107 protein-coding genes, 4 tRNA genes and 1 pseudogene (2 of these 112 only partly in view) are annotated in these 112,721 nt (G+C 69.4%); 74 read left to right on the forward strand and 38 right to left on the reverse strand.

Features of this window, described 5'->3' with window-relative positions; all coding sequences use genetic code 11:
• The 10 genes from nuoF to recQ all read left to right on the forward strand — a co-directional run.
• On the forward strand, positions 1 to 884 hold the 3' portion of the coding sequence (gene nuoF, locus ACFYY2_RS05420) for an NADH-quinone oxidoreductase subunit NuoF (RefSeq protein ID WP_388737342.1). It extends 490 nt beyond the left edge of the window; the window shows 884 of its 1,374 coding nt (coding positions 491–1,374); the start codon falls outside the window, past its left edge; it ends in the stop codon at positions 882 to 884.
• Entirely contained in the window at positions 881 to 3,388 is a 2,508-nt protein-coding gene (locus ACFYY2_RS05425) for an NADH-quinone oxidoreductase subunit G (RefSeq protein ID WP_388737344.1), read from the forward strand. Before nuoF ends, ACFYY2_RS05425 begins: the two co-directional genes overlap by 4 nt.
• Positions 3,385 to 4,803 carry an NADH-quinone oxidoreductase subunit NuoH gene (nuoH, locus tag ACFYY2_RS05430; protein WP_388737346.1) on the forward strand — a complete coding sequence of 473 codons (1,419 nt, stop codon included), beginning with the start codon at positions 3,385 to 3,387 and terminating at the stop codon, positions 4,801 to 4,803. Before ACFYY2_RS05425 ends, nuoH begins: the two co-directional genes overlap by 4 nt.
• The gene (gene nuoI / locus ACFYY2_RS05435; protein WP_388737348.1) at positions 4,796 to 5,386 is read left to right on the forward strand and encodes an NADH-quinone oxidoreductase subunit NuoI; all 591 of its coding nucleotides are present in this window, start codon (positions 4,796 to 4,798) and stop codon (positions 5,384 to 5,386) included. The genes nuoH and nuoI overlap by 8 nt, the downstream gene beginning before the upstream one ends.
• Positions 5,383 to 6,237, forward strand: coding sequence for an NADH-quinone oxidoreductase subunit J (locus ACFYY2_RS05440; protein ID WP_388737351.1), 855 nt, complete (start codon positions 5,383 to 5,385; stop codon positions 6,235 to 6,237). The genes nuoI and ACFYY2_RS05440 overlap by 4 nt, the downstream gene beginning before the upstream one ends.
• On the forward strand, positions 6,234 to 6,533 hold the full coding sequence (nuoK, locus tag ACFYY2_RS05445; RefSeq protein ID WP_327115797.1) for an NADH-quinone oxidoreductase subunit NuoK: 300 nt from the start codon (positions 6,234 to 6,236) through the stop codon (positions 6,531 to 6,533). The genes ACFYY2_RS05440 and nuoK (ACFYY2_RS05445) overlap by 4 nt, the downstream gene beginning before the upstream one ends.
• 12 nt (positions 6,534 to 6,545) lie before the next feature.
• Positions 6,546 to 8,441: an NADH-quinone oxidoreductase subunit L gene (nuoL, locus tag ACFYY2_RS05450; RefSeq protein WP_388737354.1), complete on the forward strand. Its 1,896-nt coding sequence runs from the start codon at positions 6,546 to 6,548 to the stop codon at positions 8,439 to 8,441.
• A gap of 2 nt (positions 8,442 to 8,443) precedes the next feature.
• The gene (locus ACFYY2_RS05455; protein ID WP_388737357.1) at positions 8,444 to 10,015 is read left to right on the forward strand and encodes an NADH-quinone oxidoreductase subunit M; all 1,572 of its coding nucleotides are present in this window, start codon (positions 8,444 to 8,446) and stop codon (positions 10,013 to 10,015) included.
• Positions 10,012 to 11,676: an NADH-quinone oxidoreductase subunit NuoN gene (nuoN, locus tag ACFYY2_RS05460; RefSeq protein ID WP_388737360.1), complete on the forward strand. Its 1,665-nt coding sequence runs from the start codon at positions 10,012 to 10,014 to the stop codon at positions 11,674 to 11,676. Before ACFYY2_RS05455 ends, nuoN begins: the two co-directional genes overlap by 4 nt.
• A 120-nt stretch (positions 11,677 to 11,796) precedes the next feature.
• The gene (gene recQ, locus ACFYY2_RS05465) at positions 11,797 to 13,779 is read left to right on the forward strand and encodes a DNA helicase RecQ (protein ID WP_388737363.1); all 1,983 of its coding nucleotides are present in this window, start codon (positions 11,797 to 11,799) and stop codon (positions 13,777 to 13,779) included.
• An 18-nt stretch (positions 13,780 to 13,797) separates the two neighbouring features.
• Here recQ and ACFYY2_RS05470 read toward each other — a convergent pair whose 3' ends face one another.
• From ACFYY2_RS05470 to ACFYY2_RS05480, 3 genes are all read right to left on the reverse strand, one after another.
• The gene (locus ACFYY2_RS05470; protein ID WP_388737366.1) at positions 13,798 to 14,403 is read right to left on the reverse strand and encodes a Uma2 family endonuclease; all 606 of its coding nucleotides are present in this window, start codon (positions 14,401 to 14,403) and stop codon (positions 13,798 to 13,800) included.
• Positions 14,404 to 14,597: 194 nt separating this feature from the next.
• Positions 14,598 to 15,824, reverse strand: coding sequence for a fumarylacetoacetase (fahA, locus tag ACFYY2_RS05475; protein ID WP_388737369.1), 1,227 nt, complete (start codon positions 15,822 to 15,824; stop codon positions 14,598 to 14,600).
• A gap of 114 nt (positions 15,825 to 15,938) precedes the next feature.
• Entirely contained in the window at positions 15,939 to 17,933 is a 1,995-nt protein-coding gene (locus ACFYY2_RS05480) for a CocE/NonD family hydrolase (RefSeq protein WP_388737372.1), read from the reverse strand.
• Positions 17,934 to 18,155: 222 nt separating this feature from the next.
• On the opposite strand from ACFYY2_RS05480, the gene ACFYY2_RS05485 reads away from it, so the two are divergent.
• The 5 genes from ACFYY2_RS05485 (at position 18,156) to ACFYY2_RS05505 (ending at position 23,467) form a co-directional block, all read left to right on the forward strand.
• Positions 18,156 to 19,166, forward strand: a complete 1,011-nt coding sequence (locus ACFYY2_RS05485) for a polyprenyl synthetase family protein (RefSeq protein ID WP_327115783.1) — start codon at positions 18,156 to 18,158, stop codon at positions 19,164 to 19,166.
• A 203-nt stretch (positions 19,167 to 19,369) separates the two neighbouring features.
• Positions 19,370 to 20,638, forward strand: coding sequence for an outer membrane lipoprotein carrier protein LolA (locus ACFYY2_RS05490; protein ID WP_388737376.1), 1,269 nt, complete (start codon positions 19,370 to 19,372; stop codon positions 20,636 to 20,638).
• Positions 20,639 to 20,760: 122 nt separating this feature from the next.
• Positions 20,761 to 21,747: an ATP-binding cassette domain-containing protein gene (locus tag ACFYY2_RS05495; protein WP_388737379.1), complete on the forward strand. Its 987-nt coding sequence runs from the start codon at positions 20,761 to 20,763 to the stop codon at positions 21,745 to 21,747.
• Positions 21,734 to 22,621, forward strand: a complete 888-nt coding sequence (locus tag ACFYY2_RS05500) for an ABC transporter permease (protein WP_388737382.1) — start codon at positions 21,734 to 21,736, stop codon at positions 22,619 to 22,621. Before ACFYY2_RS05495 ends, ACFYY2_RS05500 begins: the two co-directional genes overlap by 14 nt.
• A gap of 210 nt (positions 22,622 to 22,831) precedes the next feature.
• Positions 22,832 to 23,467: a TetR/AcrR family transcriptional regulator gene (locus ACFYY2_RS05505; RefSeq protein ID WP_388737385.1), complete on the forward strand. Its 636-nt coding sequence runs from the start codon at positions 22,832 to 22,834 to the stop codon at positions 23,465 to 23,467.
• Positions 23,468 to 23,491: 24 nt separating this feature from the next.
• Here the strand turns inward: ACFYY2_RS05505 and ACFYY2_RS05510 are convergent, their stop codons facing one another.
• From ACFYY2_RS05510 to ACFYY2_RS05535, 6 genes are all read right to left on the reverse strand, one after another.
• Positions 23,492 to 24,301 carry an HAD-IIB family hydrolase gene (locus ACFYY2_RS05510; protein WP_388737388.1) on the reverse strand — a complete coding sequence of 270 codons (810 nt, stop codon included), beginning with the start codon at positions 24,299 to 24,301 and terminating at the stop codon, positions 23,492 to 23,494.
• A 65-nt stretch (positions 24,302 to 24,366) separates the two neighbouring features.
• Positions 24,367 to 24,816: a VOC family protein gene (locus tag ACFYY2_RS05515; RefSeq protein WP_388737390.1), complete on the reverse strand. Its 450-nt coding sequence runs from the start codon at positions 24,814 to 24,816 to the stop codon at positions 24,367 to 24,369.
• Between the two features lie 139 nt (positions 24,817 to 24,955).
• On the reverse strand, positions 24,956 to 25,405 hold the full coding sequence (locus tag ACFYY2_RS05520; RefSeq protein ID WP_388737392.1) for a hypothetical protein: 450 nt from the start codon (positions 25,403 to 25,405) through the stop codon (positions 24,956 to 24,958).
• 43 nt (positions 25,406 to 25,448) lie between these two features.
• Positions 25,449 to 27,047, reverse strand: coding sequence for an FAD-dependent oxidoreductase (locus tag ACFYY2_RS05525; protein WP_388737395.1), 1,599 nt, complete (start codon positions 27,045 to 27,047; stop codon positions 25,449 to 25,451).
• 88 nt (positions 27,048 to 27,135) lie between these two features.
• The gene (gene rarD / locus ACFYY2_RS05530; RefSeq protein ID WP_388737398.1) at positions 27,136 to 28,146 is read right to left on the reverse strand and encodes an EamA family transporter RarD; all 1,011 of its coding nucleotides are present in this window, start codon (positions 28,144 to 28,146) and stop codon (positions 27,136 to 27,138) included.
• A 117-nt stretch (positions 28,147 to 28,263) separates the two neighbouring features.
• Positions 28,264 to 29,124: an SDR family oxidoreductase gene (locus tag ACFYY2_RS05535; RefSeq protein ID WP_388737400.1), complete on the reverse strand. Its 861-nt coding sequence runs from the start codon at positions 29,122 to 29,124 to the stop codon at positions 28,264 to 28,266.
• Between the two features lie 128 nt (positions 29,125 to 29,252).
• Between ACFYY2_RS05535 and ACFYY2_RS05540 the strand changes: the two genes are divergently transcribed.
• Positions 29,253 to 29,657 carry a winged helix-turn-helix transcriptional regulator gene (locus ACFYY2_RS05540; RefSeq protein ID WP_388737402.1) on the forward strand — a complete coding sequence of 135 codons (405 nt, stop codon included), beginning with the start codon at positions 29,253 to 29,255 and terminating at the stop codon, positions 29,655 to 29,657.
• A gap of 7 nt (positions 29,658 to 29,664) precedes the next feature.
• On the opposite strand, the gene ACFYY2_RS05545 is transcribed toward ACFYY2_RS05540, so the two are convergent.
• The 5 genes from ACFYY2_RS05545 to ACFYY2_RS05565 form a co-directional block, all read right to left on the reverse strand.
• A complete protein-coding gene (locus ACFYY2_RS05545; RefSeq protein WP_388737404.1) occupies positions 29,665 to 30,723 on the reverse strand; it encodes a 2-oxoacid:ferredoxin oxidoreductase subunit beta in 1,059 nt (352 codons plus the stop codon).
• Positions 30,716 to 32,671: a 2-oxoacid:acceptor oxidoreductase subunit alpha gene (locus ACFYY2_RS05550; RefSeq protein WP_388737406.1), complete on the reverse strand. Its 1,956-nt coding sequence runs from the start codon at positions 32,669 to 32,671 to the stop codon at positions 30,716 to 30,718. Before ACFYY2_RS05550 ends, ACFYY2_RS05545 begins: the two co-directional genes overlap by 8 nt.
• A 283-nt stretch (positions 32,672 to 32,954) precedes the next feature.
• Positions 32,955 to 33,614: a LuxR C-terminal-related transcriptional regulator gene (locus tag ACFYY2_RS05555; RefSeq protein ID WP_388738579.1), complete on the reverse strand. Its 660-nt coding sequence runs from the start codon at positions 33,612 to 33,614 to the stop codon at positions 32,955 to 32,957.
• Between the two features lie 212 nt (positions 33,615 to 33,826).
• A complete protein-coding gene (locus tag ACFYY2_RS05560) occupies positions 33,827 to 35,182 on the reverse strand; it encodes a sensor histidine kinase (RefSeq protein WP_388737408.1) in 1,356 nt (451 codons plus the stop codon).
• Positions 35,183 to 35,424: 242 nt separating this feature from the next.
• The gene (locus ACFYY2_RS05565; RefSeq protein ID WP_388737411.1) at positions 35,425 to 36,612 is read right to left on the reverse strand and encodes a sensor histidine kinase; all 1,188 of its coding nucleotides are present in this window, start codon (positions 36,610 to 36,612) and stop codon (positions 35,425 to 35,427) included.
• Between the two features lie 215 nt (positions 36,613 to 36,827).
• Between ACFYY2_RS05565 and ACFYY2_RS05570 the strand changes: the two genes are divergently transcribed.
• From ACFYY2_RS05570 to ACFYY2_RS05635, 14 genes are all read left to right on the forward strand, one after another.
• Positions 36,828 to 37,229, forward strand: coding sequence for an NADH-quinone oxidoreductase subunit A (locus ACFYY2_RS05570; RefSeq protein WP_388737413.1), 402 nt, complete (start codon positions 36,828 to 36,830; stop codon positions 37,227 to 37,229).
• Complete coding sequence (locus ACFYY2_RS05575; protein ID WP_388737415.1) at positions 37,220 to 37,921, forward strand: NADH-quinone oxidoreductase subunit B; 702 nt, start codon at positions 37,220 to 37,222, stop codon at positions 37,919 to 37,921. Before ACFYY2_RS05570 ends, ACFYY2_RS05575 begins: the two co-directional genes overlap by 10 nt.
• On the forward strand, positions 37,918 to 39,336 hold the full coding sequence (locus tag ACFYY2_RS05580; protein WP_388737418.1) for an NADH-quinone oxidoreductase subunit C: 1,419 nt from the start codon (positions 37,918 to 37,920) through the stop codon (positions 39,334 to 39,336). Before ACFYY2_RS05575 ends, ACFYY2_RS05580 begins: the two co-directional genes overlap by 4 nt.
• The gene (locus ACFYY2_RS05585; RefSeq protein WP_388737420.1) at positions 39,333 to 40,301 is read left to right on the forward strand and encodes an NADH-quinone oxidoreductase subunit H; all 969 of its coding nucleotides are present in this window, start codon (positions 39,333 to 39,335) and stop codon (positions 40,299 to 40,301) included. Before ACFYY2_RS05580 ends, ACFYY2_RS05585 begins: the two co-directional genes overlap by 4 nt.
• Positions 40,301 to 40,921, forward strand: a complete 621-nt coding sequence (locus tag ACFYY2_RS05590; RefSeq protein ID WP_388737423.1) for a NuoI/complex I 23 kDa subunit family protein — start codon at positions 40,301 to 40,303, stop codon at positions 40,919 to 40,921. Before ACFYY2_RS05585 ends, ACFYY2_RS05590 begins: the two co-directional genes overlap by 1 nt.
• A complete protein-coding gene (locus ACFYY2_RS05595) occupies positions 40,921 to 41,649 on the forward strand; it encodes an NADH-quinone oxidoreductase subunit J (protein ID WP_388737426.1) in 729 nt (242 codons plus the stop codon). The genes ACFYY2_RS05590 and ACFYY2_RS05595 overlap by 1 nt, the downstream gene beginning before the upstream one ends.
• Positions 41,649 to 42,074 carry an NADH-quinone oxidoreductase subunit NuoK gene (nuoK, locus tag ACFYY2_RS05600; RefSeq protein WP_388737428.1) on the forward strand — a complete coding sequence of 142 codons (426 nt, stop codon included), beginning with the start codon at positions 41,649 to 41,651 and terminating at the stop codon, positions 42,072 to 42,074. Before ACFYY2_RS05595 ends, nuoK (ACFYY2_RS05600) begins: the two co-directional genes overlap by 1 nt.
• Complete coding sequence (locus tag ACFYY2_RS05605; RefSeq protein WP_388737431.1) at positions 42,071 to 44,071, forward strand: NADH-quinone oxidoreductase subunit L; 2,001 nt, start codon at positions 42,071 to 42,073, stop codon at positions 44,069 to 44,071. The genes nuoK (ACFYY2_RS05600) and ACFYY2_RS05605 overlap by 4 nt, the downstream gene beginning before the upstream one ends.
• Positions 44,072 to 44,098: 27 nt before the next feature.
• Complete coding sequence (locus ACFYY2_RS05610) at positions 44,099 to 45,649, forward strand: NuoM family protein (protein WP_388738582.1); 1,551 nt, start codon at positions 44,099 to 44,101, stop codon at positions 45,647 to 45,649.
• Positions 45,646 to 47,181, forward strand: coding sequence for an NADH-quinone oxidoreductase subunit N (locus ACFYY2_RS05615; RefSeq protein WP_388737433.1), 1,536 nt, complete (start codon positions 45,646 to 45,648; stop codon positions 47,179 to 47,181). The genes ACFYY2_RS05610 and ACFYY2_RS05615 overlap by 4 nt, the downstream gene beginning before the upstream one ends.
• A gap of 112 nt (positions 47,182 to 47,293) precedes the next feature.
• On the forward strand, positions 47,294 to 47,758 hold the full coding sequence (locus tag ACFYY2_RS05620; RefSeq protein WP_388737435.1) for an MscL family protein: 465 nt from the start codon (positions 47,294 to 47,296) through the stop codon (positions 47,756 to 47,758).
• A gap of 217 nt (positions 47,759 to 47,975) precedes the next feature.
• Entirely contained in the window at positions 47,976 to 48,839 is an 864-nt protein-coding gene (gene htpX / locus ACFYY2_RS05625) for a zinc metalloprotease HtpX (RefSeq protein WP_327115732.1), read from the forward strand.
• Positions 48,836 to 49,231 (forward strand): YccF domain-containing protein, encoded by a 396-nt coding sequence (locus tag ACFYY2_RS05630; RefSeq protein WP_388737438.1) that lies wholly within the window; start codon positions 48,836 to 48,838, stop codon positions 49,229 to 49,231. The genes htpX and ACFYY2_RS05630 overlap by 4 nt, the downstream gene beginning before the upstream one ends.
• A 78-nt stretch (positions 49,232 to 49,309) precedes the next feature.
• On the forward strand, positions 49,310 to 49,582 hold the full coding sequence (locus ACFYY2_RS05635) for a GlsB/YeaQ/YmgE family stress response membrane protein (protein WP_327115728.1): 273 nt from the start codon (positions 49,310 to 49,312) through the stop codon (positions 49,580 to 49,582).
• A gap of 153 nt (positions 49,583 to 49,735) precedes the next feature.
• Here ACFYY2_RS05635 and ACFYY2_RS05640 read toward each other — a convergent pair whose 3' ends face one another.
• Positions 49,736 to 50,224 (reverse strand): YajQ family cyclic di-GMP-binding protein, encoded by a 489-nt coding sequence (locus ACFYY2_RS05640; protein ID WP_014154639.1) that lies wholly within the window; start codon positions 50,222 to 50,224, stop codon positions 49,736 to 49,738.
• A gap of 162 nt (positions 50,225 to 50,386) precedes the next feature.
• Between ACFYY2_RS05640 and ACFYY2_RS05645 the strand changes: the two genes are divergently transcribed.
• Positions 50,387 to 50,468, forward strand: a tRNA-Tyr gene (locus ACFYY2_RS05645).
• A 171-nt stretch (positions 50,469 to 50,639) separates the two neighbouring features.
• Here ACFYY2_RS05645 and ACFYY2_RS05650 read toward each other — a convergent pair.
• The 5 genes from ACFYY2_RS05650 to ACFYY2_RS05670 all read right to left on the reverse strand — a co-directional run bounded on the left by ACFYY2_RS05650 (position 50,640) and on the right by ACFYY2_RS05670 (position 55,373).
• Positions 50,640 to 52,007, reverse strand: coding sequence for a tyrosine-type recombinase/integrase (locus ACFYY2_RS05650; RefSeq protein ID WP_388737441.1), 1,368 nt, complete (start codon positions 52,005 to 52,007; stop codon positions 50,640 to 50,642).
• 69 nt (positions 52,008 to 52,076) lie between these two features.
• Positions 52,077 to 52,262, reverse strand: a complete 186-nt coding sequence (locus ACFYY2_RS05655) for a helix-turn-helix transcriptional regulator (protein ID WP_388737444.1) — start codon at positions 52,260 to 52,262, stop codon at positions 52,077 to 52,079.
• Positions 52,263 to 52,430: 168 nt separating this feature from the next.
• A complete protein-coding gene (locus ACFYY2_RS05660; RefSeq protein ID WP_388737447.1) occupies positions 52,431 to 53,699 on the reverse strand; it encodes a DUF3631 domain-containing protein in 1,269 nt (422 codons plus the stop codon).
• A gap of 70 nt (positions 53,700 to 53,769) precedes the next feature.
• Entirely contained in the window at positions 53,770 to 54,663 is an 894-nt protein-coding gene (locus tag ACFYY2_RS05665; RefSeq protein WP_388737449.1) for a bifunctional DNA primase/polymerase, read from the reverse strand.
• Positions 54,660 to 55,373, reverse strand: coding sequence for a DNA cytosine methyltransferase (locus tag ACFYY2_RS05670; protein WP_388737452.1), 714 nt, complete (start codon positions 55,371 to 55,373; stop codon positions 54,660 to 54,662). Before ACFYY2_RS05670 ends, ACFYY2_RS05665 begins: the two co-directional genes overlap by 4 nt.
• A 279-nt stretch (positions 55,374 to 55,652) precedes the next feature.
• Between ACFYY2_RS05670 and ACFYY2_RS05675 the strand changes: the two genes are divergently transcribed.
• Positions 55,653 to 56,630 carry an HNH endonuclease gene (locus ACFYY2_RS05675; RefSeq protein ID WP_388737455.1) on the forward strand — a complete coding sequence of 326 codons (978 nt, stop codon included), beginning with the start codon at positions 55,653 to 55,655 and terminating at the stop codon, positions 56,628 to 56,630.
• 46 nt (positions 56,631 to 56,676) lie between these two features.
• Here ACFYY2_RS05675 and ACFYY2_RS05680 read toward each other — a convergent pair whose 3' ends face one another.
• The 8 genes from ACFYY2_RS05680 to ACFYY2_RS05715 form a co-directional block, all read right to left on the reverse strand.
• On the reverse strand, positions 56,677 to 56,850 hold the full coding sequence (locus tag ACFYY2_RS05680) for a hypothetical protein (protein ID WP_388737458.1): 174 nt from the start codon (positions 56,848 to 56,850) through the stop codon (positions 56,677 to 56,679).
• A 13-nt stretch (positions 56,851 to 56,863) separates the two neighbouring features.
• A complete protein-coding gene (locus ACFYY2_RS05685; protein WP_388737461.1) occupies positions 56,864 to 57,334 on the reverse strand; it encodes a hypothetical protein in 471 nt (156 codons plus the stop codon).
• Between the two features lie 213 nt (positions 57,335 to 57,547).
• The gene (locus ACFYY2_RS05690; protein ID WP_388737464.1) at positions 57,548 to 59,626 is read right to left on the reverse strand and encodes a hypothetical protein; all 2,079 of its coding nucleotides are present in this window, start codon (positions 59,624 to 59,626) and stop codon (positions 57,548 to 57,550) included.
• Between the two features lies 1 nt (position 59,627).
• The gene (locus ACFYY2_RS05695; protein ID WP_388737466.1) at positions 59,628 to 61,199 is read right to left on the reverse strand and encodes a hypothetical protein; all 1,572 of its coding nucleotides are present in this window, start codon (positions 61,197 to 61,199) and stop codon (positions 59,628 to 59,630) included.
• 73 nt (positions 61,200 to 61,272) lie between these two features.
• The gene (locus tag ACFYY2_RS05700; RefSeq protein ID WP_388737469.1) at positions 61,273 to 61,611 is read right to left on the reverse strand and encodes an RRQRL motif-containing zinc-binding protein; all 339 of its coding nucleotides are present in this window, start codon (positions 61,609 to 61,611) and stop codon (positions 61,273 to 61,275) included.
• Positions 61,608 to 62,612: a DUF2637 domain-containing protein gene (locus ACFYY2_RS05705; RefSeq protein WP_388737471.1), complete on the reverse strand. Its 1,005-nt coding sequence runs from the start codon at positions 62,610 to 62,612 to the stop codon at positions 61,608 to 61,610. Before ACFYY2_RS05705 ends, ACFYY2_RS05700 begins: the two co-directional genes overlap by 4 nt.
• Positions 62,609 to 62,896: a DUF6303 family protein gene (locus ACFYY2_RS05710; protein WP_388737474.1), complete on the reverse strand. Its 288-nt coding sequence runs from the start codon at positions 62,894 to 62,896 to the stop codon at positions 62,609 to 62,611. Before ACFYY2_RS05710 ends, ACFYY2_RS05705 begins: the two co-directional genes overlap by 4 nt.
• Complete coding sequence (locus ACFYY2_RS05715; protein ID WP_388737476.1) at positions 62,893 to 63,198, reverse strand: hypothetical protein; 306 nt, start codon at positions 63,196 to 63,198, stop codon at positions 62,893 to 62,895. The genes ACFYY2_RS05710 and ACFYY2_RS05715 overlap by 4 nt, the downstream gene beginning before the upstream one ends.
• 618 nt (positions 63,199 to 63,816) lie before the next feature.
• Between ACFYY2_RS05715 and ACFYY2_RS05720 the strand changes: the two genes are divergently transcribed.
• Positions 63,817 to 64,578 (forward strand): GntR family transcriptional regulator, encoded by a 762-nt coding sequence (locus ACFYY2_RS05720; protein WP_388737478.1) that lies wholly within the window; start codon positions 63,817 to 63,819, stop codon positions 64,576 to 64,578.
• A gap of 821 nt (positions 64,579 to 65,399) precedes the next feature.
• On the opposite strand, the gene ACFYY2_RS05725 is transcribed toward ACFYY2_RS05720, so the two are convergent.
• Positions 65,400 to 65,852 (reverse strand): hypothetical protein, encoded by a 453-nt coding sequence (locus ACFYY2_RS05725; protein ID WP_388737481.1) that lies wholly within the window; start codon positions 65,850 to 65,852, stop codon positions 65,400 to 65,402.
• Positions 65,853 to 67,430: 1,578 nt separating this feature from the next.
• Between ACFYY2_RS05725 and ACFYY2_RS05730 the strand changes: the two genes are divergently transcribed.
• Both ACFYY2_RS05730 and ACFYY2_RS05735 read left to right on the forward strand, forming a co-directional pair.
• Positions 67,431 to 69,527, forward strand: a complete 2,097-nt coding sequence (locus ACFYY2_RS05730; RefSeq protein ID WP_388737484.1) for a hypothetical protein — start codon at positions 67,431 to 67,433, stop codon at positions 69,525 to 69,527.
• Between the two features lie 619 nt (positions 69,528 to 70,146).
• Positions 70,147 to 70,698 carry a TIGR03086 family metal-binding protein gene (locus ACFYY2_RS05735; RefSeq protein WP_388737486.1) on the forward strand — a complete coding sequence of 184 codons (552 nt, stop codon included), beginning with the start codon at positions 70,147 to 70,149 and terminating at the stop codon, positions 70,696 to 70,698.
• A 64-nt stretch (positions 70,699 to 70,762) separates the two neighbouring features.
• Here the strand turns inward: ACFYY2_RS05735 and ACFYY2_RS05740 are convergent, their stop codons facing one another.
• Entirely contained in the window at positions 70,763 to 71,419 is a 657-nt protein-coding gene (locus tag ACFYY2_RS05740; RefSeq protein ID WP_388737489.1) for an SDR family oxidoreductase, read from the reverse strand.
• Positions 71,420 to 71,453: 34 nt separating this feature from the next.
• Complete coding sequence (locus ACFYY2_RS05745) at positions 71,454 to 72,668, reverse strand: hydrolase (RefSeq protein WP_388737492.1); 1,215 nt, start codon at positions 72,666 to 72,668, stop codon at positions 71,454 to 71,456.
• 296 nt (positions 72,669 to 72,964) lie between these two features.
• Between ACFYY2_RS05745 and ACFYY2_RS05750 the strand changes: the two genes are divergently transcribed.
• The 6 genes from ACFYY2_RS05750 to ACFYY2_RS05775 all read left to right on the forward strand — a co-directional run bounded on the left by ACFYY2_RS05750 (position 72,965) and on the right by ACFYY2_RS05775 (position 75,629).
• Positions 72,965 to 73,037 (forward strand) — tRNA-Thr (locus ACFYY2_RS05750).
• A gap of 45 nt (positions 73,038 to 73,082) precedes the next feature.
• Positions 73,083 to 73,155, forward strand: a tRNA-Met gene (locus ACFYY2_RS05755).
• Positions 73,156 to 73,244: 89 nt separating this feature from the next.
• Positions 73,245 to 73,409: a 50S ribosomal protein L33 gene (rpmG, locus tag ACFYY2_RS05760; RefSeq protein WP_003956487.1), complete on the forward strand. Its 165-nt coding sequence runs from the start codon at positions 73,245 to 73,247 to the stop codon at positions 73,407 to 73,409.
• Positions 73,410 to 73,513: 104 nt separating this feature from the next.
• The gene (locus ACFYY2_RS05765) at positions 73,514 to 73,966 is read left to right on the forward strand and encodes a MaoC family dehydratase N-terminal domain-containing protein (protein WP_327115720.1); all 453 of its coding nucleotides are present in this window, start codon (positions 73,514 to 73,516) and stop codon (positions 73,964 to 73,966) included.
• Entirely contained in the window at positions 73,966 to 74,394 is a 429-nt protein-coding gene (locus ACFYY2_RS05770; RefSeq protein WP_388737495.1) for a MaoC family dehydratase, read from the forward strand. Before ACFYY2_RS05765 ends, ACFYY2_RS05770 begins: the two co-directional genes overlap by 1 nt.
• 179 nt (positions 74,395 to 74,573) lie before the next feature.
• Positions 74,574 to 75,629, forward strand: a complete 1,056-nt coding sequence (locus ACFYY2_RS05775) for a UDP-N-acetylmuramate dehydrogenase (RefSeq protein WP_388737498.1) — start codon at positions 74,574 to 74,576, stop codon at positions 75,627 to 75,629.
• A gap of 75 nt (positions 75,630 to 75,704) precedes the next feature.
• Here ACFYY2_RS05775 and ACFYY2_RS05780 read toward each other — a convergent pair whose 3' ends face one another.
• Positions 75,705 to 76,718, reverse strand: a complete 1,014-nt coding sequence (locus ACFYY2_RS05780) for an adenosine deaminase (protein ID WP_388737500.1) — start codon at positions 76,716 to 76,718, stop codon at positions 75,705 to 75,707.
• 124 nt (positions 76,719 to 76,842) lie between these two features.
• On the reverse strand, positions 76,843 to 78,069 hold the full coding sequence (locus ACFYY2_RS05785; protein WP_388737502.1) for a pyridoxal phosphate-dependent aminotransferase: 1,227 nt from the start codon (positions 78,067 to 78,069) through the stop codon (positions 76,843 to 76,845).
• A 212-nt stretch (positions 78,070 to 78,281) separates the two neighbouring features.
• Here ACFYY2_RS05785 and ACFYY2_RS05790 point away from each other — a divergent pair.
• From ACFYY2_RS05790 to tuf, 14 genes are all read left to right on the forward strand, one after another.
• Positions 78,282 to 78,354, forward strand: a tRNA-Trp gene (locus ACFYY2_RS05790).
• A 106-nt stretch (positions 78,355 to 78,460) separates the two neighbouring features.
• Positions 78,461 to 78,748, forward strand: coding sequence for a preprotein translocase subunit SecE (gene secE, locus ACFYY2_RS05795; protein WP_327115712.1), 288 nt, complete (start codon positions 78,461 to 78,463; stop codon positions 78,746 to 78,748).
• Positions 78,749 to 78,821: 73 nt separating this feature from the next.
• A complete protein-coding gene (gene nusG / locus ACFYY2_RS05800) occupies positions 78,822 to 79,712 on the forward strand; it encodes a transcription termination/antitermination protein NusG (RefSeq protein WP_388737506.1) in 891 nt (296 codons plus the stop codon).
• 175 nt (positions 79,713 to 79,887) lie between these two features.
• A complete protein-coding gene (gene rplK, locus ACFYY2_RS05805; RefSeq protein ID WP_007445924.1) occupies positions 79,888 to 80,322 on the forward strand; it encodes a 50S ribosomal protein L11 in 435 nt (144 codons plus the stop codon).
• An 83-nt stretch (positions 80,323 to 80,405) separates the two neighbouring features.
• The gene (rplA, locus tag ACFYY2_RS05810) at positions 80,406 to 81,128 is read left to right on the forward strand and encodes a 50S ribosomal protein L1 (protein ID WP_325747076.1); all 723 of its coding nucleotides are present in this window, start codon (positions 80,406 to 80,408) and stop codon (positions 81,126 to 81,128) included.
• Positions 81,129 to 81,270: 142 nt separating this feature from the next.
• Positions 81,271 to 81,792, forward strand: a complete 522-nt coding sequence (locus ACFYY2_RS05815; RefSeq protein ID WP_388737509.1) for a hypothetical protein — start codon at positions 81,271 to 81,273, stop codon at positions 81,790 to 81,792.
• Between the two features lie 119 nt (positions 81,793 to 81,911).
• A complete protein-coding gene (gene rplJ, locus ACFYY2_RS05820; RefSeq protein ID WP_327115703.1) occupies positions 81,912 to 82,469 on the forward strand; it encodes a 50S ribosomal protein L10 in 558 nt (185 codons plus the stop codon).
• An 83-nt stretch (positions 82,470 to 82,552) separates the two neighbouring features.
• Positions 82,553 to 82,936, forward strand: coding sequence for a 50S ribosomal protein L7/L12 (rplL, locus tag ACFYY2_RS05825; RefSeq protein ID WP_388737512.1), 384 nt, complete (start codon positions 82,553 to 82,555; stop codon positions 82,934 to 82,936).
• 613 nt (positions 82,937 to 83,549) lie between these two features.
• Positions 83,550 to 87,035, forward strand: a complete 3,486-nt coding sequence (gene rpoB / locus ACFYY2_RS05830) for a DNA-directed RNA polymerase subunit beta (RefSeq protein ID WP_388737515.1) — start codon at positions 83,550 to 83,552, stop codon at positions 87,033 to 87,035.
• Between the two features lie 129 nt (positions 87,036 to 87,164).
• Positions 87,165 to 91,064 (forward strand): DNA-directed RNA polymerase subunit beta', encoded by a 3,900-nt coding sequence (locus ACFYY2_RS05835; RefSeq protein WP_388737517.1) that lies wholly within the window; start codon positions 87,165 to 87,167, stop codon positions 91,062 to 91,064.
• A 499-nt stretch (positions 91,065 to 91,563) separates the two neighbouring features.
• Entirely contained in the window at positions 91,564 to 91,935 is a 372-nt protein-coding gene (gene rpsL / locus ACFYY2_RS05840) for a 30S ribosomal protein S12 (protein WP_003948652.1), read from the forward strand.
• A 2-nt stretch (positions 91,936 to 91,937) separates the two neighbouring features.
• Complete coding sequence (rpsG, locus tag ACFYY2_RS05845; protein ID WP_014154599.1) at positions 91,938 to 92,408, forward strand: 30S ribosomal protein S7; 471 nt, start codon at positions 91,938 to 91,940, stop codon at positions 92,406 to 92,408.
• Between the two features lie 38 nt (positions 92,409 to 92,446).
• A complete protein-coding gene (gene fusA, locus ACFYY2_RS05850; RefSeq protein ID WP_327115694.1) occupies positions 92,447 to 94,576 on the forward strand; it encodes an elongation factor G in 2,130 nt (709 codons plus the stop codon).
• Positions 94,577 to 94,734: 158 nt separating this feature from the next.
• The gene (gene tuf, locus ACFYY2_RS05855) at positions 94,735 to 95,928 is read left to right on the forward strand and encodes an elongation factor Tu (protein WP_388737520.1); all 1,194 of its coding nucleotides are present in this window, start codon (positions 94,735 to 94,737) and stop codon (positions 95,926 to 95,928) included.
• Between the two features lie 133 nt (positions 95,929 to 96,061).
• On the opposite strand, the gene ACFYY2_RS05860 is transcribed toward tuf, so the two are convergent.
• Positions 96,062 to 98,056, reverse strand: a complete 1,995-nt coding sequence (locus ACFYY2_RS05860) for a PIG-L family deacetylase (RefSeq protein ID WP_388738586.1) — start codon at positions 98,054 to 98,056, stop codon at positions 96,062 to 96,064.
• 1,936 nt (positions 98,057 to 99,992) lie between these two features.
• On the opposite strand from ACFYY2_RS05860, the gene ACFYY2_RS05865 reads away from it, so the two are divergent.
• Positions 99,993 to 101,192 carry a hypothetical protein gene (locus ACFYY2_RS05865; RefSeq protein WP_388737523.1) on the forward strand — a complete coding sequence of 400 codons (1,200 nt, stop codon included), beginning with the start codon at positions 99,993 to 99,995 and terminating at the stop codon, positions 101,190 to 101,192.
• On the opposite strand, the gene ACFYY2_RS05870 is transcribed toward ACFYY2_RS05865, so the two are convergent.
• On the reverse strand, positions 101,179 to 101,628 hold the full coding sequence (locus ACFYY2_RS05870; RefSeq protein ID WP_388737526.1) for a hypothetical protein: 450 nt from the start codon (positions 101,626 to 101,628) through the stop codon (positions 101,179 to 101,181). The genes ACFYY2_RS05865 and ACFYY2_RS05870 overlap by 14 nt on opposite strands.
• Before the next feature lie 311 nt (positions 101,629 to 101,939).
• Positions 101,940 to 102,362: pseudogene (locus ACFYY2_RS05875) on the reverse strand (ATP-binding protein); the annotation flags it as partial.
• A 168-nt stretch (positions 102,363 to 102,530) separates the two neighbouring features.
• Between ACFYY2_RS05875 and ACFYY2_RS05880 the strand changes: the two are divergent.
• Positions 102,531 to 103,415 (forward strand): helix-turn-helix domain-containing protein, encoded by an 885-nt coding sequence (locus ACFYY2_RS05880; protein WP_388737529.1) that lies wholly within the window; start codon positions 102,531 to 102,533, stop codon positions 103,413 to 103,415.
• The gene (locus tag ACFYY2_RS05885; RefSeq protein WP_388737531.1) at positions 103,412 to 103,612 is read left to right on the forward strand and encodes a DUF397 domain-containing protein; all 201 of its coding nucleotides are present in this window, start codon (positions 103,412 to 103,414) and stop codon (positions 103,610 to 103,612) included. Before ACFYY2_RS05880 ends, ACFYY2_RS05885 begins: the two co-directional genes overlap by 4 nt.
• Positions 103,613 to 103,637: 25 nt before the next feature.
• Here the strand turns inward: ACFYY2_RS05885 and ACFYY2_RS05890 are convergent, their stop codons facing one another.
• Positions 103,638 to 104,102, reverse strand: a complete 465-nt coding sequence (locus ACFYY2_RS05890; RefSeq protein ID WP_388737532.1) for a GNAT family N-acetyltransferase — start codon at positions 104,100 to 104,102, stop codon at positions 103,638 to 103,640.
• Between the two features lie 44 nt (positions 104,103 to 104,146).
• Entirely contained in the window at positions 104,147 to 105,019 is an 873-nt protein-coding gene (locus tag ACFYY2_RS05895; RefSeq protein WP_388737534.1) for a hypothetical protein, read from the reverse strand.
• Between the two features lie 519 nt (positions 105,020 to 105,538).
• Here ACFYY2_RS05895 and rpsJ point away from each other — a divergent pair.
• From rpsJ to rpsH, 16 genes are all read left to right on the forward strand, one after another.
• Positions 105,539 to 105,847, forward strand: a complete 309-nt coding sequence (rpsJ, locus tag ACFYY2_RS05900) for a 30S ribosomal protein S10 (RefSeq protein WP_003948644.1) — start codon at positions 105,539 to 105,541, stop codon at positions 105,845 to 105,847.
• Between the two features lie 14 nt (positions 105,848 to 105,861).
• On the forward strand, positions 105,862 to 106,506 hold the full coding sequence (gene rplC, locus ACFYY2_RS05905; RefSeq protein WP_014154591.1) for a 50S ribosomal protein L3: 645 nt from the start codon (positions 105,862 to 105,864) through the stop codon (positions 106,504 to 106,506).
• Positions 106,507 to 106,510: 4 nt separating this feature from the next.
• A complete protein-coding gene (gene rplD, locus ACFYY2_RS05910) occupies positions 106,511 to 107,161 on the forward strand; it encodes a 50S ribosomal protein L4 (RefSeq protein WP_361889986.1) in 651 nt (216 codons plus the stop codon).
• A complete protein-coding gene (gene rplW / locus ACFYY2_RS05915; protein WP_031096361.1) occupies positions 107,161 to 107,499 on the forward strand; it encodes a 50S ribosomal protein L23 in 339 nt (112 codons plus the stop codon). Before rplD ends, rplW begins: the two co-directional genes overlap by 1 nt.
• Positions 107,500 to 107,538: 39 nt before the next feature.
• The gene (rplB, locus tag ACFYY2_RS05920) at positions 107,539 to 108,375 is read left to right on the forward strand and encodes a 50S ribosomal protein L2 (protein WP_056796589.1); all 837 of its coding nucleotides are present in this window, start codon (positions 107,539 to 107,541) and stop codon (positions 108,373 to 108,375) included.
• Positions 108,376 to 108,387: 12 nt separating this feature from the next.
• Positions 108,388 to 108,669: a 30S ribosomal protein S19 gene (rpsS, locus tag ACFYY2_RS05925; RefSeq protein ID WP_003966956.1), complete on the forward strand. Its 282-nt coding sequence runs from the start codon at positions 108,388 to 108,390 to the stop codon at positions 108,667 to 108,669.
• 43 nt (positions 108,670 to 108,712) lie between these two features.
• Positions 108,713 to 109,060 (forward strand): 50S ribosomal protein L22, encoded by a 348-nt coding sequence (rplV, locus tag ACFYY2_RS05930; RefSeq protein WP_004571827.1) that lies wholly within the window; start codon positions 108,713 to 108,715, stop codon positions 109,058 to 109,060.
• Positions 109,060 to 109,896, forward strand: coding sequence for a 30S ribosomal protein S3 (gene rpsC, locus ACFYY2_RS05935; protein WP_014047784.1), 837 nt, complete (start codon positions 109,060 to 109,062; stop codon positions 109,894 to 109,896). The genes rplV and rpsC overlap by 1 nt, the downstream gene beginning before the upstream one ends.
• Positions 109,897 to 109,901: 5 nt before the next feature.
• A complete protein-coding gene (gene rplP, locus ACFYY2_RS05940) occupies positions 109,902 to 110,321 on the forward strand; it encodes a 50S ribosomal protein L16 (protein WP_014047785.1) in 420 nt (139 codons plus the stop codon).
• Positions 110,321 to 110,545 (forward strand): 50S ribosomal protein L29, encoded by a 225-nt coding sequence (gene rpmC / locus ACFYY2_RS05945; protein ID WP_014047786.1) that lies wholly within the window; start codon positions 110,321 to 110,323, stop codon positions 110,543 to 110,545. Before rplP ends, rpmC begins: the two co-directional genes overlap by 1 nt.
• Positions 110,545 to 110,829, forward strand: a complete 285-nt coding sequence (rpsQ, locus tag ACFYY2_RS05950; RefSeq protein ID WP_327115665.1) for a 30S ribosomal protein S17 — start codon at positions 110,545 to 110,547, stop codon at positions 110,827 to 110,829. The genes rpmC and rpsQ overlap by 1 nt, the downstream gene beginning before the upstream one ends.
• Positions 110,830 to 110,929: 100 nt before the next feature.
• Entirely contained in the window at positions 110,930 to 111,298 is a 369-nt protein-coding gene (gene rplN / locus ACFYY2_RS05955) for a 50S ribosomal protein L14 (RefSeq protein ID WP_003966950.1), read from the forward strand.
• A gap of 2 nt (positions 111,299 to 111,300) precedes the next feature.
• Complete coding sequence (gene rplX / locus ACFYY2_RS05960; RefSeq protein ID WP_014047788.1) at positions 111,301 to 111,624, forward strand: 50S ribosomal protein L24; 324 nt, start codon at positions 111,301 to 111,303, stop codon at positions 111,622 to 111,624.
• The gene (rplE, locus tag ACFYY2_RS05965) at positions 111,624 to 112,181 is read left to right on the forward strand and encodes a 50S ribosomal protein L5 (RefSeq protein WP_014154585.1); all 558 of its coding nucleotides are present in this window, start codon (positions 111,624 to 111,626) and stop codon (positions 112,179 to 112,181) included. The genes rplX and rplE overlap by 1 nt, the downstream gene beginning before the upstream one ends.
• A gap of 2 nt (positions 112,182 to 112,183) precedes the next feature.
• Positions 112,184 to 112,369, forward strand: a complete 186-nt coding sequence (locus tag ACFYY2_RS05970) for a type Z 30S ribosomal protein S14 (protein ID WP_003948630.1) — start codon at positions 112,184 to 112,186, stop codon at positions 112,367 to 112,369.
• 222 nt (positions 112,370 to 112,591) lie between these two features.
• A protein-coding gene (rpsH, locus tag ACFYY2_RS05975; RefSeq protein ID WP_014047790.1) for a 30S ribosomal protein S8 crosses the window boundary here: on the forward strand, positions 112,592 to 112,721 show its 5' portion. 269 nt of this gene lie beyond the right edge of the window; only the first 130 of its 399 coding nucleotides appear in the window; it begins with the start codon at positions 112,592 to 112,594; its stop codon lies off the right edge, out of view.

Here is a 112,721-nt window from a genome sequence, read left to right on the forward strand (position 1 = left end):
AGGACGTCCTCGGCTCGGGGCTCGACCTCGAACTCACGGTGCACGCGGGCGCGGGCGCCTACATCTGCGGTGAGGAGACCGCGCTGCTCGACTCGCTGGAAGGACGACGCGGCCAGCCCCGGCTGCGGCCCCCCTTCCCCGCGGTCGCCGGTCTGTACGCCTGCCCCACCGTGGTGAACAACGTCGAGTCCATCGCCTCGGTTCCCGCGATCCTGCACAGGGGCAAGGACTGGTTCAAGTCCATGGGCAGCGAGAAGTCCCCGGGCTTCACGCTCTACTCGCTCAGCGGGCACGTCACCAGTCCCGGCCAGTACGAGGCCCCGCTCGGCATCACCCTGCGCCAGCTGCTCGACATGAGCGGCGGCATGCGGGCCGGGCACCGCCTCAAGTTCTGGACCCCCGGCGGCTCCTCCACCCCGATGTTCACCGAGGAGCACCTCGACGTCCCGCTGGACTACGAGGGCGTCGGCGCCGCCGGATCCATGCTCGGCACCAAGGCGCTGCAGTGCTTCGACGAGACCACCTGCGTGGTGCGGGCCGTCACCCGTTGGACCGAGTTCTACGCCCACGAGTCCTGCGGCAAGTGCACGCCCTGCCGCGAAGGGACCTACTGGCTCGTCCAGCTGCTCCGCGACATCGAGGCCGGCAAGGGCGAGATGGCCGACCTCGACAAGCTGAACGACATCGCCGACAACATCAACGGCAAGTCCTTCTGCGCCCTCGGCGACGGCGCCGCCTCGCCGATCTTCTCCTCGCTGCAGTACTTCCGCGAGGAGTACGAGCAGCACATCACCGGCAAGGGCTGTCCCTTCGATCCCGCCAGGTCGACCCTCTGGGCCGACGACAAAGACGACAAGAACGCTCACCGGGGGGTGAACGCATGACAGTCACCACGAGTGCGCCCTCCGGGGGCGGCGAGGCGGCCATCCCGCCCGAGGACCTGGTCACGCTCACGATCGACGGCATCGAGATCAGCGTGCCGAAGGGCACCCTCGTCATCCGCGCCGCCGAGCTCCTCGGCATCGAGATCCCGCGCTTCTGCGACCACCCCCTCCTCGACCCGGCCGGCGCCTGCCGGCAGTGCATCGTCGAGGTCGAGGGCCAGCGCAAGCCGATGGCCTCCTGCACCATCACGTGCACCGACGGCATGGTCGTGAAGTCGCAGATCACCTCGCCGGTCGCGGAGAAGGCCCAGAAGGGGGTGATGGAGCTCCTGCTCATCAACCACCCGCTGGACTGCCCGGTCTGCGACAAGGGCGGCGAGTGCCCCCTGCAGAACCAGGCGATGTCGCACGGCGGCGCCGACTCCCGCTTCGACGGGAAGAAGCGCACGTTCGAGAAGCCCGTTCCCATCTCCACCCAGGTGCTGCTGGACCGTGAGCGCTGCGTGCTCTGCGCGCGCTGCACGCGGTTCTCGAACCAGGTGGCGGGCGACCCGATGATCGAACTGATCGAGCGTGGCGCCCTCCAGCAGGTCGGCACCGGCGAGGGCGACCCCTTCGAGTCGTACTTCTCCGGCAACACCATCCAGATCTGCCCGGTGGGGGCGCTCACCTCGGCGGCGTACCGCTTCCGTTCCCGGCCGTTCGACCTCGTGTCGACGCCGTCGGTGTGCGAGCACTGCGCCGGAGGCTGCGCGACCCGGACCGACCACCGGCGCGGCAAGGTCATGCGGCGGCTCGCCGCCAACGACCCCGAGGTGAACGAGGAGTGGCTCTGCGACAAGGGCCGCTTCGGCTTCCGCTACGCCCAGCAGCGCGACCGGCTCACCACTCCGCTGGTACGCAACGCGGACGGTGTGCTGGAGCCGGCGAGCTGGCCCGAGGCGCTGGAAGCCGCGGCGGCCGGGCTCTCGGCGGCGCGCGGCAGGACCGGGGTCCTCACCGGAGGCCGGCTGACCGTCGAGGACGCCTACGCCTACAGCAAGTTCGCGCGGGTCGCCCTCGGCACGAACGACGTCGACTTCCGGGCGCGCGTGCACAGCGGCGAGGAGGCCGACTTCCTGGCCGCCCGCGTCGCCGGACGGGGACGCGACCTGGACGGCAGCGGGGTCACGTACACCACGCTGGAGAAGGCCCCGGCCGTCCTGCTGGCCGGATTCGAGTCCGAGGAGGAGGCGCCCGGCGTCTTCCTCCGGCTGCGCAAGGCCCACCGCAAGCACGGGCAGCGGACGTTCGCGCTCGCCTCGCACGCCACCCGCGGCCTGGAGAAGGCGGGCGGCACGCTGCTGCCCGCCGCACCGGGCACGGAGACCGAATGGCTGGACGCCCTCGCGGGCGGTGTCGGCCTGGAGGGCGACGGTGCCGTCGCGGCCGAGGCACTGCGCGCCGAGGGCGCCCTGATCGTCGTGGGTGAGCGGCTCGCCGCGGTGCCCGGCGCGCTGAGCGCCGCCGTACGGACCGCCGCCGCCACCGGCGCCGCTCTGGTGTGGATTCCGCGCCGGGCCGGTGAACGGGGTGCGATCGAGGCGGGCGCGCTGCCGTCGCTGCTGCCCGGCGGCCGTCCCGCCACGGACCCGCGGGCCAGGGAGGAGGTGGCGTCCGTGTGGGGCGTCGCCGAACTCCCCGCCGGATTCGGCCGCGACACCGGCCAGATCGTGGAGGCCGCCGCAGACGGCGGGCTGGCCGCGCTGCTGGTCGGGGGCGTCGACCCCGAGGACCTGCCCGACCCGGCGGGGGCGCTGCGCGCGCTCGACGAGGTCGGCTTCCTGGTCTCGCTGGAGCTGCGCCCCGGCGCGGTCACCGAGCGCGCCGACGTGGTCCTGCCCGTGGCCGCCGTGGCGGAGAAGCCCGGCACCTTCCTCAACTGGGAAGGCCGGGCGCGGATGTTCGAGGCCGCGCTCAAGCCCGAGCAGCTGCCGCGGACGCTCTGCCCGACCGACGCCCGGGTACTGCACATGCTGGCCGACGCGCTCGACGTGCACCTGGGCCTGCCCGACCTGAGGGCGGCCCGCCGCGAGCTCGACCGCCTCGGCGGATGGCAGGGCGGCCACGCCGAGGACCCCCGGGCCACGTCCCGTCCGGTGCCCCGGCCCGGCGACGGCGAAGCGGTCCTCGCGGGCCACCGGATGCTGCTCGACCGGGGCCGTCTCCAGGAGGGCGACGAGGCACTGGCCGGCACACGGCACGCCGCCGTCGCCCGGCTCTCCGCGGCCACCGCCGCCGAGTCCGGGGTGAAGGACGGCGATCTGCTCGCCGTCACCGGCCCCGCCGGCACCACCGAACTCCCGTTGGCCGTCACCGAGATGCCGGACCGGGTGGTGTGGGTGCCCCTCAACTCCGTCGGCCGGGGCGTCCCCGCCGACACCGGTGCCCAGCCGGGCGGGCTGGTCCGGATCGGTCCGGCCGCCCCGGGTTCCCACGTCGTGACATCGGAGGTAGGAGAGTGACCGGCCTCGCCCAACTCGCCGCGGCGCCGCAGGGCGGTGTCCTCGCGGCCGAGGACCTCTCCATGTTCGGCACGGACCCCTGGTGGCTCGTCGTCGTCAAGGCGGTCTTCTGCTTCGCGTTCCTGATGGTGACCGTGCTCTTCTCCATCGTGTGGGAGCGCAAGGTCGTCGCCTGGATGCAGCTGCGCATCGGCCCCAACCGGCACGGACCCTGGGGCATGCTCCAGTCGCTCGCCGACGGCATCAAGCTGATGCTGAAGGAGGACGTGGTCGTCAAGCGTGCCGACAAGGTCGTCTACATCCTGGCCCCGGTCATCGCGGCGGCGCCGGCCTTCATGGCGATCGCCGTGATCCCCTTCGGCCCGTCCGGCAACGAGGTCTCGATCTTCGGTCACCGCACCGCGATGCAGCTGACTGACCTGCCGATCGCGATGCTGTACATCCTCGCGGTCGCCTCCGTCGGCATCTACGGCATCGTGCTGGCCGGCTGGTCGTCCGGATCGACGTACCCGCTGCTCGGCGGTCTGCGCTCCTGCGCCCAGATGATCAGCTACGAGATCGCGATGGGCGCCGCGTTCGCGTCGGTGTTCCTCTACTCGGGCTCGATGTCGACGTCCGAGATCGTGGCGGCGCAGCAGGACCGGTGGTTCGTCCTGCTCCTGCCGGTCTCGTTCATCATCTACATCGTCACGATGGTCGGTGAGACCAACCGGGCCCCGTTCGACATGCCGGAGTCCGAGGGCGACCTCGTCGGCGGCTTCAACACCGAGTACTCGTCGATCAAGTTCGCGATGTTCATGCTCGCCGAGTACGTCAACATGGTCACCGTCTCCGCGGTCTCCGTGACCCTCTTCCTGGGCGGCTGGCGGGCCCCGTACCCGGTCAGCACCTTCTGGGAGGGCGCGAACCACGGCTGGTGGCCGATGCTCTGGTTCGTCCTCAAGGTGCAGCTGCTCCTCTTCTTCTTCATCTGGCTGCGCGGCACGCTGCCCCGGGTCCGCTACGACCAGCTGATGAAGCTCGGCTGGAAGGTCCTGATCCCGGTCTCGGTGGTCTGGCTGATGCTGGTCGCCACCGTCAGGGCGCTGAACAACGAGGGCTACGAGTTCTCCAGCATCCTGCTGTACGTCGCGGGGGCCGTCATCGCCGTCCTGCTGGTCTCCTTCGTGGCGGACATCTTCCGCGACCGCAGGGCCAAGGCCGCCGAGGAGGAGGCCGGACCCGAGCCGGCCTTCGACCCGATGGCCGGCGGCTTCCCCGTACCGCCGCTGCCCGGCCAGACACTGCCGCCGGTACCGCGCCGCAGTGCGCGGCGGGAGCGGGAGCTCGTTGTCAGTGGTGGACCGGACACTCGGAGTGACGAACACGTGGGTGCCGGAAGTGCGAGTGACGGAAGGGAGGCCGACGGTGTCTGACTCCACGGACCCCTCAGGGGAGAAGTTCCAGAATCCTGTGGCCGGCTTCGGCGTGACCTTCAAGGCCATGTTCAAGAAGCGGCTGACCGAGCAGTACCCGGAGACGCCGAAGGTGACGGCGCCGCGCTTCCACGGCCGGCACCAGCTGAACCGTCATCCGGACGGGCTGGAGAAGTGCGTCGGCTGCGAGTTGTGCGCCTGGGCGTGCCCCGCGGACGCGATCTACGTCGAAGGCGCGGACAACACCGACGAGGAGCGCTACTCCCCGGGGGAGCGCTACGGCCGCGTCTACCAGATCAACTACGCGCGCTGCATCCTGTGCGGACTCTGCATCGAGGCGTGCCCCACCCGGGCACTGACCATGACCAACGACTTCGAACTCGCCAACACCACCCGCGAGAGCCTCATCTACACCAAGGACGAGCTGCTCGCGGGCCTCGACGAGGGCATGGTCGACAGCCCGCACGCGATCTTCCCCGGCATGGACGAACAGGACTACTACCGGGGTCTGGTGACCGAGGCCGCAGCCGGCACGGAGCGCCAGACCGCCGTCTCCAAGGGAGAGAAGGAGGTGGACGTATGAGCCCCGCCCTGGCCGCAGCCGCCACCGCCACCTCGACCGGCGAGGCCGTCCAGTTCTGGCTGCTCGGCACCGTCGCCGTCATCGGCGCACTCTCCACGGTCCTGATGAAGAAGGCGGTGCACAGCGCGCTGTCGCTCGCCGGGACCATGATCGTGCTGGCGGTGTTCTACCTCGCCAACGGCGCGTACTTCCTGGGCATCGTCCAGGTCGTCGTCTACACCGGCGCCATCATGATGCTGTTCCTCTTCGTGGTCATGCTCGTCGGTGTCACGGCGGCGGACTCCCTGAAGGAGACCCTCAAGGGCCAGCGCTGGCTGGCCGCCGCCTGCGGACTCGGCTTCGGCATCCTCCTGATCGCCGGCATCGGCCAGGCGTCGCTGACGTCGTTCAACGGCCTCGGTGCGGCGAACGCGAGGTACGGCGGGAACGTCGAGGGCCTGGCCAACCTCATCTTCACCAAGTACGTCTTCGCCTTCGAGATCACGGGCGCCCTGCTGATCACGGCGACCGTCGGCGCGATGCTGCTCACGCACCGCGAGCGCACGGAGCGCGCGAAGACGCAGCGGGAGCTCTCCCAGGAGCGCGTGCGCGGCAGCCACCTTCCGCCGCTGCCCGCCCCCGGTGTCTACGCCCGGCACAACGCCGTGGACATCGCGGGACTGCTCCCGGACGGCACCCCGTCCGAGCTCACCGTCATGCAGACCCTGCGGCAACGCGGACAGATCCGAGACGTGTCCAGCGAGTCGCTCGCCGACCTCAAGGCACTGGAACAGCGCTCCGTGGAGCGACTGGGCCGTGACCGCGGCACGGCCGGCGACCGCGTGGAGGAAGAGGAGGAGGTCGCCAAGTGAATCCGGTCAACTACCTCTACCTCGCGGCCCTGTTGTTCACGATCGGCGCGTCCGGTGTGCTGATCAGGCGGAACGCGATCGTGGTGTTCATGTGCGTCGAGCTGATGCTCAACGCCTGCAACCTCACGCTCGTCACGTTCTCCCGCATGCACGGCAACCTCGACGGCCAGATCATCGCCTTCTTCACGATGGTCGTCGCCGCCGCGGAGGTCGTCATCGGGCTCGCGATCATCGTGTCGCTGTTCCGCTCCCGCCACTCGGCCTCGGTCGACGACGCCAGCCTGATGAAGCTGTAAGGGGTCGGAATCGTGGAAAACCTGATTGCGCTGCTGGTCGCGGCGCCCCTGCTCGGAGCGGCTGTGCTGCTCTGCGGCGGCCGCCGGCTCGACCGGGCCGGACACTGGATCGGCACGGTGCTCGCCGCCGCGTCCTTCGTCATCGGTGCGGTGCTGTTCACCGACATGCTGGGCAAGGGCGCCGAGGACCGCGCCCTGCACCAGCACCTGTACAGCTGGATCCCCGTCGAGGGGTTCCAGGCCGACGTGGCCTTCCAGCTCGACCAGCTGTCGATGACGTTCGTCCTGCTGATCACGGGTGTGGGCACGCTGATCCACATCTACTCCATCGGGTACATGGAGCACGACGAGCGGCGGCGCCGCTTCTTCGGCTACCTCAACCTGTTCCTCGCGGCGATGCTCGTCCTGGTCATCGCGGACAACTACCTGCTGCTGTACGTCGGGTGGGAGGGCGTCGGTCTGGCGTCGTACCTGCTCATCGGCTTCTGGCAGCACAAGCCCAGCGCGGCCACCGCCGCCAAGAAGGCCTTCCTGGTCAACCGGGTCGGCGACATGGGCCTGTCCATCGCGATCATGCTGATGTTCACGACCTTCGGCACCTTCGCCTTCGGCCCGGTGTTCGCCGCGACCGGGGACACGAGCGAGGGCAAGCTCACCGCGATCGCGTTGATGCTGCTCCTCGCGGCCTGCGGCAAGTCGGCCCAGGTGCCGCTGCAGTCCTGGCTCGGTGACGCGATGGAGGGCCCGACCCCGGTCTCGGCCCTCATCCACGCCGCCACCATGGTGACCGCGGGCGTCTACCTCATCGTCCGCTCCGCCGCCGTCTTCAACGGCGCGCCCGACGCCCAGCTGGTCGTCGTGGTCGTCGGCGCGGTCACGCTCGTCTTCGGTGCGATCGTCGGTTGCGCGAAGGACGACATCAAGAAGGCCCTCGCGGGCTCGACGATGTCGCAGATCGGCTACATGATCCTCGCCGCGGGCCTCGGCCCCATCGGCTACGTCTTCGCGATCATGCACCTGGTCACGCACGGCTTCTTCAAGGCCGGGCTCTTCCTCGGCGCCGGTTCGGTCATGCACGGCATGAACGACGAGGTGGACATGCGGAGGTACGGAGGCCTGCGGACGTACATGCCGGTCACCTTCGTCACCTTCGGACTCGGCTACCTCGCGATCATCGGCTTCCCGGGCCTGTCCGGCTTCTTCTCCAAGGACAAGATCATCGAGGCGGCCTTCGCCAAGGGCGGCACCGAGGGCTGGATCCTCGGAGCGGTCACCCTGCTGGGCGCCGCGATCACCGCGTTCTACATGACGCGCGTGATGCTGATGACGTTCTTCGGCGAGAAGCGCTGGCAGCCGGACGCGGAGGGCCACGAGCCGCACCCGCACGAGTCGCCGAAGTCGATGACGATCCCGATGATCGTGCTGGCCTTCGGGTCGGTCTTCGCCGGAGGCTTCTTCTCCGTCGGCGACCGGTTCCTGCACTGGCTGGAGCCCGTCACCGGCCACGACCACGGGCACGCCCCGGTCAGCGCGGCCACCGTCACCGCCGCCACCATGGTGGTGCTCGTCATCGGTGTCGCCATCGCCTGGGCCATGTACGGGCGCAGGCCGGTGCCGGCCGTGGCCCCGCGCGGCTCGCTGCTCACCAGGGCGGCCCGCCGCGACCTCCTCCAGGACGACTTCAACCACGTGGTCCTGGTCCGCGGCGGCGAACACCTCACCCGGTCCCTGGTCTACCTCGACCACAGCCTGGTCGACGGCGTCGTCAACGGCACGGCCGCCTCGATGGGCGGGCTCTCCGGCCGGCTGCGCAGGCTGCAGAACGGCTACGCCCGCTCCTACGCGGTCTCGATGTTCGGCGGCGCGGCGGTACTCATCGCCGCGACCCTGCTGATGAGGGCGGTCTGATCATGTCCTTTCCCCTCCTGACAGCGACGGCGGCGCTCCCGGCGATCGGCGCGATCGCCACCGCCGCGGTCCCGGCCGCGCGCCGCACCGCCGCCAAATGGCTCGCGCTGCTCGTCTCGCTGGGCACCCTGGTCCTCGCGGGCATCGTCTTCGCCCGCTTCGAACCGGGCGGCGACCGCTACCAGCTCACCGAATCCCACGCCTGGATCAGGGACTTCGGGGTCCGGTACGAACTCGGGGTCGACGGCATCGGGGTCGCGCTCATCGCGCTGACCGCGCTGCTGATCCCCTTCGTCGTCCTGGCGGGCTGGCACGACGCCGACCCGCTGGAGACGGCCTCCTCCCGGTGGCGTCCCACCCAGGGCTTCTTCGCGCTGATCCTGATGGTGGAGGCGATGGTGATCCTCTCGTTCGAGGCCACCGACGTCTTCCTCTTCTACATCCTCTTCGAAGCCATGCTCATCCCGATGTACTTCCTCATCGGCGGCTTCGGGGACCGCGCGCACTCGGGCAGCGACGAGAACGCGGCGGCGCAGCGCAGCTACGCGGCCGTGAAGTTCCTCCTCTACAACCTCGCCGGCGGCCTCATCATGCTGGCCGCGGTCATCGGGCTCTACGTCGTCGCGGGGAGCTTCTCGCTCTCCGAGATCGCCGAGGCCCGGGCCAACGGCTCGCTGGAGATGGCGACCAGCACCGAGCGCTGGCTGTTCCTCGGCTTCTTCTTCGCCTTCGCGGTGAAGGCCCCGCTGTGGCCGCTGCACACCTGGCTGCCCAACGCCATGGGGGAGTCGACGACTCCGGTCGCCGTCCTGATCACCGCGGTGGTCGACAAGGTCGGCACCTTCGCGATGCTCCGCTTCTGCCTCCAGCTGTTCCCGGAGGCCAGCAAGTGGGCGACGCCGGTCATCCTCGTCCTCGCGCTGATCTCCATCGTCTACGGCGCCCTGCTCGCGGTCGGCCAGCGCGACATCAAGCGGCTCATCGCGTACGCGTCGATCTCGCACTTCGGCTTCATCGTGCTCGGGATCTTCGCGATGACGAGCCAGGGCCAGTCGGGCGCGACGCTGTACATGGTGAACCACGGTCTCTCCACGGCCGCGCTGATGCTGGTCGCCGGATTCCTGATCACCCGGCGCGGTTCGCGGCTCATCGCCGACTACGGCGGGGTGCAGAAGGTCGCCCCGGTGCTGGCCGGCACCTTCCTGATCGGAGGCCTGGCCACGCTCTCGCTGCCCGGTCTCGCCCCGTTCGTCAGCGAGTTCCTCGTCCTGGTCGGCACGTTCAGCGCGTACCCGGTGGCCGGCATCGTCGCGACCGTCGGCATCGTGCTCGCCGCGCTCTACGTCCTCGTCCTCTACCAGCGGACGATGACGGGGCCGGTCAGGGAGGGGATCGGGGGCATGCCCGACCTCAAGGTCCGTGAACTGGCGGTCGCAGTGCCGCTGATCGCCCTGCTGATCCTCCTGGGCGTCTTCCCGAAGCCGCTCACCGATGTCGTCAACCCGGCGGTGCAGCACACCATGCAGGACGTACAGAAGAAGGACCCCCAGCCCGAGGTGGAGGCCGCCAAGTGAGCGCAACAGCTGTCCACAGTCTGTGGACGACGGCGGGCGGGGTGACATCCGCTGCTCCGGGCGACGCGTTCACCGCGCCGGACATCGAATACGCCCAACTGGCGCCCGTCCTCATCGTGGTCGGCGTCGCCGTCCTCGGAATCCTGGTGGAGGCGTTCGTCCCGCGACGGGCCCGCTACACCACGCAGGTCGCCCTGACCGTGGTCGCCCTCGCCGCCGCGTTCGCCGCGGTGATCGGGCTCGCCGCCGACGGATACGCCTCGAAGAGCGCGCACATCGCCGCGATGGGGGCCATCGCCGTCGACGGCCCGGCGCTGTTCCTCCAGGGCACCATCCTGCTCGTCTCGATGGTCTCCGTCTTCACGTTCGCCGAGCGGCGCCTCGATCCGGCCTCGCACGGCAACCGCGTGGACTCCTTCGCCGCGCAGGCCGGTTCGGTCCCCGGCAGCGAAGGGGAGAAGGCGGCGGTCAAGGCCGGCTTCACCACCACCGAGGTCTTCCCGCTGGCCATGTTCTCCGTGGCGGGGATGCTGGTCTTCCCCGCGGCCAACGACCTGCTGACGCTGTTCGTCGCGCTGGAGGTCTTCTCCCTCCCGCTGTACCTGCTGTGTGCCGTCGCCCGCCGCAAGCGGCTGATGTCGCAGGAAGCGGCCGTGAAGTACTTCCTGCTGGGTGCCTTCTCGTCGGCGTTCTTCCTCTTCGGAATCGCCCTGCTCTACGGCTACGCGGGCACCGTCTCGTACGCGGGCATCGCGAACGTCGTGGACGGCACGGTCCAGGACATCGATCCGGCGCTCGCCGGCACCATGGGCAACGACGCGCTTCTCCTGATCGGCGCGGCGATGATCCTCGCGGGCCTGCTCTTCAAGGTCGGCGCGGTGCCGTTCCACATGTGGACCCCGGACGTCTACCAGGGAGCCCCGACCCCGGTCACCGGCTTCATGGCGGCGGCCACGAAGGTCGCCGCGTTCGGCGCGCTGCTGCGCCTGCTGTACGTGGTGCTGCCCGGTCTCACCTGGGACCTGCGTCCCGTCATGTGGGGGGTCGCGATCGTCACGATGCTGGGAGGTGCGATCGTCGCGATCACCCAGACCGACATCAAGCGGCTCCTGGCCTACTCCTCGATCGCCCACGCGGGCTTCATCCTCGCCGGCGTGATCGCGTCCAGCCCCGAGGGCGTCTCGTCCGTCCTCTTCTACCTGGGCGTGTACTCCTTCGTGACCGTCGGCGCCTTCGCCGTCGTCACGCTGGTGCGTGACGCGGGCGGCGAGGCGACGCACCTGTCGAAGTGGGCCGGGCTCGGCCGGCGCTCGCCGCTGACGGCTGCGGTCTTCGCGGTCTTCCTGCTCTCCTTCGCGGGAATCCCGCTCACCTCGGGCTTCTCCGGCAAGTTCGCCGTCTTCAAGGCGGCGGCGGACGGCGGCGCGAGCGGACTCGTCGTGGTCGGTGTGATCTCGTCGGCCATCGCGGCGTTCTTCTACATCCGGGTCATCGTCCTGATGTTCTTCAGCGAGCCCAAGGCGGACGGCCCCACGGTCGCCGTCCCCTCCCCGCTGACGATGACGACGATCGCGGTCGGCGTCGCCGTGACGCTGGTGCTGGGCCTCGCCCCGCAGTACTTCCTGGACCTGGCGAGCCAGGCGGGAGTGTTCGTGCGGTAACGCACCGCAGCACACGAGGACGCCGGACGGGCCAGGAAGTCAAGCCCGTCCGGCGTTGTCGTACGCGGCGCCTATGGTTGCAGAGGAGAGTCGGACGGCACGGACGGGCGGACGGGAACGATGAGTGTGACCACCGAGAACACGGCGCGGGAGACGCTGCACCGGGTGTTCGGGTACGAGGCCTTCCGCGGTGAGCAGGGCGCGGTGATCGACCACGTGGTCGGCGGCGGCGACGCGGTCGTGCTCATGCCCACGGGCGGCGGCAAGTCGCTCTGCTACCAGATCCCGGCCCTCGTCAGGCCCGGCACCGGCATCGTGGTGTCCCCCCTCATCGCCCTCATGCAGGACCAGGTGGACGCCCTGCGGGCCCTCGGTGTCCGCGCCGGCTTCATGAACTCCACGCAGGACTTCGACGAGCGCCGCACGATGGAGGCCCAGTTCCTGGCCGGCGAGCTCGACCTGCTGTATCTGGCACCCGAGCGGCTGCGCCTCGACTCCACGCTCTCCCTCCTGGCCCGCGGCGAGATCTCCGTCTTCGCCATCGACGAGGCCCACTGCGTCGCCCAGTGGGGCCACGACTTCCGCCCCGACTACCTGGCCCTGTCCGTCCTCGGCGAGCGCTGGCCCGACGTGCCGCGCATCGCGCTGACGGCCACGGCGACCGACGCCACCCACCGCGAGATCACCCAGCGCCTGGGCATGCCCGAGGCCGCGCACTTCGTCGCCAGCTTCGACCGGCCCAACATCCAGTACCGCATCGTCGGGAAGACCGACCCGAAGAAGCAGCTGCTCACCTTCCTGCAGGAGGAGCACCCGGGGGACGCGGGCATCGTCTACTGCCTCTCGCGCAATTCGACGGAGAAGACCGCCGAATACCTCAGCCGCAACGGCATCGAGGCGGTGCCCTACCACGCGGGTCTGGACGCCGGGACGCGCGCGAACCACCAGGCGCGCTTCCTGCGCGAGGAGGGCCTGGTCGTCGTCGCGACGATCGCCTTCGGCATGGGCATCGACAAGCCCGACGTGCGCTTCGTCGCGCACCTCGACCTGCCGAAGTCCGTCGAGGGGTACTACCAGGAGACCGGCCGCGCCGGCCGCGACGGCGCACCGTCCACGGCCTGGATGGCCTACGGCCTCCAGGACGTCGTCCAGCAGCGGAAGCTGATCCAGGGCGGCGAGGGCGACGAGGCCTTCCGGCGCCGTGCGGCCTCGCACCTCGACTCGATGCTGGCGCTCTGCGAGACCGTGAAGTGCCGCCGCGCCCAGCTCCTGACCTATTTCGGCCAGGAGCCCGGGGAGGAGGCCTGCGGCAACTGCGACACCTGCCTCACCCCGCCCGAGACCTGGGACGGCACGGTCGTCGCGCAGAAGCTGCTGTCGACCGTCGTCCGGCTGAAGCGCGAGCGCAACCAGAAGTTCGGGGCCGGGCAGGTCATCGACATCCTGCTGGGCCGCAGGACGGCGAAGACCATCCAGTTCGACCACGACCAGCTCTCGGTCTTCGGTATCGGCGAGGAGCTCGCCGAGGCGGAGTGGCGCGGCGTGGTGCGCCAGCTGCTGGCCCAGGGGCTGCTCGCCGTCGAGGGCGAGTACGGCACGCTGGTGCTGACGGAGGAGAGCGGTTCGGTGCTCGGCCGGGAGCGCGAGGTGCTGCTGCGCAAGGAGCCGAAGAAGCCGACGACCCGGTCCTCCAGGGGCGAGCGCAAGGGCAAGGCGGCGGCCGCGGTGGCAGACCTCCCCGCGGAGGCCGTCCCGGTCTTCGAGGCGCTGCGCGCCTGGCGCGGCGCCCAGGCAAAGGAGCTGGGCCTCCCGGCGTACGTGATCTTCCACGATGCGACCCTGCGGGAGATCGCGGCGCTGCGTCCGGGTTCCCTCGCGGAGCTGGGAGGGGTCGGCGGACTGGGCGAGAAGAAGCTGGCGACGTACGGCGAGGGTGTGCTGGAGGTGCTCGCCGGGCTGGGGGAGGCGGCCCCGTCGGCCGCGGCGGAAGCGCCCACCGCACCGGCGGCTCGCACGGAGGAGGAGGCGCCGCCCGCCCGGACCCCCGCTCCGGACGCGGACCCGGAGTTCGGCTGGGACGAGGAGCCCCCGGAGTTCGACTGATCCCCGGCTGGGCCGGCCCTACTCCGTGGGCGCCCGGCGGCGGGAGACGATCGCGGTCAGGTCGAGATCGACGGCGAAGGGTGTGGACACCTTCATCCGGTCGTGGAAGATCCCGGTCGAGGTGTAGGCACCCGTGGCGGGTTCCAGCTCGAAGACGTACACGACCGCCCGGCCGTCCTGGTTCTCCACCCGCCAGTAGTGCGGGATCCTGGCCCGCGCGTACTTCACCGGCTTGGTCTCCCGGTCACGGGTGACGGACTCGTCGGACACGACCTCGACGGCGAGCAGCACACTGCTCGCGGGGAAACGGGTCTGCCGCAGACTCTCGACCGCGTCCGCGCGCACGACGACGACATCGGGTTCGGGGCGGTTCTGGAAGTCGACGTCGATGGTGAATTGGCGGAAGACTTCCAGATCGGGCGGAGCGAGGGACTGCAGCTGCCAATTCAGGTAGTCGATCGCACGCTCGTGAAACACGGTCTGCGGACTCACGAAAACCAGACTCCCGTCGATCAGCTCCGTGTGCGGAGGCAGATTCGGGAGTGTGTCCAGGTCATCGGCGGTCCAGCCGCCCACGGGCGGGACCGCCCACCGCGGCTCGGGGGCCTCGGGTTCGATGCTCATCAGTGCTCCCATGGGAGGCAGTCTCGCGGGACTCCTCAGCGTATCCGCAGGGAACACAAAGAGGTCCCCCCGAACGTGTGACCGCCTCACGCGCCGCTGACCAGCGCCCTCCCGGACCGCACCGCACCGTCTCACCGGCCGCCGGCGCTCCCGCCCGCCACCGCCGCCCGGGTGAGCCGGTGCGGAGCCGCCCGCTACGAGGCCGTGATCCGCCCGGTGACCTCGCCGAGCCCGACGCGGGTGCCGTGCGGGCCGGGGGCCCAGGCCGTCAGCGTCACCGTGTCGCCGTCCTCCAGGAACGTCCGCTTGCCCTCGGGCAGGTCCAGCGGGTCCCGGCCGTTCCAGGTGAGTTCGAGCAGCGACCCGCGCTGGCCGGGCTCGGCTCCGCTGACGGTGCCGGAGCCGTACAGGTCGCCCGTCCGCAGCGAGGCGCCGTTCACCGTCATGTGGGCCAACTGCTGCGCGGCCGTCCAGTACATGGTGGAGAACGGCGGCTCCGAGACGGTCTGTCCGTTGACGACGACCGAGATGCGGATGTCGAAGCCGCCCGGCTCCTCGTCGTCCGCGTCGTCCAGGTACGGCAGCAGCGGGAAGTCCCGGGCAGGCGGCGCCGTCCGGGCGGCGTCCAGCGCCTCCAGCGGGGTCACCCACGCCGACACCGAGGTGGCGAAGGACTTGCCGAGGAACGGGCCCAGCGGCACGTACTCCCAGGCCTGGATGTCGCGCGCCGACCAGTCGTTGAGCAGCGAGAGCCCGAAGACGTGCTCCCGGAAGTCGCCGAGGGCGACCGGCGAGCCCTGCTCCGAGGGGACGCCGACGACGAAGCCGACCTCCGCCTCGATGTCCAGCTTCACCGACGGGCCGAACACGGGCGCCGGGTCCGCGGGGGCCTTGCGCTGGCCGGAGGGGCGCACCACGTCCGTACCGGACACCACGACGGTGCCGGCCCGCCCGTGGTAACCGATCGGCAGGTGCTTCCAGTTGGGGGTGAGGGCCACGCCGTCCGGCCGGAAGATCCTCCCCACGTTGGTGGCGTGGTGCTCGCTGGCGTAGAAGTCGACGTAGTCCGCGACCTCGTACGGCAGGTGCAGCGTCACCTCCGCGAGCGGGTGCAGCAGCGGCTCTATGTCCGGGCGGTGCGCCGGGACGGTCACCCACGCGGTCAGGGCGCGCCGCACATCGCGCCAGGCGGTGCGGCCGGCCGCAAGGAGCGGCGTCAGGCTGGGCTGTGCCAGCAGCTGGGCGTACGGCGAACCGAGCGCGTGCGCGGCCGCCCCGGCGTCCAGGACGTGGTCGCCGACGCGGACGCCGACCCTGCGGTCCGCCGGGTGTTCCGGGGTGGAGAACACGCCGTACGGAAGGTTGTGCGGACCGAAGGGGTCGCCCTCGGCCAGATCGAGCGGGCTGCTCTGCTCGGGCATCTGTTGCTGCCTCGCTTTCCAGGTCGCTTGAGGGACACGTTACGTCGGCGCCGATCTTCGGCGGCAGTGCCGTCAAGTAGGCGTAATGCCCGGAAAGTTACGCGATAACCCTGGTCATCCGGCCGTCCGCGGGATGCGCTTCTCCCAGGTCCGGTGGAAGACGATCTCGTCTCCGTCCCTGCAGACGATCTCGTCGGACGCGATGAAGTCGTCGGCGTCCGCACTCAGCTCCGACCGCGTCTCCACCCGTACGTCCCAGGACATCTCCGGCCGGTGCAGCCGGATCGTCCAGTCGGAGCGGGCCCTGGCGGACAGCGGGTCGTCCTGCTGGATCGCGTACGTCTCCAGGGCGTCCTCGGTGAACTCCAGGCCGTCCGGATGGACGCGCGTGCCGCCGTGGCACGGAACGGCCTCCAGCCGCCACTCGCCCTTGGCGACGTCCCGGACGACCAGGCGCTCCGGCCGCCGCTCGTCGAGCGTGACCGGACGGACGACGCCCAGCGGCTCCGCCTGCTCCGGCTCGCCGAAGGTGATGCCCGGGTCCTCGGTGTGCCGGCGCACCGGGAGTTCGACGAGGCTTCCGTCCGGGTCGAGCGTGAAGCCCGCCGCGCCCGCCTGCGGCCAGATCCACGGCCAGTACGACGACGAGACGGCGATCCTGATCCGGTGACCGGGCGGGAAGGTGTGCCCGATCCCGCCGAGCTCGAAGGTCACGTCCTCGGTGTCGCCGGCCGGCCGGTCCCCGGCGCGGCCGTGCCCGTGCCGGGTGGCCGTGCCGAGGGCGCCGCGCGTCACCAGAGTGGAGGAACCGTCCGGCGCCACGTCGCAGAGGCGGGCGATCACCTGACCGCGCGGTACGTCCATCCGGATGCGCAGGCGCACCCTCGGCCTGCCGAGGATCTCGATGGGGGAGTCCTCGACGGGGAACTCGAAGCACGCCGACTTGGCGTCCTCGTCCCGCTGGTCGGGCGGCAGGTCCGCGTCGTCGCCGGAGGGGACGAACCGGCCCGCGTCGAGCCCCGTCTGCTGCGGCGAGCCGACCGCCTGCTCCCCGCCGGCCAGCGCGTACGCCACCGGAGTGACGTTCGCGGACGGCCACGTGGCGTCGCCGACCCAGCGGCCGGGCAGCGTCTCGTAGACCGTGGCCGGGGGGTGCGAGCCGCTGATCCAGGAACGGAGGAGGGGCTCGTTCATCACCCCGGTGTCCTCGCCCCTGAGGTGCTGGTCCCACCAGCGCAGCGTCTCCTGCAGGAAGCCGATCGCGGGCCCCGGGGGCAGCCCCCGGTCCGGGTACTGGTGCGACCAGGGGCCGATCAGGCCCCGCACCTTCGCGGGGTCCAGGTGCTCGACGAGCCTCAGGACGGTGTCGCGGTAGGGGTCGTGCCAGCCGCCGACCGCCAGGACGTTCGCCCTGACGGCGGCGTAGTCCTCGCGGACGCCGTCGTGCTTCCGGCCTTCGTCGCGCGTCCGGTGCGCCAGCCACGTGTGGACGAACGGCTCCACCGCTTCGAGCCGGCTCAGCCACATCTCCCGCCAGCCGTCACCCACGTCCGCCGGGTCGGGCGGCCGCGAGACGGAGGCGAGCAGGGCGGACGCCCGGGCGTGCAGGCCCGCGCCGGGCACGGAACCGCCCGGATGGCGGAAGTCGTCGCCGAAACGGTCGTCGGGCGAGCAGACGGTGACGACCGCCTTCAGGGGCTCCGGCGCGAGCGCGGCGATCCGGAGCGAGTTCAGCCCTCCCCAGGAGATCCCCAACATGCCGACCCGGCCCGAGCACCACTCCTGCCGGGCGAGCCAGTGGACCACGGCGACCCCGTCGGCGAGCTCCGTCGCGCCGCCCGGGTCGCCCGGCGCCCCCTCGCTGTTGCCGTGCCCGCGCGCGTCGACCCGCACCGACGCGTAGCCGTGGCCCGCGTACCAGGGATGCCGCTGCCGGTCGCGCGGGGCCGTCATGTCGCTCAGCCGGCCGGGCAGGTACTCCAGCAGGGCCGGCACCGGTTCGTCGGTGACCGGCCGCCAGATCCGGGCGTACAGCCGCGTGCCCCCGGCCAGCGGGATGTAGAGGTCCTCGTGGGTGGTCTCGTAGGGGAACGCGGTGCGGATCTGCATGGCGGAACCTCGGCGGACGGGGTGCGTCGTGCGCTTCGGCCCGGCACCGGTCGCGGCCGGGGACAAAGCGGCAACTCCTGATCGTATGAGCTGAACCCGAACATACCGGCGGTGGCGGGAAGGCGCCCACGGTGATCCAAAGGGGACCGGATACGCTGGCTCGAGTGAGGACAACGACACATCGACATTCCGTGTGATCGTCAGCAGACAGGAGATCCCCTCGTGACCGTCGTCGGGCCGTTCGGACTGCGCGTGCGGGACCAGGCGCTGGAGGCAGATGTCCAGGCCGGTCTGGCCGATGTCGAGGCGGGGCTGCTGGCTGCCACCAAGAGCGAGGTCCCGTTCATCACGGAGGCCGCACAGCACCTCGTCAGCGCGGGGGGCAAGCGCTTCCGGCCGCTGCTGGTCATGCTCGCCTCCCAGTTCGGCGACCCCGACGCGCCGGGAGTCGTGCCCTCGGCCGTGGTCGTCGAACTGACGCACCTGGCGACGCTGTACCACGACGACGTGATGGACGAGGCGGACGTGCGCCGCGGGGTCGACAGCGCGAACACCCGCTGGGGCAACTCCGTCGCCGTCCTGACCGGCGACTTCCTCTTCGCGCGCGCCTCGCACATCCTGGCCGACCTCGGTCCCGAGGCCGTACGCATCCAGGCCGAGGCGTTCGAGCGTCTGGTGACCGGCCAGATCCTGGAGACCGCGGGCCCGCGCGACGGGCGCGACCCGGTCGACCACTACATGGACGTGCTGAGCGGCAAGACCGGTTCGCTGGTCGCCGTCTCCGGACGGTTCGGCGCCCTGATGGCCGGTGCGGACGAGTCCGTCGTCGACATCCTCACCCAGTACGGCGAACGCCTCGGCATCGCTTTCCAGCTCGCCGACGACGTCCTGGACATCGCCTCCGACTCCCACGAGTCCGGCAAGACGCCCGGCACCGACCTGCGCGAGGGCATCCCCACGCTGCCGGTGCTCCATCTGCGTGCCCGCGCGGCGGCCGACGGCCGGCCGGAGGACCGGGAACTCGTCGAGCTGCTGGACGGCGACCTCGCCGACGACGGCAGGCTGGCGGAGGCACTGCACAGGCTGCGGGCCCACCCCGCGCTGGAGCAGGCACGACGTGACACCGTGCGCTACGCGCAGGAGGCTCGGGCCACGCTGGCCCCGCTGCCCGAGTGCTACGCGAAGGCGGCGCTGGAAGAACTCTGCGACGCCGTGGTGCACCGCGCGGGCTGACCCCCTAGGGGGTGTGTGCACCCTCCGGGCTCCGGGGTCATCCCGGAGAGGTACGCCGAGTTGCTCCCGAGGGCTGACGCTTGAGCTCGCCCGATTTGGTCAGATGGTTGACAACCACTCCTGACCACACCGGGTGAGAATGGCGGCGGGGAGTGGACCAGTGCAACCGGATGGCAGCCGCCGACCACGGAGGTAGAGCACACATGGCACCGAACGACAGCGCGGAGACCAACGGCGAGGCCACGGGGACTGTCGTGGGCCGCCGGAAGATGGCGCGTTACATCGTCCCGTTCGCGGTGGTGGGAGTAGCGGCCGCGACGATCGGACTCGTCCCGGCGCTCGCCGCGTCCGGTGACCCGGATCTGCCGGACATCACGGCGCAGGAACTCATCGAGAAGATCGCCGCGTCGGACCAGGAGCAGATGTCCGGCACGCTGAGGATCAGCACCGACCTCGGAATCCCCTCGCTCGGCGGTATCGCGAGCAGTCTCGCGCCGGACGCGGGCGGCGGCGACGCGAGTGCCGCTCCGGAGAGCAAGCTGATGGAGCTGGCGTCCGGGACGCACACGCTGCGGCTGGCCGCCGACGGACCCGACAGGCAGCGCCTGTCCATCCTCGGCAAGGGCTCCGAGTACAGCCTCGTCCACAACGGGGACGACGTCTGGGGCTACGACAGCGAGAGCAACGAGGTGTACCACGCGAAGTCCGGCGGGGCCGGGCGGCAGGGCGGGAAGCACGAGGCGCCCGAGGGCGTCCCCGCCACGCCGAAGGAGCTCGCCGAGAAGGCCCTCGCCGCAGCGGACGGCACCACGTCCGTCACGGTCGACGGCACGACGCAGGTGGCGGGGCGCGACGCCTACCGGCTGCTGATCAAGCCGAAGCAGTCCGGTTCGACGATCGGGTCCGTCAGGGTCGCGGTCGACTCGGCGACCGGCGTGCCGCTGAAGTTCACGCTGGCCACGAGCTCCGGGGGCAGGGCCGCCGTCGACGCCGGCTTCACGAAGGTCGACTTCTCGAAGCCCGACGCGTCCTCCTTCTCCTTCACGCCGCCGAAGGGTGCGAAGGTGACCGAGGCCGACGAGACGGAGGACCGGGCCGGCCGCAACGGCGCGGCCGACGAGCCGAAGGACGGGGCCGGCCGGAACAGCGCGGCCGGCAAGGCGCCGAAGGAGCTCGCGGCGCTGGAGGACTTCAAGGGCCTCGACGTGATCGGCGAGGGCTGGAACGCCGTCGCCACGATCGACACCCCGGGCGGCGCAGGGCTCCCCGCCCAGGGCTCCGGGACCGGTGACGTGCCCGCTCAGGCCGGGCAGTTCCTCGACGCCCTCGGCGACAAGGTCACCGGCGACTTCGGCTCGGGCACCGTCTTCAGGACGCGCCTGGTCAACGCCCTCCTGACCGACGACGGCAAGGCCTACGTCGGTGCCGTCACCCAGGACACCCTGGTGAAGGCGGCCGACGCCGCCGAGTAGGACGCACCGGTGAAGGCGGCCGACACCGCCGGGCCGTGCACACGCAGGGCTCCCGCCCCGCCGTACGCTCCGTACGGCGGGGCGGACCCGTACACGGCGGGGGACGAGGACCGGGAGGGTGCATGACCGACACAGCGGCCGCGACGGCGCGGCCGGACACGGGGCACGGTCCCGGGACCGTGATCGGGACGCGCGGGCTCACCAAGCGCTACCGGGGCGGCCAGTTGGCGGTCGACGGGCTCGACCTCACCGTCCCCGCCGGCAGCGTCTTCGGTTTCCTGGGGCCCAACGGCTCGGGCAAGACCACGACGATCCGGATGCTCCTGGGCCTCATCGCCCCGACGTCCGGGACCGCCCACGTCCTGGGCCGCCCCATGCCGGACGCGGCCCGCACCGTGCTCCCGCACGTCGGGGCGCTCATCGAGGGGCCCGCCCTGTACGGGTTCCTGACGGGCCGTGACAACCTCCTCCGCTTCGACTCCGCCGATCCCGCGGCCGACCCGCGCACCAGGCGGGCGCGGGTGGACGGGGCGCTGGAGCGGGTCGGTCTCGCCGCCGTCGCAGGGAAGAAGGCCAGGGCGTACTCGCTCGGGATGAAGCAGCGCCTCGGACTGGCCGCCGCGCTGCTCCAGCCGCGCAGGCTCCTCGTGCTGGACGAGCCGACGAACGGCCTCGACCCGCAGGGCATGCGGGAGATCCGCGCCCTGGTCCGCGAGCTGGCGGCCGAGGGCACCACCGTCTTCCTCTCCTCCCACCTGCTCGACGAGATCGAACAGGTCTGCACGCACGCGGCGGTCATGGCCCGTGGCAGGCTGGTCGTCCAGGGTCCGGTCGCCGAGCTCGCCGCCGGCGCCCGTGGCCGGCTCGTCGTGACCACCCCCGACGCGGGTGACGCCGCCCGCATCCTCACGGAGCACGGGGCGACCGGCGTCACGGCCGACGGGGACCGGGTGAGCGCCGACGCGCCGCCCGCCGACGTCGACCTGGCCGACGTCAACGAGACCCTGGTGCGCGGAGGTGTACGGGTGCGCGCCTTCGGCGTCGAACGGGCCTCGCTGGAGGACGCCTTCGTCGCACTCACCGGAGAGGGATTCGATGTCGCAGGCTGATTTCACGACGGTCCCCGTGTCCCGCGAGCCGCGGCGCGCGCTGTGGACCCTGGGGATCCTCCGCTCCGAACTGACCGTCACCCTGCGCCGTTGGCGCACCCTGGCCCTGCTCGGTGTGCTGGCCGCCGTTCCCGTGCTCGTGGGGATCGCCGTGCGGATCGAGACGGGCGACGGCCGGGACGGAGGCCCGGGGGGCGGGGGCGGCCCGGCGTTCCTCTCGCAGATCACCAACAACGGGCTGTTCCTCGTCTTCGCCGCGCTGTCCGTGACGCTTCCGGTCTTCCTGCCGATGGCGGTCGGTGTCGTCGCCGGGGACTCGGTCGCGGGGGAGGCGGGCGGGGGCACCCTGCGCTATCTGCTGGTCGCCCCGGCGGGCCGGACCCGGCTGCTGCTCGCGAAGTACGCTTCGGTGCTGGTGTTCTGCCTGGTCGCCACCCTCGTCGTCGCGGTGTCGGCGCTCGTGACGGGAGCCCTGCTCTTCCCCGTCGGTGAGGTCACGACGATCTCCGGGACGCGGATCGGATTCGGCGAGGGACTCGTGCGGGCCGGACTGATCGCGCTCGCCGTGGCGGTGTCACTCGTCGGCTTCGCGGCTCTGGGACTCTTCGTCTCCACGCTCACCGACAGCGGGATCGCGGCGATGGCGGCCACCGTCGGGGTGCTCATCACCGTGCAGATCCTGGACACGATGCCGCAGTTGCACGCGATCCATCCCTTTCTCTTCCCGCACTACTGGCCGTCCTTCTCGGACCTGCTGCGCGACCCGGTCTACTGGGACGAGATGGTCAGGAACCTCGGTCTGCAGGCCCTGTACGCCGCGGTGTTCGGCTCGGCGGCGTGGGCGCGCTTCACGACGAGGGACATCAGCGCCTGAGCGGCGTCCGAGGGGGGCCGGGCACGGACCGTCCGCGCCGTCGGCCGGTCGAGCCGTCCCCCGATCGGCTCGTCGCGGCCCGGACGGCACGAACGGTGCGGTGCACGGAACGTCACGACACGGTACGTTCCGTTTCCAGCCAGGTCATTGTTCGACTTTTGGCGACGACCTGTCAACAAGCGGTGGGCGGAATCCCCCTATGCTCACCGAATGATCACATCGCAGAGTTCCCTGCGCCGCAGCGAGAGATCGCGACGGGCGACGCTGGACGCCGCTCTGGAGCTGTGCGCGGAGAAGGGATACGGCCGGGTCACCATCGAGGCCATCGCGGCCCGCGCCGGTGTGAGCAAGAAGACGATCTACCGCTGGTGGCCGTCCAAGGGGGCGGTGATGCTGGAGGCGTTCACCGAGGTCTTCGTGGGTGCCACCCCCTTTGTCGACACCGGTGACATCGTTGCCGACCTGCGGACCCACATCGACGGCGCGGTGCGGATGGTCTCCTCGCCGCCGTACGGACCCGTCTACGCGGGCATCCTCTCGGAGCTGCACGACGACGAGGTGCTGGCGCGCGCCGTGCGCGAGCAGCTCGTCGACCCGCGCTTCGAAGCCGCCGTGCAGCGCCTGCGCGGGGCCCAGGAGCAGGGGCAGGTCCCGGCGGGCGCGGACCTCCCGCTCGTGGTGGAGCTGCTCTACGGTCCGCTCTACTACCGGAACCTCCTGCGGAAGCCGCCGATGGACGAGGCGGGGACCGCGACCCTCGTGGCCCACGTCCTGAGGTCCGTGGGCGCGGAGGCGGTCCCCGCTCCCCGCTCCCCGGACGGCGGCGCTCCCGGTGGCGACGTCTGACGGAGCGGCGCGCACGGGCACGGCTCAGGCGAAGAGGCGCTCCAGGACCACCGCCACGCCGTCGGCGTCGTTCGAGAGCGTGATCTCGTCGGCCGCGGCCCTGAGTTCCGGGTGCCCGCCCGCCATCGCCACCCCGTGGCCGGAGAGGCGGAACATCGGCAGGTCGTTGGGCATGTCGCCGAACGCCACCGCGCCCGCGGGGTCACGGCCGAGCAGTTCCGCGGCGAGGGTGAATCCGGTGCCCTTGTCCACGCCGTACGGTGCCATCTCCACCGTGCCCGGCCCCGCCATGGTGACGGACGCCAGGTCGCCCACGGCTCCACGGGCGGCCGCCGCCAGTTCGTCGTCCGTCAGCTCGGGGTGGCGTATCAGGACCTTGATGACCGGCTCCGCCCACAGCTCGGAGCGCCGGCCGGTCCGCTGGGCGGGGAGCGAGGGGTGCGGCATGCGGTACCCCGGTTCGATCAGCGTGCGGCCGTCCGGACCGTCCTGGTCCACCGCGGCGAACACCTGTCCCACCTCGGCCTCGATCTTGCCGAGCGCGGTGTCGGCCAGCTCCCGGTCGAGGGTCACCGACCTCAGCATGCGGGCCGACCCCGCGTCGTAGACCTGTGCGCCCTGCCCGCAGACCGCGAGCCCGTCGTAGCCCAGACCGGTGAGCAGGGCGCGTATCCCGGGAACCGGGCGGCCCGTGACGATCAGATGCCGTGCGCCGGCCGACGCCGCGCGGGCGAGCGCGGCGCGGGACCGGGGGCTCACGGTGTCGTCGGAGCGCAGGAGCGTGCCGTCGAGATCCGTGGCGACGAGGACGGGTGCGGCGGGTGGCGTGAACATGAGGTCAGCCTAGAGAGATCGTGTCTCCGTCGCGCGCCGCTGACCTGCGCGGACGGTGTGCGGGATCAGTGCACGCAGAACTCGTTGCCCTCGGGGTCCAGGAGCACCTGCCACGATCCGCCCGGTTCGTCGACGATCCGCAGCACGCTCGCACCCAGTCCGACGAGCCGCTCCACCTCCGCCTCGCGCTGCCCGGGAGCCGTGTGGACGTCCAGGTGGAGGCGGTTCTTCACCGTCTTCGGTTCGGGGACGCGCTGGAAGAGCAGCCGCCGCCCGAGCCCGGTCCCGCTCTTCTCGTCGTACGGATCGTCCGGGTGCCGTACGGCGACGAGATCGCGCCAGGCCCGGCGCCCGTGCGGCTCCACGATGCTGGACTCGGGCACCGCCCCGACGGCGAGCAGCTCCTCGATCAGCGCGCTGTTGTCCTCGACGAGGTAGCCGAGGGTCTCGGCCCAGAAGTCGGCCTGGGCGTGCGGCTCCGCCGCGTCGATGACGACTTTCCAGTGCAGGGTCATGGAAACCGGTTGTACTGGTTGCGTCATCGGCGCGGCAACGGGCGCGCCGGAAAAGGGACTTGTTCCCCGTACACCGAGGGGTCGCGTCATCCGTCCAGGCCCCCGCTCGCCGTGCCTCCGGGATGCGGGGCGCCGGTCTTCAGCGCGGCGGGCAGGTGGCGCAGGCGTGTCCGCCGAGCGAGGCCAGCAGTTCCCCGGCCGCCGCGCGCACCGCGGGGTCGCTGTCCCCGGCCAGCCGTTCGGCCGTGGTCCGCCCGGCCAGGACCGCGAGGTGCGCGTCCCTGGTCCAGCCCGGCTGAAGGGCGTGACCGCCGGCGAGTATCGTCCCCAGCAGGCCGAGCACGCCGGCCCGCTCCTTCACGGTGTCCGTGGCGGCGAGTTCCCACAGGAACGGCACCGTGGCAGCCGTCGCGTCGAACACCGACATCGCCGCTATCCACCGCCCCAGGTCGCTCAGCGCGTCCCCGGCCGATTCGCTGTCGCCCCAGGCGATGCGCGACAGCATTCCGGGCACCTGTGAGGCGGAGCCCCGGGCATGGCGCAGCTCATGCCATCTGACGTGCCTCATGCCCCCCAGGACCGTCCCCATCCGGGCACTCAATCAGCCTTTGGGCGCCCCGTCCACCATGCCTTCACGCACGCGTCGTATCCGGCTGTGCCGCCCCGTCCAGCACGTCCAGATACCGCCGCACCGCGTCGTGTCCGTCCGCTCCCGCGATCAGCCCGACGTGGTTGTCGGGGCGGATCACGACGACGGTGTCCGCTCCCGCGCCGTAGGCGGCGCGGGCGTGCCCCTCCCGGTCGTGCAGGGCGTGCGGGCCGGCCGCCGCCCCGGCCCCGGTCTCCCCGGCCCCCGTCTCCCCGGCGCCGTACACCCGGCAGGTCCGGACCGCGTCGCCGTGTGCCGCCCGGGCCCGGCGCAGTGTGCCCTCGGTGGCGGGCCCGAAGCCCAGCACGGTGAAGTGCGGGCCGGCGAAGGTCCGGAAGAGGCGGGTGGGCGCCCCGGTCGCCGCGTCGTGGCAGGGGGCGTCGGGGGCGCGGTCCCCCGACCGCAGCACGCCGTCGGCGCCGGGCGCGGCGAGGGAGCTCCAGCGGTACCCCCGGTCGAGCCCCGCCGTCTCCGGGGTGACCGCACTGTCGAGTCCGCCGCCCGGCCGCCGGATCGCCTCCAGCGTGGCCCGCAGCCGTTCGGACGTGGTGTCCAGCGTCCACGCGGCGACGGGCACCCGCTCCTCCTCGTAGGTGTCCAGCAGCCCGGGTTCCGCCCGGCCGCGCAGCACCTGGGCGAGCTTCCACCCCAGGTTGTAGGAGTCCTGGATGCCGGTGTTCATGCCGAGCCCTCCCGCGATCGCGTGGACGTGGGCGGCGTCCCCGGCCAGGAAGACCCTGCCCGCCCGGAAGCGCTGCGCCATGCGCACGTTGACGCGGTACGTCGAGAGCAGCGTGGCCTCGGTGAGGTGGTCGCCCGGCAGCCGGGTGTGCCGGGCGAAGAGGCGCCGGAAGCCGTCGCGGGAGGGGGCGAGCGGGGCGCCGGAGGGGTCACGCTCCGGTCCCGCCTGGAACCACCAGCCGGTGCTGCTGCCGGGGACGGGGCAGAGCATGACCGCTCCGTCCGCGTCGAACCACTGGTGCCAGATGCCCCGGTCCAGGACGCCCGGGGTGATCTCGACGTCCCCGCAGACCATCACCTGTGCCTCGTCGGTCTCCCCGTCGAAGGGGATCCCGAGCAGTTTCCGCACGCGGCTGTGGGCGCCGTCGCAGCCCACCGCGTACCGTGCCCGGGTCCGGGAGCCGTCGGCGTACGAGACGGTCACCCCGTCACCGTCCTGGTCGAGGCCCACGACTTCGGTGCCGGTGGTGACACGGACCCCGTGGGAGAGGAGGCGGTCGCGGAGGATCTCCTCCAGCCGCCATTGGGCGATCAGCCTGCCCCGGTCGTACGGCGCGTCCGGGGTGGGCGCGGAGTCCGCGTACGGGTCGGTGTCGGCGACGGGCACGCCGTCGCGGTACTTGCGCATCGGCAGCGGCGCCGAGCCCGCGTCGAACACCTCCCGCACGACCCCCAGGTCCTCCAGCACCTCCAGGGAGCGGGGATTGGGCCCCTTGGCCCGCGAGCTGCGCGGGTGCTCCGGCGACCTGTCCACGACGCGGACCGCGATGCCCCGCCGTGCGAGATCGCAGGCCAGGGTCAGTCCGGTCGGGCCCGCGCCCACGATCAGTACGTCGGTCATGCCTGCTCCTCGGTCGGGTCGTCCTGGGAAGAGGAAAACGCAACCGAGTCAAAAAAGCAACTGGGTAACTTTTTTTGGGGCGGGTCGGTCAGGGGGCCGGGGTCCGGTCGGGAGAAGCCGCTCCTGCGCCCTTGTCCAGCGGGCGGGCGGGGTCCGCGCCCACGGGCGGCCCCGCCTGGGCCGCCTTCACGGCGAGGCGCAGCGCCTCGGTCCGGGTCCGCCGGGCCGTCCGCAGCGCGTCCCAGGTCAGCAGCACCAGCGCCACCCAGACCAGCCCGAAGCCGGCCCACCGCTCGGGCGGCATCTCCTCGTGGAAGTACAGGATGCCGAGCCCGAACTGGAACACCGGCGCGAGGTACTGCAGCAGCCCCAGCACCGACAGCGGAACCCGGATGGCGGCGGCGCCGAAGCAGACGAGCGGGATCGCGGTGACGAGGCCCGTCGCGGCGAGCAGGGCGCCGTGCCCGCCGCCGCCGGACAGGAACGTGGCGTCGCCGCGCACCCCCAGCCACACCAGGAAGCCGGACGCGGGCACGAAGAGCACGGCGGTCTCGGCGGCCAGGGACTCCAGGCCCCCCATGCCGACCTTCTTCTTCAGCAGTCCGTACGTGGCGAACGAGAACGCAAGCACCAGGGAGATCCACGGCGGCTGCCCGTAGCCGATCGCCAGCACCAGCACCGCGGCGAAGCCGGTGGCCACGGCGGTCCACTGCGCGGGCCGCAGCCGCTCACCGAGCAGCAGGACGCCCATGGCGATGGTGACCAGCGGGTTGATGAAGTAGCCGAGCGACGCCTCGACGACGTGGCCGTTGTTGACGGACCAGATGTAGAGGCCCCAGTTGACCGAGATCACCGTGGCGGCGACCGCTATCAGCCCCAGCGTGCGGGGCCGGCGCAGCAGTTCGCCGATCCACGCCCAGCGGCGCAGGGCCAGCAGGGCGATCCCGACGACACCCAGCGACCAGACCATCCGGTGGGCGAGGATCTCGACCGCTCCCGACGGCTCCAGCAGCGGCCAGAAGAGGGGCACGAGGCCCCACATCCCGTATGCGCCGACTCCGTACAGCAGGCCTGCCCGCTGCTCGTTCTTCCCGTCCACGGGCCCTCCCCGGCGCTCCTTCGCCGGCGGTCGGCCGACTGCACGAAGGTAGCGCCGGGGGAGGCCCCGTGTCATTGCCGTCTCACGGAAACGCTCGTGACAGGTCGGGAGGCCGCGTCAGGCGGCGGCCACCGCGGCGGCGATCGTCTCGGACGCCGGGGTCGTCGGACGGCCGATGAGGCGCGCCAGGTCACCGCTGGTGCCGGCGAGCAGGCCGCGCCGGATCGCCTCGTCCACGTCCACGAGGATCTCGGCGAACGGCGCCGGGACGCCGGCGCCGACGAGGATCTCCTGGTGTTCGGCGGCCGACACCTCGGTGTAGACGATCTCCCGGCCGGCGGCCTCGGACACCATGGCGGCGTACTCGGCCAGCGACCAGGCGACGTCCCCGCTCAGCTCGTACGCCGCGCCGAGGTGTCCCTCACCGGTCAGCACGGCGGCGGCCGCGTCCGCGAAGTCGGCCCGGGTGGCGGAGGCGACCCGGCCCTCGCCCGCGTTGCCGATGACGGCGCCGTGCTCCAGGACGGGGCCCAGGTTCGCCGTGTAGTTCTCGGTGTACCAGCCGTTGCGCAGGAAGGTGTAGGGGACGCCGGAGTCCAGGATCAGCTGCTCGGTCGCCTTGTGCTCGGCGGCCAGCAGGAAGTCCGCGTCCGGCCCGCCGAGCACGCCGGTGTAGGCCAGCTGGGCCACCCCGGCGCTCTTCGCGGCCTCGATCACGGCGGTGTGCTGCCCGACGCGCTTGCCGACCTCACTGCCGGAGACCAGCAGGACTCGGTCGCCGGACCGGAAAGCCCCGGCGAGTGTCTCGGGGTGGCTGTAGTCCGCGACGCGGATCTCGACGCCCCGGGCGGCGAGAGCGGCGGCCTTCTCCTCACTGCGGACGACCGCCGCGACGGACTCCGGCGGGACCGTGGCGAGCAGCCGCTCGACGACGAGACGGCCGAGTGCGCCGGTTGCTCCTGTGACGACGATGCTCATGGTGTTCCTCCTGTGTGCCGCCCGGCCGGCCGGGCGGATGCGCCGATCCTCGAACGCGGACTCATGTCACTCACCCTAAGAGGTGCACTTTCCAATCGAAAGTACCCACTTTGAAGTAAGGTACTGGCATGAGCATCAGTGCCACCGGACGCGCGACCGTCAACCAGCCGATGTGCCCCTCACGGCTGGTCCTGGAGCACGTCACCAGCCGCTGGGGCGTCCTGGTCCTCGCCGCGCTGCTGGAGCGCTCGTACCGCTTCAGCGAGCTGCGCCGCACCGTCGGAGGCGTCAGCGAGAAGATGCTGGCCCAGACCCTGCAGACACTGGAGCGCGACGGCTTCGTGCACCGGGACGCCAAGCCGGTCATCCCGCCACGCGTCGACTACACCCTCACGCCACTCGGCAGGGAGGCGGCGGAACAGGTCTGGGGGCTGGCCCGGTGGGCCGAGCGGCGGGTCGAGGCCGTCGAGGCGGCCCGCGAGGAGTACGACGAGGCCCGGAGCCGGTCGGCTCCGGGCCCCACTGGTGACTGACGGAAAGTCAGCCCACCACCGTCCAGGTGTCGTTGCCCGCCAGGAGGGTGCTCAGGTCGCCCTTGCCGTGCCGCTCGATCGCGGTGTCGAGCTGCTCGGACATGAGCGCGTCGTAGACAGGGCGCTCCACGCTCCGCAGCACCCCGATGGGCGTGTGGTGGAGCGTGTCGGCGTCGGCCAGCCGGGACAGTGCGAAGGCGGTCGTCGGACTGGGGTTGTGCGCGTCGTGGACGAGGATCCGCGACTGGTTCTCCTCCGTGACCGCGACGACGGCGAGATCACCCGTCAGCGGGTCGCGGACGACTCCCTTGGCGCCGTCGGCGCCGAAGCGGATCGGCTTGCCGTGCTCCAGGCGGATCACCGCCTCCTCGGCCCGCTCCTTGTCCTTGAGCACCTCGAAGGCGCCGTCGTTGAAGATGTTGCAGTTCTGGTAGATCTCCACCAGCGCCGTGCCCGGGTGGTCGGCCGCCGCGCGCAGCACGCTCGTCAGGTGCTTGCGGTCGGAGTCCACGGTCCGCGCGACGAAGGTCGCCTCGGCGCCCAGTGCAAGGGACACCGGGTTGAAGGGCGCGTCGAGCGAGCCCATCGGCGTCGACTTGGTGATCTTCCCGACTTCGGACGTCGGGCTGTACTGGCCCTTGGTGAGCCCGTAGATCCGGTTGTTGAACAGCAGGATCTTGAGGTTCACGTTGCGCCGCAGCGCGTGGATGAGGTGGTTGCCGCCGATGGACAGCGCGTCGCCGTCACCCGTGACGACCCAGACGCTCAGGTCGCGCCGCGAGGTGGCCAGCCCCGTCGCGATGGAGGGGGCGCGGCCGTGGATGGAGTGCATCCCGTAGGTGTTCATGTAGTACGGGAAGCGGGACGAGCAGCCGATGCCGGAGACGAACGTGATGTTCTCCCTGGCCAGCCCGAGGTCCGGCATGAAGCCCTGCACGGCCGCCAGGACCGCGTAGTCACCGCAGCCCGGGCACCAGCGCACCTCCTGGTCGGACTTGAAGTCCTTCATGGACTGCTTGCCCTCGGCCTTGGGGACCAGCTGGAGGAGTTCGTTGGTGTCAGGCATCAATGGCCTCCTTGAGGGCTGTGGCGAGCTGCTCGGCCTTGAAGGGCATTCCGTTGACCTGGGTGAAACTCCGGGCGTCCACGAGGTACTTGGCCCGGACGAGGGTGGCGAGCTGGCCGAGGTTCATCTCCGGGATCACGACCTTGGAGTAACGCCCCAGCACCTCACCGAGATTCCGCGGGAACGGGTTGAGGTGGCGCAGATGGGCCTGCGCGATGGTCTCGCCCGCCGCGCGGAGCCGCCGGACCGCCGCCGTGACCGGCCCGTACGTCGAGCCCCAGCCCAGCACCAGGGTGTCCGCGCCCGCCGGGTCGTCGACCTCCAGGTCGGGGACCACGATGCCGTCGACCTTCGCCTGACGGGTGCGCACCATGAACTCGTGGTTGGCCGGGTCGTAGGAGATGTTCCCCGACCCGTCCTGCTTCTCGATCCCGCCGATGCGGTGCTCCAGCCCCGGGGTGCCCGGCACCGCCCAGGGGCGGGCCAGCGTCTCCGGATCCCGCTTGTACGGCCAGAACACCTCCGTACCGTCCGCGAGTTCGTGGTTCGGGCCGGTCGCGAACTGCGTCCGCAGGTCGGGCAGGCTGTCGGTCTCGGGGATCCGCCACGGCTCGGAGCCGTTCGCCAGGTAACCGTCCGAGAGCAGGAACACCGGGGTCCGGTACGTCAGCGCGATGCGCGCGGCGTCCAGCGCCGCGTCGAAGCAGTCCGCCGGGGTCCTCGGCGCCACGATCGGGACCGGGGCCTCGCCGTTGCGCCCGTACATGGCCTGGAGCAGGTCGGCCTGCTCCGTCTTCGTCGGCAGACCGGTGGAGGGACCGCCCCGCTGGATGTCGATGATCAGCAGCGGCAGTTCCAGGGACACCGCGAGGCCGATCGTCTCCGACTTCAGCGCGACACCCGGCCCCGACGTGGTCGTCACCCCCAGGGACCCGCCGAACGCGGCACCGAGCGCCGCGCCGATCCCGGCGATCTCGTCCTCCGCCTGGAAGGTCCGCACACCGAAGTTCTTGTGCCTGCTGAGCTCGTGCAGGATGTCGGACGCCGGGGTGATCGGATACGACCCCAGGTACAGCGGGAGATCCGCCTGCCGGGCCGCCGCGATCAGCCCGTACGACAGGGCGAGGTTCCCGGAGATGTTGCGGTAGGTGCCGGTCGGAAAGGCCTTCGTCGCCGGTGCGACCTCGTACGAGACCGCGAAATCCTCCGTCGTCTCACCGAAATTCCAGCCCGCACGGAATGCCGCCACGTTCGCCTCGGCGATGTCCGGCTTCTTCGCGAACTTCGACCGGAGGAATGTCTCCGTCCCCTCGGTCGGACGGTTGTACATCCAGGAGAGGAGCCCGAGAGCGAACATGTTCTTCGACCGTTCGGCCTCCTTGCGGGAAAGGCCGAACTCCTTCAATGCCTCGATCGTCAAGGTCGTCAGCGGAACCGGATGCACGTTGTACGCCTCGAGCGATCCGTCCTCCAGAGGAGATTCGGAATATCCGACTTTCGCCATCGGGCGCTTGGTGAACTCATCCGTGTTCACGATGATGTCGGCCCCGCGCGGAACATCGGCGATATTCGCCTTGAGCGCGGCGGGATTCATCGCGACCAGCACGTTCGGCGCGTCGCCCGGGGTCAGGATGTCGTGGTCGGCGAAATGCAGCTGGAACGACGAGACCCCCGGCAGGGTCCCGGCGGGTGCCCGGATCTCGGCCGGGAAGTTCGGCAGGGTCGACAGGTCGTTCCCGAACGACGCGGTCTCCGAAGTGAACCGGTCACCGGTCAGCTGCATGCCGTCTCCCGAGTCACCCGCGAAACGGATGATCACACGGTCGAGACGGCGGATTTCCTTGTCGGTGGCGCCCGTGCGATCGATGTGCGGGGCACGCTGCTCCCCGACGACGGGCTCGCTGGCCTCATCGGACTTTCCGGCTGGGCTACTGACCTGACTGGTCACTGAACTGGACCTCCCTCGGGGCGGCGGCTCGGGACCGGCCGGCCCGCCGGCGGTCCGCGCCCCACCCTACTTCTGTAAGGGTCGCCTTCCTCGGACCGTTCATATGGCGGACGCGTTTCCGGAACCGGAATTCGTCACGCTCCGCCATATTTCCCGACCCCCGGGTCGCTCGATGAACGCCTCTGTGGCCCTCATCCTTTCGCCGGAGGCATGGGTATCGCTTCACTGCGGGTGGACCGCCTGGATCATCCCGGACGGATCATCCAGGAAAGATCGCCGTCTGTCAGGAGTTCAGATAAGTGAGAACGGCCAGAACACGCCGGTGGTCACCGTCGCTGGGGGACAGGCCTAGTTTCATGAAGATGTTGCTGACGTGCTTCTCCACCGCCCCGTCGCTCACCACCAGCTGCCGGGCGACGGCCGAATTCGTACGCCCCTCCGCCATCAGGCCCAGGACCTCGCGCTCACGCGGAGTGAGCCCCGCCAGCACGTCCTGCTTCCGGCTGCGGCCCAGCAGCTGCGCCACCACCTCGGGGTCCAGCGCGGTACCGCCCCGGGCCACCCGCACCACGGCGTCCACGAACTCGCGGACCTCGGCCACCCGGTCCTTGAGCAGATAGCCCACCCCGCGGCTGCTGCCGGCCAGCAACTCGGTGGCGTACCGCTCCTCGACGTACTGGGAGAGCACCAGCACCCCGATCTGCGGGTAGTCCTTCCGCAGCCGCACCGCGGCCCGGACCCCCTCGTCGGTGTGCGTCGGCGGCATGCGCACGTCGGCGACCACCACGTCCGGCAGCGCGCCCTCCGCGTCGAGGTCACTCACCGTCTTCAGCAGCGCCTCGGCGTCACCCACCCCCGCGACGACGTCGTGCCCGAGATCCGTCAGCAGCCGGGTGAGCCCCTCCCGGAGCAGCACCGAGTCCTCGGCGATGACGACCCGCACTCTTTCCTCCACGGCCTTGCATCCCCACTGTCGGTGTTCCGTCGGTACGCCGCCGTGCGCGGTGCCCCTGTGTGTCCAGCATTCCAGCATCGGCGCCCCCGTGTGCCCCAGACCAGCGGTTCCGTCCCCGCACAGGGCGAGCCGCGGTGTCCCGGCCGCCGTGTGACGGCGGCCGGGACACCGCGGCTGTGGGCCGCGCGGGAACCGTGCGCTCACTCCCGCCAGGGGAGTTCGGCCGTGACCGTCGTCGGGCCGCCCGCGGGGGAGTCGACGACGAGGACGCCGTCCACCGCGTCGAGCCGCTCCGTCAGCCCGGCGAGACCGCTGCCCGCCGCCGCGTCCGCCCCGCCGTGTCCGTTGTCGGTGACTTGGAGCATGAGGCGGTCGGTGGTGCGCCAGACGTCGACGGTGGCGCGGGTGGCTCGGGCGTGTTTGCTGATGTTCTGGAGGAGTTCGGAGACGGTGAAGTAGGCGATGCCTTCGATGGCCTGGGCGGGTCGTGCCTGGAGGTCGACGGTGACGTCGACGGGGACGGTGCAGCGGGAGGCGATGGCGGAGAGTGCTGCGTCGAGGCCGCGGTCGGTGAGGACGGCGGGGTGGATGCCGCGGGCGAGGTCGCGGAGTTCCTGGAGTGCGACTTTGACCTCTCCGTGGGCTTCGTCGACCATGCGGGCGGCTGCTTGGGGGTCGTGGGTGAGTTTTTCCTTGGCGAGGCCGAGGTCCATGGCGAGGGCGACGAGGCGGGCTTGTGCGCCGTCGTGGAGGTCGCGTTCGATGCGGCGCAGGTCGGCGGCGGCGGTGTCCACGACCACCCCCCGGTCCGACTCCAGCTCCGAGACGCGGGTCGCCAGCCTGGACGGACCGAGCAGCCCCCGCACCATCAGGCGGTCCACCGAGGCCAGACCGTGGACGATCCACGGGGTGACGAGGACCAGCACCAGCCCGACCGCGGCGGTGGCCGCCAGTTCGAGGGACGAGTCGAGGTAGACCTGATGCGTGCGGTCGCCGTACAGCTGGATGCCGTCGACTCCCACGTACGCCGGGAACACCCAGTGCCACAGCGGATAGGTGAACGCGGCCCAGCCGTACGTCCAGAACGTCACCGCCACGGTGAACGCGAACACCGCCCATGGCATGTGCAGCAGCGCGTAGAGCAGGTGCCGCCAGGACACCCCGCTCTTGAGCACCGCCCCGATCCAGGACATCAGCCCGCCGGTACGGCCGCGCACCGGGGCGGGGTCGGCGACGTCAAGCCCCAGCAGCCCGCGTGCCCGGCCCCGCTCCATCACACCGAAGCCGCGGCACACGACCAGGCCGGCCGCGAGTACCGGAATGCCGAGGAAGGTGATCAGCATGCCCAGGCCCAGCGACGTCATGGTCACCGCGACGCCGAACAGCACCACGCTGATCGGCAGGCTGAGGAGCAGATAGGCCAGCTCGCGCCAGGTACGGCCCTCGAAGGGGGCACGCAGCGGCGCGGGCAGGAAGTGCTTCGCCGGCGGGTCGCCCCCCGGCCCGGCGGCGGGCCCCTGGCGGTCCCGCGTGTCCGGTCCGTATGCCGTGGCCATCAGTGGCGTCCGTCCGTTTCTTCTGGGCGGGGACTCCCCGCGGGCCTGTACAGCGGCTGATGTTCCAAGACTGCTGGGCGGAGGCGTTCCGCACCATGAGGGCGCTCTCCGTATCCGGCAGGGGGTTTTCCCCACCCACGGGCTGCCCCACGGGCTGCCCCACGGGCCGCCCCACGTGCTGCCCCACGGGGGACCGCGGGGCGAGCCACGGGCGTCGCCGTCACCGCGTCGCCGTCACCGCGTCATCGCGTCGCCGGGGCGTCCGTCAGGTCGCGCCAGGGCAGCTCCGCGGTCACCGTCGTGGGCCCGCCCTCGGGGGAGTCCACGACGAACAGCCCGTCGACCGCACCCAGCCGCTCGGCCAGCCCCGACATGCCCGAACCGCCCTCCAGCCGCGCCCCGCCGTGTCCGTTGTCGGTGACTTGGAGCATGAGGCGGTCGGTGGTGCGCCAGACGTCGACGGTGGCGCGGGTGGCTCGGGCGTGTTTGCTGATGTTCTGGAGGAGTTCGGAGACGGTGAAGTAGGCGATGCCTTCGATGGCCTGGGCGGGTCGTGTCTGGAGGTCGACGGTGACGTCGACGGGGACGGTGCAGCGGGAGGCGATGGCGGAGAGTGCTGCGTCGAGGCCGCGGTCGGTGAGGACGGCGGGGTGGATGCCGCGGGCGAGGTCGCGGAGTTCCTGGAGTGCGACTTTGACCTCTCCGTGTGCTTCGTCGACCATGCGGGCGGCTGCTTGGGGGTCGTGGGTGAGTTTTTCCTTGGCGAGGCCGAGGTCCATGGCGAGGGCGACGAGGCGGGCTTGTGCGCCGTCGTGGAGGTCGCGTTCGATGCGGCGCAGGTCGGCGGCGGCGGTGTCCACGACCACCCCCCGGTCCGACTCCAGCTCCTCGATCCGGCGTTCCAGCTCGTCCGAGGGTGAGAGCAGCGCCCGGGCCATCGCCCGGTCGGCGTTGGCCAGACCCCGCGCGATGTACGGGAGCACCGGCCAGAGCACGAACAGCCCCACCAGCGTCACCGTGAACGTCGCCACCCCCCACGGCAGCCTGATGAACGAATACAGCAACGCCCTCCACGCCACCGGATCCTTCAGCACCGACCACAGCCAGCTGAAGAACCCCCGCTCCCGCCGGCCGCGCACCACCGGGCTCGGCTCGTCGATCCGTACCCCGAGCATCCCCCGGGCCCGGCCTCGTTCGGCCCGGCCGATCCCCCTCGCCCCCTGCAGCCCGAGTGCGAGCAGCGGCAGCCCGATCACGGTGACGGACAGTCCCGCGCCCACGCCGATCAGGAAGACGGTGTAGACGAACCCGGCGATCGCCGTCGGAAGGTTCGCCAGGAGATACGCGATCTCCTTCCACGTCCACCGGTCGAAAGCGAAGCGCGCGGGCGGCGGCCGGTCGTCGTCCGGCGAGGAGGGGCTCATGGTCATGCACCCAGCGTGCCGGGCGGGACTGCCGCACGCCATGGGGTTCGTGGGTGACGCGCGGTAGGGAAAACCCCACCCCTCGTCGGCGGGTGCCGCTCACCGTTCGCGCGAGGCCCTCCTCACCCTTTGTGCGCATGCGTTGCTTACCGTCTCTTTAGCAGGGCCTAGACTCCCGTGCGTACAGACCGTCGAACAGGTTGAGGGAGCGAGGGGCGGACGTGGCGGACGTGCCGGGACCGACCGTTCTCGCGTCGGACTACTTCCAGAGCTACTCGGTGATCGGACTGCTCGCCGTGGTCGGCGTGCTGTTCGTCGCCGTCGCCTTCGGCGCCGGCCGGCTGCTGAGGCCCGTGGTCCCGACGCCGGAGAAACTCCTCACCTACGAGTGCGGGGTGGACCCCGTGGGCGAGGGCTGGGCCCACACCCAGGTCCGCTACTACGTCTACGCCTTCCTGTACGTGATCTTCGCCGTCGACTCGATCTTCCTGTTCCCGTGGGCGACTGTCTTCGCGGCGCCGGGGTACGGAGCGACGACGCTGGTGGAGATGTTCATCTTCCTCGGCTTCCTGGCCGTGGGACTGCTCTACGCATGGAAGAAGGGCGTCCTCGAATGGGCGTGACGAGCCGGACGAACCCGGAACCCCCCGTTCCGCTGCCCGATCCGACGCTGCCGCCGCCGGAGCCGAAGAAGCTCGGCGTGCTGTCCCGGCTCGCCCCCGAACCGATGAAGGTGGTCCTCAACTGGGGCCGCCGCTACAGCCTCTGGGTCTTCAACTTCGGACTCGCCTGCTGCGCCATCGAGTTCATCGCGGCCTCCATGGCCCGGCACGACTTCATCAGGCTGGGCGTCATCCCCTTCGCCCCCGGCCCCCGGCAGGCCGACCTGATGATCGTGTCCGGCACCGTGACGGACAAGATGGCACCTGCCGTCAAGCGGCTGTACGAGCAGATGCCCGAACCGAAGTACGTCATCTCCTTCGGCGCCTGTTCCAACTGCGGCGGTCCCTACTGGGATTCGTACTCCGTGACGAAGGGCGTCGACCAGATCATCCCCGTCGACGTCTACGTCCCCGGCTGCCCGCCCAGGCCCGAGGCGCTCCTCCAGGGCATCCTCAAGCTCCAGGAGAAGATCGCGCGCGAATCGCTCGCCGAGCGGTACGCCGGCGAGGACACCGCCCGCCCCTCCGCCGCCGCCCTGCGCAGCGGCCTCGTCGCAGCCCCGAAGACACCGGGGACAACCCCGAGCACACCGGGGACAGGCCCGAATGCACCGGGGACAACCCCGAGGACACCGGGGGAGGAGCGGCCGTGACCGCCGCCGAACTCCACGGCCGGCTGCCCGACGCCGTCGCCGATGTCTTCGGCCCGGACGCCACAGCCGCCCGCGCCTACGACCTGCTGACCGTCGACGTCCCCGCCGCGTCCTGGATCCCCGCCCTCGAAACGGCCCGCGACGAGCTGGGCTGCAGCTATTTCGACTGGCTGAGCGCAGTCGACGAGCCGGGCACCGGCTTCCGCGTCTGCGCTCACGTCGCGGCGATCGGCGAAGGCACCGTACGGCGGCTGCTGGTCCGTACGACCGTCCCGCACGACGCGGCCACCCTGCCCAGCGCCGTCGGCGTCTACGCGGGTGCGGCGTGGCACGAACGCGAGACGCACGAGATGTTCGGCATCGGCTTCGAGGACCACCCGCATCTGGTCCCGCTGTTGCTGCCCGAGACCTTCGAGGGCCACCCACTGCGCAAGGACTTCGTCCTGGCCGCCCGGGTCGCCAAGGCCTGGCCGGGTGCGAAGGAGCCGGGCGAGTCCGAACACGGCGGGCCCAAGCGGCGCACCATGCTGCCGCCCGGGGTCCCCGATCCCAACGAATGGGGCCCGCTCAAGGGCCAGCTTCCGCCCGCCCCGGCCCGCCCGGCCAGGGGCGCACGCGCGGCCGGCGACCGGCCGGTGCGCCGGGCCCGCACCGCGAGCGAGGGCTCGGCGGGGCAGCGGCCGGCCACGGCACCGGACGCGAAGGGTGCCGCGGCGCCCGACGCGGTGGCTGCCGCGGAGACCCCGGACGCCGCGACCCCGCGTACGGCGCCGCCCCGGCGCAGCCGCAGCGCCTCCCAGGGCTCTGCCAGCCAGGCGACCGGCGACGCCCAGGCACAGCGGCCGACCGGGACACCGGCACCCGACGCGGGTGCGGACCTGGACGCGGCCGCGGGCCGGGAGACGACTGCGGGCCGGGAGACGGCCGCGGACCTGGAGAAGGCAGCGGATCGGGAGAAGGCTGCGGATCGGGACACGGCTGCGCGCGGGGCCGCTGCGGACACGGGTGCGGGCCCGGACGGGCCGGAGGCCGGTACCGCCGGCACCGACCCCGCACGGAACCGCAGGGAAGCGGCACGGCCCAAGGGGGCGGCCGGCAGTGCGGACGCGCCTTGGCACGACGCCCGCCCCGCCTTCGACCCCACCCCCAAGCGGCACGAGCAGGCCGAGCGGCCCACGGAGCCGGAGGGGGCCACGGAGCCGAAGGATGCACCACCGTCCCCGGAGCCGGAGGACGCACCGTCCCCGGAGCCGGCGCAGCAGCCTGATGCGCCGGAGGGGGAGCCGGAGGAGGCACCTGAGGCCGAGCGGGCGTCGGGTTCCGCGCCCGACCCCGACCCCGGCCCCGACCCCTCGTCGTCCCGTCACGACCGTTCTGCCGGTCCCGACCGTCCCGCCGGAGGCGATACCGCGTGAACGACGTACTCGACGTCGCCATCCGCCTCGTCATCGTCTTTGCCGTGTTCATGGTCGCCCCGCTCCTCGTGGGTCAGGCCGAGCACAAGGTCATGGCCCACATGCAGGGCCGCCTCGGTCCGATGTACGCGGGCGGGTTCCACGGCTGGGCCCAGCTCGTCGCGGACGGGGTGAAGTTCGCGCAGAAGGAAGACGTCGTGCCGGCCGACGCGGACCGGCGCATCTTCCAGCTCGCACCCGCTGTCGCCCTGCTCCCGTACCTCCTCGTGATCGTGGTCATCCCGATCGGCCCCGGAGAAGGGGCGGTCGGCCAGGTCGTCGACGCGGGCATCTTCTTCGTGCTCGCGGTCATGGGCGTCGGCGTCCTCGGCTCGCTCATGGCGGGCTGGGCCTCGGCCAACAAGTTCTCGCTCCTCGGCGGCCTCCGCACCGCCGCGCAACTGCTCGCGTACGAGCTGCCGATGCTCCTCGCCGCCGCCTCCGTGGCCATGGCGGCGGGCACGGTCTCGCTTCCCGGCATCCTCGACGCCTTCGAGTGGTGGTGGCTGCCCTGGCAGATCGTGGGCGCCCTGGTCTTCTTCGTGGCCGGACTCGCCGAACTCCAGCGCCCGCCCTTCGACATGCCGGTCGCGGATTCGGAGATCATCTTCGGCGCGTACACCGAGTACACGGGCCTGCGCTTCGCCCTGTTCCTGCTCGCCGAGTACGCCGGGATCGTCGTCCTGTGCGGGCTGACGACCGTCCTCTTCCTCGGTGGGTGGCACGGGCCCTTCGGCGCCGACGGACTGGGCTGGGTCTGGACCCTGCTCAAGGCCGCTGTCCTCGCCTTCGTGGTCATCTGGCTCCGGGTCACCTACCCGCGCCTGCGTGAGGACCAGCTGCAGAAGCTCGCCTGGACCACGCTCATCCCCCTCGCCCTGGCGCAGATCGCGCTCACCGGCATCGTGAAGGTGGCGATCAACTAGTGCCCCCGATCCCCGGATCAGGCCTGGCCAAGGGCCTTGCCGTGACCCTGCGGACCATGACGAAGCGGACGGTCACCGCCCAGTACCCGGACGTCCAGCCCGAACTGCCGCCCCGTACCCGCGGCGTCATCGGGCTGTTCGAGGAGAACTGCACGGTCTGCATGCTCTGCGCCCGTGAATGCCCCGACTGGTGCATCTACATCGACTCCCACAAGGAGACGATGCCCGCCGCCGCTCCCGGCGGCCGCGAGCGCAGTCGCAACGTCCTGGACCGCTTCGCCATCGACTTCGCCCTCTGCATGTACTGCGGTATCTGCATCGAGGTGTGCCCCTTCGACGCACTGTTCTGGTCTCCGGAGTTCGAGTACGCCGAGACGGACATCCACGAACTCACCCACGAGCGCGACAAGCTCCGTGAGTGGATGTGGACCGTCCCCGAACCGCCCGCACTCGACCCGGCCGCCGAGGAGCCCAAGGAGATCGCCGCCGCCCGCAAGGCGGCCGAGAAGCTCCAGGCCCAGGAGGCTCAGGACATACAGGCTGCCCGGGACGCCGAGGGGGCGGCGGGCACGCCCGATGCCCTGCCGGGCCGGGAAGCTGAACAGGAGGGGCAGGAGTGATGTTCGCCGCCACGGCCGGACACTCCGGTTTCCTCTCACCGACCGGCGTCGAGATCGCCTTCGTCCTCGTCGGCCTCGCCACCCTCGGCGCGGCCCTGATCACCGTCACGACCGCACAACTGGTGCATGCGGCGCTGTGGCTGGTCGTCGCACTCGGCGGCATCGCGGTGGAGTACCTGCTCCTGACGGCCGAGTTCATCGCGTGGGTACAGGTCCTGATCTACGTCGGCTCTGTCGTCGTCCTCCTTCTCTTCGGGCTCATGCTCACCAGAGCCCCCATCGGCCGGTCCCCGGACGCGGACTCGGGCAACCGGTGGGTCGCCCTCGGTGTCGCCCTCGCCGCGGCCGCCGCACTCGTCTGGGTCGTCGTCGACGCCTTCCGGACCACCTGGATCGACCTGGACGGTCCCGCCCAGGGCTCCACCGAGGTCTCCGGAGAGTTCCTCTTCCGGCACTGGGTGCTGCCCTTCGAAGCGCTCTCCGTCCTGCTGCTCGCCGCCCTGGTGGGCGCCATCGTCCTGTCCCGCAAGGACCGACAGGACCCGCAGGCTCAGCGAGGCCCGCAGGGTCGGCAGGGCCCGCGGGGTCAGCAGGGCCCGCGGAGCACGCAGGCCCCGCAGCGCCGGCAGACAACTCCGGCCGGGCGCGCCGGGCAGGCGGGCGAGGCGGGCGAAGACCCCGAGCAGCGCGGGGGCCGCAGTGACGCCCACCGGGAGGACAAGAGCTGATGCACCTCGCCTATCCGGTCGTACTCGCCGTCCTCCTCTTCTGCACCGGGCTGTACGGAGTGCTCGCCCGCCGCAACGCGATCCTCGTCCTGATGTCCGTCGAGCTCATGCTCAACGCCGTCAACCTCAACCTGGTCGCCTTCGACGTCTGGCTGCGCGACGCCCTGCACGCGGGCCAGGCCCTGACCCTCTTCACCATCGCGATCGCCGCCGCCGAGATCGGCATCGGCCTCGCGATCGTCCTGGCCGTCCACCGCAACCGCGGCACCTCAGACATCGACCGCCTCCGTGACACCGCGGAGACCGACGAGGCCGACGCGCTCCCCGACGACCCCGACGCACGACCCGACGGGGCCGCTCCCGGCACCGCTGACCAGGCCACTGCCACGGCAGGGAAGGCAAAGAAGGCAGAGGCCACCGCGTGACCACCACGACCCTCGCCGTCCTCGTCCCCCTCCTCCCCTTCCTCGGCGCCGTCGCCGGGCTTCTCCTCGGGCGGACCGCCCCCGGCTTCGTCCGGCCCCTCGCCGTCCTTCCGACCCTCGCCGCCGCCGTGTGCGCCGTCGTCGTCGCCGCACGGCAGGGCGGCGGCCCCGCCATCGACGCCTCGACCCGGTACACCCCCACCGGTTCCGTGCCGATCGATCTCGCCCTGCACCTCGACGGCTTCGCCGTACTCGTCGCCGTACTCGTCGTGCTCGTCGCCGGCTGCGTGCAGATCTACTCGACCGCCTACCTCAAGGGCGATGCCCGCTACCCCTCGTACGCGGCGCTCGTCTCCCTCTTCACCTCCGCGATGCTGCTCGTCGTCTACTCCGGCGACCTGATGGTGCTCCTGGTCGGCTGGGAGATCATGGGCATCTGCTCGTACTTCCTCGTCGGCCACTACTGGGAGACCCCCGAGGCACGCGCAGCCTCGCTCAAGGCCTTCCTCGTCACCAAGCTCGGCGACGTGCCGTTCCTCATCGGCCTCTTCGCGCTCGCCGCCGACACCGGTACGTTCCGGATCACCGGGATCCTCGCGGCCGTCGGCAACGGCGGGCTCGACCACCCCACCCTCGTCGCACTGCTGCTTCTCGCCGGTGTCGCCGGCAAGTCCGCGCAGTTCCCGCTGCACACCTGGCTCCCCGACGCGATGGCCGGCCCCACCCCCGTCTCCGCGCTCATCCACGCGGCGACGATGGTCGCCGCCGGCATCTACTTCGTCGCCCGCCTCCTCCCCGTCTTCGCCGCCTCGGGTGCGGCCCTGGTCGTCCTCGCCGTGATGGCTGCCGTCACGATGATCGGCTCCGGACTCGCCGCCCTCGCGCAGGACGACATCAAGCGCGTCCTCGCCTACTCGACCATCGGCCAGCTCGGCTACATGTCCGGCGCCCTGGCCGTCGGCGACCGCGGGGCGGCCGTCTTCCACCTGATGTCCCACGGTGCGTTCAAGGCCGTCCTCTTCCTGGCCGCCGGCGTCGTCATCCACGCCACGGGTACCAACTCACTCGCCGCCATGTCCCGCATGGGCGGGCTGGCCAGGCGCATCCCCGACGCCTACTGGACGATGACCGTCGCCCTGCTCGCACTGGCGGCCATCCCCCCGTTCGCTGGTTTCTTCTCCAAGGAGGCGGTCCTCGTCGCCGCCGAACACACCGCCCTTGGAGACCGCGACGTCGCACCGGCGGCGGCCGGCTGGACCGTCCTCGTCGCCGGGCTCGTCGCGGCGGTCCTCACCGCCGCCTATGCCACCCGGCTGTGGCTCCTGGTCTTCCGCGGGCGCGGCCCCGAGGCCCCGGACCACGGCAAGCAGCCCGTCGCGATGACCTCCGTGCTCTGGGTCCTCGCCGTCCCGACGATCGCCTTCGGCCTCACCGTCGGCACGCTCACCGACTGGTTCGACGGACACAGCCTCACGCCCTCCCTCGCGACCGCGGTCCTGTCCACCGGTGTGGGAATCGCCGGCGGACTCGTCACCTATGGGGCGTGGCGCCACACCACGGCGCTCGCGGGACGTCCACCGGTCGGCGCGGTCGCCGCCCACCCCGATGCCGAGCCCGCGCTCGTGGAGGCCGAGGCCATGACCTCGCACACCGCGGCGTACGGCACGATCGCGGACGCCCCGGACCCGTCGGACCCCGGCCGGCTGCTGCTCGGCCCCCTCCACCGCCACGCGGTCACCGGCTTCCACCTGGACGCGCTGTACAGCGCGCTGTTCGTCCGCCCCGTCCGGGCCGCGGCCCGCCTGGTCCGTTTCCTGGACCGCGAGGTCATCGACACCTACGTACGCGGCTCGGGCAGCATCGCCCGCGGACTCGGCATCCTGGTCCGCCGCGCCCAGACGGGCAACGTGCAGACCTACCTGAGCGCGCTGCTCGCCGGAAGCCTCGTCCTGGCGATCGCCGCCGCCGTCCTTGCCAACGTCTACGCCGGGGCGTGAGCCGTGTTCGATATCAGCGCATCAGTGATGCAGTTCCTTCTGGCGTTCATCGTGGTCGTCCCGCTGCTGGGAGCGGTCGCCGCTCTCCTGCCCGCCCCGCCCGGGCTCAAGGGACGGAACCCGGACCAGGCCGTGCTCCGCCACGGAGTGACCGTCACCGGCGCCGTGCTCATCGCCGCTCTGGTCCTGGCCGCAGGCTTCGACCACGACCACCCGTCGAAGATGCAGGCCACCACCGACATCAGCTGGATCCCGGCACTCGACGTCCGGATCCACCTCGGCACCGACGGCATCTCGCTCCCCCTTCTCGTGCTGACCGCGCTGCTGACCTTCCTGTGCGCGCTCTACAGCTACTTCAAGCCCCCCGCCGGCCCCTCCCCGAAGGCCTTCGTCGCACTCGTCCTGCTGCTCGAGTCCGGCACCCTCGCGACCTTCGCCGTCCTCGACCTGCTGCTGTTCTTCCTGGCCTTCGAGATGGTCCTCATCCCGATGTACTTCCTCATCGCCCGCTGGGGCGGCGACCGGAAGCAGCCCGCCGCCTGGAAATTCATCCTGTACACCCTGCTCGGATCCGTGATCATGCTGCTGGGGCTGCTCCTCGTCGGGCTGAAGAGCGGCACCTTCGACATGGTGGCACTCGCCACTGACAACGGCCGCGGCCTGACCACGTCCGTGCAGGTCATCGCCGTACTGGCGATCGGGATCGGCCTCGCGGTGAAGACCCCGATGTGGCCGCTGCACACCTGGCTGCCCGACGCCCACACCGCGGCCCCGACCGTGGGCTCCGTCCTGCTCGCCGGCGTCATGCTGAAGATGGGTACGTACGGGTTCGTCCGCATCCTGCTCCCCGTAGCCCCCGACGGGATGCAGACCTTCGCGCCGTACCTGGCGGCCTTCGCCGTCGTCGGGATCATCTACGGATCCCTCGCCTGCCTCGCCCTCGCCCGCCCCGGGGCCAAGGGCGACCTGAAGCGCCTGATCGCCTACTCGTCCGTCGGCCACATGGGCTTCGTGCTCCTCGGCATCGCGACGATGACCCCCACCGGAGTCAACGGCGCGCTCTTCGCCAACATCGCCCACGGACTGATCACCGGCCTCCTGTTCTTCCTGGTCGGCGCCGTCAAGGACCGCTACGGCACGGCTGACCTCGACACTCTCGCCGGAGCCACGGGAGCGGCCCTCTACGGACGTGCCCCCCGCCTCGGCGGACTCCTCGCCTTCGCCGCCGTCGCCTCGCTCGGGCTCCCCGGCCTCGCCGGGTTCTGGGGCGAGATGCTCACCCTCTTCGGCGCCTTCGACCCCGCCGAGGGGCTGAGCCGGCCCGCCTTCCTCACGTACATGTCCCTCGGCGCACTCGGCACCCTCCTGACCGCCGCGTACATGCTCATCGTCGTACGCCGTGTCTGCATGGGCGAGAAGCGTGAGCAGACCGAGGCGGTCGCCGACATCCAGAGCTACGAGTTCGCCGCCTGGACCCCGCTCGCCGCACTGACCGTCCTCGCCGGACTCTGGCCCGCCGTCCTCCTCGGCCTCACCGACCCGGCCGTGCAGAAGCTCCTCGCAGGAGGCAAGTCGTGACCCTGGCAGCCGGCAGCGCAACCGGGGCGGCGAGCCTCGTCCAGTCCGTCGACTGGCTCGCGATCGCACCCCCCGTCGTCGTGGCGGGGGTGGCGCTCCTCGTCCTCGTCGCCGACCTCTTCGTCGGCGAGCGGCGCAAACCGCTCCTCGGCTACGGCGCCGTCGCCGGTCTCGTCGCCGCACTCGCCCTGCTCATCCCCCTGCGCGCCGGGGACCGCTCCACCTTCTGCCTCACCGGCGGGTCCGGGGCCTGCAGCTACACCGCCGACCACTTCGCGCTCGTCATCCAGGCCCTCGTACTCGGCGGAGCCCTGCTCACCGCTCTGCTCTCCGTCGGGGACACCCGCAAGCTCCCGGCGGGCGAATTCTGGTTCCTGCTGCTCTCCTCGGCCGCCGGCGCCGCACTCCTGCCCGCCGCCCGGGACCTCGCCACGCTCGTCGTGGCCCTCGAAGTCGCCTCGCTCCCCGCCTTCGCCCTGGTCGGCATCAAGCGCGGCGACCGCCGCTCATCCGAAGCGGCCCTGAAGTTCTTCCTCTCCTCGGTCGTCGCCACCGCCGTCATGCTGCTGGGCGTCAGCTTCGTCTACGCCACCACCGGCACCCTGCACCTCACCGAGATCGCCGCCCGGCTCGACGACGTACCGGGACAGTTCCAGACCCTCGCCGGAACCGGGGTCGTCCTCACCCTCGTCGGCTTCGCCTTCAAGACGGCCGCGGCCCCCTTCCACTTCTGGGTCCCCGACACCTACGTCGGAGCACCGCTTCCCATCGCCGCCTACCTCTCGGTCGTCGGCAAGGCGGTGGGCTTCTCGGGACTGGTCCTCGTCACGGTGATCGGCTTCCCGTCCTACGCCGACGTGTGGGGCCCCGTCCTGGCCGTCCTGGCCGCACTCACCATGACCCTCGGCAACGTCGCCGCACTCCGCCAGACGGCGAGCCGTGCCCGCAGCGCCGTACGCCTCCTCGCCTGGTCGTCCGTCGGCCAGGCCGGATACCTCCTCGTCCCGATCGCCGCGGCCGCCTACTCCAGCGACGCCCAGATCGGCTCCACCGTGGCCTACGCGCTCATGTACGCGGTGGTGAACCTCGGCGCCTTCTCGGTGGCCGCCCTCGTCGCCCGCAGCCACCCGGGCAACCGCCTGAGCGACTACCGCGCCCTGTACGCCACCCGCCCCCTCGCCGCGCTCGCCATGGGCTTCTTCCTGCTCTGCCTGGCCGGTCTGCCGCCCGGGATCATCGGCCTCTTCGCCAAGGTGACGGTCTTCTCCGCGGCGGTCGACGCGGGGCTCGGCTGGCTCGCCGTCGTCATGGCCGTCAACGTCGTGATCGCGCTGTACTACTACCTGCGGTGGACCGCCGAGCTCTTCAGATCCCCGGAGCCGGACACCACCACCGAAGAGGCCCCGGCGGCCTCCGGTCCCCGGGTCCCCGCCCCGCTCACGGTCGCGATCGTCCTCACCGCAGTAGCCGGAATCACACTCTCCGGTGCCCCGCAGCTCATCCTCCGCGTCGCCGCCGTCGGCCTCTTCTGACCGCTTCCGCCCACGGCCGACCGGCTTGCCCGGCGCGCCGCGCTCAGGGCATGGTCATGCGTGCACACGTCACCGAAAGAGCACGCACGAAGAGCACAGAGGAGCCAGAGCGGTGCTGAACGGGTTCAAGGACTTCATCCTCCGCGGGAACGTCATCTCCATGGCCATCGGCCTCGCCGTCGGGGCCGCCTTCACCGCGGTGGTCACGGGCTTCAGCAACGCGTTCATCGTGCCGCTGATCGGGATCTTCACCCGCGGGGCCGGTGACTACAGCAAGGCCCACTACACCGTCGACGGCGTGGAATTCCCCTACGGCCTCTTCGTCAGCGCCGCCATCGCCTTCGTCATCACCGCCGCGGTGCTGTACTTCCTGGTCGTCCTCCCGATGACCAAGGTGCAGAACCGCTTCACGGCCAAGCAGGAGCAGGAGAAGGCCGACATCAAGGCCGCCCTGCGCGACTGCCCCCGCTGCTTCACCGAGATCCCCGCCATCGCCAGCCGCTGCGCCCACTGCACCAGCGACGTCGAGCCGGACGCGGAGGCACGCGCGCTCGCGGGGCTGCCCGCCCAGCGCTGACGCGCACACGGGCCTCCGGGCCCGTGCGACGGCGCTTTCCACCCGTACGGCCCAGGGGCGGATCCGACCGGATCCGCCCCTTCCGCCGTTGCCCCCGGCACCCGGGCACAAGGGAACTAGCATCCGTCGCCTGGCGTTGACCAGTAAGGGAGGCTCCACTGGAGAGTGGAGCACCACTGAGCAAGGGTCCCCCTGCCGCACCACTTGGAGGGCTACCGTGCACCGCCGGCACAACGGGCTGAAAACCGCTGTACTCCTCGGGGGCCTGTCGGCCCTCATCATCGTCATCGGCAGCTTCTTCGGACGCACCGGGCTGATCGTGGCGCTGGTCGTCGCCGTCGCCACCAACGCCTACGCGTACTGGAACAGCGACAAGCTCGCCCTGCGCGCCATGAGGGCGCGCCCGGTCAGCGAGTTCGAGGCGCCGCAGCTCTACCGCACGGTCCGCGAGCTCTCGACCGCGGCCCGCCAGCCCATGCCCCGGCTCTACATCTCGCCGACGCAAGCACCCAACGCCTTCGCGACGGGCCGCAACCCCAGGAACGCGGCCGTGTGCTGCACCGAGGGCATCCTGCAGATCCTGGACGAACGCGAGCTGCGCGGCGTCCTCGGCCACGAGCTGAGCCACGTCTACAACCGCGACATCCTCATCTCGTCCGTCGCGGGCGCCCTCGCCTCCGTCGTCATGTTCCTCGTCAACTTCGCATGGCTCATTCCCATAGGGCGATCCGACGACGACGACGGCCCGGGACTCCTCGGGATGCTCCTGGTACTCATCCTCGGCCCGCTCGCCGCCTCGGTCATCCAGCTCGCCGTGAGCCGTTCCCGCGAGTACCAGGCGGACGCGTCCGGGGCCCAGCTCACCGGCGACCCGCTCGCCCTGGCGAGCGCCCTGCGCAAGCTGGACGCCGGCACCAAACAGCTCCCGCTCCCACCCGAACCCCGGATCGAGACCGCGAGTCACATGATGATCGCGAACCCGTTCCGTCCCGGCCAGGGCCTGTCCAAGATGTTCTCCACCCACCCGCCCATGGCCGAACGCATCGCCCGACTCGAGCAGATGGCAGGGTATCGACCGTGAAGACAATCCTGAACGTCATTTGGCTGGTCCTGTGCGGATTCTGGATGTTCCTCGGCTACATCGCCGCAGGGCTCCTGCTCTGCATCACGATCATCGGCATCCCCTTCGGCCTGGCAGCGTTCCGCATCGGCGTGTACGCCCTCTGGCCCTTCGGCTACAGCGTCGTCGACCGCTACGACGCCGGAGCCCCCTCACTCATCGGCAACGTCCTCTGGGTGATCCTCGCGGGCTGGTGGCTGGCGCTCGGCCACATCTTCACCGGCATCGCGCTGTGCGTCACGCTCATCGGCATCCCCCTGGGCATCGCGAACTTCAAGCTGATCCCCGTCTCGTTGATGCCCTTCGGCAAGGAGATCGTCCGCAGCGACGACCAGGCGTTCGCGGCACGCTGAACCACGCCCGGCCGGCAACCACACCCGTCGTGCAGGCGTCCTGGCTTGCAGGAACGAGTGACGGGTAGGTACGCCACCATGAGCATCATCAGCTGGATCATCCTCGGGCTGCTGGCCGGCGCCATAGCCAAACTGCTTCTGCCGGGCCGCGACCCCGGCGGCATCCTCGGCACGACCCTGATAGGCATCGTGGGCGCCTTCCTCGGCGGCTGGCTGTCGTCCCGCTTCCTCGACCGCCCCATCAGCACGGACTTCTACGACACGGCCACCTGGGTAGCGGCCATCGCCGGATCCCTGGTGCTCCTGATCGCGTACAGGCTGCTCTTCGGCAACTCCCGCGAACGGCGCTGACCTTCAGGCTCACACGCGCCCCGCGAGCCGCCCGGCGCACCTAGGGGCGGCCCAGGGGCCGCAGGAGCCGCAGGGACACGAAAACGGGGCGGGCCGTGCCGGTCAGGCACACCCCGCCCCGCCCACGCACCGCTGCACACGGCGGCGAACCGTCTACCGGTAGTTGGCGAACTGCACCGCGAAGTCGAGGTCCTTGCCCTTGATCAGCGCCTGCACCGCCTGCAGGTCGTCACGGCTCTTGGAGCTGACCCGCAGCTCCTCGCCCTGAACCTGCGCCTTGACGCCCTTGGGGCCCTCATCGCGAATGATCTTCGCCACCTTCTTGGCGTTCTCCTGGGAGATGCCCTCCTCGATCGTGGCGAAGATCTTGTACTCCTTGCCGGACAGCTGCGGCTCACCCGCGTCCAGCGACTTCAGGGAGATCCCGCGCTTGATCAGCTTGGACTGGAAGATGTCGAGGATCGCCTTCACGCGCTCCTCGCCGTTCGCCTCCATCAGGATCTTCTCGCCGGACCAGGAGATCGACGCACCCGTTCCCTTGAAGTCGTAGCGCTGGGAGATCTCCTTGGCGGCCTGGTTGAGGGCGTTGTCGACCTCCTGCCGCTCGACCTTCGAGACGATGTCGAAACTGGAGTCGGCCATGACGTGTGGCTCCTTGCGTCGTATGCGTTGGGTACGGCACAAAGCCTAGCCATCCCGGCCCGCACCCGGCGCTGATCAATCAGGTGGCGTAGCACCCCTGGGCATCGGGTATCGTTTACGTCGTCGCCAAGGAGCCCGCAAGGACTTCGAGGCGCCGTTCCAGGCGGTGTGCCCGAGTGGCCAAAGGGAGCAGACTGTAAATCTGCCGGCTCAGCCTACCCAGGTTCGAACCCTGGCGCCGCCACAGGACGGGAAACCCCGTCCGACCTGCTTTAACCGCAGGCCGGGCGGGGTTTCTGCATGTGTGCAAGTGTCGCTGCGGAGCGCGCCCATAGGCCCCCGAATCCCACGTTGTCTCACCTGAATCCCACCCCTGATCAGGGCGTGTGGGGCGGGCGTGGGGCACGTTCGGCCGCTAGCGCCGGCCTCGCAGGGTCGCTTCGATCCGGGCGTTCGCCGTCGCTGCGGCGCCGTCCAGGCACTTGGCGTAGACGCGGAACAGTACGGCCACGCTGTGGCCGGCGCGCTGAGCCACCACCTGGGGCTCCACGCCCGAACTGAGCCAGGTCGAGACGGCCGCGTGACGCAGGTCATACGGACGTTTGACCAGGGTGGAATTCCGTTGGGCGGGCGTCAGGGCTCGCAAGCGAGCCTCTGCCCAGACCTCCCCGTAACCGGTGTCCTGGATCAGCCCACCGCGCTGCGTGCGGAAGAGTCGCCCGTCTGGGGCCGCTCCATAGGCGATGAGGTGCCAGCGGAGCAGGGCAACCAGGTCAGGCGGAATCGGCACCGTGCGCACTGCCTTCCGTGGGCGGTGCTTGAGCCCTCGCCGGTCGTGGGCAGTTCCACTGTCCGTCCACGCCGATCCGGAGCGGGGACGGGTCTCGCGCAGCCTCAGCGTCCCCCAACCGCGTCGGGGGAGATCGCAGTCGTCGACGGACAAGCCAATCACTTCCGCCGGCCGTGCTGCGGCGTAGTACATGCACCCGAAGAAGGCGACTAGGTGGCGTCCACGAGCGCTCTGGGCCCGCACGGCGTCGAGCAGGGCGAGAGCCTGCCGAGGATCAGGGACGGTGGCCGGGTCCAGCTCCTCCTCGACTTGTTCGGGCGCCTTCCACTGGACCTGCGGCAGGGGGTTCTGCGGCAGGTGCCCGGCGTCGACGGCATAGCCCAGGGCGTTGTGGAAGATCGCGCGTTTCCGGCGGATGGTCGATGCGGCCGCGGTAGCGCCGTCCAGCTTCTTGGTGAGGGCATCGAGCGCGGCCCGGACGTGCATGCGGTCGGCCAGAGCTGACGTCGGCAGCGACTTCCGCTCGAACCAGGCCAGCACCTTGGCCACCTCGGCAGGGGGCTCCTCGGAACGCCGGTTCATGTTGAAGGCCCAGCCGTAGAGCGCGGTGCGTACCGTCCTCGGGTCAGCCATGCCCTTGGTGTCCGTGACCAGGGCGGGCGCGATGGTCGCCATCGCTTCGGAAAGAGTGCGTCGCGTCGACCCGGGGGAGTGCGGCCACTTCATCTCGATGTAGTCACGCGCGTGCTGGTACCAGCTCACGTCCTTGCGTTGACGGAGCTCCCGAACGGGCACGCCGGTCGCTTCGTCAAAGGGCTCGCCCGCGTGGGCGGCGCGCAGCAGCTCCGCCCGCCGGCCGTCAGCAAGCGTCTTGGTGCGGAACGTCTGCGAGTGCGGCGTCAGACCGGTCTTCCACCGGAGTTCCGCGGAGCTCTGCCCGCGGTCCTTTCGCTGCCGCACGGCCCAAATTCGAACGTCGTACGTGAGGGGCATGTCTCTCCTGGAACAGGCCGAGGGCCCGCCGGACCGGCGGGCCCTCGGGCTTCTAGCGGGGGAGGGCGGTCAGGCGGCGGCTTCGAGTTCGCGCCACCATGCGTCGAGGTCGGCCCGGCGTACGCGGAGCTGGCCATTCGGGAGCTTGATGAGCTTGGGCGCCTTGCCGCGGGCGCGCATGCGGTAGAACGCGGCTCGGCTCATGGCGAGTTCGGCGAGGACTTCGGGGAGCTTGAGCATCTGAGGGCTTGCCATGGTGCGACTCCTCTTCGATGTGTTCTCTGTCTTCGCTCTGGGGGATCCGCAACATCCGCCACGCCGCAACAATGCAGGTCAGTGGCCTGAATCTGTGGCGGATGCTGTTTCTGTTGCGGATAGGTGCCGCCACGCTCGGGCGCGGCGGCACCTACGGGGTGGGTGGTGTCAGACCACGCTGCGGAGGGTGGGTGTGGCGGATTCCGCGAACATGTGGCGGGTCCCGGAAGGGTCTTCCGCCACAGATTCACCCTTGTTGACCTGCGGTGTTGCGGATGTTGCGGATGTTGCGGATGTTGCGGATTCCTGGGGGTTGGGGCGGCAGTAGCGGTTCCAGGCGTCGGTGAGGTCTTCGGCGTAGTAGCCCTTGGGGGTGGTGCTGCCTACCCGGATGCCCTTGGGCTTGATCGGGGTGTTGTCGGGCCGTACGTACTGGCTCAGGAGCTTGGAGAGTCGTCGTGCGGTGAGGGGCTTGATGGCCTGTCCGTCCTCGCTCAGGTCGTCCCAGGGGGCGTCGTCGAGGGAGAGGAGGACTTCGAGGATGGCGGCGGTGGGCATCTTGTCGACGCCGCAGAACACCTTGTCGCGCAGGTCGGTCAACAGCCGCACACCGAGCGAGGCTTCGTCGTTGCTGGCCGCGGACTTGATGAGCTCGATGCATGCCGCGCGGGCCCGGGCCGGCCAGTGCCCGCCGGCAGCGTCGGCGACCGCGAGGAGCGGTTCCCACACGTCGGCCGGCCGGTCGGTGACGCCTTCGGGCATCTCGGGCCAGGCTTCGGCTACCTGGTCGTGGAGGGTGGCGGTCCAGTCTGCGAGCTGGTCCCGGAGGAGGTGGCCTTGCTTCTCGTGGACGCGGCGCCGGTAGGGCTCGCATTTCTCGTTGGGGGCTTTCTTGCGCATGCGGATGATGACTGACCTGGTCAGGATCGTGTCGGGCAGGGAGCCGAGTCCGGCCATGGCGACCGCGCAGAACGAGGGGAAGAAGGCTGCTTTCTGTTCGGATCCGTCTCCGACGCAGCGCAGGGACTTGGCGCCGCGCCGGTAGCCGGAGTTGAGGAAGCCGCGGACTTCCTCGTTCCCGCCGGCCTTGGGCCCGAAGACGGTGTCGATCTCGTCGAAGAGGAGGGTGGGTGTTCCCTCGTCTGCGGAGACGAGCCGGAACAGGGCGTTCGCGGAGGCGTTGACGGTCGTCGCCGCGCGGGGGGTGAGGGTCTCGATGATCTCCAGGGCTCGTGACTTCCCGGAGCCGGGTTCGGGGCTGAGGAAGGCGATGCGGGCGGTGCCGTCGAGCGCGTCCATCAGATGGGCGTGCGCGTCCCACAGCGCTACGGCGACATAGGCGTGCTCGGTGGGGAACACGTTGAACCGGCGGTGAAAAGCTTCCACCTCGTCGAGGAGGGCGGCACCGTCGATGGGCGGGGTGGGCGTCGCGGTCATGCGGCGGACCTCCTTGGGAGCGTACGAAGCACTGCGGGATTGCTTTTCAGGAGGGGGTTGGCTGGGGTGGTCACGCTGCCTCCGGTCGAGGCCGGCAGGTGCGGATGGACCAGTCCAGTGCACTGGCGATGGTCGTGCGGCACTCAGACGCGGGGAGCCCCACAGCCTCACCCTCTGCCTGAAAAGCCGTCTCAACGACGTGGCGGGGAAGGTCTCCCCAGGCCACGAACCGGCCCAAGGCCCGGACGGATGAGAGCAGGGTGGTGTTGCGCCTGCCCTCTCCCGCTGCACGGACGGTCTCGCGTTCGCGCTGGAGAGCTGCCTCCGCGTACTGGTGGGCCCGCAGCGGGACTGCGGGGGCGGACGGTGTTACCGGAGGGGACGAGGGGTGCGGGGGAATGAGGATCTGTCGGAGCCAGCCGGGCAGGGGGTTGATGAGGGCGGGCCCCTGGACCTCGTATCGGTGGCCGTTGACAATGCTGCCGGCGGCGACGACGTATCCGCCCCATGCGCGGGTGTCGATGTTGTCAGCGATGGTGCCTGCGGTGTTGTGGAGGCGGGCTGCGGCAGGGGCGCTGAAGTACAGGTGCTGTCCGCCCGCGGTCCGGATCGTGCGCGTGGTCGGCACCGGGTGCCCGGCGCGCTCGCAGAGCGCAGCAAGGTTCGCCGCGCCGTGAGGCGCGTCCTGATCGTCTTTCGGCTTGTCCAAGTCCACGACGACCAGCCCCGAAGGGCCCGTCGCCAGTCCGATGTTCCAAGCCCCGGTGGACCAGGCGGCACGGATCCGGTCGGGATCGGTGGTGGCGCGCTGCTCCCACTTCAGGTGCCCCGCTGTGCAAGGGCCCGTGCGGGGGCAGGCGCTCTCGCCGTGGAGCGCGGGCCGCTTGCCCCCGGGGCGGAGCGGGAACACGTGCCAGCCGCGTTCGGCCGCTTCCAGGGCGGCGGTGAGGAGGTGGGTGCTCATGCCGCGGCCGTCCTTTCGAGGGTGAGGAACTGGTCGCCGATCCAGCGGCTGTAGGCGGGTGGGATGGCCTCGCAGACCTCGCGAATGCCGAGGGGGATGTCACCGCCGGCGGGGACTTTGATCCAGGGCATTTCCATGGCGTCGGCGGCGGCGTTCTGCCAGGCGCGGGAGTGCCGGCCGCCGTGGATCGACATGAACGGCTTCTGCGGGGTCGGCAGGTAGCCGTTACGGGTGCAGCGGGCCACGTGCTTGGGGTGGGCGGGTGCGGTGAGGGGCCAGTTCGTCTCGAAGACGCGGTGGCGGTAGACGTTCAGCCCGAACATCGGCCCGCACAGGGTGATCGGGGCGATCAGTTCGGCGCCCGCGATCTCCACGTTCTCCATCACGTAGGGCTTGCCGGTGGCGATCATCGCCGCGCGGGTCGGGGCGATAAGCCGCGGATAGGCCTTCTGGTTGTAGGCGTTGAGGTTCGAGTAGTCCTGGCAGGGCGGGCTGCCGTGGATGAGGTCGTACTCGTGGCCGTGAGCGCGGATGTACTCGACCGCGTCGCCCTGGATGAAGGTGAAGGGGTAGTGGGGCTGCGGGTTGATGTCGACGCCGGTCACGTTGTACCCGGCGAGGTGGAAGCCCATGGCCATGCCACCGGAGCAGCAGAACGTGTCCAGGACCCGTAAGGCGCGGGGTCGCCGGATGGGGGTGGGTTGGGTCATGCTGGATGTCTCCAGTTCTCTATCTCGGTGCTGGATTCGAGGGCGGCCCCGGCTTTGGCGAGACGGGGGCTGCCCTCTTCAGTTCGTCGGGTTGGACGTGGCAAACGGGGGAGCGGTCGCGGTCCTTGGCGAGAGGCGGCCGCTCCCTCCCTCACCGGGTGGGTGAGGGCATTCCGGTGCCGCGTTTGGGCGGGCGGGATTGTCAGTGGTGCCCGATATGTTGATCAGGACAGTTCCGCCGCCCAGGTGGGCGCGGTGGCCAGTGACGTGGGGAGTCTGATGGTTGCTTGGTTGATGTATCTGGGTGATGGCCCCAAGCGCGTGGGGGGCGGGTATGACGACAACCCCTCCACGCACTACAGCTGGGACAGCAAGGTGCCCAACCACGCCTATGTGCGGGTCGGGGACACGATCGTGCTGTGGGACGGGAACACGCTGCTGGGCTTGTCCGTGATCGAGGACATCGCGACCGGTTCCGGGACCAAGGACTGCAGCTCGTGCCCGTCCTGCGGGAAGGCGGACATCGCGGCGCGCAAGACGATGACGCCGAAGTACCGCTGCTGGACCGCGTCGTGCAAGGCGGAGTTCGACACCCCGACGGTAAAGACCGATCCGGTGGTCACCTACCGTGCCCGCTACGAAGCCGGCTGGATCGACCTGCACGGCCACGTCTCCGGCAAGGAACTCCGGGCCCTGTGCGAGGAGACCACCTCCCAGAACGCCTTGCGGCGCCTGCGCTGGGACGACTTCCGTACCCGCGTGGAGACCGGCAAGAACGCCACCCCCCTCGACATCATCGACAAGACCCGCAAGGTCATCGCCGACGGTCACACGACCAGGACGGTCAGGGCCCGCAACGGCCAGGCCGCCTTCCGCTCCACCCTGCTCGAAGGCTTCGGCGAGGTGTGCGCTTTCATCGGGCCCATGCCCGCCGTGGTGCTGGAGGCGGCGCACCTTTACAGCTACGCCGCGAACGGCAAGCACCACACCTTCGGCGGCTTGCTGCTGCGACGCGACGTCCACCGCCTCTTCGACCTCGGGCAGATCGCGATCGACCCGACCACGCTCACCCTCGACGTCACGCCTGCCACCCGGAAGTATCCGGACTACGACAAGCTGCACGGCCAGCCCCTGACCGTGCCCGTCACCAACGCCCACAAGAAGTGGATCGCCGAACACTGGGACATGCACCGCACCGAGGCGGAAGCGGTCATCCCGGCACAGACGACCGGAGCGACACACAGCCTCACCCCCTAGCCGCACACGGATGATGGGCCGCCTCTTGGTGAATCGGGCCGCCTCATCAGCTGTGGAATCGGCGTGATTCGGGGTGCTGGTCGCACCAGTCCTCGGCGCACACCTTGTGGACCGGTTCGCGGTCGTGGCTGCGCATGGGGGTGGGTTTGCCGCAGAGCACGCACGGCACGTTCCGGGAGGTGTCGAAGTGGCGGGCGTCCCGCCAGTCCAGGAGCGGCACGACCAGCCCCGGGCTAGTGGTGGTTGATGGTGCCGTTGGCCTTGCCGAACATCCCGGACGCGGTGATGTTCTGCGTGATGTGCGTCGGCCCCCGCCCGGTGCCAGCCGCACCCCGGCCGAGCCGGAGGAGGAGCGGCACGCCTACGGCTGCGGCGGCGATGAGGGCGACGGCGGCCCACAGGGCTTCACTCATGGCGATCAGTCCCGGGGCGGCGTAGGAGAGTCCGATACCGGCGGCGGCGACGCCCCCACCGATCGTCGGCGTAAGCAGGGCGGTGGTCTTGGCCCATGCCGGGATCGGCTGGACGACCGGGACCGGCGGCGCGGGCGGGGCCTGCTGCGCGGTGTAGGCGAGGGTGCGGATGCCGCCGGGGAGGGTGACCATCTGGACTCCCGGGGGGATCTCGGTCGGCAGCATCGCGGGGTGTTCGGTGGGCTGCTGGGGGGTGAGGGTGGTGATCTCGTACGCGGTCTCCGGGTACACAAAGGGCTCCCTTCAACACGACCGGGTGGCACCCATGGTGGTGGGTGCCACCCGACGTGTTGTGACGGTGCGTGGTCGTAGTGGTTAGTGGCTACTGGTTACTGGCAAGCGGAAAAGGCCCTGTTGAAGCCTCTGGTTGCCAGTAGGAGGGGCTTCTACTGGATAGTGGCAAGTTGCCAGTAACCAGTAGCCAGTAGCGCTCTGTGAGCCCGTTCAGGCGTGGTCGGGGTGGACGTAGACGGAGTGCGGACCGTTGTCGCGGTAGACCAGCTCGCCCCGCTCGGCCGCCGCCTTCAGCGCCGCCCGCACGGCCTGGCGGCTGCGGCGGACGAGATCGGCGACCGCAGACGGCTTCATGCCGGCTGGGCCCGCCGCCTTGATCGCGGCAACCGCATCAGCCACCCACGTCGGGCCGCCCTCGTCGTCGCCGTCGCGGAGCGCGGATAGGTTCAGCCCGGGGGCCGCGGCCGGGGGCTCCGGCTCGTTCCCGGGCTCTGGGGCGGTGGCGAACTGGGCGTCGATCTGCTCCATGAACGCGCGCACGGCCTCGTCCTCGTCCGTCACCGGCGTGGCCTGCTCGCTGCGGAACGCGGACAGGTTCAGCCCCTCGCTCGCGGCGGAACGTCCGGCCTGCCCGGTGTCTGCGGCCGGTGTGCTGGTGGCGTCCCGCATCCACGCAGTGCGTTCCGGTGCCCACCGGTTTGCGTAGGCGTCGCCCCCGGCCTCGGCCGAGACGTCGTCGAGGGTGGGGTGCATGTCGGTGGTGGCGTGGACGATGTCGCGGATCTGGTTGGGCAGGATCCGCCAGTTCTTGAACAGGGCCGCTGCGGACTCCGGGGTGCCCATGAACCCGGCCCCCTTGTACGGGGCCTGGTCGACACGGAGTCCGCGGGCTCCGGGGAAGACCTTGCTCAGGTCCATGCCTTCGACTTCCCCGCCGGTGAGGCAGACCCGGGCCTTGGCCTCGCGGCGGATCATCAGGTTCCCCAGCACCGAACCCGTGGCACCCAGGGCAGTGAGCACCGTACGGATGCCCATGGCGCGGAGCATGCGGATCACTTCGAGGATCTTCTTCGCGAGATCCTTCATGAACCGGTCGGTGCTGGTCAGGATCTCCGCACCCTCGTCCACGACCAGCATGATCTGGGGAATCTTGGCGCTGATGGGGAGCTGGTCGGTGTTCCGCTCGGCCATCAGGTCCTGGTAGGCGACCTTGCGGCGCATGCCGATCGCAAGCGCGGCATCGAGCATCCGCGCGGCCTCCTCGTGGGTTGAGGCCAGCCAGTCGATCCCCGGCCGTACTCCCTCGATCGGCGCCCCGTTGGTGTCGAACGCGGGGCGGACCCAAGGGAGGCCGGCGGATCCGGCGTTCAGGTCGATGACCCAGGTGAGGACGTCGGTGGTGCGGGCGAACCCGGCCAGGATGACGTGGACCATGTTCGTCTTCCCGGATCCGGTGGGGCCGACGACCAGGGCGCACTGCTCGCGCAGGAACACGCAGATCTCTTCGGCGTTGGTGCGGTAGCCCCACGGGATCCCGGTGTAGATCGACAGCGGGCTGTAGTCCGAGGGGTAGGTGCGCTCTTCAGACAGGACGTTGACCGTGGTCACGTCGATGAGCACCCGCCCCTGGTGCACGCCCTGCGAGGCGACGGCGGTGCAGCCGTGCGGCAGGCGTGCATCGGCCGACAGGGCCGCGGAGTGCTGCGCGATCCGGTCGTACGTCGTCCCGCCGGCGGGGAGTTCGGCGTCGATCGTGAACCCGGTACCGGTGGGCCAGATCTCCACCGCGAGGACCCGCAGCGTGAGGTTGCAGACCCGCTGCACCCGGTCCACCCACTCCGCCGCGATCGCCCGACGCTCCGCACTGAGCTCCCGGGACACCTGACGCTCATCGGCGGCGATCGCCTCCAACTCCCGCGCCTCCTCATAGAGGAGGGTGGAGCGGGCGGCGGCACTGATGCCGACGCCGATCGTGGCGAGGGATCCGAGGGCGGCCCAGGTGAGCGGCCCGGTGGTCATGGCCCACGTTGTCCACCCCGCGCCGACCAGCCAGGATGCGGAGCGCATCGCGATGGTGCGGGCGGAGAGGCGCTCGCGCAGGCTGCTGATCGTGTGGCCGATCGCCCCGGCAACGCCGACGGTGAGGGCCCAGCCGGGGGGCATGGAGGTGGCGGCGCCGGTGGTGGCGACGGCGAGGGCGCCGGTGGTGGCGGAGAGGGCGCCGGTCACGGGTCCGTGACCGGCAGCCCAGTCCCACACCGGCCCCGAGGAGGCGGTGTTGGTGGTCATGTCAGACGTTCCATCCCTTCTCGGCCTCGGACCCGTTGCGGGGGTCCTCGTGGCGGCTGATGTCCTGTTCGTGGGACTGGCGGAACAGCGGCCCCATGTCCTCGGCGACCGCCACGGCGGACATGACGGCGCCGAAGATGTCGTTGAAGCCGTCCGCGACGTCCTTCTCCAGCGGGAACTCGGAGTCGGCGCGCTCGGCCAGGACCCGCATCACGTTCGCCACGCTCGTGAGCGCGGCCGGGAGCCCCTCGACCATGGCCAGGATCTCCATGGCGCTCTCGGGGTCGTACTGACCAGCCGCCGCTTCCATCTCCGCGGCGTACTCCTCGAACCGGAAACCAGACACGTTCTCTCCCTCATCCGGGGTAGTGGTGGGTGCCGCCGGCGTCAGCCCCTCGGGCCGCTCCGCCGTATCGCTGATCTGCTCGGTGTCCTCGGCCGCCTTCTGGTCGGCGGCCTTCTCGTTCTCCAGGGCGGCCCGTATGGCGCCGTCCCGGTGGCTGCGCTGTTCCTCGGCGGTGCGGGTCATCCGGGCGTAGAGGCGGCGCCCGGGGTACTGGAGCCAGGCCCAACCGAGCTTCCGGCCCAACGGGGTGGAGACCATCCCGACGAGGCCGAGGGCTCCGGCGAGCAGGGCGGCGAACAGGCGCCGTCCCTGGAACCGGGCGGCGGACCGCCACAGCGCCTTGCGGGCCTTCCTCCTGGCCGGGGCCTTGCGCACGTCGTCGCGCTGTCCAGCGACCTTGTCGGCGGCGCGGCGGTCTCGGGCCTGCCTGCTGCGCTCAATCGCCTTGCCCTTGGCCGCACCGACCTTGCCCGCAGCCTTGCTCACGGACCGGCCCACCGGCCCCTTCCCGGGCATGGAAGCCGACCGGGCCGCAGACTTGGCATCCCTGCGGGCATCCGCCAGACCGCGGCGCGCGCCGGCCGTGTCAGAGCGCCGGTCGGTACGAGACGGGGACGACGTGCGGGCCGACTCACGCAAAGCCTTGACCTGCCCGGCACGCCCCCGCGACTTTCCCGCGGCCGTCCCGGCGGATCCGGGCTTGACCGGCGCCTTTCGCATGGCACCGGTGCTGCTTTTCAGGCCCTGCGGCTTGCCGGAGCCGGGCAGCGAACCCGCGCTGCCATGGCCGGACTTGCCCCCGCCTCGGCCGGTGCTCTTGCTGGTGCCGGCGTTTCCGGTGCGGGTCTGGCTCGGCACCCGACCCGCCCCGCGACCGGCGACTCCACCGGCCGCGCGAGCACGGGCCCCGGCACGGGACGTGCGGCCGGCCGTCGTCTTGTGGGTCTTCTTCTTGTCGCGGTGCTTGCGGGTCGCGGCAGCCGTGCCGAGGACGACCGCGCCGGTTGCCGCGACCGTGAGGGCGGCCGGACCTCCGACGAGTGCGGCGGCGGCGAGGAGGGAGGTGGTGGCGTTGGTGCCGGTCACCGCGAGCGGGACGACCGGCCAGCCGCCCGGGGTGTGCTCCACCTCGGTCTTGGCCGGTGCGGGCTTGGGTTCGGGTGTCGGGGGCGGGGTGTCCGGGGCGGCCTCGGGGGCCACTACCGGGGTGATGGTGGTGTCGGTCATGCTGAGTGCACTCCTTCACGGAGTAAGGGGCCCGGCCGGATCTGTGGAGGAGAGGGCCGGGCCCTGCGAACTTTCAGGCGGCGCACTGTTCTTCGGGGTAGGCGCAGGTCACGCACATGCCGAGCGAGGTCGGGATGCGGTAACCGGCGTCCTTGTGGCAGCTCGGGCAGACCTGCTGCGCGGCGTTCGCCTTGGCCAGTGCCGCCCACCGGGCCGGCGTCATCGGCCGGACCGGCTTGGCCCTGTCGACGAGGTAGAGGTAGGCGATCAGCGGCCCCCGGCGACGTCGGGGGCGTTCGAGCACTGCGGCGACGTCCTGCCCGCCCGGCCGCAGCCCCAGAGCGCGAAGCTGCCGAACCGTGGCGTAGCCGGGCGGTGCCAGACGCCACCGGTAGACCGGCAGGCTGGTCACTGGTGCGCGCCTTTAAGCGTTCGGGTTGCCGAGTGGTCGCGCAGTTCCTGGTAGCGGCTGGAGATCCAGCCGACGGACCAGCCGGTCAGCTCGGCCGCGGCGCGCACCGACAGTTCGGCTTCGAACGCGGCACGGGCGGTTGCCCGAGCCTGTTCCTCGGGCTGCTTCTCCGTAGCGGGGCTGGCCGCGAGAAGCGCGGCGCGTTCACGCTCGGCCCGCTCCTGCCGCTCGGTCTCTTCGTGGCGTTCACGCTGCTCGCGCTCACGACGCTCCGCCGCACGGCGCTGGGTGGCCTCTCGTTCGAGGCGGTCACGCTCGGCCTGCTGCTGTTCACGCTCGCGTTCACGGCGTTCACGAAGCTCCCGCTCGGCACGCTCACGAGCCTCGGCCCGCTCCCGCTCCTCACGCCGCGACGCCTCTTCCCGGGCGGTCTGTTCACGGGCGAGGAGGGCTTCGTGCTCGCGCTGTTCACGGGCCAGCGCCGCCGCATGCTCACGTGCCTCACGGGCCCGCTGCTCGGCTGCCTCACGGCGTTCGTTGGCTGCCTGCTCGCGCTCGGCCTGCTCGGCTTTGCGCTGGGCTTCCTGGGCGAGTTGGGCGGCGGTGATGGCGTGCCGGTAGGCGAGACCAGTCTCCGCAGTGACGATGAGCAGGAGTGGGGCGACCGCGTGCACGGCCACTCCGACCAGCTCTTTCTTCAACGCGGAGTCGGCCACGTTCAACGCGAGGGTCATGCAGCCGGTCATCCACCGCAGGACCACCGGCCACTTACCCCCGTGTCCGCCGAGGCGGGCCAGGACCGCGTCGAGGCGGACCACGATGACGACCGCGGCGTCCACCACCAGGGGCAGAATCGGGGCGGTCCACTTCCAGCCCTCGGGGGTGTGCCGCTCCATGAGCGGGGTCACCGTGAGGATGGAGAAGAGCATCGCCCCGGCCACGATCAGCCACGTACCGACCGACAGCGCCCTCTCCGCTGAACGGATCTGAACACTGTTCACGGCGCGCCCCCGTCCAGTGAACGCACCTGAACCGAAGCCAGCAGCCGCACCGGCGAGGTGTCGTCATCCGGCGTCTCGCTGTACTCCGTCCACTCCCACTCGGCCCCGTCCATGAACACGAACCCGAGCGCGGTGAGCGCCTGTGAACGCCCGGTCACCGTGGGCACCTGAACAGCTGGGCCAAAGTCGTGCTCCGGCCACTGAGAGACCGGAACGCCCATCAGCACGACGTACAGGCACCACCGGCCATCGCGGATGGACATCTGCGCGGTGTGCTTCCTCATGCGGCCACCGCCGAACCGGCGGCACCCGTCGTGGCCGGGCGGCGGGCCGAACGGCGCGGGCGCCGGCCGTTGGTCTGCGTCCTCAGCGGCAGCGTCCGCAGCAGGGACGCGGCGTAGGCCGCGGTCTCCGGCTCACTCTCCCGCAGGTCCGCCAAGACCTCGTAGGCGACGTCCAGCCGCGCAGCCCGCTCCATGGCGGACTCCGTGGCCGAACCGGTGAACAGCTCCAGGTCGATACCCAGAGCCAGCTCAATGAACTCGGTCGCGGTAACAGGCTCGCGACCAGCAACGATGTTCTTCATGAGTCGTTCTCTCCCTGTGAAGGTGTGGCGGCTCAACAGCGGCCCCGGGGTGCCACCCGGGGCCGCGCTGTGTTTCAGGTGGTGGTGCGCCTCATCAAGCGGGCAGGCCACCGACGCAACCGCCGATGCCCTGCCCACATGACGAGTGACGGGAAGCCCGTCACTGTCGTGCCGCAGTTCCGTGCGCGCCTTACGCTCCTTCGCTTGGCCGGCGCGTGGTCACTGCGGTCCCTCAGTCGCTACTCGCTGAGTGGATCTCCCTCCCTCACGGGTGTCATGGACCGGGTGCAGCCCAACCACCGGGGTCCCCGCGATCCGATTCCCCGGGAACTCTCCCGAGGGCCAGACCGACGACTTAGCCGATGACACCGATCACTCCGTGAAGACGCCGGACTTTTACGCCTCCCCTGCCGCTCGAACCGCGTGTAAGCAAGTCCGGCGGGTCCCGCTGGCCGTGCAGGTCGAAGCAGCTGGAGGAAGAGATCCGGGCGCATCGACTCACAGGTATTGGTGGTGTTGTACCAACAACCCGATGCCCCGAGCTTGCCCGGCGGCGCTGCAACCGTCAAGCGCAATGGCGTATGTTGTTGGAACAAGTCGGCCAACTGGGAGAGCGGCATGGGCGAGCAGACGCCGAGGTACCACCGAATCGCTGATGACCTGCGAGGACAGATCGAACGAGGTGAGCTGGAGCCTGGCCAGCAGCTCATGACTGAGTTCGACCTGGTTGAGCACTACGGAGCCAGCCGTAATACGGTTCGGCTCGCACTACGACGACTGACCGAGGAGGGGTTGATTATCGCTGGTCAGGGCCGGGGGAGCTTCGTTCGCAGGCAGTTGACCGCTGCGGTCTGGGACTGGTCCGTGCTGGAGTCCCGGGGCCGCCATCAGTCGGCGTTAAAGGGCGATCAATGGGCCAGCATTGTGGCCGAAAGCGGCCGCCAGCCTCGCCAGGAAGTCAAGGTCTCCATCCGGCGCCCGCCCCTTGATGTGGCAAAAAAGCTCAGGCTGGACCCTGAAACTGAACTGACAGTCGTACGCGAACGCGTCCGCATCGTTGATCAAGACCCCTACGCGCTAGCCGACTCCTACTTTCCAGAGGAGTTGGTCCGCGGGACGCCACTAATGCTCCCCGAAGATGTGGCGGCCCCTGGGGGTGTGCTGGCCAGTATTGGGCTCATTCAGGTGCGATACGAGGACGAGATCACGGTGCGCATGCCCACTCGCGCCGAGACCGAAAAGCTGAGCCTGCCTGCTGCCACGCCGGTAGCAGTACACAGCCGTACCGGATACGACAAGGACGATCGGCCCTTGCGTGTAATGATCACAATATTGCCGGGTGATCGGCATATTATCCGATACGACGTTTCAGCCGAATAGTCGCAGGCGCCCAGTTCAGGAGAGAGGCATCGTGGTTGGCGTACGCCGGATCGAGCCAGTGGTCGTAGGGGAGTCCACGCCGCGGCGCGTCTGGTACACCTCGTACGGCTCCAACATGCACCTTGATCGACTTGCTTGCTACATCAAGGGAGGTCAACCGCCCGGGGCGAACAGGTTGTATCCGGGCTGCCGAGACCAGACCTTGCCCAGTCGATCCGTCCCCGTGGAGCTAAAGGGAGCCCTCTACTTCGCTACGGAATCGCCTGTCTGGGGTGGCGGAAGGGCTTTCTATGACCCGGGGCATGAGGGACGACTCTATGCGCGCGCCCATCTCGTATCGGCGTCCCAGTTCGCAGATATTGCTGCCCAGGAAATGTACAGGGACCCAGGTGCGGACTTGGACCTGAGCGAAGCCCTAATTTCAGGCGTCGCCAGGCTTGGAAAGGGCCGATACGAAACCCTGGTGTGCGCAGGGCAGATGGACGGCTTGCCCGTACTCACCTTCACAGCGCCTTGGAGCGCCGACGAGGTGGCCCCAGTAGCGCCTTCTAGCGCCTACGTGCGCTTCCTTGCGGCTGGTCTGTTGCAAGCTGGGGCCTGGGATGCCGCCACGATCGCTGACTACGTCGCTTCTTCGCGTGGGGCTGCCGGCACATGGTCTCAACGAGCGATCCGGGACCTGATCGAGTAAGCGTGCAGTCGCCCGAGTGCACAGCATCCAGCAGCTCCAGCTGACCACAGCTTCATGCACTGAGTCTTAAACGAGCAAAAGGGGCCCGATCGGAAGTATTAACCGATCGGGCCCCTTTTGCTGCCGGAACTCAGCAGAAGGCCATTCGCTCGATTGCGCCTGCTTCCGCCTTAATCTCTTGGGTCACCGTCTCCCAAGCCGTCTTGGCGAGCCTCGGCTCTTCGACCTTGAGGGGCTCCGTGACCTGCACTTGAACGCGGTGAAGGATGCCACCCTGTTCGGACGCTACGACCGCAAGCAGCGGGCGGTTGACCAGGAGCTCGACCTCGAAATTGCGCAACTTCGCGGTCTCAAGCCGCCGCAGCTGTCGAGCCTCAGACCAGCTGATCGGCGAGTACACCCAGAGGCTGTACTCGCTGGCTACGCCATCGATGCAGGCGAAGAAGTAGTAGGACGGGCTGAAACGTCGCCTCAGAACGCCCTCGGTAGGCACGTCGTAGAAGTTGAGCTCACGAATCATACGAACTGAACGTGAGGGCTGCCAGGGACTAGCCCCCAGCTGCAGAGCGATACGCTCCTTCACTCTAATCCCTCCTTCCCTAGCCACTCCGGAGCTTCAGTGAAGCATCCGTCGAAGAGTTCTGCATGCTGAATCGCCCACTCCCCTTTGAGTGTGACTCGCACGTGATGCGGGTTCATAGGGGAAGGTGCAAGATCCACCTGGAACCCAGCTGCTCGGAGTATGCCCACCGTGGTACGCCTCACTCCGTCGCCTTCGCGCCGTGCCTGCATGCCCACGATCCTGTGCGCATCACTGACCTCAACGTGACCGCGAATCACAGAGATGCCCCCCCGGTCCCTGTCTGGGCGGGGCCTGTGCCTGAAAGGCCCATCCTCGGTTGGGTGGGTGCTGCTGCCGTACTGTGAAACTGTTAGTTCGTCCGAAAGGTGCTCGCGCACCTTTGTTCGGCGCCTGCCGAAAGCCATGTCCCCCCTACTCCGGGCGGCACGCAGCAACGGCACCTATCCAGCACCCTCACACGGCCAGCGTACCGCCCCAAGGTCACGATGCGATAACGAAGGGCGCGCCAAGTTGCATCCCTCGACTCGCGGGCGTAGCTCCGGCCTCGTTATCTTTGGGTACTCACTGTAGCGCTGGGGTTGCACTCTGCGAAACTGGTCGCATTTGATCGTTTTGCGCTGACTGCTGCAGCTTGTTGCATGGTTCCGTCAGTCTGAAGCGTCGACCCCTCATCTGCGGCCACTGGCCAGGCTGGACCCCTCGTCAGCTTGAGGGGCCGTTGGTTGTCTGTCAGATGCAGCATTCCTGCAGTGGCTGCGGTTCCGCCAGGGGTAGGCGAAGAACTTCTCCTGGCTTCATGATCCGCGCGCCCGGCCAGTTGCCACTTACGCCAATGCGGTCGTGTAAGCAGTCTCGTGACGGCCTACTGCATCGGCCGCAGGTGCCTGACGCATAGCGACGCGAGTTCGGGCGGATTCCCCCCCCCAGTGTGCCCCCAGGCGATCTATCTAGCGGAAAGGCCCAGATCAGAGGTGTTGGATAGAGCCCTCTGTGAAGCTGTCGCACCGTCTTTATGGCGCTCCACCGCATCGAGGTTCGCGGCCCTTGCCCAAGTGGTGGCTAGGGGTGCCGAGGCCGTGGGTGCTTCCCCCGAGGTGATGGCCTCGGCTCAATGGTCGCCGGCTTGTGCGGGCAGGCGGCATGCGGAGCGCCAGCATGTCAGCGTCCCGTCGCTCAAGTAACGAAAGATCCCTCTATCAGATGTAGATGCTTGGTGTCTTGAAAACGGGAAAAGCATGCAAACTGCCTGATCTTTCCGCCAAGCTAATCGCATTGGACGCACTTCGTCCCGGCACGTCGCGACATATGGCACTCATCCCCATGTGTTGGCAGTGGTCGCACCGTCACTTGACGGGGGACCCGACAGGCGATCGGCACTGGGTGCGGCCGCTCGGCAACACCGGAACCTTCGGGATGCCGCAGCGGGGACAGTTGGTCGCCTAGCGGCCCTTCGTCTCCAGGTGAGGCAGAAGGGCCCTTTCGTTTGTCCGAAGTGGCATGTCCCACGAAGGGCTCCGATCGCCTCAACGAACCGCAGCGCCGCTGCGATTCGTTCCACGCAGATCGGAAGGACCTTCCGTGGACGAGAATCACGATGCTCAGACGCCGTCCGACAGCCCCGAGCTAAATCCTGCGTCATCCGCAGAGCCGACCCCTCCACCCCAGGAGCAGTCACGGGCCAGCTCGGATGAGGTCGAACCCTCCGCTTCGGAGCCGAGTCAGACAGGCGCGGACGAGGCTGACCGCTCAGAAGAGGACCTTCCATCCTTGCCCGATGGGCTACCTGCCCTTCCCCGGACGGCGGCGGTGCGCAAGCTCGCCAGCACGCTCGTCACACAGGGGTTCAGTGAAGGCGCTGCCACAGCGGTCGCGCGGGCGATCGCGCGGCCCGAAGAGGCTCGCAAGCGCCTCCAGAATCCCGACATCATGCGTGTCCCTGGAGGGATTCTCCACACCATCACGACCCAAGTGTGGGCACCTGCGGTTTGCCACTTCCCTGGCAACAACAGGGAAGCGGGCTACAGGGTCTACCCCCTGTCAGGAGCGCTGTCGCCGGGGCATTTCCCTCCTCTGCGGGGCCTAGAAGCGGCTCCGGGGGAAACCGGGGAACTCGTTCTCCAAGCACAATCGCGCGCCCACGTGGTCAGCGCCATGGACAAGTCGAACAGCTTCCTTGCTCGGCATAATGACCTCGCCGAGACCATCGGGCAGCACGGAATCCTGAGGGAGCTGTTGCTCACGGTTGTCAGGATCGACCATGAGTCCGTGGACGAGCCGCCTGTATGGGCACTCGCAGGCGCTGACGGCAGCAGTCGCATTTCTGCAAGTCACCGGATTCATGCACTGGGAGCAAGTGACGTCCTGTATGGACTGCCGGGCGACGACCGAAAATATCGGCAGCTGCTGAGCCAGGTCCTCGGCACCGGTGAACGTCCGCGAGAGGAGGTCACTCCTGACGACGTGAAGCGGGCGCGGGCGCTCGTTGCCCCGGCCACACTCGTGCTGCGCTTCGTCCCGGACGAAGGTTCTCAGCTGCAGTACGACCAGGCGGTCAAGTTCATCGTGGGGATCACCCACGTCGAACCTCCAAAGCCGTGGGGAACCGCAAGCGAGAATGATGCTTTGGCGGATCCGGTCATTGAAGAATTCCTGCGAGCTGGCCGGCTCACGCGTACCCGCGCGGAGTGGTTTGCCGCAGATCTGACGCCTGAAGAAGTGCGCTCCAACGTCCTCGATCCCTGGCCCGATACCCGTGTTGCGGAGATCGTGTCGACGTTCCTCAACACCGAAGAGCACGCTCTCTTTCGCAAGGGCGTCTTGAGGATCACTGCCAAAAGCAAGGTCACGGCCGACTTCAAGGCGAAGGTGGTTACCGAGATGATCTTGCGACCTTGGCGCGCAGCCAACGCTGACGCTGATGCTGCGGATCGGGTGAGTGGGACTCGCAGCACGCTGCAACGCATGCTGAAGTGGACACCGCTCCAGGCGGCAGGCTGGCACACCAGCGGGGACAACGATCCCGACAAGATGCTGGAAGCAGCCCTCCGCAATCTCAAGGAGGGGGGCACCGCGGAAGAGGCAGGCGTTGAGTTGGGCGTCCGCGGTGGCTACTACTTGGCGGTGCACGGGACTCTGGTTCGAGAGGCACGAGGACGCACCGTGGACTACCGCACTCCGTCGTCCGTGCTTCAGCGGATGACGGAAAATCCTCATGGGCTCAGAACCCTTCACAGGGCGATCGTCGACGGACGACAGAACAGGAAGCCGCAGAGGGTTGACGAGGTCGGAACACCGCAGCTCAACCTGAGCAACAAGCCCCTCGAAGCCGACGATAAGTGGCTGCGCACCACATTCACTGCCGTCGGTGAATCTGTGGCGTCGCCTCCCATCGAAGGAGACGTAAGCACGCCGGAAAGCGAGTTCGAGGCCGCCAAGACCCATTTCGCGAACCTCGTGGCTTCCCTGGAAAGCGCACTTGTAGCAGCTGAGAGTGTGCGTGGACACAGTCGGCCGTTCGTCAGGGAACAGGGATGGCCCCAGGTTCACGCGGAAGATCTTGGCATCCGCCTCGACAAGGTCAGCGGGCGGCTGAAGATGTATGCCGCGATCGCCGAAGCAGCGGAAGAGGCTCACTCCGGCAGTACGGATGACGCGGAGGAGCCCGACGAAGTGTGAGGGCTGACTACAGGCCGTCGTACCCGGCGCGGTGTCGAGACCTATGAAATGCGTGAGCGGGAGTCATGGGGTGCCGCTCGTGGGGGAGGCGTGGGGCCATTGCTACGCCGAAGACTGAAGTGGCAGGTCCACGGGGCCTTGCCGCGAGGTCTGTAAATCTGCCGGCTCAGCCTACCCAGGTTCGAACCCTGGCGCCGCCACAGGAACGAGAGGGCCCGCGTGCAGCAGAAATGCTGCACGCGGGCCCTCTTTCGTTGCCCGGCGTCGCTGAGTTCCGAAGACGCCGTCGATCCCGTTCCTGTGTGGCGCGGGCGTGGGGCAGTGTCGGGGCGAACCCCCCATCCCACAGTGCCGCTTCACCCCGGGCCAGCGTCCGCCCGACAGTGCCGCTTCGCTCCGGGTGTTCGCCGTCACCACGGCCCCGGGGAGGGCGGCGGCGTCATCGGCCTGGTCGCGAGTGAAACGACCGCCACCGTGAAGAGCCGCCGTCGGAGAAACCGGAGAAACCGGAGAGACCGGCAAGACCGGAGAGACCGGCAAGACCGGAAAGACCGGAAAGACCGGTAAGCCTGGCAAGATCGACAAGCTGCACATGCATGATCGGAAAGAGGAGAGTCGAGTGGAATCTTCGGTACCTGAGCTCTACGAACGCATCGCGGAGCGGTTCGGGGAACTGATCCGCGACTGCCCGCCGGACAGATGGCAGGATCCGTCCCCGTGCCCTGGATGGACGGCTCGGGATGTCGCGGCCCACGTGGTCTCGAATCACCGGAGGGCCGTCGCCGGACTGGACGGATCAGGCCATGCGGCGCCCGGCCGGGGGGAGGACCTGTCCCAGGCATGGGATGCGGCGTCCGGGGCGATCAAGGCCTCCCTGCGCGACCCGGCGAAGGCGCGTGCCCTGCTGGGGGAGGAGTTCGGCTCCATTCCGTTCGAGGAGTTCGTGAGGCGGATGGCGTGCGCCGACACCCTGATCCACGGATGGGATCTGGCGCGGGCGACCGGCCAGGACGAGGCACTTGATGCCGAAGCGGTGGCCGTGGCCACGGAGATCCTCCTGCCGGAGGACGGGGACATCCGGATGCCCAGGGCGTTCGGCGCCAAGATCTCCTCGGCCGCCGACGCGGACGCCCAGACCAGGTTGCTGAATTTCCTGGGCCGGCGGGTGTAGCGGGTCCGCACGCCCCACCCGCCCCGCCGATGTCAGTTCCCGGCGACGTCAGTCCCCGCCGACGTCAGTTCCCCGCGATGTCCTTCACCGCGACCGCCACCGGCTTGTTCCCGCTGATGAGTTCCAGCGTGAGTCCCGCGGTCGCCGGGGTGTCCAGCAGTTCCAGCAGCACCGCAGCCACGTCGTCGCGGGGGATGGGTCCCCGGCCCGTCGAGGCGGTGAGCATGACCTGCCCGGTGCCCGCGTCGTTCGTGAGCATCCCGGGGCGCAGGATCGTCCAGTCGAGGCCCGGCCTGGAGCGCACGTACGCGTCCGCCTCCCCCTTGGCCCGCAGGTAGACGTCGAACACCTCGTCGCCTGTGTGCCCGGGGTCGGCGCCCATCGAGGAGATCACGATGTAGCGCCGTACACCCGCCCGCTCCGCCGCGTCCGCGAAGAGCACGGCCGCCCCGCGGTCCACCGTGTCCTTGCGGCCCGAGCCGCTGTTCGGGCCGGCGCCCGCGGCGAAGACCACCGCGTCCGCTCCCCGCAGTACCTCCGCCACCTCCTCGACCGACGCCGATTCGAGGTCGAGGACGACGGGTTCCGCCCCCGCCTGCCTCAGGTCCTCGCTCTGCTGCGGGTTGCGGATGACGCCCGCCGCCTCGTCACCGCGCGCGGCGAGCAGGCGCTCCAGCCGCAGCGCGATCTGACCATGTCCACCTGCAATGACAATGCGCATGTTTCCGACGGTACGCCGCACCGGCCCGTCCCGCTCAAGGCCCGCCGCCGTGGCCGGAATCCACCCTTCCCTGGCGTGGAAGGTCCAGTCCGGAAGCTGCCCCCGAGTCGCGGTACTCACGCACGGCGCTGGTCCGCGCCACGACGCGCCCGCGGTGCACCACGATCCGGCTGTACGCCAGCGAGAGCGCCCCCGCCAGGCCGTCCCCGCGCACCGCGAGCAGTTCCGCGGGGAAGCCGGCCTCGACGTGCACCCCCGGCAGGCCCAGCGCCGCCCTGGCGGTGGCCGAGACGGCGTCGTACGCCTGCCGCGGGGTGAGGCCGTGCTGCGAGGCGAGCAGGTAGGCGGCCTCCAGGGGGTCGCCCCGCCCGACCGGGTTCGAGCCGTCGCGCAGTGCCCCGCTGCCCGCAGCGACCCGTACCCCGGCTGCCCGCAACAGCCGTACGGGCGAGGTAGCGCGCGAGGAGGAGCCCGAGCACGGGCCCTGGGGCAGGCAGACCACGGTCACGGCGGCGGAGGCGAGCCGGTCGGCCGTTCGGACCGCCACCTCGTCCGGAAGCCGGGAGAGCCCCGCGCAGGGCCCCAGGCAGACGCCGGGGCGGAAGCCGCGGGCCATGGCGGCCAGTCCGTCGAGGCGGGCGGGGTCGTCACCGTCCGTGTGCAGGTCGACGGGCCGGTCGTGGGTGGCCGCGAGGTCCAGGACCGTCTCGACGTAGCCGGCGGGGTCCGGGTCGAGGTCGGGGCAACCGCCGATCACGCCCGCGCCCATCTCCACGGCGTCGCGGAGCCGCGCGAGGTCGTCGGCGCCCGCGACGCCGGTGAGGATCCGGGGGACGGCCACGGCGGTCAGGTCGGTCAGGCCGCGCAGGGAGCGGGCGGCGTCCAGCACCGCTTCGAGCGCGCCCAGCCCCTGGTCCTCGCCGACGCGCACGTGCGCGCGCAGAGCCGTGGCGCCGTGGCTGAGCTGGAGCAGCGCCGCCTCGGTGGTCCGGCGGCGTACGTCCTCCGCGCGGTGGGACGCGGGGCCGCCCGCGGTGAGCGCCGTGCCGGGGTGGGCGTGCGGCTCCGCCGGAGCGGGCAGCAGGAGGTGGCCGCGCAGGTCGAGCCGCCGCCCGCCGGCGCGGAGGCTCCCGGCCGTACCGACCGCCTCGATGCGTGCGCCGCTGATCCGTACGTCGACCACACGCCCGTCGGCGAGCCGCGCCCCGCTGAGCAGGAGTGCGGGCGCGTCGCTGGGGCTGTCGGGCATCGCGCCGCTCCTGGGGGCTTACAAGATCACGCAGAGGGTGCGCCGAGCCTAGGCGGGGCCGCGGTGCCGGACGCGGAGGGCGAGTTAGTCGTACGAATGCGGTCCCTGCGGGGCGGGTGGCCGAGCGGCGGGCGACCGGCTTCGCGGGAGCGCCGCGGGCGTGGGGTACGAGCTGATCAAGGCCCTGATCAGGGGGCGGATCGCAGGTCCCGGCGGACCGCCTCCGGAGGGTCCGGCGAGGGCGGGGGAAACGGATTTGGGCGACGGCGACAGACCGTGTAATGTCTTCCTCGCTCGCCCCAATAGCTCAGTCGGTAGAGCGTCTCCATGGTAAGGAGAAGGTCTGCGGTTCGATTCCGCATTGGGGCTCTGGTGATCGGGTGACTCCGCTTCGGCGGGGAAACCCGGCATCAAAGCGGTGTAGCTCAGTCGGTAGAGCAAGCGGCTCATAATCGCTGTGTCACCGGTTCAAGTCCGGTCACCGCTACTAACGGTAGCCGATTGTGGGGTCGGTCCTTCGATCGGCTACTCTTTTATGCGTTCATCCGTCCATCCGTCCGTCCAAGGAGCACTCACGTGGCTGCCACCGACGTCCGCCCGAAGATCACGCTGGCCTGCGTGGAGTGCAAGGAGCGGAACTACATCACCAAGAAGAACCGGCGTAACAACCCGGACCGTCTTGAGATGAAGAAGCACTGCCCGCGCTGCAACTCGCACACTGCGCACCGCGAAACGCGCTGAAACAGGCTCGTACACGAGGCCGTCCCCACTGGGGGCGGCCTCGTGTCGTTTTATTGGGGTGTTCCACGCCCTATTCGACTTTTTCATCAGGAGGTAGCGGGCTCATGGCGCTCGACCAGTCCTTCGTGGGGCGGACCTATCCGCCCACCCCGGCGTACGAGGTCGGCCGGGAGAAGATCCGGGAGTTCGCGGAAGCGGTGGGTGACACCAACCCCGCGTACGTCGACACGGAGGCCGCCAAGGCCCTGGGGCACCCGGACGTGATCGCACCGCCCACGTTCGTGTTCTCGATCACCTTCAGGGCGGCGGGTCAGGTCATCGAGGACCCGCAGCTGGGACTGGACTACAGCCGCGTCGTGCACGGCGACCAGAAGTTCGCCTACACCCGCCCCGTGCGGGCGGGCGACCGGCTGGCCGTCACCTCGACCATCGAGGCCATCAAGTCGATGGCCGGCAACGACATCGTCGACATCCGCGGCGAGGTCCACGACGAGTCCGGTGAGCACGTCGTGACCGCGTGGACGAAGCTGGTGGCCCGTGCCGCCGAGGAGGCGTGATGGCAGCGAACATCGCCTACGGAGCGGTCGAGGTCGGTACGGAGCTGCCCGCGCAGTCCTTCCCGGTGACCCGCGCGACTCTGGTGCAGTACGCCGGTGCCTCGGGTGACTTCAACCCGATCCACTGGAACGAGAAGTTCGCACGCGAGGTCGGGCTGCCCGACGTGATCGCGCACGGCATGTTCACCATGGCCGAGGCGATCCGGGTGGTCACGGACTGGGCCGGCGACCCGGGCGCGGTCGTCGAGTACGGCGTGCGGTTCACCAAGCCCGTCGTCGTGCCGAACGACGACACCGGGGCACTGGTCGAGGTCAGCGGCAAGGTCGCGGCGAAGCTGGACGACAACCTCGTGCGGGTCGACCTGACCGCGATGAGCGACGGCAAGAAGGTGCTGGGCATGTCCCGCGCCGTCGTCCGCCTGGCCTGACACACGGCGGTCCGCGCCGGCCGCGGACGCGCGCGGGGCGCCCTCGTCACGAGGGCGCCCCGCGCGCGTCCCGGGGCACGACCGGGGCCCCTCGGCCGGGCGCGACGGCTGACCGGACCGGGAGCCGCGCCCCGTGGCCCGGCCCGGCCGGTGCGGCCGCGGACCGTACTCTTGTCCCCGTGCAGGAACTCCACGATGCCCCCCTCGCCCCCCTGACCACCTTCCGGCTCGGCGGCCCCGCCGCCCGACTCCTGACGGCCACCACCGACGCCGAGGTCGTCGCCGCCGTCCGTGAAGCCGACGAGAGCGGCACCCCGCTGCTGATCATCGGCGGCGGATCCAACCTGGTCATCGGCGACAAGGGCTTCGACGGGACCGCGCTGCGCATCGCCACCGAGGGTTACGAGCTCACCGGCACGACACTCGAACTGGCCGCCGGTGAGGTCTGGACCGACGCCGTCGCCCGCACCGTCGAGGCCGGTCTGGCGGGCATCGAGTGCCTCGCCGGGATCCCCGGGTCCGCCGGCGCGACACCGATCCAGAACGTCGGGGCCTACGGGCAGGAGGTGTCCTCGGTGATCACCGAGGTCGTCGCCTACGACCGGCGCACCGGCGAGACGGTCACCCTTCCCAACGAGGCGTGCGCCTTCTCGTACCGCCACAGCCGCTTCAAGGCCGAGCCCGACCGCTTCGTCGTCCTGCGCGTCCGTTTCGGGCTGGAGGACGCGGGCGGGCTGTCCGCGCCCCTGAGGTATCCGGAGACCGCCCGCGCCATGGGCGTCGAGCAGGGCGACCGGGTGCCCGCCGCGGCGGCGCGCGAGACGGTTCTCGGCCTGCGGGCGGGCAAGGGCATGGTGCTCGACCCGGAGGACCACGACACGTGGTCGGCCGGGTCCTTCTTCACCAACCCGGTCCTCGACGAGACGGACTACGCCGCGTTCCTCGCCCGCGCGGCACACCGCCTGGGTGGCGACGTGAAGCCGCCCGCCTTCCCCGCCGGCGAGGGACTGGTGAAGACCTCCGCCGCGTGGCTCATCGACAAGGCGGGGTTCACCAAGGGGTACGGCACGGGCCCCGCGCGCATCTCCACCAAGCACACGCTCGCCCTCACCAACAGGGGCGACGCCACGACCGAGGACCTGCTGGCCCTGGCCCGCGAGGTCGTCGCAGGGGTCCACGAAGCCTTCGGGGTGACGCTGGTCAACGAACCGGTGACGGTCGGCGTCAGCCTGTAACGCCCACGCGGTCCCACGGCCCGTCCGCCCCCGCACAGGGCGGCGGGCAGGCCGCGCACACTCCGCCGGACGGTCTCAGCCCACGAGCCAGGCGTCGATGCCGCCGAGCAACTTCTCGCGCACCTCGACGGGCGCCACCGAGCCGCGCACGGACTGCCGCGCGAGCTCGGCCAGTTCCTCGTCGGTGAAGGCGTGATGACGGCGTACGAGGTCGTACTGCGCCGCCAGACGCGAACCGAAGAGCAGCGGATCGTCCGCCCCCAGCGCCATCGGCACCCCCGCGTCGAACAAAGTGCGCAGGGGTACGTCGTCGGGCTTCTCGTAGACGCCGAGCGCGACGTTGGACGCCGGGCAGACCTCGCACGTCACCCCGCGCTCCGCGAGCAGCGACATGAGCCGCGGGTCCTCGGCCGCCCGCACGCCGTGCCCGATGCGGGAGGCGTCGAGGTCGTCCAGGCAGTCCCGGACGCTGGAGGGGCCCGAGAGCTCCCCGCCGTGCGGTGCGGCGATCAGCCCGCCCTCGCGGGCGATGGCGAAGGCGCGGTCGAAGTCGCGCGCCATCCCGCGCCGTTCGTCGTTGGAGAGCCCGAAGCCGACCACTCCCCGGTCGGCGTACCGCACGGCGAGCCGGGCCAGTGTGCGGGCGTCCAGTGGGTGTTTCATGCGGTTCGCCGCGATCACCACCCGGATCCCGAGCCCCGTCTCGCGGGCCGCGCGGTCCACGGCGTCCAGGATGATCTCGATGGCCGGGATGAGCCCGCCGAGCAGGGGGGCGTACGAAGTCGGGTCGACCTGGATCTCCAGCCACCCGGAGCCGTCCGCGACGTCCTCCATCGCGGTCTCCAGCACGAGCCGCTGGATGTCCTCCGGCTCCCGCAGGCAGGACCGGGCGATGTCGTAGAGCCGCTGGAAGCGGAACCAGCCCCGCTCGTCCGTGGCCCGCAACTTGGGCGGCTCGCCCCCGGTCAGCGCCTCGGGCAGGTGGACGCCGTACTTGTCCGCGAGTTCGAGCAGGGTCGTCGGCCGCATCGACCCGGTGAAGTGCAGGTGCAGATGGGCCTTGGGCAACAGCCGTACGTCACGCTCCATTGAAGGATCTTGCCGCACCTGGGGGGTGCGGCGGTAGCCGGATCCCCTCGTGAGTTACCGATCGAACAAAAAAGTGACCCCCGGCCGGAGCCGGAGGCCACCTTCGTCGGGCGGGTGCCCCGCGTCAGGCGCGGGCCTCGCCCAGCAGCTTCTGGAGCCGCGAGATGCCCTCGACGAGGTCGTCGTCACCCAGGGCGTACGACAGCCGGAGGTAGCCGGGCGTACCGAACGCCTCGCCGGGTACGACGGCGACCTCGGCCTCGTCCAGGATCAGGGCCGCGAGCTCGACGGAGTCCGCGGGGCGCTTGCCGCGGATCTCCTTGCCGAGCAGCTCCTTCACGGACGGGTAGGCGTAGAACGCGCCCTCGGGCTCGGGGCAGAACACGCCGTCGATCTCGTTCAGCATGCGCACGATCGTCTTGCGGCGGCGGTCGAACGCGCTCCGCATCTCGGCGACGGCGTCCAGGGGGCCGGAGACCGCGGCCAGCGCTGCGGCCTGGGCGACGTTGCTCACGTTGGACGTGGCGTGCGACTGGAGGTTCGTCGCGGCCTTCACGATGTCCTTGGGGCCGATGATCCAGCCGACCCGCCAGCCGGTCATGGCGTAGGTCTTGGCGACCCCGTTGACCACGATGCACTTGTCGCGCAGCTCGGGCACGACCGCGGGCAGCGAGGTGAAGGCCGCGTCCCCGTAGACGAGGTGCTCGTAGATCTCGTCGGTCATCACCCACAGCCCGTGCTCGACGGCCCAGCGGCCGATCGCCTCGGTGTCGGCCTCGTCGTACACCGCGCCGGTCGGGTTGGACGGCGACACGAACAGGACGACCTTCGTGCGCTCGGTGCGAGCGGCCTCCAGCTGTTCGACCGAGACCCGGTAACCGGTGGTCTCGTCAGCCACGACCTCCACCGGCACACCGCCGGCGAGACGGATCGACTCGGGGTAGGTCGTCCAGTACGGCGCGGGGACGATGACCTCGTCACCCGGGTCCAGGAGCGCGGCGAACGCCTCGTAGATCGCCTGCTTGCCGCCGTTGGTCACCAGGATCTGGGAGGCGTCGACCTCGTAGCCGGAGTCGCGCAGCGTCTTCGCGGCGATGGCGGCCTTGAGCTCGGGAAGTCCGCCCGCGGGGGTGTAGCGGTGATACTTCGGGTTGCGGCACGCCTCGATCGCGGCGTCGACGATGTAACCGGGGGTCGGGAAGTCGGGCTCGCCGGCGCCGAAGCCGATCACCGGACGCCCGGCGGCCTTGAGGGCCTTGGCCTTGGCGTCGACGGCGAGGGTGGCGGACTCGGAGATCGCACCGATGCGGGCCGAGACCCGGCGCTCGGACGGAGAAGTTGCAGCGCTCATGCCCCCACTCTCGCAGACCGGAAAACCCCGGAGCACAGCGGTTTCAGGGACCGGACAGCACTCGGACAGCATCCGGACAGGACCGGTCGGTTGTTGTCTGTTCGACGCGGCGCCCCTGAGCACGTACACTCACCTGTCGTTGGCCTTCATCAGCCGCACCGTCTTCCCCACCGGCCCACCGGTGAAGATGCGGTAGGTTGGTGGAACCACAAAGGGTCGTAGCTCAATTGGTAGAGCACTGGTCTCCAAAACCAGCGGTTGGGGGTTCAAGTCCCTCCGGCCCTGCTACACACTCCTCCGCCAGGATGTGTGCGCATGTACGTACTTCAATGCACCGCCGTGCGGCTCCACCGGGCGCGGCACGGCCATGACCCGGAATCAGGTGAGTAGCGTGACGGACGCCGTGGGCTCCATCGACATGCCTGATGCCGAGGACGAAGCCCCCGAGTCGAAGAAGAAGGCCCGGAAGGGCGGCAAGCGCGGCAAGAAGGGCCCTCTGGGCCGGCTCGCGCTGTTCTACCGCCAGATCATCGCTGAGCTCCGCAAGGTCGTATGGCCGACGCGCAACCAGCTCTCGACCTACACGGCCGTGGTGATCGCATTCGTGGTCGTGATGATCGGTCTCGTCACCGTGATTGACTTCGGATTCGCGCGGGTCATCAAGTACGTCTTCGGCTGATCCCGCGGAGGGCGCCTCACCGGCGCCCCTTTCGCATGTTCCACCCATATGTATCCAGGAAGAAGCAGCCATCGTGTCTGACCCGAACCTGAACGACGACGCCGAGCCCACGGCGAGCGCCGTCGAGTCCGCCGAGGACGAGCTCGACATCGTCGAGGCGGCGGATGCCGTGGCCCCGGACCAGGTCGAAGCTGCTGACGCCGCCGAGGACGAGCAGGCCGAGTCCGACGAGGACGACGCCGTCGCCGATGAGGACGGATCCGACTCCGACGAGGACGACGAGTCCTCCGAGGACGACGAAGCGGTCGCCGCCGAGGACGAGGAAGACGCCGAGGTGGCCGAACCGGTCGACCCCGTCACCGCCCTCCGCGACGAGCTGCGCGGACTTCCCGGCGAGTGGTACGTCATCCACACGTACGCCGGTTACGAGAAGCGTGTGAAGGCCAACCTGGAGCAGCGCGCCGTCTCGCTCAACGTCGAGGACTTCATCTACCAGGCCGAAGTGCCCGAGGAAGAGATCGTCCAGATCAAGAACGGCGAGCGCAAGAACGTCCGCCAGAACAAGCTCCCGGGTTACGTCCTGGTGCGCATGGACCTGACGAACGAGTCGTGGGGCGTCGTCCGCAACACGCCCGGCGTCACCGGCTTCGTCGGCAACGCCTACGACCCGTACCCGTTGACGCTGGACGAGATCGTCAAGATGCTCGCCCCCGAGGCCGAGGAGAAGGCGGCCCGCGAGGCGGCCGAGGCCGAAGGCAAGCCGGCTCCCGCCCGCAAGGTCGAGGTCCAGGTGCTGGACTTCGAGGTGGGCGACTCGGTCACCGTCACCGACGGCCCGTTCGCGACGCTGCAGGCGACGATCAACGAGATCAACGCCGACTCGAAGAAGGTCAAGGGCCTCGTCGAGATCTTCGGCCGCGAGACCCCGGTCGAGCTCAGCTTCGACCAGATCCAGAAGAACTGACGCTTTCCGTCAGCTTCCGGACACATGCCTATCGAGCAGGTCAGACCGGCTTCGCAGCCTGTCTGACCTGCTCGTTTTTGGTCGCGCGACTGTACCCGTTATCGTTGTGCGGTATGCCTCCATCCGGATGACCGGAATGGCGGCGAAACACTCTCACTAGGACCCGGAGAGAGCAATGCCTCCCAAGAAGAAGAAGATCACGGGGCTTATCAAGCTCCAGATCAACGCCGGTGCGGCCAACCCGGCACCGCCGGTCGGCCCCGCGCTGGGCCAGCACGGCGTCAACATCATGGAGTTCTGCAAGGCCTACAACGCCGCGACCGAGTCGCAGCGTGGCATGGTCGTGCCGGTGGAGATCACGGTCTACGAAGACCGCTCCTTCACCTTCATCACGAAGACTCCGCCGGCCGCCAAGCTGATCCTCAAGGCCGCGGGTGTGGACAAGGGCTCCGGCGAGCCGCACAAGACCAAGGTCGCCAAGCTGACGGCCGCGCAGGTCCGCGAGATCGCCACGACCAAGCTCCCCGACCTGAACGCCAACGACCTCGACGCCGCGTCGAAGATCATCGCTGGCACCGCCCGTTCCATGGGCATCACGGTCGAAGGCTGAGTCAGCCCCGTAGCCCCTCAGTGGTAGGACCAAGCGCTGGTCCGCACCACGACTCCACACTCTGAAAATCATCAGGAGCAGAAGTGAAGCGCAGCAAGAACCTCCGCGCTGCGGACGCGAAGATCGACCGGGAGCGCACCTACGCCCCGCTCGAGGCCGTCCGTCTCGCCAAGGACACCGCCACCACGAAGTTCGACGGCACCGTCGAGGTCGCGTTCTGCCTGGGTGTTGACCCTCGCAAGGCCGACCAGATGGTCCGTGGCACCGTGAACCTCCCGCACGGCACCGGCAAGACCGCCCGGGTCCTGGTCTTCGCGACCGGTGACCGTGCTGCGGCCGCGGAAGCCGCGGGCGCCGACATCGTCGGCGCCGACGAGCTCATCGACGAGGTGGCGAAGGGCCGTCTGGACTTCGACGCCGTCGTCGCCACGCCGGACCTCATGGGCAAGGTCGGCCGCCTGGGCCGCGTGCTCGGTCCGCGTGGTCTGATGCCGAACCCGAAGACCGGCACCGTCACCCCCGATGTCGTCAAGGCCGTCAACGACATCAAGGGCGGAAAGATCGAGTTCCGCGTCGACAAGCACTCGAACCTGCACTTCATCATCGGAAAGACCTCTTTCGATGACACGAAGCTGGTCGAGAACTACGGCGCGGCCCTGGAGGAGATCCTCCGTCTGAAGCCGTCCGCCGCGAAGGGTCGCTTCATCAAGAAGGCGACCATGAGCACGACGATGGGCCCCGGCATCCCGCTGGACGCCAACCGCGTGCGCAACCTCCTCGTCGAGGAGGACCCGGCCGCCGTCTGAAACTGACGGTGGTCGCGGACCGCGTGACCTGTGACCGTCCCCCCGCCGCTCTCCGGAGCGGCGGGGGGACGGTTTTTTGTGTGCGGGCTGCAAGTGCGGTGAGAAGAAGCCGGCGGCGGGTGCGGCGATGTCGGAGGCGCCGGTGACAGAGGTGCTGACGGCCGCGTACAGGAAGACCGCGGCCGCGAAGTCGGCCAAGGTGCACATGACGGTCACCGCGCCTGCCGCCGGCGGCGGCACGATGGAGATGGACGGCAAGCGCTGGATGACGATGGACCTGGGTGCCATCGCGAAGGCATCCGGGAACGCCGCCGCGCAGAGGCAGAGGACCCGCGGCCTGGAGGGGATGAACCAGGACCCGGCGCAGCAGCCGGCGCTGCTCCTGGAGTCCCCGAATCTCAAGCGCGTCGGCGCCGAGAAGATCGGCGGGGTCGCGACGCAGCAAGGGTGCGGGGCTCCTCGCAGGCGGCGTGGGGCCCGCCTTCCGTGGGCCGTCCGACAGGCCCCTAAACCTCTCGCGCTGGGTGAACCGGGACGGATTTGCTCCGGATGGCCCCGGTCGCGTACGCTCCATAAGAAGCCAAAGACCGCTGGTCGTCGCCGCGCTCTCGCGAGAGGGACGGTGACCGAAGGTTCCGCTAGATCGGACGACCTGCGCAGGTGACTGTGGAACGCTCCCGGATTCCGTCCGGTCGAGCCGCGCCCTGGCACTTGTGCTGGGGCGTTTCGTCTTTCCCGGCCCCTTCTGAGCGGTCCTCATCACCCGGAAGGAGGCCGACGCTCATGGCAAGGCCCGACAAGGCTGCCGCGGTAGCCGAGCTGACGGACCAGTTCCGCAGCTCGAACGCCGCCGTGCTGACCGAGTACCGGGGTCTCACCGTGGCGCAGCTCAAGACGCTGCGTCGTTCGCTCGGTGAGAACGCCCAGTACGCCGTGGTGAAGAACACGCTGACCAAGATTGCGGCCAACGAGGCCGGGATCGACACGCTGGACGACCTCTTCGCAGGTCCGACGGCGGTTGCCTTCATCACCGGTGACCCGGTGGAGTCGGCGAAGGGTCTTCGTGACTTCGCCAAGGACAACCCCAACCTCATCATCAAGGGCGGTGTCCTTGACGGTAAGGCGCTGTCCGCCGATGAGATCAAGAAGCTCGCGGACCTCGAGTCCCGCGAGGTGCTGCTCGCCAAGCTGGCCGGCGCCATGAAGGGCAAGCAGACTCAGGCTGCGCAGCTCTTCCAGGCTCTGCCGTCGAAGTTCGTCCGCACCGCGGAAGCGCTTCGCGCCAAGAAGGCCGAGCAGGGCGGTGCCGGTACGCCGGCTCCCGCCGAGGCCGCCGAGTAATTTCGCTCAGCGGTCCAGCGGGCTCCACGTACGCCCGCCGACATATACATCCGGCACCTGCCGAATAGTGGAAGGACGCCATCATGGCGAAGCTCAGCCAGGAAGACCTGCTCGCTCAGTTCGAGGAGCTCACCCTCATCGAGCTCTCCGAGTTCGTTAAGGCGTTCGAGGCGAAGTTCGACGTCACCGCCGCCGCCGCCGTCGCCGTCGCCGGTCCGGCCGGCCCGGGCGCCGTTGCCGAGGCCGCTGAGGAGCAGGACGAGTTCGACGTCATCCTCACGGGTGCCGGCGAGAAGAAGATCCAGGTCATCAAGGTCGTGCGTGAGCTGACCTCGCTGGGTCTCAAGGAGGCCAAGGACCTCGTCGACGGCGCCCCGAAGCCCGTCCTCGAGAAGGTCGCCAAGGAGGCCGCCGAGAAGGCTGCCGAGTCCCTCAAGGGCGCCGGCGCTTCCGTCGAGGTCAAGTGACTTCGAGAGTCTCCTGACTCTCCCGAGGCCCCTCGCGCCGTAAGGTGCTGAGGGTCCTCACCGAAGGGCGATCACCCATACGGGTGGTCGCCCTTCGGCATGCCCACGGAGGCTGCCTTGATCTTCCGTCCGCGGCGAGTAGGGTGATCTTCGCCGTGCGTTTCTCCGGGGCGTGCCATGGGGCGTCAACAGGCGTCCTCCGGGCGCAGGTGAAGATCGGCGGACGTCCGCCGGGGTCTCAGGGCCTTGACGAACCGCACGCGGCGCGCAATTCTCAGGACGCGTCGTCATCTCGATCCGCATCCGAGGCATGGATCGAGAGCGAAGAGGGCAGTAAAGAAGAGCGCACACCGCGCGAGGGCTATTCATGGGTGTTGAGAACAGCTGTTGAGAGCAACGTGGGTCTCTGAGAACCCCGACTGGACATCAGTGTGCCGCTTGGCTACACTGACCCTTTGCGCTGCCTGTTAGCTGCCTCCTGCCCGTCACCAGGGGCATGCCCACGCTCAGCACCGATGACCGGACATTCCCTGACCTTGGGATTCCTGTCTCTGTGTGCGGCTTGGGGGCCGGTACGCGCGTAGTGAGTCCGAGCCCTCGGAAGGACCCCCTCTTGGCCGCCTCGCGCAACGCCTCGACCTCGAATACGAACAACGGTGCCAGCACCGCCCCGCTGCGCATCTCTTTTGCAAAGATCAAGGAGCCCCTCGAGGTTCCGAACCTCCTCGCGCTGCAGACCGAGAGCTTTGACTGGCTCCTCGGCAACGCCGCCTGGAAGGCTCGCGTCGAGGCAGCTCTGGACAGTGGACAGGACGTCCCCACCAAGTCCGGCCTGGAGGAGATCTTCGAGGAGATCTCACCGATCGAGGACTTCTCCGGGTCGATGTCGCTGACGTTCCGCGACCACCGCTTCGAGCCCCCGAAGAACTCGATCGACGAGTGCAAGGAGCGCGACTTCACGTTCGCCGCCCCGCTCTTCGTCACGGCCGAGTTCACCAACAACGAGACCGGCGAGATCAAGTCCCAGACGGTCTTCATGGGCGACTTCCCGCTCATGACCAACAAGGGCACCTTCGTCATCAACGGCACCGAGCGTGTCGTGGTGTCGCAGCTCGTCCGCTCGCCGGGTGTCTACTTCGACTCCTCCATCGACAAGACGTCCGACAAGGACATCTTCTCCGCCAAGATCATCCCGTCCCGGGGTGCCTGGCTGGAGATGGAGATCGACAAGCGCGACATGGTCGGTGTCCGCATCGACCGCAAGCGCAAGCAGTCCGTCACCGTCCTCCTGAAGGCTCTCGGCTGGACCACCGAGCAGATCCTCGAGGAGTTCGGCGAGTACGAGTCGATGCGCGCCACCCTGGAGAAGGACCACACCCAGGGCCAGGACGACGCGCTGCTCGACATCTACCGCAAGCTGCGTCCGGGCGAGCCGCCCACCCGTGAGGCCGCTCAGACGCTGCTCGAGAACCTCTACTTCAACCCGAAGCGCTACGACCTCGCGAAGGTCGGCCGCTACAAGGTGAACAAGAAGCTCGGCGCCGACGAGCCGCTCGACGCCGGTGTGCTCACCAGCGACGACATCATCGCCACCATCAAGTACCTGGTGAAGCTGCACGCCGGTGAGCTCGAGACCGTCGGTGAGTCCGGCCGGACGATCGTCGTCGAGACCGACGACATCGACCACTTCGGCAACCGTCGTCTGCGCAACGTCGGCGAGCTGATCCAGAACCAGGTCCGTACGGGTCTCGCCCGTATGGAGCGCGTCGTGCGTGAGCGCATGACGACTCAGGACGTCGAGGCGATCACGCCGCAGACCCTGATCAACATCCGGCCGGTCGTCGCCTCCATCAAGGAGTTCTTCGGCACCAGCCAGCTGTCCCAGTTCATGGACCAGAACAACCCGCTGTCGGGTCTCACCCACAAGCGCCGTCTGTCGGCGCTCGGCCCGGGTGGTCTGTCCCGTGAGCGGGCCGGCTTCGAGGTCCGCGACGTGCACCCGTCCCACTACGGACGCATGTGCCCGATCGAGACCCCCGAAGGCCCGAACATCGGTCTGATCGGTTCGCTCGCCTCGTACGGCCGCGTCAACGCGTTCGGCTTCATCGAGACGCCGTATCGCAAGGTCGTCGACGGCCAGGTCACCGACGAGGTCGACTACATCACCGCCGACGAGGAAGACCGCTTCGTGATCGCCCAGGCGAACGCGACGCTCTCCGAGGACATGCGGTTCACCGAGCCGCGCGTCCTGGTCCGCCGTCGTGGCGGAGAGGTCGACTACATCCCCGGTGACGACGTCGACTACATGGACGTCTCGCCGCGCCAGATGGTGTCCGTCGCCACCGCGATGATCCCGTTCCTGGAGCACGACGACGCCAACCGTGCCCTCATGGGCGCGAACATGATGCGTCAGGCGGTGCCGCTCATCAAGTCCGAGGCGCCGCTCGTCGGCACCGGCATGGAGTACCGCTGCGCCACCGACGCCGGTGACGTGCTCAAGGCCGAGAAGGACGGTGTGGTCCAGGAGGTCTCCGCGGACTACATCACCGTCACCAACGACGACGGCACGTACACCACGTACCGCATCGCCAAGTTCTCGCGCTCCAACCAGGGCACCTCGGTCAACCAGAAGGTCGTCGTCTCCGAGGGCGACCGCGTCATCGAGGGCCAGGTCCTCGCCGACGGGCCGGCCACCGAGAACGGTGAGATGGCGCTGGGCAAGAACCTGCTCGTGGCGTTCATGCCGTGGGAGGGTCACAACTACGAGGACGCGATCATCCTGTCGCAGCGCCTCGTGCAGGACGACGTCCTCTCCTCGATCCACATCGAGGAGCACGAGGTCGACGCCCGTGACACCAAGCTCGGCCCGGAGGAGATCACCCGGGACATCCCGAACGTCTCCGAAGAGGTCCTCGCCGACCTCGACGAGCGCGGCATCATCCGTATCGGTGCCGAGGTCGTCGCCGGCGACATCCTCGTCGGCAAGGTCACGCCCAAGGGTGAGACCGAGCTGACCCCGGAGGAGCGTCTGCTCCGCGCGATCTTCGGTGAGAAGGCGCGCGAGGTCCGTGACACCTCGCTGAAGGTCCCGCACGGCGAGATCGGCAAGGTCATCGGCGTCCGCGTCTTCGACCGCGAAGAGGGCGACGAGCTGCCGCCGGGCGTGAACCAGCTGGTCCGCGTCTACGTCGCGCAGAAGCGCAAGATCACCGATGGTGACAAGCTCGCCGGCCGTCACGGCAACAAGGGCGTCATCTCGAAGATCCTCCCGATCGAGGACATGCCGTTCCTGGAGGACGGCACCCCGGTCGACATCATCCTCAACCCGCTGGGTGTCCCGTCCCGAATGAACCCGGGACAGGTCCTGGAGATCCACCTCGGCTGGCTCGCCAGCCGCGGATGGGACGTCTCCGGCCTCGGTGACGAGTGGGCCCAGCGCCTGCAGGCCATCGGCGCCGACCAGGTCGCCCCCGGCACGAACGTCGCCACCCCCGTCTTCGACGGTGCGCGCGAGGACGAGATCTCGGGTCTCTTCGGAGCCACGATCCCGAACCGCGACGGCGACCGGCTGGTCCAGCCCTCGGGCAAGGCCCAGCTGTTCGACGGCCGCTCCGGCGAGCCGTTCCCGGACCCGGTCTCGGTCGGGTACATGTACATCCTCAAGCTGCACCACCTGGTCGACGACAAGCTCCACGCCCGTTCGACCGGCCCGTACTCCATGATCACGCAGCAGCCGTTGGGTGGTAAGGCACAGTTCGGCGGGCAGCGATTCGGTGAGATGGAGGTGTGGGCCCTTGAGGCTTACGGCGCCGCATACGCCCTCCAGGAACTGCTGACGATCAAGTCCGACGACGTCACCGGCCGCGTGAAGGTCTACGAGGCGATCGTCAAGGGCGAGAACATCCCCGAGCCGGGCATTCCCGAGTCCTTCAAGGTGCTCATCAAGGAAATGCAGTCGCTCTGCCTCAACGTGGAGGTGCTGTCCTCGGACGGCATGTCCATCGAGATGCGCGACACGGACGAGGACGTCTTCCGCGCGGCGGAGGAGCTCGGTATCGACCTGTCCCGGCGAGAGCCGAGCAGCGTCGAAGAGGTCTGACGGGTTGGCCGGCCGGATCCCAGTGATCCGGCCGGCTCTCCCCGGACCCGTTCAGACCATTGCTGAAGTGCCCCGATTTCTCGCATGACGCGAGGGGGCTCGAACCCCCGAAAGAGGGATTGACGACAAGTGCTCGACGTCAACTTCTTCGACGAGCTGCGGATCGGCCTTGCCACCGCGGACGACATCCGGACCTGGTCCCACGGCGAAGTGAAGAAGCCGGAGACCATCAACTACCGCACCCTCAAGCCCGAAAAGGACGGACTCTTCTGCGAGAAGATCTTCGGTCCGACCCGGGACTGGGAGTGCTACTGCGGCAAGTACAAGCGTGTCCGCTTCAAGGGCATCATCTGTGAGCGCTGTGGCGTCGAGGTCACGCGCGCCAAGGTGCGCCGTGAGCGCATGGGCCACATCGAGCTTGCCGCTCCCGTCACCCACATCTGGTACTTCAAGGGTGTCCCGTCGCGTCTGGGCTACCTGCTGGACCTTGCGCCGAAGGACCTCGAGAAGGTCATCTACTTCGCCGCGTACATGATCACGTTCGTCGACGAGGAGCGCCGCACGCGCGACCTCCCGTCGCTGGAGGCCCACGTCTCCGTCGAGCGTCAGCAGGTCGAGAACCGTCGCGACTCGGACCTCGAGAACCGTGCCAAGAAGCTCGAGACCGACCTGGCCGAGCTCGAGGCCGAGGGCGCCAAGGCCGACGTGCGCCGCAAGGTGCGCGAAGGTGCCGAGCGTGAGATGAAGCAGCTGCGCGACCGTGCGCAGCGCGAGATCGACCGTCTCGACGAGGTGTGGAGCCGCTTCAAGAACCTCAAGGTCCAGGACCTCGAGGGCGACGAGCTGCTCTACCGCGAGCTGCGTGACCGCTTCGGCACGTACTTCGACGGCTGCATGGGCGCCGCGGCGCTGCAGAAGCGCCTGGAGTCCTTCGACCTCGACGAGGAGGCCGAGCGCCTCCGCGAGATCATCCGTACCGGCAAGGGCCAGAAGAAGACCCGTGCGCTCAAGCGCCTCAAGGTCGTCTCCGCGTTCCTGCAGACCAGCAACAAGCCCAAGGGCATGGTGCTCGACTGCGTGCCGGTCATCCCGCCGGACCTGCGTCCGATGGTGCAGCTGGACGGTGGCCGCTTCGCGACCTCCGACCTGAACGACCTGTACCGCCGTGTGATCAACCGCAACAACCGCCTCAAGCGTCTCCTTGACCTCGGTGCCCCCGAGATCATCGTGAACAACGAGAAGCGGATGCTGCAGGAGGCCGTCGACGCGCTGTTCGACAACGGCCGCCGTGGTCGCCCGGTCACCGGTCCCGGCAACCGCCCCCTGAAGTCCCTCAGCGACATGCTGAAGGGCAAGCAGGGCCGTTTCCGTCAGAACCTCCTCGGCAAGCGCGTGGACTACTCCGCGCGTTCCGTGATCGTCGTCGGTCCGCAGCTCAAGCTGCACCAGTGCGGTCTGCCGAAGGCGATGGCGCTGGAGCTCTTCAAGCCGTTCGTGATGAAGCGCCTGGTGGACCTGAACCACGCGCAGAACATCAAGTCGGCGAAGCGCATGGTCGAGCGTGGCCGCACCGTCGTGTACGACGTCCTCGAAGAGGTCATCGCCGAGCACCCGGTGCTGCTGAACCGTGCGCCCACCCTGCACCGCCTCGGCATCCAGGCCTTCGAGCCGCAGCTGGTCGAGGGCAAGGCCATCCAGATCCACCCGCTCGTCTGCACCGCGTTCAACGCGGACTTCGACGGTGACCAGATGGCCGTGCACCTGCCGCTCTCCGCGGAGGCGCAGGCCGAGGCCCGCATCCTGATGCTGTCCTCGAACAACATCCTGAAGCCGGCCGACGGCCGTCCCGTCACCATGCCGACCCAGGACATGGTGCTGGGTCTCTTCTTCCTCACCACGGACGAAGAGGGCCGCAACGTCAAGGGCACGGACCGCGCGTTCGGCTCCACGGCCGAGGCCACCATGGCCTTCGACGCCCGCGAGCTGTCGCTCCAGGCGAAGGTCGACATCCGCTTCCCGGTGGGCACCATGCCCCCGCGTGGCTGGGTGCCGCCGGTCGCCGAGGAGGGCGAGCCCGAGTACCAGCCGGGTGACACCTTCCGTCTGCGTACGAGCCTGGGCCGCGCGCTCTTCAACGAGCTGCTGCCCGAGGACTACCCGTTCGTCGACTACTCGGTGGGCAAGAAGCAGCTCTCCGAGATCGTCAACGACCTGGCCGAGCGCTACCCCAAGGTCATCGTGGCGGCGACGCTCGACAACCTGAAGGCGGCCGGTTTCCACTGGGCGACCCGCTCCGGTGTGACCGTGGCCATCTCCGACGTCGTCGTGCCCGAGGCCAAGAAGGCCATCGTCAAGGGCTACGAGGAGCAGGACGAGAAGGTCCAGAAGCAGTACGAGCGCGGTCTGATCACCAAGGACGAGCGCACGCAGGAGCTCATCGCGATCTGGACCAAGGCGACCAACGAGGTCGCCGAGGCGATGAACGCGAACTTCCCGAAGACGAACCCCATCTTCATGATGGTCGACTCGGGTGCCCGAGGAAACATGATGCAGATGCGTCAGATCGCGGGTATGCGTGGTCTGGTGTCGAACGCCAAGAACGAGACGATCCCTCGTCCCATCAAGGCGTCCTTCCGCGAGGGCCTCACCGTTCTGGAGTACTTCATCTCCACGCACGGTGCCCGTAAGGGTCTGGCGGACACCGCCCTGCGTACCGCCGACTCGGGTTACCTGACCCGTCGTCTGGTGGACGTCTCGCAGGACGTGATCATCCGCGAGGAGGACTGCGGCACCGACCGCGGCCTCAAGCTGAAGATCGCCGTCAAGGGTGCCGACGGTGTCCTCCGCAAGACGGACGACGTCGAGACCTCGGTCTACGCCCGCATGCTCGCCGAGGACGTCGTCGTCGACGGCAAGGTCATCGCGCCTGCCAACGTCGACCTCGGTGACGTCCTGATCGACGCCCTCGTGGGCGCCGGCGTCGAGGAGGTCAAGACCCGCTCGGTCCTGACCTGTGAGTCCGCGGTCGGCACCTGTGCCTTCTGCTACGGACGCTCGCTCGCCACCGGCAAGCTGGTCGACATCGGTGAGGCGGTCGGCATCATCGCCGCCCAGTCCATCGGTGAGCCCGGTACCCAGCTGACGATGCGTACCTTCCACACCGGTGGTGTGGCGGGTGACGACATCACGCAGGGTCTGCCGCGTGTCGTCGAGCTCTTCGAGGCGCGTACCCCCAAGGGTGTCGCCCCGATCTCGGAGGCCAAGGGCCGGGTCCGCATCGAGGAGACCGAGAAGACCAAGAAGATCGTCGTCACGCCGGACGACGGCAGCGAGGAGACGCCGTTCCCGATCTCCAAGCGTGCCCGTCTGCTGGTCGGCGAGGGCGACGCGGTCGAGGTGGGCCAGAAGCTCACCGTCGGTGCCACGAACCCGCACGACGTGCTGCGGATCCTCGGTCAGCGCGCGGTCCAGGTCCACCTGGTCGGCGAAGTCCAGAAGGTCTACAACTCGCAGGGCGTGTCGATCCACGACAAGCACATCGAGATCATCATCCGGCAGATGCTGCGCCGTGTGACGATCATCGAGTCCGGCGACGCGGAGCTGCTGCCGGGCGAGCTCGTCGAGCGGTCGAAGTTCGAGGTCGAGAACCGTCGTGTGGTCACCGAGGGCGGTCACCCCGCCTCCGGCCGTCCGCAGCTGATGGGTATCACCAAGGCCTCGCTCGCCACCGAGTCGTGGCTGTCGGCGGCGTCCTTCCAGGAGACGACCAGGGTCCTCACCGACGCGGCGATCAACGCCAAGTCGGACTCCCTGATCGGCCTCAAGGAGAACGTCATCATCGGTAAGCTCATCCCGGCCGGTACGGGTCTCTCCCGCTACCGCAACATCCGGGTCGAGCCGACCGAGGAGGCCAAGGCCGCGATGTACTCGGCCGTCGGCTACGACGACATCGACTACTCGCCGTTCGGCACGGGCTCCGGCCAGGCCGTCCCGCTGGAGGACTACGACTACGGTCCGTACAACCAGTAAGCGAGTCGCTTGATACGACCGAAGGGCGGTCACCCCGTTGCGTACGGGGTGGCCGCCCTTCGGCGTGCCGGCGTGTGCTTCGGTGAGGTCGGTCACCCGGGGTCACCGACGCCCTCGGCCATCCGGCGCGGCGAAGGCACGGCCGGAGGCGTCGGAGGAGTCGTTTATGCTGGTCAGAGAGGCTGTCCCGGCGGTGGTGCCGACGCCGTGGGCATTCCGGGCACCCGGCCGGTGCGGGCCCCGCGTTCCGGGGCCGGGGGGCGGACAGCATTTGTTTTGACCCAGGTCCGTGAGGTAGGTACGCTCAAGCCTTGTGCCTGGGGTGTGCCTGGGCTCGGGTGCGTGTCCTCAACCGCACGGCGAGTCCGTAAGTGGCCACCGCAATCTGTGTCTCCTCTGCGTCACCGCAGGGGCGTGCAGTATTCGACACACCCGACCGCGTGGGTCGGAGAGTGTTCCAGGTTAGTTTCACGAACGGCACACAGAAACCGGAGAAGTAGTGCCTACGATCCAGCAGCTGGTCCGGAAAGGCCGGCAGGACAAGGTCGAGAAGAACAAGACGCCCGCGCTCGAGGGTTCGCCCCAGCGTCGTGGCGTCTGCACGCGTGTCTTCACGACCACCCCGAAGAAGCCGAACTCGGCGCTCCGCAAGGTCGCACGTGTGCGTCTGACCTCTGGTATCGAGGTCACGGCCTACATCCCGGGTGAGGGGCACAACCTGCAGGAGCACTCCATCGTGCTCGTGCGTGGTGGCCGTGTGAAGGACCTGCCGGGTGTTCGTTACAAGATCATCCGTGGTTCGCTCGACACCCAGGGTGTCAAGAACCGCAAGCAGGCCCGCAGCCGCTACGGCGCCAAGAAGGAGAAGTAAGAATGCCTCGTAAGGGCCCCGCCCCGAAGCGCCCGGTCATCATCGACCCGGTCTACAGCTCTCCTCTTGTCACGTCGCTGATCAACAAGATCCTGCTCGACGGCAAGCGTTCCACCGCCGAGCGGATCGTCTACGGCGCCATGGAAGGCCTCCGCGAGAAGACCGGCGCTGACCCGGTCATCACGCTGAAGCGCGCGCTCGAGAACGTCAAGCCGTCGCTCGAGGTCAAGTCCCGCCGTGTCGGTGGCGCCACCTACCAGGTGCCGATCGAGGTCAAGCCCGGTCGTGCCGCCACCCTCTCGCTGCGCTGGATCGTGGGTTACTCCCGCGCCCGCCGCGAGAAGACCATGACCGAGCGCCTCATGAACGAGCTGCTCGACGCCTCCAACGGTCTTGGCGCTGCCGTCAAGAAGCGCGAGGACACCCACAAGATGGCCGAGTCCAACAAGGCCTTCGCGCACTACCGCTGGTAGTCGCTCACCCCATCGAGACCGAGAGAAGATTGAGCCTTATGGCCACCACTTCGCTTGACCTGGCCAAGGTCCGCAACATCGGGATCATGGCCCACATCGACGCGGGCAAGACGACCACCACTGAGCGGATCCTCTTCTACACCGGCGTCTCGTACAAGATCGGTGAAGTCCACGACGGCGCAGCCACGATGGACTGGATGGAGCAGGAGCAGGAGCGCGGCATCACGATCACGTCCGCCGCGACGACCTGCCACTGGCCGCTCAATGATGTTGACCACACCATCAACATCATCGACACCCCGGGTCACGTCGACTTCACCGTCGAGGTGGAGCGTTCGCTCCGCGTCCTCGACGGTGCCGTCACCGTGTTCGACGGTGTGGCCGGCGTCGAGCCGCAGTCCGAGACCGTCTGGCGTCAGGCGGACCGCTACGGCGTGCCGCGTATCTGCTTCGTCAACAAGCTCGACCGCACCGGCGCCGAGTTCCACCGTTGTGTCGACATGATCGTCGACCGCCTCGGTGCGGTTCCGCTCGTCATGCAGCTCCCCATCGGCGCCGAAGCCGACTTCAAGGGCGTCGTCGACCTCGTGTCGATGAAGGCCTTCGTGTGGCCCGAAGAGGCCGCCAAGGGCGAGATGTACAACACCGTCGAGATCCCCGACACGCACAAGGAGGCCGCCGAGGAATGGCGCGGCAAGCTCCTTGAGGCCGTCGCGGAGAACGACGACCAGATGATGGAGCTGTACCTCGAGGGCAACGAGCCCACCGAGGAGCAGCTGCACGAGGCGATCCGTCGGATCACCCTCGCGTCGAAGGGCTCGGCCGACTCCGTCACCGTGACCCCCGTCTTCTGTGGCACCGCGTTCAAGAACAAGGGTGTTCAGCCCCTGCTCGACGCTGTCGTCCGCTACCTGCCTTCCCCCCTGGACGTCGAGGCCATCGAGGGCCACGACGTCAAGGACCCGGAGCTGGTCATCAAGCGCAAGCCTTCGGACGACGAGCCGTTCTCCGGCCTGGCGTTCAAGATCGCGAGTGACCCGCACCTGGGCAAGCTCACCTTCGTCCGGATCTACTCCGGTCGCCTCGAGGCCGGCACCGCGGTGCTGAACTCGGTCAAGGGCAAGAAGGAGCGCATCGGCAAGATCTACCGCATGCACGCGAACAAGCGTGAGGAGATCGCGTCGGTGGGCGCCGGTGACATCGTCGCCGTCATGGGTCTGAAGCAGACCACCACGGGTGAGACGCTGTCCGACGACAAGAACCCGGTGATCCTGGAGTCCATGGACTTCCCGGCGCCGGTCATTCAGGTCGCCATCGAGCCCAAGTCCAAGGGTGACCAGGAGAAGCTGGGTGTCGCCATCCAGCGCCTCTCGGAGGAGGACCCCTCCTTCCAGGTGCACTCCGACGAGGAGACCGGCCAGACCATCATCGGTGGTATGGGCGAGCTTCACCTCGAGGTGCTCGTCGACCGCATGAAGCGCGAGTTCCGCGTCGAGGCGAATGTCGGCAAGCCCCAGGTCGCTTACCGCGAGACGATCCGCAAGACCGTCGAGCGCATCGACTACACGCACAAGAAGCAGACTGGTGGTACCGGCCAGTTCGCGAAGGTGCAGATCGCCCTCGAGCCCATCGAGGGTGGCGACGCCTCCTACGAGTTCGTCAACAAGGTCACCGGTGGCCGCATCCCCCGTGAGTACATTCCCTCGGTGGACGCGGGTGCTCAGGAAGCCATGCAGTTCGGCATCCTGGCCGGTTACGAGATGGTCGGCGTCCGCGTCACCCTTCTCGACGGTGGTTACCACGAGGTCGACTCCTCGGAGCTCGCCTTCAAGATCGCCGGTTCGCAGGCGTTCAAGGAGGGTGCCCGCAAGGCGTCCCCCGTGCTCCTCGAGCCGATGATGGCCGTCGAGGTCACCACGCCCGAGGACTACATGGGCGATGTCATCGGCGACCTCAACTCCCGCCGTGGCCAGATCCAGGCCATGGAGGAGCGCAGCGGCGCTCGCGTCGTGAAGGGCCTCGTGCCCCTCTCGGAGATGTTCGGCTACGTCGGAGACCTCCGCAGCAAGACCTCGGGTCGCGCAAGCTACTCGATGCAGTTCGACTCCTACGCCGAGGTTCCGCGGAACGTCGCCGAGGAGATCATCGCGAAGGCCAAGGGCGAGTAACTCTTCCGAGCTCACGCTTTAGGCTTGTCACCGGAGCCCGGTCGGGCATTCGCCGTGATGCGTAAGCAACGCGGCGGATGCCTCCGGCACCGGCATTCCAGCAAAGATCACCTGGCGCCGATGAAGCAAGGCGTACAGAACCACTCAGGAGGACCCCAGTGGCGAAGGCAAAGTTCGAGCGGACTAAGCCGCACGTCAACATCGGCACCATCGGTCACATTGACCACGGTAAGACGACCCTCACGGCCGCCATTACCAAGGTGCTGCACGACGCGTACCCGGACCTGAACGAGGCCTCGGCCTTCGACCAGATCGACAAGGCTCCTGAGGAGCGCCAGCGCGGTATCACGATCTCGATCGCGCACGTCGAGTACCAGACGGAGTCGCGTCACTACGCGCACGTCGACTGCCCGGGTCACGCCGACTACATCAAGAACATGATCACGGGTGCGGCGCAGATGGACGGCGCCATCCTCGTGGTCGCGGCCACCGACGGCCCGATGCCGCAGACCAAGGAGCACGTGCTCCTGGCCCGCCAGGTCGGCGTGCCGTACATCGTCGTCGCCCTGAACAAGGCCGACATGGTGGACGACGAGGAGATCCTGGAGCTCGTCGAGCTCGAGGTTCGTGAGCTCCTCTCCGAGTACGAGTTCCCGGGCGACGACCTTCCGGTCGTCAAGGTCTCGGCGCTCAAGGCCCTTGAGGGCGACGCCGAGTGGGGCCAGACCGTTCTCGACCTGATGAAGGCCGTCGACGAGTCCATCCCGCAGCCCGAGCGTGACGTCGAGAAGCCGTTCCTCATGCCCATCGAGGACGTCTTCACGATCACCGGTCGCGGTACGGTCGTCACCGGCCGCATCGAGCGTGGTGTCCTGAAGGTCAACGAGACCGTCGACATCGTCGGTATCAAGACCGAGAAGACCACCACCACGGTCACCGGCATCGAGATGTTCCGCAAGCTGCTCGACGAGGGCCAGGCCGGTGAGAACGTCGGTCTGCTCCTCCGTGGCATCAAGCGCGAGGACGTCGAGCGCGGCCAGGTCATCATCAAGCCGGGTTCGGTCACGCCGCACACCGAGTTCCAGGCGCAGTCCTACATCCTGTCGAAGGACGAGGGTGGCCGTCACACCCCGTTCTTCAACAACTACCGCCCGCAGTTCTACTTCCGTACCACGGACGTGACGGGCGTTGTGACCCTTCCCGAGGGCACCGAGATGGTCATGCCGGGTGACAACACCCTCATGGACGTCGCGCTGATCCAGCCGGTCGCCATGGAAGAGGGCCTGAAGTTCGCCATCCGTGAGGGTGGCCGGACCGTGGGCGCCGGCCAGGTCACCAAGATCATCAAGTAATTACTTGATCGTCTGACCTGGTTGCTCCGCACTGAGCACCAGAAGGGCCCCGCATCTCCCTCGGGAGGTGTGGGGCCCTTCGCCGTACCCGGCGGTGACCGCGGGCCGGTCGGGCGGGGACCGGGTCACGTGCTTACGGACGCCAGAGCCAGGGCGCCGCGTCCGTGCCCAGTCCCGCCGCGGCCGGCCGGCCTTCCGCCCCGAGGTGGAGCGTGGCGCCGTCCAGTGCGACGGAGCCGCGTGACCGCGTGAGGAGCGCGTCGGCCGTGCGCAGTCGGACGTGGCCCTCGGCGCTGAGCCCGAGGAGGACGGGCCCGCTCCGGGAGGGCGCCGCGGTGACGGGTCCGTAGCCGTCGAAGCCGGACAGCTCCGCCGTCACTCCGGCGCGCACGGTGGTCAGTCCGGGGCGGGCCTCGGCGCGGTAGAACAGCTCGACGGATCCGTCCGGGGCGGGCAGGGCGGCCGGGGGAGTGCCGGGCACGGGGCCCGCGTCGATCTGAGTGCGGGCGGTCAGGCCTTCACCGGGCGCGTCCTGCGTCCAGTGGTGCACGGCGTGGTGCCCGGCCGCGTAGACGTGGACGAGGCCCTCACCGTCCACCGTGGTGGTGAGCCCGTCCTGGACCTCGCCGCCGCCCATGTCCCGCCACCCGCCCCAGTGGCCGTCCCTCTCGCGGACCCGGGTGCTGAGCCCCTTCTCCGCGTTGCGTACGAAGAGGTGCACGCGGCCGTCCGGTGCGGTGACGGCGACCGGTACCCCGATGCGGCGGCCCTCGTCCCGGCCGGGTGAGGGGTTGCCCAGGCCGCGCCAGGCGAGGAACCCGCTGTGCCCGGCCCGCTGTTCCAGCAGCACGACCTCGCGTTCGTTGTCGCCGCCGTGACCGGAGAGTGCCGCGAACCTGAGCCCGAACAACAGCAGTTGCCCGCCGTCCGCGGTGGCACTGCCCAGCGCCGGGGCCAGCGGCCCGCCGCCGAGGTCCTGCGGGGGTTCCCAGACGCCGCCCGCCTCGTCCTCGCGCCACCGGACGAGCCGCAGTCCCAGCACGGCGTACGCGTGGAGCCGTCCGTCCGCGTCCGCCGTGAGCACCGTACGGGCACCCGGGTAGCGGTGGTGGGTGGCGCGGACCCAGCCCTTGCGGCTGGTCAGCGGCCTGTCCCCGCCGACGTTGTAGTCGCCGCAGCCGGAGGGATTCCCGCAGTCCCAGCCGGGCGCACCGCCGTAGGGCACGAGGTGGGCGGCTTTGCGCCGGAGGACACCGGGCGGGAGGTTCTTGGGCCAGTGCCGGTTGTAGTACCCGCGGTAGGCGGCCACCGCGAACGCGGGGACCTCACCGCCGGCGGCGGTGGCCCGCGCCACCCACCGGATCAGCGCCGCCCAGGCGAAGCAGGCCGCGGCCGTGTGGTCGGCGTGGTCCGAGTACCCGCGCTGTTCGCTGTCCCGGCGGCGCGCGGCCTCCGTGCCGTGCCGGATGTCCGGATCGGGGTCGAGGGTGTGGACCACGGTGGGCCGGTAGCGCTCCAGCAGTTCCACGAGGACGTCCACGAGCCCGTCATAGGTGTACGAGCCGGGGTGGCGCACCGGTGAGCCGTCCGCCACGACGGTACGCAGGGACAGACGCCGGTCCTCCCAGAGACTGGGCAGCCCGAGGCGGTGGCGGCCGGTGTGCATGGCGGTGTCGAGGAAGACCAGGTCCACCCTGCGCGGCCCCGCGCCGAGGGTGGCGGTCTCGGCACGGTGACGCCCGCCGAGTTCCATGACGGACGTCTCCCAGCGGGTGAACGGGTCCCGTCGGAGCAGGGCCGCGTACGCCTGCCGGAGTCCCTGGCGGCGTGCGGAGGAGTAGGCGGCCTTGTCGGCCGCGGGGCGCGGGGCGCCGGGCACCTTGTTGACGCCGTCGGCCTCGCCCGCCGTCAGATACACGCAGACCACCCGTGTCCCGGCGTCCAGGGCCTGCCGCGTGTCCGGGTTCATGAAGTACAGGTCGTCGTCCGGGTGGGCGAGGAACTGCATGACCAGCGCCCGGCGGGCGGTGCTGATGGCCTGGCCGGGAGCGGGGTCCGGGGCGGTGTCCGCACGGCGCGGGGGCGGCACGGAGCAGGCGCTCAGGGTGCCGAGCGCGGCCGAGATCATGACGGCGCGCCGTCGCACGCCGCTTCCGGGCAGGCCGGGTCCATCCGTCACGCCGTGTGCTCCGTCCGTTCCCCCCGCAGCGGACGGGCGGGTGCCCAGGGCTGCGTACCGCTGTCGTGCGAGGGGGAAGACGGGTGTCCGCCCCGCCGGGTTGCCTCGGGCGGCCCGGCGGGGTGTCGGCGAGCCCGTCACGGCCGCCGTGACCGCCGCGATGAGGGCCAGCGCCGGCTGGGCGATGTCGGCCGCCCCGGCCAGCAGTTCGCGAAGGCGCTCCGCACGCAGCCGGAAGGCGCCGGTGTCCGGCTCGCCGGAGAGCGTGGCCAGGTCGTGCACCGCCTGCGCGGCCTCGTCGCGCTCGGCGTCCGACAGTTCGTCGCTGGAGAGGGTCAGTGCGAGCAGCTGTCGCAGGTCGTCGGCGCCCAGCGCGGTCCCGTGCTGGTTCTGGAAGTCCTGGACGACCGTGTCGTTGGGACGGTTGATGAACGTCGTGTTCTGCCCGTTGAAGTTGAAGCTCTCCGTCATGGTGGCCCCCGAAGTGAGAATGACCTTGCAGTTGTTGAGCTGATACCCGGTGTGGGGCGCGCGAGTCCGCCGCAGTGCGGCGCTGATGGTGTGCTGCGCCTCCGCGACCCGTGCGAACGCCTCCTCGTCCCGGTCGCGTGCGCTGCGCAGCAGCAGGTCGCGCAGCACCGTCGGGCCGTCGCCCACCGCCCCGGCCCGCAGGTCGTCGTACTCCAGCCGTCCGTCGTCGCGCGTACCGGGCTGTCCGCCCAGCGCCTCGGCGATCCGTCCGAACAGGATGCGGAAGTACCGGGGGGTGGCCTGCTCGACCGGGAAGACGACCTTCTGCTTCCCCCAGGGCAGGTCGGCCCGGCCGTTGAACAGGACGAGGCAGGGCAGGAGCGCCGGGTCCACCTTCAGGAGCGAGGCGATCCTGTAGGCGCCCTGCGGGTCGTACGGCTGCCAGCGCAGCCATTGCATCGGCGCCAGCACCTGGTAGAGCTCCGGTTCGAGGCGGCTGCGCCAGTAGGCCCGTGCGTCGGCCCATGGAGTCCGGTGTTCCAGCACGAAGACGCGCGTCGAGGGGCCGGAGAGCGCGTCGAGGTCCTCGAAGTGGGTACGCACGTACGTCGCCAGCTCGGCGTCGGCGGATGTGTAGAGCAGGACGCCCCACAGCATGCCGCCGCTGTCGGGGGCGCCGCCCTGCATCGCGAGCTGCATGCGTTCGAGCAGGGCGGCGGGATTGGGGCTGCGGGCAAGCCTGTACATGCCCTCGGCCGGGCGCTCGACGCACAGGACGATCAGATCGCCGTCGGCCAGGCCGTACGCGTCGAGTGTCAGCCGGTGGTCGAGCCTCTCGTCCGTGGCGGGGTCCGCCAGCCAGGTGCGCAGCACACCGTCGTCCCAGGGGAAGACCGGCTCGTAGACGCGCTCGGGCTCGGCCACCCCTCTTCGCCGGGCTTCGCCGAGGGCGTCGGTCAGGCACTGCGCCACGGTGGCGGACGGCGCCACGGACAGCTCGAATGCCCGGCCGAGGACCGCCGCGTGCAGGTCGCGCCACCGGGCCGAGCCGTCCACTGACGTCCCGGGCGCGGCGGCCGCTGAGAAGTGCTCCTGTCCGCGCATGCGTCGGACCGTCCCGTTTCCGTACGGCCCGTGGAATGCGGAGAAGTCGCCTTCGACCACGTCGATCAGCAGACGCACCCGGATTCCCCCTTCGTACGCGCACACCGTCGCGGACTCCCCACGCGGTGGCATGCGGGCCGAACGGCTGCCGGCGCGCAGATCGTCCCCGCTGGGGTGCCGACGGGTGCGGGGATACCTGAGACCCCCGCCAGTCCATCACAACAGCGTCACGGAGTGTTCGTTCTACTTGTCCTTGATCGCGTACACGGCGTGGAGTCGTGCTGACGACTTGAGGGAACTGGAGCAGGCAGTGAGCACGAGCACGCCGTCCGATGGACGCCCCGAACGCCCCGATGGCCCGCCGGCCGTCTCCGACGAGCAGTGGGCACAACTGGTCGAGCAGGCGGGAGCGGGTGCGGCCGACGCTCCGAAGGAGCCGTCCGCCCGCGCGCGGATGGTCACCGCCCGGCTGCGCGCGCTGGACGAGGACGCCGCGCGGGCACGGGGCGGAGCACGGACCTGGGGCAGGAAGCCGGCACAGCCCGAACCGTGGCAGCCCGAGGGTTGGCGCACAGGCCCCGCCTGGCAGCAGTTGAACGGCCGCCCGCGCAAGCGGCGGCGTATCGCGGGCACCCTGGGCTTCGTCGCCGTCCTGGGGGTGCTCGTCATCGCCATGCGCCCCAGCCTGGTGACGGACCACCTGCCGGGAGGGAACCCGACCGTGGACACCCTGCCGCTGCCCGCCGAGACTGCGCCGCCCACCGACGCACCTCCCGGCGGACCCGGTCCCGGCCTCCGCCCGACGCTGGCGGAGCCGTTCCGGGGCTCACCCGCGCTGCGCTGGGCGGAGGGCGCGGACGGGATCGAGATCCCGGAGGCGAAGGCGGCCGGCGGCATGAGCGAGGAGCAGGTCGGTGAGGCCCTGCGTGCCACCCGCCGTCTGCTCGTCGCCTCGAACCTCGATCCGGCCACCCTCCGCGCCGAGAAGCCGAGCGAGGCGCTGAAGCTGCTCGAACCGAAGCAGGACAACGGCCGGGAAAAGCTGGTGCGGTCGCTGGCCGAGCCGGGAGAGGAGGACGACCCGCTGCTGATGTTCACCCGCTTCGCCCCGGACGAGGCCCGGCAGGCCGGGAACGTCGTCAAGGTGCGGGGGCACATGACCTTCGAGGGGGGACGGCCGGGCTCCGTGGAGGTGCACGCCGACTACACCTTCGTCTATCCGGTGGTGAAGCCGGGCGGGGACGAGGTGGCCCGCACGATCGTGCGGCGGCGGCTGACGACGGTGCTGTACGACCCCGCGCGCTACCGCGTGACACCCGGCAAGCTCGCGCTCCTGCGCTTCGACTCCCGCTTCGGCAACACCGCGTGCGAGGTGTACGACGGTCTGCTGCACCCCCGCTTCGACAGCGACCCTTCGGCGCGGCACACCGCCGGCGAGCTGGTGGACCCGTACGAGCGGAGGACGTGGCCGGACCAGGAGGAGGGCTGTCCCACGCTCAGCCGCACCTGACCGAGGCGGACGCGGTGCCGCGCCTTCCGTCTCTGGGGCGCGGGCGCACGACGGCGGACGGCGCCACGGCTCCCGGCTGGCTGTACGACACGGTGCGCGTGCAGATCCGGCCGTTCGGCAGGCGTTCGCGGCTGCGGCGCAGATAGCCGGTGGCTTCCAGCTCCCGCAGCGCGGCGGCGATGCGGACCTCGCTCTCGGGGAACCGCTCGGCGAGGCGCTTGATGCCGATTCGGGCTCCGGCGGGCAGCGACTGGATGTGCACCGCCAGCCCGATCGCGAGCAGCGACAGCGCCCGGTGCTGGCTGAGGTGGTTGCCGATCACGGTGAAGGCCGCGGTGTGCCGGACGGTGACGTGGACGACACCGGCGGACGGCGTGAGGCCCCCGGAGACGGGGGACGGGGCGCACGGGGGCGCGCTAACCTGCTGGGTATCCATCGGGAAGGTGCTTCTTCCTCGTGGTCAGGCCCTCGCCCGGGATTCCTGTCCCGGCGGGGGCCGTCGCATGTCTGTGGTTGTCGCGGCGAGCATATGACAGCCAACCCATGGCAAATCCAGCCCAGTTGCCATATGTCACCCGCGCGAGTGACCAGGCCGGAGCAGGGGCGGGTCCGGTTGGGGTGGGTTGTTTCCTCAAGTCCTCAAAAGCTTTAAGCATCGTGCGCCGCCGGGACGTGGCCCACCGCCTCGCGGTCCACGAGGTCGCGGTCCACCGGGTCGTGGTCGGCCGCGACCCGGTGCGAGCGGTGCGGAGCGAGGTCCAGTTCGGCCCAGACCGTCTTGCGCGGCACCGGCCCGCACGTCACGCCCCAGCGATCGGCCAGCGCCTCCACGATCAGCAGACCCCGCCCCGACCCGGCATCGCGGGCAGGGGTCCCGGTCCGCGGCAGAGCCTCGCCACGGGCGTCGGTGACCTCGATCCGCAGCCACCCGCCGCACCGGGCAGACACGTCCAGCCGGAAGTCCCGGCCCGGCACGCGACCGTGCCGTACGGCGTTGGACGCCAGCTCCGCCACGATCTGCGCGGCCGACTCCACGGGAAGGCCCCAGGCCCCCAGGTGGGCCACGGCCAGCAGGCGCGCGAGCCTGGCTCCCCGCCGAGTGGGGGAGAGGAGCACCGAGAAGGCATGGACGGGAGCGGAACGCACGGTTCGGGTGATTTCTCGACTCATGTCACTCAGCGTGTTCGTTTCATGGCTACTCTCGAAAGGGATGGCGCCCGTGCGGAGAGCCCTTGTCCGGCTGCGGCCGTGCGCTGTCCGGCCTGTACGCCGAGCCGTGGTGGCGGTGGTCGTCGTTGGGCACGGAGGCGCAGGGGCACGACGGAGGCGGACGGGGAAATGAGCGGGGACAGCGGGGCACCGGCAGGCGTCGGCGAAGCGGGGGACGGCGTGGGCGGTTCGCGTTGGGACGGAGGACTGGAGGACGACTCCGGAGCCGTGATGAAGGCCGTCGGCCGGCAGATCAAGCTGTGGCGGGAGGCGGCCGGTCTGCGGCAGTCGGAGCTGGGCGCCGCCATCGGGTACAGCGAGGAGATGGTGTCCTGCGTCGAGCGGGGCAGACGGGCACCGAAGCCGGAGTTCCTCGACGGCGCGGACAGGATCCTGGGCGCCGAAGGGAAGATCGCGGCGATGCGGGGCGACGTCGCCGAGGCCCGCTATCCCAAGAAGGTGCGGGACCTGGCCCGGATCGAGCGGGAGGCGGTGGAGCTCGGCGCCTACGGCAACCACAACGTGCACGGCCTTCTCCAGACGGAGGAGTACGCGCGAGCGCTGTTCGAGATGAGACGGCCGGCCCTCTCGCCGGACGACCTGGACCGCTTCGTCTCCGCCCGGCTGGCCCGCCAGGAGATCTTTACGCGTACGCCCCTGGTGACGCTCACCTTCGTGCAGGAGGAGGTCACGCTGCGGCGCCCGCTCGGCGGGCGGGCGGTGCTGCGCCGCCAGCTCGAACACCTGCTGGAAGTGGCGCAGTTGAGGCATGTGGAGTTCCAGGTGATGCCGACGGACCGGGAGGACCACGCGGGGATGGGTGGGCAGCTTCAACTGCTGAGGCTCAAGGACGGAACCGCGGTCGGGTACTCCGAAGCCCAGCTGACAACCCGCTTGGTGTCCGAGCCGAAAGAGGCCCACCTTCTCGAACTCAGGTATGGAATCATCCGGGCGCAGGCTCTCAGTCCTCGGGAGTCGCTGGCCTTCGTCGAGAAAGCGCTGGGTGAGACATGAGCCTCAGGTCCTCCGGAAAGGCCTCCGCGCCGGAGTGGTTCAAGAGCAGCTACAGCGGCAGCGACAACAACGACTGTGTCGAGGTGGCCCGGTCCTCCGAAGCCGTCCGCGTGCGCGACTCCAAGGAGGTGACGGGCCCCGAGATCGCCCTGGGCGCACAGGCCTGGAGCCGGTTCGTGGCGTACGCCGCTCGCTGACCCGCCGAGGTTCCGGCCTGCGGCCTCACGCCCGGGGGCGGCGGACCATGTACACGTCGACGGGGTCCTCGCGTTCCAGGGTGAACCCGTGGCGCTCGTACAGGCCACGGGCAGCGCTGCCCTGGAGGACCTGCAGCCGGACCGCCACGCCCTCGGCGTCGGCGCGGGCCAGGAGCCCGGTGAGGACCGAGGTGCCTATGCCCCTGCCCTGGAGTTCCGGGGCGAGGTAGAAGTTCTCCAGCCACCAGCCGTCCTCGGAAGGGCGCAGAGTGACGCAGCCCGAGACTGTCCCGTCTCCCTCTGTCACGACCACGGACGTGTGCTCGGGCACGTAGGAGTCCCGCAGGCGCTGCCGGACGCGGTGCTCGTCGTAGCGCCCCAGACGCTCCAGGTCGGGACGCATCACGACGGCCCTCAGCTCGGCCATGACTTCCAGGTCCTCGGATGCGGCGGGGCGCAGGCCCCAGCTCCGGACGGTGCTCGTCGACATGGCCCGGATTCAAGCAGCCGGGCCCGCGCCGACGCGTAGGCGTCTCAGTTCTGCTGGAACAGGTCCGTCGCCGAGGACGCGCTGAGGGCCAGGGTCAGATAGCGGTCGAGCGCCCCGGGATCGGTGCATTCCCTGATGCGGGCGCTGATCTCACCGCTCACGGTGATCCCGCGCTGCTCCAGCACCTGCACCACGGCCTCGGCCTTGCCCTCGGCCCTGCCCTCGGCACGCAGGCGCTGTGAGGATTCCGAGCGGAAGAAAGACAGGTCCACGGCCATGAGGTCCCTCCAGATCTGAGCGGCTGGGGACGTGCCCAGCCCGAGTTCGGTGAGCTCGCCGAAGATAACCGCTGTCTCTTCGTCGAGGGTCTTCAACGCGGTGGCCAGCGCTTCGAGTATGGCAGGCGCATTCGGGTCCTTACCATGTGTAATCGCCGAGAACGTGGCGAGCGGGACATCGCGAGCGGCCACCGAGGGATCGGTCACGGCGGGCACATTGTGCGGACCGAGCACCAGCGGCCGGACCGTGAGCGAGGCCCATTCCGGCGGGCCGATGCGGATGGGCCGCGCCGCCCACAGAGCCGTGGCCTCGTCCTGGCAGACGACGAGCAGCACGGGAGCGATGCCGTACTTGGCGTTGAGGTGGGCGAGATAGTAGGTCCAGCTGCTCGGCTTGGACGGGTCCTTCTTCCCCTGGGACTCGACGGCCAGCAGGTACGGCCTGCCATCGGCGGTCTCCACCCGCAGCAGGGTGTCGAGACGGCGTTCCAGAGGCTGGGTCTCGGTGAGGTCCGTCGTGAGGACCGAAACGTCGACGGTGTCGGGAAAGGGGATGCCCAGGGTTCTGAACGTCCTGGTGAAGATGCCCGGATCTTCCTGGAAGATCCGGTGCATCGCCTCGTGCGATGAGTTGACCATGATCGGAAGCTATGGCCCGCCGTCCCTCTCGCCCTGCCGAAGGAGGTGACGGTTGCCGGAAGAGGTGAACCCTCGAACGGCCGGCCGGGCATCCCGAACAGCGGCTCTGCGGCGCACCGATGGGCGTCCGCGTTTGATGCGTCCCTCGCAGGGGGTAAGATCTCCGACCCGATTGGCCAGGCCTGTGGCCCGTATGGCACACTAGCCAGGTTGCTCGGTTGAGTGTCAATGCTGCACGCCTCCCGCCGGGAGGACCGGAAGCGAGTCCCACAGTACTCGTCGACCCCCAGGGTCGGACGTACGGGAATCTTTCGGGAAGTGCCAGTGGGGCACCGGCCAGGCGCCCGGTGGGGTTTCGCCCCCGGCAGCGCGGTTTCGGCCCGCACCCCCTTGGTTGGGAAATCCTTCGGGAGATCTACGTAGAGGGGATGCGACACGCCCGACCGCGTGGGTCGGAGGTGGAGTTACGAGAACCGCCGGGTCCCAGAGCGTTATTGAGAGACAGGACTACTAGTAGCCATGGCGGGACAGAAGATCCGCATCCGGCTCAAGGCCTACGACCACGAGGTCATCGACTCTTCGGCGAAGAAGATCGTCGAGACGGTGACCCGCACTGGTGCGTCGGTCGCAGGCCCGGTGCCGCTGCCCACTGAGAAGAACGTGTACTGCGTCATCAAGTCGCCGCACAAGTACAAGGACTCTCGCGAGCACTTCGAGATGCGCACGCACAAGCGCCTCATCGACATCCTCGACCCCACGCCGAAGACGGTTGACTCGCTGATGCGTCTCGACCTGCCGGCCGGCGTCGACATCGAGATCAAGCTCTGAGGGGACGGGCCGAGATGAGCAAGAACATCAAGGGCGTCCTGGGCGAGAAGCTCGGCATGACCCAGGTCTGGGACGAGAACAACCGGGTTGTCCCGGTGACCGTCGTCAAGGCCGGTCCGTGCGTCGTGACGCAGGTCCGCACGAACGACAGCGACGGCTACGAGTCGGTCCAGATCGCCTTCGGCGAGATCGACCCGCGCAAGGTGAACAAGCCCCTCAAGGGCCACTTCGCCAAGGCCGACGTGACCCCGCGCCGCCACCTGGTGGAGCTCCGCACCCCTGACGCCAGCGAGTACACGCTGGGCCAGGAGGTCACTGCCGAGGTGTTCGAGTCCGGCGTCAAGGTCGACGTCACGGGCAAGAGCAAGGGCAAGGGCTTCGCCGGTGTCATGAAGCGTCACAACTTCAAGGGCCTCGGCGCCGGCCACGGCGTCCAGCGCAAGCACCGTTCCCCCGGTTCGATCGGTGGCTGTGCCACCCCTGGGCGTGTCTTCAAGGGCATGCGCATGGCCGGTCGCATGGGTAACGAGCGCGTCACCACCCAGAACCTGACCATCCACGCGGTTGACGCGGAGAAGGGTCTGCTCCTCATCAAGGGCGCAGTCCCCGGTCCGAACGGCGGCCTCGTCCTGGTCCGTACCGCGGCCAAGGGGGCTTGAGGTAATGAGCACCATTGACATCCTTTCGCCGGCAGGCGACAAGGCCGGTACCGTCGAGCTCCCCGCGGAGATCTTCGACGCGAAGACCAGCGTTCCGCTGATCCACCAGGTCGTTGTCGCACAGCTGGCAGCTGCCCGTCAGGGCACGCACAAGACCAAGCGTCGCGGCGAAGTCCGTGGTGGTGGCCGCAAGCCGTACCGCCAGAAGGGCACCGGCCGCGCCCGCCAGGGTTCGACCCGCGCGCCGCAGTTCGCAGGCGGTGGCGTCGTCCACGGCCCGCAGCCGCGCGACTACTCGCAGCGCACCCCGAAGAAGATGAAGGCCGCCGCCCTGCGCGGTGCCCTCTCCGACCGGGCGCGTCACTCCCGCATCCACGTCGTCACCGGCGTGGTCGAGGGTGGAGTTTCCACGAAGGCCGCCAAGACGCTGTTCGGCAAGATCTCGGAGCGCGCCAACCTGCTCCTGGTCGTCGACCGCGCCGACGAGGCCGCGTGGCTGTCCGCACGCAACCTGCCCCAGGTGCACATCCTGGAGCCGGGCCAGCTGAACACGTACGACGTGATCGTCTCTGACGACGTGGTCTTCACCCAGGCCGCTTTCGAGTCCTTCGTGTCTGGCCCCCAGACCGCTGAGACCGAAGGGAGCGACGCCTGATGAGCGAGGCGACCGTTACCAGCTCGACCATCACGAGCAAGACCTACTCGGACCCGCGCGACGTTCTCGTCAAGCCGGTCGTTTCCGAGAAGAGCTATGCGCTGCTCGACGAGAACAAGTACACGTTCATCGTCGCGCCCGGCTCCAACAAGACCCAGATCAAGCAGGCCGTGGAAGCGGTCTTCTCGGTCAAGGTCACCGGGGTCAACACGATCAACCGGCAGGGCAAGCGCAAGCGGACCAAGACCGGCTTCGGCAAGCGCGCTGACACCAAGCGCGCCATCGTGACCCTCGCCGAGGGCGACCGTATCGACATCTTCGGCGGCCCGACCTCCTGACGGAGGTCGAGTCGTCCGGAATCGGACGAGGACTGAGAAATGGGTATCCGCAAGTACAAGCCGACGACCCCGGGCCGTCGTGGCTCCAGCGTCGCCGACTTTGTCGAGATCACGCGGTCCACGCCGGAGAAGTCGCTGGTCCGCCCCCTGCACAGCAAGGGCGGCCGTAACAACGCCGGTCGTGTGACCGTTCGCCACCAGGGCGGTGGCCACAAGCGCGCCTACCGCGTGATCGACTTCCGTCGTCACGACAAGGACGGCGTGCCGGCCAAGGTCGCGCACATCGAGTACGACCCGAACCGCACCGCGCGCATCGCGCTGCTGCACTACGCGGACGGCGAGAAGCGTTACATCGTCGCCCCCCGTGGTCTGTCGCAGGGTGACCGCGTCGAGAACGGTCCGACCGCAGACATCAAGCCGGGCAACAACCTGGCGCTGCGCAACATCCCGGTCGGTACGACCATCCACGCCATCGAGCTTCGGCCCGGCGGCGGTGCGAAGTTCGCCCGTTCCGCTGGTGCTTCGGTGCAGCTGCTGGCGAAGGAGGGCACCATGGCCCACCTTCGTATGCCTTCCGGAGAGATCCGGCTGGTCGACGCCCGCTGCCGCGCCACCATCGGTGAGGTCGGCAACGCCGAGCAGTCGAACATCAACTGGGGCAAGGCCGGCCGCATGCGCTGGAAGGGCGTTCGCCCGACCGTCCGCGGTGTCGCGATGAACCCGGTTGACCACCCGCACGGTGGTGGTGAAGGCAAGACCTCCGGTGGACGTCACCCGGTCTCGCCGTGGGGTCAGAAGGAGGGTCGTACTCGCTCGCCGAAGAAGGCATCGAGCAAGTACATCGTCCGCCGCCGCAAGACGAACAAGAAGCGCTAGGAGCGGGTTTAGATGCCGCGCAGTCTCAAGAAGGGGCCCTTCGTCGACGGCCACCTCATCAAGAAGGTGGACGTACAGAACGAGGCAGGCACCAAGAACGTCATCAAGACCTGGTCCCGTCGCTCGATGATCGTCCCGGCCATGCTGGGTCACACCATCGCGGTGCACAACGGCAAGATCCACGTCCCGGTGTTCGTCACCGAGTCGATGGTCGGCCACAAGCTCGGCGAGTTCTCGCCGACTCGCACCTTCCGCGGCCACGTCAAGGACGACCGGAAGTCGAAGCGCCGCTAACCGCGGGGTGGAAACGACTATGACTTACACCGAAGGGACAACCATGGAAGCCAGGGCCCAGGCGCGGTACATCCGCGTCACGCCCATGAAGGCCCGCCGCGTGGTGGACCTCATCCGTGGCATGGATGCCACGGAGGCTCAGGCGGTCCTGCGTTTCGCCCCGCAGGCCGCGAGCGTGCCGGTTGGCAAGGTGCTGGACAGCGCCATCGCCAACGCTGCACACAACTACGACCACACCGACGCCTCTTCGCTGGTCATCAGCGAGGCGTACGTGGACGAGGGCCCGACCCTGAAGCGGTTCCGTCCGCGTGCTCAGGGCCGTGCCTACCGGATCCGTAAGCGGACCAGCCACATCACCGTGGTCGTCAGCAGCAAGGAAGGAACCCGGTAATGGGCCAGAAGGTTAACCCGCATGGGTTCCGACTCGGCATTACCACGGACTTCAAGTCCCGTTGGTACGCCGACAAGCTGTACAAGGACTACGTCAAGGAAGACGTCGCCATTCGTCGCATGATGACGAAGGGCATGGAGCGGGCCGGCATCTCCAAGGTGGAGATCGAGCGCACCCGTGACCGCGTCCGCGTTGACATCCACACCGCCCGCCCGGGCATCGTCATCGGTCGCCGTGGCGCCGAGGCCGACCGCATCCGTGGCGAGCTGGAGAAGCTGACCGGCAAGCAGGTCCAGCTGAACATCCTCGAGGTCAAGAACCCCGAGGTGGACGCTCAGCTGGTGGCCCAGGCCGTCGCCGAGCAGCTCTCCTCCCGCGTCTCCTTCCGTCGTGCCATGCGCAAGAGCATGCAGAGCACGATGAAGGCCGGCGCCAAGGGCATCAAGATCCAGTGCGGTGGCCGCCTCGGCGGCGCCGAGATGTCCCGCTCGGAGTTCTACCGCGAGGGCCGCGTGCCCCTGCACACGCTCCGTGCGAACGTCGACTACGGCTTCTTCGAGGCCAAGACGACCTTCGGCCGCATCGGCGTGAAGGTCTGGATCTACAAGGGCGACGTCAAGAACATCGCCGAGGTTCGCGCCGAGAACGCCGCGGCCCGCGCCGGTAACCGTCCGGCTCGTGGCGGCGCTGACCGCCCGGCCGGCCGCGGTGGCCGTGGTGGCGAGCGTGGCGGCCGCGGCCGCAAGCCGCAGCAGTCCGCGCCGGCAGCGGAGGCCCCCAAGGCCGACGCTCCCGCCGCCGCTGCTCCGGCTGAGAGCACCGGAACGGAGGCCTGACCGAAATGCTGATCCCCCGTAGGGTCAAGCACCGCAAGCAGCACCACCCGAAGCGCAGCGGTATGTCCAAGGGTGGCACGCAGGTTGCGTTCGGCGAGTACGGCATCCAGGCGCTGACCCCGGCGTACGTGACGAACCGCCAGATCGAGGCAGCTCGTATCGCGATGACCCGCCACATCAAGCGTGGCGGCAAGGTCTGGATCAACATCTACCCGGACCGCCCCCTCACGAAGAAGCCCGCCGAGACCCGCATGGGTTCCGGTAAGGGTTCTCCCGAGTGGTGGATCGCGAACGTCAAGCCCGGTCGGGTGATGTTCGAGCTGTCCTACCCGAACGAGAAGATTGCTCGTGAGGCGCTCACCCGCGCTGCTCACAAGCTTCCGATGAAGTGCCGGATCGTTCGGCGCGAGGCAGGTGAGTCGTGATGTCGGCCGGTACCAAGGCGTCCGAGCTGCGCGAGCTGGGCAACGAGGAGCTCCTCAACAAGCTCCGCGAGGCCAAGGAAGAGCTGTTCAACCTCCGCTTCCAGGCGGCGACCGGACAGCTCGAGAACCACGGTCGGCTCAAGTCCGTCCGTAAGGACATCGCCCGGATCTACACCCTGATGCGCGAGCGCGAGCTGGGCATCGAGACGGTGGAGAGCGTCTGATGAGCGAGAAGACTGTGACTGAGACGAACACCGACCGCGGTTTCCGCAAGACCCGTGAGGGTCTGGTCGTCAGCGACAAGATGGACAAGACCGTCGTCGTCGCTGTCGAGGACCGCGTCAAGCACGCGCTGTACGGCAAGGTCATCCGCCGTACCAACAAGCTCAAGGCCCACGACGAGCAGAACACCGCCGGCGTCGGCGACCGCGTTGTCATCATGGAGACGCGTCCGCTGTCCGCCACGAAGCGGTGGCGCATCGTCGAGATCCTCGAGAAGGCCAAGTAATCCCTGAGGGGGTCTCCCCTCAGGACAGTTCCGCCAGGCTCGGCGGGGGCCGCTTCACCGCGGCCCCCGCCGGGAACCGGCAGACGATCAGGAGATAGACGTGATCCAGCAGGAGTCGCGACTGCGCGTCGCCGACAACACGGGTGCGAAGGAAATTCTCACCATCCGTGTTCTCGGTGGCTCGGGTCGCCGCTACGCGGGTATCGGTGACGTCATCGTCGCCACCGTCAAGGACGCGATCCCCGGTGGCAACGTGAAGAAGGGTGACGTCGTCAAGGCCGTCATCGTTCGCACCGTCAAGGAGCGCCGTCGCCAGGATGGCTCGTACATCCGCTTCGACGAGAACGCCGCTGTCATTCTCAAGAACGACGGCGACCCCCGCGGCACCCGTATCTTCGGCCCGGTGGGCCGAGAGCTGCGCGAGAAGAAGTTCATGAAGATCATCTCGCTCGCGCCGGAGGTGCTGTAAGCATGAAGATCAAGAAGGGCGACCTGGTTCAGGTCATCACCGGTAAGGACAAGGGCAAGCAGGGCAAGGTCATCGTTGCCTTCCCCGCTCAGGACCGCGTCCTCGTCGAGGGTGTCAACCGGGTCAAGAAGCACACCAAGGCCGGTCAGACGGCTCGCGGCTCGCAGACCGGTGGCATTGTCACCACCGAGGCCCCGATTCACGTCAGCAACGTTCAGCTGGTCGTGGAGAAGGACGGCAACAAGGTCGTCACCCGCGTCGGCTACCGCTTTGACGACGAGGGCAAGAAGATCCGCGTTGCCAAGCGGACCGGTGAGGACATCTGATGACGACCACCACTGCGCCGCGTCTCAAGACGCGCTACCGCGAGGAAATCGCCGGCAAGCTGCGTGAGGAGTTCTCGTACGAGAACGTCATGCAGATCCCCGGTCTGGTCAAGATCGTGGTCAACATGGGTGTGGGCGACGCCGCCCGCGACTCCAAGCTGATCGACGGTGCGGTCAAGGACCTCACCACGATCACCGGCCAGAAGCCCGCCGTCACGAAGGCCCGCAAGTCGATCGCGCAGTTCAAGCTGCGCGAGGGGCAGCCGATCGGCTGCCACGTCACCCTCCGTGGTGACCGCATGTGGGAGTTCCTGGACCGTACGCTGTCGCTCGCGCTTCCGCGTATCCGTGACTTCCGCGGCCTGTCGCCCAAGCAGTTCGACGGCCGTGGCAACTACACCTTCGGTCTCACGGAGCAGGTCATGTTCCACGAGATCGACCAGGACAAGATCGACCGGGTCCGGGGCATGGACATCACCGTGGTCACCACGGCTGCCAACGACGACGAGGGTCGTGCCCTGCTTCGTCACCTCGGCTTCCCGTTCAAGGAGAACTGACCGTGGCGAAGAAGGCTCTGATCGCTAAGGCCGCCCGTAAGCCGAAGTTCGGCGTGCGCGGGTACACCCGCTGCCAGCGCTGCGGCCGGCCCCACTCCGTCTACCGCAAGTTCGGCCTCTGCCGCGTGTGCCTTCGTGAGATGGCTCACCGTGGCGAGCTGCCGGGCGTGACCAAGAGCTCCTGGTAACTCTCCTTCGCCCCTAGGGGCTTGGGAGGACCAGAAGCTCTCGGTAAGTATCTGGTCGGCAGGAGCCCCGCTTTTCATGCCGTAGGCTTGAAGGGTTGGGCGCCTGCCGCCCTGACCGACTTACTACGCCGTAGGTCCCCGCACCGCACCCGTCCCGCCACTGAGTGGGGAGAGGGATGGCGCATACAGGAAACCCCGGCGAGAGAGGCCGAAGGCCAACTCATGACCATGACTGATCCCATCGCAGACATGCTCACGCGTCTGCGCAACGCGAACTCGGCGTATCACGACGATGTTTCGATGCCGCACAGCAAGATCAAGTCGCACATCGCGGAGATCCTCCAGCAGGAGG

The sequence above is a fragment of the Streptomyces sp. NPDC001822 genome (assembly GCF_042892135.1).
Lineage (GTDB): Bacteria > Actinomycetota > Actinomycetes > Streptomycetales > Streptomycetaceae > Streptomyces.

What these genes read in the sequence shown, in the direction of transcription:
- ACFYY2_RS05650 (WP_388737441.1), bottom strand. Translation starts at nt 52,007, where the DNA reads ATGCCCCTCACGTACGACGTTCGAATTTGGGCCGTGCGGCAGCGAAAG.
- ACFYY2_RS05720 (WP_388737478.1), top strand. Translation starts at nt 63,817, where the DNA reads ATGGGCGAGCAGACGCCGAGGTACCACCGAATCGCTGATGACCTGCGA.
- ACFYY2_RS05765 (WP_327115720.1), top strand. Translation starts at nt 73,514, where the DNA reads ATGGCGCTCGACCAGTCCTTCGTGGGGCGGACCTATCCGCCCACCCCG.
- recQ (WP_388737363.1), top strand. Translation starts at nt 11,797, where the DNA reads ATGAGTGTGACCACCGAGAACACGGCGCGGGAGACGCTGCACCGGGTG.
- ACFYY2_RS05895 (WP_388737534.1), bottom strand. Translation starts at nt 105,019, where the DNA reads ATGGTCAACTCATCGCACGAGGCGATGCACCGGATCTTCCAGGAAGAT.
- ACFYY2_RS05595 (WP_388737426.1), top strand. Translation starts at nt 40,921, where the DNA reads ATGTTCGCCGCCACGGCCGGACACTCCGGTTTCCTCTCACCGACCGGC.
- rplK (WP_007445924.1), top strand. Translation starts at nt 79,888, where the DNA reads ATGCCTCCCAAGAAGAAGAAGATCACGGGGCTTATCAAGCTCCAGATC.
- ACFYY2_RS05785 (WP_388737502.1), bottom strand. Translation starts at nt 78,069, where the DNA reads ATGAGCGCTGCAACTTCTCCGTCCGAGCGCCGGGTCTCGGCCCGCATC.
- ACFYY2_RS05890 (WP_388737532.1), bottom strand. Translation starts at nt 104,102, where the DNA reads ATGTCGACGAGCACCGTCCGGAGCTGGGGCCTGCGCCCCGCCGCATCC.
- rpsC (WP_014047784.1), top strand. Translation starts at nt 109,060, where the DNA reads ATGGGCCAGAAGGTTAACCCGCATGGGTTCCGACTCGGCATTACCACG.
- ACFYY2_RS05505 (WP_388737385.1), top strand. Translation starts at nt 22,832, where the DNA reads ATGATCACATCGCAGAGTTCCCTGCGCCGCAGCGAGAGATCGCGACGG.
- rplB (WP_056796589.1), top strand. Translation starts at nt 107,539, where the DNA reads ATGGGTATCCGCAAGTACAAGCCGACGACCCCGGGCCGTCGTGGCTCC.
- ACFYY2_RS05880 (WP_388737529.1), top strand. Translation starts at nt 102,531, where the DNA reads ATGAGCGGGGACAGCGGGGCACCGGCAGGCGTCGGCGAAGCGGGGGAC.
- ACFYY2_RS05540 (WP_388737402.1), top strand. Translation starts at nt 29,253, where the DNA reads ATGAGCATCAGTGCCACCGGACGCGCGACCGTCAACCAGCCGATGTGC.
- ACFYY2_RS05655 (WP_388737444.1), bottom strand. Translation starts at nt 52,262, where the DNA reads ATGGCAAGCCCTCAGATGCTCAAGCTCCCCGAAGTCCTCGCCGAACTC.
- ACFYY2_RS05675 (WP_388737455.1), top strand. Translation starts at nt 55,653, where the DNA reads ATGGTTGCTTGGTTGATGTATCTGGGTGATGGCCCCAAGCGCGTGGGG.
- fahA (WP_388737369.1), bottom strand. Translation starts at nt 15,824, where the DNA reads ATGCCCGAGCAGAGCAGCCCGCTCGATCTGGCCGAGGGCGACCCCTTC.
- ACFYY2_RS05455 (WP_388737357.1), top strand. Translation starts at nt 8,444, where the DNA reads ATGTCCTTTCCCCTCCTGACAGCGACGGCGGCGCTCCCGGCGATCGGC.
- ACFYY2_RS05860 (WP_388738586.1), bottom strand. Translation starts at nt 98,056, where the DNA reads ATGATCTCGGCCGCGCTCGGCACCCTGAGCGCCTGCTCCGTGCCGCCC.
- rplL (WP_388737512.1), top strand. Translation starts at nt 82,553, where the DNA reads ATGGCGAAGCTCAGCCAGGAAGACCTGCTCGCTCAGTTCGAGGAGCTC.
- ACFYY2_RS05535 (WP_388737400.1), bottom strand. Translation starts at nt 29,124, where the DNA reads ATGAGCATCGTCGTCACAGGAGCAACCGGCGCACTCGGCCGTCTCGTC.
- ACFYY2_RS05575 (WP_388737415.1), top strand. Translation starts at nt 37,220, where the DNA reads ATGGGCGTGACGAGCCGGACGAACCCGGAACCCCCCGTTCCGCTGCCC.
- fusA (WP_327115694.1), top strand. Translation starts at nt 92,447, where the DNA reads ATGGCCACCACTTCGCTTGACCTGGCCAAGGTCCGCAACATCGGGATC.
- ACFYY2_RS05715 (WP_388737476.1), bottom strand. Translation starts at nt 63,198, where the DNA reads ATGAAGAACATCGTTGCTGGTCGCGAGCCTGTTACCGCGACCGAGTTC.
- ACFYY2_RS05500 (WP_388737382.1), top strand. Translation starts at nt 21,734, where the DNA reads ATGTCGCAGGCTGATTTCACGACGGTCCCCGTGTCCCGCGAGCCGCGG.
- ACFYY2_RS05470 (WP_388737366.1), bottom strand. Translation starts at nt 14,403, where the DNA reads ATGAGCATCGAACCCGAGGCCCCCGAGCCGCGGTGGGCGGTCCCGCCC.
- ACFYY2_RS05545 (WP_388737404.1), bottom strand. Translation starts at nt 30,723, where the DNA reads ATGCCTGACACCAACGAACTCCTCCAGCTGGTCCCCAAGGCCGAGGGC.
- ACFYY2_RS05525 (WP_388737395.1), bottom strand. Translation starts at nt 27,047, where the DNA reads ATGACCGACGTACTGATCGTGGGCGCGGGCCCGACCGGACTGACCCTG.
- ACFYY2_RS05670 (WP_388737452.1), bottom strand. Translation starts at nt 55,373, where the DNA reads ATGACCCAACCCACCCCCATCCGGCGACCCCGCGCCTTACGGGTCCTG.
- rplP (WP_014047785.1), top strand. Translation starts at nt 109,902, where the DNA reads ATGCTGATCCCCCGTAGGGTCAAGCACCGCAAGCAGCACCACCCGAAG.
- nuoK (WP_388737428.1), top strand. Translation starts at nt 41,649, where the DNA reads ATGCACCTCGCCTATCCGGTCGTACTCGCCGTCCTCCTCTTCTGCACC.
- ACFYY2_RS05745 (WP_388737492.1), bottom strand. Translation starts at nt 72,668, where the DNA reads ATGCCCGACAGCCCCAGCGACGCGCCCGCACTCCTGCTCAGCGGGGCG.
- ACFYY2_RS05740 (WP_388737489.1), bottom strand. Translation starts at nt 71,419, where the DNA reads ATGCGCATTGTCATTGCAGGTGGACATGGTCAGATCGCGCTGCGGCTG.
- ACFYY2_RS05660 (WP_388737447.1), bottom strand. Translation starts at nt 53,699, where the DNA reads ATGACCGCGACGCCCACCCCGCCCATCGACGGTGCCGCCCTCCTCGAC.
- ACFYY2_RS05635 (WP_327115728.1), top strand. Translation starts at nt 49,310, where the DNA reads ATGAGCATCATCAGCTGGATCATCCTCGGGCTGCTGGCCGGCGCCATA.
- ACFYY2_RS05565 (WP_388737411.1), bottom strand. Translation starts at nt 36,612, where the DNA reads ATGACCATGAGCCCCTCCTCGCCGGACGACGACCGGCCGCCGCCCGCG.
- ACFYY2_RS05610 (WP_388738582.1), top strand. Translation starts at nt 44,099, where the DNA reads ATGCAGTTCCTTCTGGCGTTCATCGTGGTCGTCCCGCTGCTGGGAGCG.
- rplD (WP_361889986.1), top strand. Translation starts at nt 106,511, where the DNA reads ATGAGCACCATTGACATCCTTTCGCCGGCAGGCGACAAGGCCGGTACC.
- rplC (WP_014154591.1), top strand. Translation starts at nt 105,862, where the DNA reads ATGAGCAAGAACATCAAGGGCGTCCTGGGCGAGAAGCTCGGCATGACC.
- rplJ (WP_327115703.1), top strand. Translation starts at nt 81,912, where the DNA reads ATGGCAAGGCCCGACAAGGCTGCCGCGGTAGCCGAGCTGACGGACCAG.
- rplX (WP_014047788.1), top strand. Translation starts at nt 111,301, where the DNA reads ATGAAGATCAAGAAGGGCGACCTGGTTCAGGTCATCACCGGTAAGGAC.
- ACFYY2_RS05665 (WP_388737449.1), bottom strand. Translation starts at nt 54,663, where the DNA reads ATGAGCACCCACCTCCTCACCGCCGCCCTGGAAGCGGCCGAACGCGGC.
- rpsJ (WP_003948644.1), top strand. Translation starts at nt 105,539, where the DNA reads ATGGCGGGACAGAAGATCCGCATCCGGCTCAAGGCCTACGACCACGAG.
- rpsG (WP_014154599.1), top strand. Translation starts at nt 91,938, where the DNA reads ATGCCTCGTAAGGGCCCCGCCCCGAAGCGCCCGGTCATCATCGACCCG.
- ACFYY2_RS05695 (WP_388737466.1), bottom strand. Translation starts at nt 61,199, where the DNA reads ATGACCGACACCACCATCACCCCGGTAGTGGCCCCCGAGGCCGCCCCG.
- ACFYY2_RS05440 (WP_388737351.1), top strand. Translation starts at nt 5,383, where the DNA reads ATGAGCCCCGCCCTGGCCGCAGCCGCCACCGCCACCTCGACCGGCGAG.
- ACFYY2_RS05690 (WP_388737464.1), bottom strand. Translation starts at nt 59,626, where the DNA reads ATGACCACCAACACCGCCTCCTCGGGGCCGGTGTGGGACTGGGCTGCC.
- rpmC (WP_014047786.1), top strand. Translation starts at nt 110,321, where the DNA reads ATGTCGGCCGGTACCAAGGCGTCCGAGCTGCGCGAGCTGGGCAACGAG.
- rplE (WP_014154585.1), top strand. Translation starts at nt 111,624, where the DNA reads ATGACGACCACCACTGCGCCGCGTCTCAAGACGCGCTACCGCGAGGAA.
- ACFYY2_RS05780 (WP_388737500.1), bottom strand. Translation starts at nt 76,718, where the DNA reads ATGGAGCGTGACGTACGGCTGTTGCCCAAGGCCCATCTGCACCTGCAC.
- rpsQ (WP_327115665.1), top strand. Translation starts at nt 110,545, where the DNA reads ATGAGCGAGAAGACTGTGACTGAGACGAACACCGACCGCGGTTTCCGC.
- ACFYY2_RS05870 (WP_388737526.1), bottom strand. Translation starts at nt 101,628, where the DNA reads ATGGATACCCAGCAGGTTAGCGCGCCCCCGTGCGCCCCGTCCCCCGTC.
- ACFYY2_RS05560 (WP_388737408.1), bottom strand. Translation starts at nt 35,182, where the DNA reads ATGGCCACGGCATACGGACCGGACACGCGGGACCGCCAGGGGCCCGCC.
- ACFYY2_RS05495 (WP_388737379.1), top strand. Translation starts at nt 20,761, where the DNA reads ATGACCGACACAGCGGCCGCGACGGCGCGGCCGGACACGGGGCACGGT.
- ACFYY2_RS05885 (WP_388737531.1), top strand. Translation starts at nt 103,412, where the DNA reads ATGAGCCTCAGGTCCTCCGGAAAGGCCTCCGCGCCGGAGTGGTTCAAG.
- rplW (WP_031096361.1), top strand. Translation starts at nt 107,161, where the DNA reads ATGAGCGAGGCGACCGTTACCAGCTCGACCATCACGAGCAAGACCTAC.
- rpsS (WP_003966956.1), top strand. Translation starts at nt 108,388, where the DNA reads ATGCCGCGCAGTCTCAAGAAGGGGCCCTTCGTCGACGGCCACCTCATC.
- ACFYY2_RS05770 (WP_388737495.1), top strand. Translation starts at nt 73,966, where the DNA reads ATGGCAGCGAACATCGCCTACGGAGCGGTCGAGGTCGGTACGGAGCTG.
- ACFYY2_RS05520 (WP_388737392.1), bottom strand. Translation starts at nt 25,405, where the DNA reads ATGGGGACGGTCCTGGGGGGCATGAGGCACGTCAGATGGCATGAGCTG.
- ACFYY2_RS05710 (WP_388737474.1), bottom strand. Translation starts at nt 62,896, where the DNA reads ATGAGGAAGCACACCGCGCAGATGTCCATCCGCGATGGCCGGTGGTGC.
- ACFYY2_RS05490 (WP_388737376.1), top strand. Translation starts at nt 19,370, where the DNA reads ATGGCACCGAACGACAGCGCGGAGACCAACGGCGAGGCCACGGGGACT.
- rplV (WP_004571827.1), top strand. Translation starts at nt 108,713, where the DNA reads ATGGAAGCCAGGGCCCAGGCGCGGTACATCCGCGTCACGCCCATGAAG.
- ACFYY2_RS05480 (WP_388737372.1), bottom strand. Translation starts at nt 17,933, where the DNA reads ATGCAGATCCGCACCGCGTTCCCCTACGAGACCACCCACGAGGACCTC.
- ACFYY2_RS05515 (WP_388737390.1), bottom strand. Translation starts at nt 24,816, where the DNA reads ATGACCCTGCACTGGAAAGTCGTCATCGACGCGGCGGAGCCGCACGCC.
- ACFYY2_RS05640 (WP_014154639.1), bottom strand. Translation starts at nt 50,224, where the DNA reads ATGGCCGACTCCAGTTTCGACATCGTCTCGAAGGTCGAGCGGCAGGAG.
- ACFYY2_RS05510 (WP_388737388.1), bottom strand. Translation starts at nt 24,301, where the DNA reads ATGTTCACGCCACCCGCCGCACCCGTCCTCGTCGCCACGGATCTCGAC.
- ACFYY2_RS05425 (WP_388737344.1), top strand. Translation starts at nt 881, where the DNA reads ATGACAGTCACCACGAGTGCGCCCTCCGGGGGCGGCGAGGCGGCCATC.